The 101,457-nt window shown below is 37.2% G+C and carries 136 protein-coding genes; 65 read left to right on the top strand and 71 right to left on the bottom strand.

Annotated features, from left to right (window positions below):
- The first annotated feature begins 209 nt into the window (after positions 1-209).
- The 6 genes from R7Q39_RS19285 (at position 210) to R7Q39_RS19310 (ending at position 3,703) form a co-directional block, all read left to right on the top strand.
- Positions 210-512 (top strand): hypothetical protein, encoded by a 303-nt coding sequence (locus tag R7Q39_RS19285; RefSeq protein WP_318076628.1) that lies wholly within the window; start codon positions 210-212, stop codon positions 510-512.
- A 4-nt stretch (positions 513-516) separates the two neighbouring features.
- On the top strand, positions 517-1,302 hold the full coding sequence (locus R7Q39_RS19290) for a hypothetical protein (protein WP_318076629.1): 786 nt from the start codon (positions 517-519) through the stop codon (positions 1,300-1,302).
- 112 nt (positions 1,303-1,414) lie between these two features.
- The gene (locus R7Q39_RS19295) at positions 1,415-2,167 is read left to right on the top strand and encodes an AIM24 family protein (protein WP_318076630.1); all 753 of its coding nucleotides are present in this window, start codon (positions 1,415-1,417) and stop codon (positions 2,165-2,167) included.
- A 149-nt stretch (positions 2,168-2,316) separates the two neighbouring features.
- On the top strand, positions 2,317-2,595 hold the full coding sequence (locus tag R7Q39_RS19300) for a hypothetical protein (RefSeq protein WP_318076631.1): 279 nt from the start codon (positions 2,317-2,319) through the stop codon (positions 2,593-2,595).
- Between the two features lie 6 nt (positions 2,596-2,601).
- A complete protein-coding gene (locus R7Q39_RS19305) occupies positions 2,602-3,228 on the top strand; it encodes an ABC transporter ATP-binding protein (RefSeq protein ID WP_318076632.1) in 627 nt (208 codons plus the stop codon).
- 43 nt (positions 3,229-3,271) lie between these two features.
- Positions 3,272-3,703 (top strand): hypothetical protein, encoded by a 432-nt coding sequence (locus R7Q39_RS19310; protein WP_053318887.1) that lies wholly within the window; start codon positions 3,272-3,274, stop codon positions 3,701-3,703.
- Positions 3,704-3,814: 111 nt separating this feature from the next.
- Here the strand turns inward: R7Q39_RS19310 and R7Q39_RS19315 are convergent, their stop codons facing one another.
- Positions 3,815-4,318 carry a hypothetical protein gene (locus R7Q39_RS19315; protein WP_318076633.1) on the bottom strand — a complete coding sequence of 168 codons (504 nt, stop codon included), beginning with the start codon at positions 4,316-4,318 and terminating at the stop codon, positions 3,815-3,817.
- A gap of 247 nt (positions 4,319-4,565) precedes the next feature.
- On the opposite strand from R7Q39_RS19315, the gene R7Q39_RS19320 reads away from it, so the two are divergent.
- The gene (locus R7Q39_RS19320) at positions 4,566-5,537 is read left to right on the top strand and encodes a hypothetical protein (RefSeq protein ID WP_318076634.1); all 972 of its coding nucleotides are present in this window, start codon (positions 4,566-4,568) and stop codon (positions 5,535-5,537) included.
- Between the two features lie 77 nt (positions 5,538-5,614).
- On the opposite strand, the gene R7Q39_RS19325 is transcribed toward R7Q39_RS19320, so the two are convergent.
- Positions 5,615-6,415 (bottom strand): M50 family metallopeptidase, encoded by an 801-nt coding sequence (locus tag R7Q39_RS19325; protein WP_318076635.1) that lies wholly within the window; start codon positions 6,413-6,415, stop codon positions 5,615-5,617.
- 205 nt (positions 6,416-6,620) lie between these two features.
- Here R7Q39_RS19325 and R7Q39_RS19330 point away from each other — a divergent pair, with 205 nt between their 5' ends.
- From R7Q39_RS19330 to R7Q39_RS19370, 9 genes are all read left to right on the top strand, one after another.
- The gene (locus tag R7Q39_RS19330) at positions 6,621-7,589 is read left to right on the top strand and encodes a ParB/RepB/Spo0J family partition protein (protein ID WP_318076636.1); all 969 of its coding nucleotides are present in this window, start codon (positions 6,621-6,623) and stop codon (positions 7,587-7,589) included.
- Between the two features lie 142 nt (positions 7,590-7,731).
- Positions 7,732-8,196: a hypothetical protein gene (locus R7Q39_RS19335; RefSeq protein WP_318076637.1), complete on the top strand. Its 465-nt coding sequence runs from the start codon at positions 7,732-7,734 to the stop codon at positions 8,194-8,196.
- 2 nt (positions 8,197-8,198) lie between these two features.
- On the top strand, positions 8,199-9,107 hold the full coding sequence (locus R7Q39_RS19340; protein ID WP_318076638.1) for a fibrinogen-like YCDxxxxGGGW domain-containing protein: 909 nt from the start codon (positions 8,199-8,201) through the stop codon (positions 9,105-9,107).
- A gap of 736 nt (positions 9,108-9,843) precedes the next feature.
- Entirely contained in the window at positions 9,844-10,341 is a 498-nt protein-coding gene (locus tag R7Q39_RS19345; RefSeq protein WP_133297303.1) for a hypothetical protein, read from the top strand.
- A gap of 208 nt (positions 10,342-10,549) precedes the next feature.
- On the top strand, positions 10,550-11,305 hold the full coding sequence (locus tag R7Q39_RS19350; RefSeq protein ID WP_318076639.1) for a TraX family protein: 756 nt from the start codon (positions 10,550-10,552) through the stop codon (positions 11,303-11,305).
- Positions 11,306-11,324: 19 nt separating this feature from the next.
- Positions 11,325-11,615 (top strand): hypothetical protein, encoded by a 291-nt coding sequence (locus R7Q39_RS19355; RefSeq protein ID WP_045592013.1) that lies wholly within the window; start codon positions 11,325-11,327, stop codon positions 11,613-11,615.
- A gap of 119 nt (positions 11,616-11,734) precedes the next feature.
- Positions 11,735-12,397 carry a hypothetical protein gene (locus R7Q39_RS19360; protein WP_318076640.1) on the top strand — a complete coding sequence of 221 codons (663 nt, stop codon included), beginning with the start codon at positions 11,735-11,737 and terminating at the stop codon, positions 12,395-12,397.
- A gap of 124 nt (positions 12,398-12,521) precedes the next feature.
- The gene (locus R7Q39_RS19365) at positions 12,522-13,709 is read left to right on the top strand and encodes a hypothetical protein (protein ID WP_318076641.1); all 1,188 of its coding nucleotides are present in this window, start codon (positions 12,522-12,524) and stop codon (positions 13,707-13,709) included.
- Between the two features lie 47 nt (positions 13,710-13,756).
- Positions 13,757-14,260, top strand: a complete 504-nt coding sequence (locus R7Q39_RS19370) for a hypothetical protein (protein WP_318076642.1) — start codon at positions 13,757-13,759, stop codon at positions 14,258-14,260.
- 610 nt (positions 14,261-14,870) lie between these two features.
- Here the strand turns inward: R7Q39_RS19370 and R7Q39_RS19375 are convergent.
- Positions 14,871-15,527: a 5' nucleotidase, NT5C type gene (locus R7Q39_RS19375; RefSeq protein WP_318076643.1), complete on the bottom strand. Its 657-nt coding sequence runs from the start codon at positions 15,525-15,527 to the stop codon at positions 14,871-14,873.
- Positions 15,528-15,768: 241 nt separating this feature from the next.
- Here R7Q39_RS19375 and R7Q39_RS19380 point away from each other — a divergent pair, with 241 nt between their 5' ends.
- Positions 15,769-16,242: a hypothetical protein gene (locus R7Q39_RS19380; protein WP_318076644.1), complete on the top strand. Its 474-nt coding sequence runs from the start codon at positions 15,769-15,771 to the stop codon at positions 16,240-16,242.
- Between the two features lie 189 nt (positions 16,243-16,431).
- Here the strand turns inward: R7Q39_RS19380 and R7Q39_RS19385 are convergent, their stop codons facing one another.
- Entirely contained in the window at positions 16,432-17,016 is a 585-nt protein-coding gene (locus R7Q39_RS19385) for a hypothetical protein (RefSeq protein ID WP_318076645.1), read from the bottom strand.
- 152 nt (positions 17,017-17,168) lie between these two features.
- On the bottom strand, positions 17,169-17,834 hold the full coding sequence (locus R7Q39_RS19390; RefSeq protein WP_318076646.1) for a hypothetical protein: 666 nt from the start codon (positions 17,832-17,834) through the stop codon (positions 17,169-17,171).
- 85 nt (positions 17,835-17,919) lie between these two features.
- Between R7Q39_RS19390 and R7Q39_RS19395 the strand changes: the two genes are divergently transcribed.
- Positions 17,920-18,345, top strand: coding sequence for a hypothetical protein (locus tag R7Q39_RS19395; protein ID WP_318076647.1), 426 nt, complete (start codon positions 17,920-17,922; stop codon positions 18,343-18,345).
- 24 nt (positions 18,346-18,369) lie between these two features.
- On the opposite strand, the gene R7Q39_RS19400 is transcribed toward R7Q39_RS19395, so the two are convergent.
- From R7Q39_RS19400 to R7Q39_RS19410, 3 genes are read right to left on the bottom strand one after another with little or no spacing between them, the layout of a single operon-like run.
- Positions 18,370-18,861: a hypothetical protein gene (locus R7Q39_RS19400; protein WP_318076648.1), complete on the bottom strand. Its 492-nt coding sequence runs from the start codon at positions 18,859-18,861 to the stop codon at positions 18,370-18,372.
- A gap of 57 nt (positions 18,862-18,918) precedes the next feature.
- Complete coding sequence (locus R7Q39_RS19405) at positions 18,919-19,332, bottom strand: hypothetical protein (protein ID WP_021486235.1); 414 nt, start codon at positions 19,330-19,332, stop codon at positions 18,919-18,921.
- A 20-nt stretch (positions 19,333-19,352) separates the two neighbouring features.
- Positions 19,353-19,619 carry a hypothetical protein gene (locus R7Q39_RS19410; RefSeq protein ID WP_045591993.1) on the bottom strand — a complete coding sequence of 89 codons (267 nt, stop codon included), beginning with the start codon at positions 19,617-19,619 and terminating at the stop codon, positions 19,353-19,355.
- 198 nt (positions 19,620-19,817) lie between these two features.
- On the opposite strand from R7Q39_RS19410, the gene R7Q39_RS19415 reads away from it, so the two are divergent.
- The 3 genes from R7Q39_RS19415 (at position 19,818) to R7Q39_RS19425 (ending at position 21,895) form a co-directional block, all read left to right on the top strand.
- A complete protein-coding gene (locus R7Q39_RS19415) occupies positions 19,818-20,390 on the top strand; it encodes a hypothetical protein (protein ID WP_318076649.1) in 573 nt (190 codons plus the stop codon).
- 78 nt (positions 20,391-20,468) lie between these two features.
- Positions 20,469-21,218, top strand: coding sequence for a hypothetical protein (locus R7Q39_RS19420; RefSeq protein WP_318076650.1), 750 nt, complete (start codon positions 20,469-20,471; stop codon positions 21,216-21,218).
- Positions 21,219-21,220: 2 nt separating this feature from the next.
- On the top strand, positions 21,221-21,895 hold the full coding sequence (locus R7Q39_RS19425) for a hypothetical protein (RefSeq protein ID WP_318076651.1): 675 nt from the start codon (positions 21,221-21,223) through the stop codon (positions 21,893-21,895).
- A 42-nt stretch (positions 21,896-21,937) separates the two neighbouring features.
- On the opposite strand, the gene R7Q39_RS19430 is transcribed toward R7Q39_RS19425, so the two are convergent.
- The 5 genes from R7Q39_RS19430 to R7Q39_RS19450 all read right to left on the bottom strand — a co-directional run bounded on the left by R7Q39_RS19430 (position 21,938) and on the right by R7Q39_RS19450 (position 25,336).
- Positions 21,938-22,411 carry a DUF4262 domain-containing protein gene (locus tag R7Q39_RS19430; RefSeq protein WP_318076652.1) on the bottom strand — a complete coding sequence of 158 codons (474 nt, stop codon included), beginning with the start codon at positions 22,409-22,411 and terminating at the stop codon, positions 21,938-21,940.
- A gap of 84 nt (positions 22,412-22,495) precedes the next feature.
- Positions 22,496-23,044 (bottom strand): hypothetical protein, encoded by a 549-nt coding sequence (locus tag R7Q39_RS19435; RefSeq protein ID WP_038128818.1) that lies wholly within the window; start codon positions 23,042-23,044, stop codon positions 22,496-22,498.
- Positions 23,038-23,550, bottom strand: a complete 513-nt coding sequence (locus R7Q39_RS19440; protein WP_241620988.1) for a hypothetical protein — start codon at positions 23,548-23,550, stop codon at positions 23,038-23,040. Before R7Q39_RS19440 ends, R7Q39_RS19435 begins: the two co-directional genes overlap by 7 nt.
- Positions 23,551-23,552: 2 nt before the next feature.
- Positions 23,553-24,542, bottom strand: coding sequence for a hypothetical protein (locus R7Q39_RS19445; RefSeq protein ID WP_318076653.1), 990 nt, complete (start codon positions 24,540-24,542; stop codon positions 23,553-23,555).
- A gap of 41 nt (positions 24,543-24,583) precedes the next feature.
- Positions 24,584-25,336 (bottom strand): hypothetical protein, encoded by a 753-nt coding sequence (locus R7Q39_RS19450; RefSeq protein ID WP_020330925.1) that lies wholly within the window; start codon positions 25,334-25,336, stop codon positions 24,584-24,586.
- Between the two features lie 131 nt (positions 25,337-25,467).
- Between R7Q39_RS19450 and R7Q39_RS19455 the strand changes: the two genes are divergently transcribed.
- Genes R7Q39_RS19455 through R7Q39_RS19475 form a run of 5 tightly spaced genes read left to right on the top strand, consistent with a single transcriptional unit; the run spans position 25,468 to position 28,536 of the window.
- The gene (locus tag R7Q39_RS19455) at positions 25,468-25,926 is read left to right on the top strand and encodes a hypothetical protein (protein WP_020330926.1); all 459 of its coding nucleotides are present in this window, start codon (positions 25,468-25,470) and stop codon (positions 25,924-25,926) included.
- Positions 25,927-25,931: 5 nt separating this feature from the next.
- Positions 25,932-26,909: a hypothetical protein gene (locus R7Q39_RS19460; RefSeq protein WP_116921029.1), complete on the top strand. Its 978-nt coding sequence runs from the start codon at positions 25,932-25,934 to the stop codon at positions 26,907-26,909.
- 2 nt (positions 26,910-26,911) lie between these two features.
- On the top strand, positions 26,912-27,418 hold the full coding sequence (locus tag R7Q39_RS19465) for a hypothetical protein (RefSeq protein WP_318076654.1): 507 nt from the start codon (positions 26,912-26,914) through the stop codon (positions 27,416-27,418).
- Positions 27,419-27,449: 31 nt separating this feature from the next.
- Positions 27,450-28,070 carry a hypothetical protein gene (locus R7Q39_RS19470; protein ID WP_053318920.1) on the top strand — a complete coding sequence of 207 codons (621 nt, stop codon included), beginning with the start codon at positions 27,450-27,452 and terminating at the stop codon, positions 28,068-28,070.
- 10 nt (positions 28,071-28,080) lie between these two features.
- Complete coding sequence (locus tag R7Q39_RS19475; protein ID WP_021485933.1) at positions 28,081-28,536, top strand: hypothetical protein; 456 nt, start codon at positions 28,081-28,083, stop codon at positions 28,534-28,536.
- Positions 28,537-28,660: 124 nt separating this feature from the next.
- Here the strand turns inward: R7Q39_RS19475 and R7Q39_RS19480 are convergent, their stop codons facing one another.
- From R7Q39_RS19480 to R7Q39_RS19520, 9 genes are all read right to left on the bottom strand, one after another.
- Positions 28,661-30,169 (bottom strand): hypothetical protein, encoded by a 1,509-nt coding sequence (locus R7Q39_RS19480; protein ID WP_318076655.1) that lies wholly within the window; start codon positions 30,167-30,169, stop codon positions 28,661-28,663.
- A 50-nt stretch (positions 30,170-30,219) separates the two neighbouring features.
- The gene (locus R7Q39_RS19485; RefSeq protein WP_273981774.1) at positions 30,220-30,783 is read right to left on the bottom strand and encodes a hypothetical protein; all 564 of its coding nucleotides are present in this window, start codon (positions 30,781-30,783) and stop codon (positions 30,220-30,222) included.
- A gap of 84 nt (positions 30,784-30,867) precedes the next feature.
- On the bottom strand, positions 30,868-31,095 hold the full coding sequence (locus R7Q39_RS19490; RefSeq protein ID WP_045591964.1) for a hypothetical protein: 228 nt from the start codon (positions 31,093-31,095) through the stop codon (positions 30,868-30,870).
- Between the two features lie 219 nt (positions 31,096-31,314).
- Positions 31,315-31,737 carry a hypothetical protein gene (locus R7Q39_RS19495; protein WP_318076656.1) on the bottom strand — a complete coding sequence of 141 codons (423 nt, stop codon included), beginning with the start codon at positions 31,735-31,737 and terminating at the stop codon, positions 31,315-31,317.
- 16 nt (positions 31,738-31,753) lie between these two features.
- A complete protein-coding gene (locus R7Q39_RS19500) occupies positions 31,754-32,143 on the bottom strand; it encodes a hypothetical protein (protein ID WP_256430387.1) in 390 nt (129 codons plus the stop codon).
- 14 nt (positions 32,144-32,157) lie between these two features.
- The gene (locus R7Q39_RS19505) at positions 32,158-32,733 is read right to left on the bottom strand and encodes a hypothetical protein (RefSeq protein ID WP_318076657.1); all 576 of its coding nucleotides are present in this window, start codon (positions 32,731-32,733) and stop codon (positions 32,158-32,160) included.
- 10 nt (positions 32,734-32,743) lie between these two features.
- Positions 32,744-32,971: a hypothetical protein gene (locus R7Q39_RS19510; protein WP_020330934.1), complete on the bottom strand. Its 228-nt coding sequence runs from the start codon at positions 32,969-32,971 to the stop codon at positions 32,744-32,746.
- A 52-nt stretch (positions 32,972-33,023) separates the two neighbouring features.
- Positions 33,024-33,401 (bottom strand): hypothetical protein, encoded by a 378-nt coding sequence (locus R7Q39_RS19515; RefSeq protein WP_318076658.1) that lies wholly within the window; start codon positions 33,399-33,401, stop codon positions 33,024-33,026.
- Between the two features lie 71 nt (positions 33,402-33,472).
- On the bottom strand, positions 33,473-33,832 hold the full coding sequence (locus tag R7Q39_RS19520; protein ID WP_052697513.1) for an ASCH domain-containing protein: 360 nt from the start codon (positions 33,830-33,832) through the stop codon (positions 33,473-33,475).
- A gap of 371 nt (positions 33,833-34,203) precedes the next feature.
- On the opposite strand from R7Q39_RS19520, the gene R7Q39_RS19525 reads away from it, so the two are divergent.
- Positions 34,204-35,046: a TauD/TfdA family dioxygenase gene (locus R7Q39_RS19525; protein ID WP_053318929.1), complete on the top strand. Its 843-nt coding sequence runs from the start codon at positions 34,204-34,206 to the stop codon at positions 35,044-35,046.
- A gap of 37 nt (positions 35,047-35,083) precedes the next feature.
- Here the strand turns inward: R7Q39_RS19525 and R7Q39_RS19530 are convergent, their stop codons facing one another.
- On the bottom strand, positions 35,084-36,256 hold the full coding sequence (locus R7Q39_RS19530) for a hypothetical protein (RefSeq protein ID WP_318076659.1): 1,173 nt from the start codon (positions 36,254-36,256) through the stop codon (positions 35,084-35,086).
- A 507-nt stretch (positions 36,257-36,763) separates the two neighbouring features.
- Positions 36,764-38,920, bottom strand: a complete 2,157-nt coding sequence (nrdD, locus tag R7Q39_RS19535; RefSeq protein WP_318076660.1) for an anaerobic ribonucleoside-triphosphate reductase — start codon at positions 38,918-38,920, stop codon at positions 36,764-36,766.
- A 161-nt stretch (positions 38,921-39,081) separates the two neighbouring features.
- On the opposite strand from nrdD, the gene R7Q39_RS19540 reads away from it, so the two are divergent.
- The gene (locus tag R7Q39_RS19540; protein ID WP_273981778.1) at positions 39,082-39,948 is read left to right on the top strand and encodes a hypothetical protein; all 867 of its coding nucleotides are present in this window, start codon (positions 39,082-39,084) and stop codon (positions 39,946-39,948) included.
- A gap of 23 nt (positions 39,949-39,971) precedes the next feature.
- Here the strand turns inward: R7Q39_RS19540 and R7Q39_RS19545 are convergent, their stop codons facing one another.
- Genes R7Q39_RS19545 through R7Q39_RS19560 form a run of 4 tightly spaced genes read right to left on the bottom strand, consistent with a single transcriptional unit; the run spans position 39,972 to position 41,358 of the window.
- Entirely contained in the window at positions 39,972-40,283 is a 312-nt protein-coding gene (locus tag R7Q39_RS19545; protein ID WP_045591956.1) for a hypothetical protein, read from the bottom strand.
- 17 nt (positions 40,284-40,300) lie between these two features.
- Entirely contained in the window at positions 40,301-40,606 is a 306-nt protein-coding gene (locus tag R7Q39_RS19550; RefSeq protein ID WP_045591954.1) for a hypothetical protein, read from the bottom strand.
- 29 nt (positions 40,607-40,635) lie between these two features.
- Entirely contained in the window at positions 40,636-41,016 is a 381-nt protein-coding gene (locus R7Q39_RS19555; protein ID WP_116921016.1) for a hypothetical protein, read from the bottom strand.
- Entirely contained in the window at positions 41,017-41,358 is a 342-nt protein-coding gene (locus R7Q39_RS19560; protein ID WP_045591951.1) for an STAS-like domain-containing protein, read from the bottom strand. It lies immediately after the preceding gene.
- Between the two features lie 93 nt (positions 41,359-41,451).
- Between R7Q39_RS19560 and R7Q39_RS19565 the strand changes: the two genes are divergently transcribed.
- Together R7Q39_RS19565 and R7Q39_RS19570 are read left to right on the top strand one after the other, a co-directional pair.
- Positions 41,452-42,006, top strand: a complete 555-nt coding sequence (locus tag R7Q39_RS19565; protein ID WP_318076661.1) for a hypothetical protein — start codon at positions 41,452-41,454, stop codon at positions 42,004-42,006.
- Positions 42,007-42,069: 63 nt separating this feature from the next.
- A complete protein-coding gene (locus R7Q39_RS19570) occupies positions 42,070-42,591 on the top strand; it encodes an ImmA/IrrE family metallo-endopeptidase (RefSeq protein ID WP_318076662.1) in 522 nt (173 codons plus the stop codon).
- On the opposite strand, the gene R7Q39_RS19575 is transcribed toward R7Q39_RS19570, so the two are convergent.
- Positions 42,588-42,743: a hypothetical protein gene (locus R7Q39_RS19575; RefSeq protein WP_155399584.1), complete on the bottom strand. Its 156-nt coding sequence runs from the start codon at positions 42,741-42,743 to the stop codon at positions 42,588-42,590. The two genes, R7Q39_RS19570 and R7Q39_RS19575, sit on opposite strands and share 4 nt — an antisense overlap.
- A 129-nt stretch (positions 42,744-42,872) precedes the next feature.
- Here R7Q39_RS19575 and R7Q39_RS19580 point away from each other — a divergent pair, with 129 nt between their 5' ends.
- Together R7Q39_RS19580 and R7Q39_RS19585 are read left to right on the top strand one after the other, a co-directional pair.
- The gene (locus R7Q39_RS19580; protein WP_318076663.1) at positions 42,873-43,970 is read left to right on the top strand and encodes a hypothetical protein; all 1,098 of its coding nucleotides are present in this window, start codon (positions 42,873-42,875) and stop codon (positions 43,968-43,970) included.
- Between the two features lie 69 nt (positions 43,971-44,039).
- Positions 44,040-44,570, top strand: coding sequence for a transglutaminase-like cysteine peptidase (locus R7Q39_RS19585; RefSeq protein WP_318076664.1), 531 nt, complete (start codon positions 44,040-44,042; stop codon positions 44,568-44,570).
- Between the two features lie 26 nt (positions 44,571-44,596).
- On the opposite strand, the gene R7Q39_RS19590 is transcribed toward R7Q39_RS19585, so the two are convergent.
- The 3 genes from R7Q39_RS19590 to R7Q39_RS19600 form a co-directional block, all read right to left on the bottom strand.
- On the bottom strand, positions 44,597-45,118 hold the full coding sequence (locus R7Q39_RS19590) for a hypothetical protein (protein WP_318076665.1): 522 nt from the start codon (positions 45,116-45,118) through the stop codon (positions 44,597-44,599).
- A 127-nt stretch (positions 45,119-45,245) separates the two neighbouring features.
- On the bottom strand, positions 45,246-45,635 hold the full coding sequence (locus R7Q39_RS19595) for a hypothetical protein (protein WP_094132708.1): 390 nt from the start codon (positions 45,633-45,635) through the stop codon (positions 45,246-45,248).
- Positions 45,636-45,748: 113 nt separating this feature from the next.
- On the bottom strand, positions 45,749-46,036 hold the full coding sequence (locus tag R7Q39_RS19600) for a hypothetical protein (protein WP_053312545.1): 288 nt from the start codon (positions 46,034-46,036) through the stop codon (positions 45,749-45,751).
- 498 nt (positions 46,037-46,534) lie between these two features.
- On the opposite strand from R7Q39_RS19600, the gene R7Q39_RS19605 reads away from it, so the two are divergent.
- Positions 46,535-46,903: a hypothetical protein gene (locus R7Q39_RS19605; protein WP_318076666.1), complete on the top strand. Its 369-nt coding sequence runs from the start codon at positions 46,535-46,537 to the stop codon at positions 46,901-46,903.
- A gap of 21 nt (positions 46,904-46,924) precedes the next feature.
- On the opposite strand, the gene R7Q39_RS19610 is transcribed toward R7Q39_RS19605, so the two are convergent.
- The 9 genes from R7Q39_RS19610 to R7Q39_RS19650 form a co-directional block, all read right to left on the bottom strand.
- The gene (locus R7Q39_RS19610; protein WP_318076667.1) at positions 46,925-47,212 is read right to left on the bottom strand and encodes a hypothetical protein; all 288 of its coding nucleotides are present in this window, start codon (positions 47,210-47,212) and stop codon (positions 46,925-46,927) included.
- Between the two features lie 69 nt (positions 47,213-47,281).
- Entirely contained in the window at positions 47,282-47,461 is a 180-nt protein-coding gene (locus R7Q39_RS19615; RefSeq protein ID WP_318076668.1) for a hypothetical protein, read from the bottom strand.
- 497 nt (positions 47,462-47,958) lie between these two features.
- Positions 47,959-51,393, bottom strand: coding sequence for a PEP-utilizing enzyme (locus tag R7Q39_RS19620; RefSeq protein ID WP_318076669.1), 3,435 nt, complete (start codon positions 51,391-51,393; stop codon positions 47,959-47,961).
- Between the two features lie 55 nt (positions 51,394-51,448).
- On the bottom strand, positions 51,449-51,649 hold the full coding sequence (locus R7Q39_RS19625; RefSeq protein WP_021485745.1) for a DUF1778 domain-containing protein: 201 nt from the start codon (positions 51,647-51,649) through the stop codon (positions 51,449-51,451).
- 121 nt (positions 51,650-51,770) lie between these two features.
- Positions 51,771-52,328 carry a hypothetical protein gene (locus R7Q39_RS19630; protein WP_021486056.1) on the bottom strand — a complete coding sequence of 186 codons (558 nt, stop codon included), beginning with the start codon at positions 52,326-52,328 and terminating at the stop codon, positions 51,771-51,773.
- A 147-nt stretch (positions 52,329-52,475) separates the two neighbouring features.
- Positions 52,476-52,838, bottom strand: coding sequence for a hypothetical protein (locus R7Q39_RS19635; RefSeq protein WP_021485642.1), 363 nt, complete (start codon positions 52,836-52,838; stop codon positions 52,476-52,478).
- A 31-nt stretch (positions 52,839-52,869) separates the two neighbouring features.
- Entirely contained in the window at positions 52,870-53,313 is a 444-nt protein-coding gene (locus R7Q39_RS19640) for a hypothetical protein (RefSeq protein WP_318076670.1), read from the bottom strand.
- A 9-nt stretch (positions 53,314-53,322) separates the two neighbouring features.
- Positions 53,323-54,387 (bottom strand): hypothetical protein, encoded by a 1,065-nt coding sequence (locus tag R7Q39_RS19645; protein WP_318076671.1) that lies wholly within the window; start codon positions 54,385-54,387, stop codon positions 53,323-53,325.
- Between the two features lie 18 nt (positions 54,388-54,405).
- A complete protein-coding gene (locus R7Q39_RS19650; RefSeq protein ID WP_116921008.1) occupies positions 54,406-55,011 on the bottom strand; it encodes a hypothetical protein in 606 nt (201 codons plus the stop codon).
- Positions 55,012-55,400: 389 nt separating this feature from the next.
- Here R7Q39_RS19650 and R7Q39_RS19655 point away from each other — a divergent pair, with 389 nt between their 5' ends.
- Together R7Q39_RS19655 and R7Q39_RS19660 are read left to right on the top strand one after the other, a co-directional pair.
- Complete coding sequence (locus R7Q39_RS19655; protein WP_116921007.1) at positions 55,401-55,682, top strand: hypothetical protein; 282 nt, start codon at positions 55,401-55,403, stop codon at positions 55,680-55,682.
- Positions 55,683-55,836: 154 nt separating this feature from the next.
- On the top strand, positions 55,837-56,202 hold the full coding sequence (locus R7Q39_RS19660) for a hypothetical protein (RefSeq protein ID WP_133297298.1): 366 nt from the start codon (positions 55,837-55,839) through the stop codon (positions 56,200-56,202).
- A 50-nt stretch (positions 56,203-56,252) separates the two neighbouring features.
- Here R7Q39_RS19660 and R7Q39_RS19665 read toward each other — a convergent pair whose 3' ends face one another.
- Positions 56,253-56,576, bottom strand: a complete 324-nt coding sequence (locus tag R7Q39_RS19665) for a hypothetical protein (protein WP_116921005.1) — start codon at positions 56,574-56,576, stop codon at positions 56,253-56,255.
- Between the two features lie 10 nt (positions 56,577-56,586).
- Positions 56,587-57,366, bottom strand: a complete 780-nt coding sequence (locus R7Q39_RS19670) for a hypothetical protein (protein WP_116921004.1) — start codon at positions 57,364-57,366, stop codon at positions 56,587-56,589.
- A 117-nt stretch (positions 57,367-57,483) separates the two neighbouring features.
- Between R7Q39_RS19670 and R7Q39_RS19675 the strand changes: the two genes are divergently transcribed.
- The 3 genes from R7Q39_RS19675 to R7Q39_RS19685 are packed head-to-tail and all read left to right on the top strand — an operon-like array spanning position 57,484 to position 59,032.
- Positions 57,484-57,936, top strand: a complete 453-nt coding sequence (locus tag R7Q39_RS19675; protein WP_318076672.1) for a hypothetical protein — start codon at positions 57,484-57,486, stop codon at positions 57,934-57,936.
- Positions 57,933-58,679: a hypothetical protein gene (locus R7Q39_RS19680; RefSeq protein ID WP_116921003.1), complete on the top strand. Its 747-nt coding sequence runs from the start codon at positions 57,933-57,935 to the stop codon at positions 58,677-58,679. The genes R7Q39_RS19675 and R7Q39_RS19680 overlap by 4 nt, the downstream gene beginning before the upstream one ends.
- Entirely contained in the window at positions 58,676-59,032 is a 357-nt protein-coding gene (locus R7Q39_RS19685) for a hypothetical protein (protein WP_116921002.1), read from the top strand. The genes R7Q39_RS19680 and R7Q39_RS19685 overlap by 4 nt, the downstream gene beginning before the upstream one ends.
- Before the next feature lie 66 nt (positions 59,033-59,098).
- On the opposite strand, the gene R7Q39_RS19690 is transcribed toward R7Q39_RS19685, so the two are convergent.
- Both R7Q39_RS19690 and R7Q39_RS19695 read right to left on the bottom strand, forming a co-directional pair.
- A complete protein-coding gene (locus R7Q39_RS19690) occupies positions 59,099-59,410 on the bottom strand; it encodes a hypothetical protein (protein ID WP_133297297.1) in 312 nt (103 codons plus the stop codon).
- A 104-nt stretch (positions 59,411-59,514) separates the two neighbouring features.
- A complete protein-coding gene (locus R7Q39_RS19695) occupies positions 59,515-59,781 on the bottom strand; it encodes a hypothetical protein (RefSeq protein ID WP_229624110.1) in 267 nt (88 codons plus the stop codon).
- A gap of 316 nt (positions 59,782-60,097) precedes the next feature.
- Between R7Q39_RS19695 and R7Q39_RS19700 the strand changes: the two genes are divergently transcribed.
- From R7Q39_RS19700 to R7Q39_RS19710, 3 genes are all read left to right on the top strand, one after another.
- A complete protein-coding gene (locus tag R7Q39_RS19700; RefSeq protein WP_165851144.1) occupies positions 60,098-60,724 on the top strand; it encodes a 1-acyl-sn-glycerol-3-phosphate acyltransferase in 627 nt (208 codons plus the stop codon).
- Between the two features lie 82 nt (positions 60,725-60,806).
- Positions 60,807-61,280 (top strand): hypothetical protein, encoded by a 474-nt coding sequence (locus R7Q39_RS19705; RefSeq protein WP_053318955.1) that lies wholly within the window; start codon positions 60,807-60,809, stop codon positions 61,278-61,280.
- A gap of 171 nt (positions 61,281-61,451) precedes the next feature.
- Entirely contained in the window at positions 61,452-62,039 is a 588-nt protein-coding gene (locus tag R7Q39_RS19710) for a hypothetical protein (RefSeq protein WP_187027007.1), read from the top strand.
- Between the two features lie 21 nt (positions 62,040-62,060).
- Here R7Q39_RS19710 and R7Q39_RS19715 read toward each other — a convergent pair whose 3' ends face one another.
- Positions 62,061-62,414 (bottom strand): hypothetical protein, encoded by a 354-nt coding sequence (locus R7Q39_RS19715; RefSeq protein WP_045591904.1) that lies wholly within the window; start codon positions 62,412-62,414, stop codon positions 62,061-62,063.
- Between the two features lie 350 nt (positions 62,415-62,764).
- On the opposite strand from R7Q39_RS19715, the gene R7Q39_RS19720 reads away from it, so the two are divergent.
- From R7Q39_RS19720 to R7Q39_RS19735, 4 genes are all read left to right on the top strand, one after another.
- A complete protein-coding gene (locus R7Q39_RS19720; protein WP_229624114.1) occupies positions 62,765-63,310 on the top strand; it encodes a phosphatase PAP2 family protein in 546 nt (181 codons plus the stop codon).
- Positions 63,311-63,477: 167 nt separating this feature from the next.
- Positions 63,478-64,311 (top strand): hypothetical protein, encoded by an 834-nt coding sequence (locus tag R7Q39_RS19725; protein WP_318076673.1) that lies wholly within the window; start codon positions 63,478-63,480, stop codon positions 64,309-64,311.
- Positions 64,312-64,380: 69 nt separating this feature from the next.
- Complete coding sequence (locus tag R7Q39_RS19730) at positions 64,381-64,752, top strand: hypothetical protein (RefSeq protein ID WP_116920996.1); 372 nt, start codon at positions 64,381-64,383, stop codon at positions 64,750-64,752.
- Between the two features lie 142 nt (positions 64,753-64,894).
- The gene (locus R7Q39_RS19735; protein ID WP_318076674.1) at positions 64,895-65,635 is read left to right on the top strand and encodes an ATP-grasp domain-containing protein; all 741 of its coding nucleotides are present in this window, start codon (positions 64,895-64,897) and stop codon (positions 65,633-65,635) included.
- A gap of 22 nt (positions 65,636-65,657) precedes the next feature.
- Here the strand turns inward: R7Q39_RS19735 and R7Q39_RS19740 are convergent, their stop codons facing one another.
- Positions 65,658-66,047 carry a hypothetical protein gene (locus R7Q39_RS19740; RefSeq protein WP_048516260.1) on the bottom strand — a complete coding sequence of 130 codons (390 nt, stop codon included), beginning with the start codon at positions 66,045-66,047 and terminating at the stop codon, positions 65,658-65,660.
- A gap of 60 nt (positions 66,048-66,107) precedes the next feature.
- Here R7Q39_RS19740 and R7Q39_RS19745 point away from each other — a divergent pair, with 60 nt between their 5' ends.
- Positions 66,108-66,590, top strand: coding sequence for a hypothetical protein (locus R7Q39_RS19745; protein WP_318076675.1), 483 nt, complete (start codon positions 66,108-66,110; stop codon positions 66,588-66,590).
- A gap of 39 nt (positions 66,591-66,629) precedes the next feature.
- On the opposite strand, the gene R7Q39_RS19750 is transcribed toward R7Q39_RS19745, so the two are convergent.
- The 8 genes from R7Q39_RS19750 to R7Q39_RS19785 form a co-directional block, all read right to left on the bottom strand.
- On the bottom strand, positions 66,630-67,394 hold the full coding sequence (locus R7Q39_RS19750; RefSeq protein ID WP_318076676.1) for a VWA domain-containing protein: 765 nt from the start codon (positions 67,392-67,394) through the stop codon (positions 66,630-66,632).
- A 95-nt stretch (positions 67,395-67,489) separates the two neighbouring features.
- Positions 67,490-68,011, bottom strand: coding sequence for a DUF262 domain-containing protein (locus tag R7Q39_RS19755; RefSeq protein WP_048516257.1), 522 nt, complete (start codon positions 68,009-68,011; stop codon positions 67,490-67,492).
- Positions 68,012-68,013: 2 nt separating this feature from the next.
- Complete coding sequence (locus R7Q39_RS19760; RefSeq protein WP_048516256.1) at positions 68,014-68,376, bottom strand: hypothetical protein; 363 nt, start codon at positions 68,374-68,376, stop codon at positions 68,014-68,016.
- Positions 68,377-68,497: 121 nt separating this feature from the next.
- Positions 68,498-69,607, bottom strand: coding sequence for a hypothetical protein (locus tag R7Q39_RS19765; RefSeq protein ID WP_318076677.1), 1,110 nt, complete (start codon positions 69,605-69,607; stop codon positions 68,498-68,500).
- Between the two features lie 100 nt (positions 69,608-69,707).
- Entirely contained in the window at positions 69,708-70,307 is a 600-nt protein-coding gene (locus R7Q39_RS19770; protein ID WP_133297296.1) for a hypothetical protein, read from the bottom strand.
- Between the two features lie 17 nt (positions 70,308-70,324).
- Positions 70,325-71,242 (bottom strand): hypothetical protein, encoded by a 918-nt coding sequence (locus tag R7Q39_RS19775; protein WP_045591888.1) that lies wholly within the window; start codon positions 71,240-71,242, stop codon positions 70,325-70,327.
- Between the two features lie 3 nt (positions 71,243-71,245).
- On the bottom strand, positions 71,246-71,539 hold the full coding sequence (locus R7Q39_RS19780; protein ID WP_045591887.1) for a hypothetical protein: 294 nt from the start codon (positions 71,537-71,539) through the stop codon (positions 71,246-71,248).
- A gap of 35 nt (positions 71,540-71,574) precedes the next feature.
- Positions 71,575-72,360: a hypothetical protein gene (locus tag R7Q39_RS19785; protein ID WP_045591886.1), complete on the bottom strand. Its 786-nt coding sequence runs from the start codon at positions 72,358-72,360 to the stop codon at positions 71,575-71,577.
- A 157-nt stretch (positions 72,361-72,517) separates the two neighbouring features.
- Here R7Q39_RS19785 and R7Q39_RS19790 point away from each other — a divergent pair, with 157 nt between their 5' ends.
- Together R7Q39_RS19790 and R7Q39_RS19795 are read left to right on the top strand one after the other, a co-directional pair.
- Positions 72,518-73,069 carry a guanylate kinase gene (locus R7Q39_RS19790; protein WP_118894790.1) on the top strand — a complete coding sequence of 184 codons (552 nt, stop codon included), beginning with the start codon at positions 72,518-72,520 and terminating at the stop codon, positions 73,067-73,069.
- Between the two features lie 12 nt (positions 73,070-73,081).
- Positions 73,082-73,528 (top strand): hypothetical protein, encoded by a 447-nt coding sequence (locus R7Q39_RS19795; protein ID WP_118894792.1) that lies wholly within the window; start codon positions 73,082-73,084, stop codon positions 73,526-73,528.
- Between the two features lie 51 nt (positions 73,529-73,579).
- Here R7Q39_RS19795 and R7Q39_RS19800 read toward each other — a convergent pair whose 3' ends face one another.
- Both R7Q39_RS19800 and R7Q39_RS19805 read right to left on the bottom strand, forming a co-directional pair.
- Positions 73,580-74,008, bottom strand: coding sequence for a hypothetical protein (locus R7Q39_RS19800; RefSeq protein ID WP_318076678.1), 429 nt, complete (start codon positions 74,006-74,008; stop codon positions 73,580-73,582).
- Positions 74,005-74,739: a hypothetical protein gene (locus R7Q39_RS19805; protein WP_318076679.1), complete on the bottom strand. Its 735-nt coding sequence runs from the start codon at positions 74,737-74,739 to the stop codon at positions 74,005-74,007. Before R7Q39_RS19805 ends, R7Q39_RS19800 begins: the two co-directional genes overlap by 4 nt.
- Positions 74,740-75,019: 280 nt before the next feature.
- Between R7Q39_RS19805 and R7Q39_RS19810 the strand changes: the two genes are divergently transcribed.
- The gene (locus R7Q39_RS19810) at positions 75,020-75,655 is read left to right on the top strand and encodes a hypothetical protein (protein ID WP_116920989.1); all 636 of its coding nucleotides are present in this window, start codon (positions 75,020-75,022) and stop codon (positions 75,653-75,655) included.
- A 44-nt stretch (positions 75,656-75,699) separates the two neighbouring features.
- Here the strand turns inward: R7Q39_RS19810 and R7Q39_RS19815 are convergent, their stop codons facing one another.
- From R7Q39_RS19815 to R7Q39_RS19825, 3 genes are all read right to left on the bottom strand, one after another.
- Positions 75,700-76,986, bottom strand: a complete 1,287-nt coding sequence (locus R7Q39_RS19815; protein WP_318076680.1) for a hypothetical protein — start codon at positions 76,984-76,986, stop codon at positions 75,700-75,702.
- A 16-nt stretch (positions 76,987-77,002) separates the two neighbouring features.
- Complete coding sequence (locus R7Q39_RS19820; RefSeq protein WP_318076681.1) at positions 77,003-77,293, bottom strand: hypothetical protein; 291 nt, start codon at positions 77,291-77,293, stop codon at positions 77,003-77,005.
- Between the two features lie 134 nt (positions 77,294-77,427).
- On the bottom strand, positions 77,428-79,101 hold the full coding sequence (locus tag R7Q39_RS19825) for an ATP-binding protein (protein ID WP_318076682.1): 1,674 nt from the start codon (positions 79,099-79,101) through the stop codon (positions 77,428-77,430).
- A 107-nt stretch (positions 79,102-79,208) separates the two neighbouring features.
- On the opposite strand from R7Q39_RS19825, the gene R7Q39_RS19830 reads away from it, so the two are divergent.
- The gene (locus R7Q39_RS19830) at positions 79,209-79,721 is read left to right on the top strand and encodes a hypothetical protein (RefSeq protein WP_318076683.1); all 513 of its coding nucleotides are present in this window, start codon (positions 79,209-79,211) and stop codon (positions 79,719-79,721) included.
- 80 nt (positions 79,722-79,801) lie between these two features.
- On the top strand, positions 79,802-80,665 hold the full coding sequence (locus R7Q39_RS19835) for a TMEM14 family protein (RefSeq protein WP_318076684.1): 864 nt from the start codon (positions 79,802-79,804) through the stop codon (positions 80,663-80,665).
- Positions 80,666-80,818: 153 nt separating this feature from the next.
- Here the strand turns inward: R7Q39_RS19835 and R7Q39_RS19840 are convergent, their stop codons facing one another.
- Positions 80,819-81,085 carry a hypothetical protein gene (locus tag R7Q39_RS19840; RefSeq protein WP_318076685.1) on the bottom strand — a complete coding sequence of 89 codons (267 nt, stop codon included), beginning with the start codon at positions 81,083-81,085 and terminating at the stop codon, positions 80,819-80,821.
- A 39-nt stretch (positions 81,086-81,124) separates the two neighbouring features.
- Entirely contained in the window at positions 81,125-81,376 is a 252-nt protein-coding gene (locus tag R7Q39_RS19845; RefSeq protein WP_318076686.1) for a hypothetical protein, read from the bottom strand.
- Between the two features lie 10 nt (positions 81,377-81,386).
- On the opposite strand from R7Q39_RS19845, the gene R7Q39_RS19850 reads away from it, so the two are divergent.
- From R7Q39_RS19850 to R7Q39_RS19865, 4 genes are all read left to right on the top strand, one after another.
- Complete coding sequence (locus tag R7Q39_RS19850) at positions 81,387-82,298, top strand: hypothetical protein (protein WP_318076687.1); 912 nt, start codon at positions 81,387-81,389, stop codon at positions 82,296-82,298.
- A 416-nt stretch (positions 82,299-82,714) separates the two neighbouring features.
- Complete coding sequence (locus tag R7Q39_RS19855; RefSeq protein ID WP_318076688.1) at positions 82,715-83,842, top strand: RNA-guided endonuclease TnpB family protein; 1,128 nt, start codon at positions 82,715-82,717, stop codon at positions 83,840-83,842.
- 122 nt (positions 83,843-83,964) lie between these two features.
- Entirely contained in the window at positions 83,965-84,270 is a 306-nt protein-coding gene (locus tag R7Q39_RS19860; protein WP_318076689.1) for a hypothetical protein, read from the top strand.
- Positions 84,264-84,587, top strand: coding sequence for a hypothetical protein (locus tag R7Q39_RS19865; RefSeq protein WP_318076690.1), 324 nt, complete (start codon positions 84,264-84,266; stop codon positions 84,585-84,587). Before R7Q39_RS19860 ends, R7Q39_RS19865 begins: the two co-directional genes overlap by 7 nt.
- 55 nt (positions 84,588-84,642) lie before the next feature.
- On the opposite strand, the gene R7Q39_RS19870 is transcribed toward R7Q39_RS19865, so the two are convergent.
- On the bottom strand, positions 84,643-85,464 hold the full coding sequence (locus R7Q39_RS19870; protein WP_318076691.1) for a hypothetical protein: 822 nt from the start codon (positions 85,462-85,464) through the stop codon (positions 84,643-84,645).
- A gap of 284 nt (positions 85,465-85,748) precedes the next feature.
- Here R7Q39_RS19870 and R7Q39_RS19875 point away from each other — a divergent pair, with 284 nt between their 5' ends.
- The 6 genes from R7Q39_RS19875 (at position 85,749) to R7Q39_RS19900 (ending at position 89,778) form a co-directional block, all read left to right on the top strand.
- On the top strand, positions 85,749-86,852 hold the full coding sequence (locus R7Q39_RS19875; protein WP_318076692.1) for a hypothetical protein: 1,104 nt from the start codon (positions 85,749-85,751) through the stop codon (positions 86,850-86,852).
- An 88-nt stretch (positions 86,853-86,940) separates the two neighbouring features.
- Positions 86,941-87,507: a hypothetical protein gene (locus R7Q39_RS19880; protein ID WP_318076693.1), complete on the top strand. Its 567-nt coding sequence runs from the start codon at positions 86,941-86,943 to the stop codon at positions 87,505-87,507.
- An 8-nt stretch (positions 87,508-87,515) separates the two neighbouring features.
- Positions 87,516-87,959 (top strand): hypothetical protein, encoded by a 444-nt coding sequence (locus R7Q39_RS19885; protein ID WP_053312626.1) that lies wholly within the window; start codon positions 87,516-87,518, stop codon positions 87,957-87,959.
- Positions 87,960-88,281: 322 nt separating this feature from the next.
- On the top strand, positions 88,282-88,503 hold the full coding sequence (locus R7Q39_RS19890; protein WP_038129908.1) for a hypothetical protein: 222 nt from the start codon (positions 88,282-88,284) through the stop codon (positions 88,501-88,503).
- Positions 88,504-88,565: 62 nt separating this feature from the next.
- Entirely contained in the window at positions 88,566-89,153 is a 588-nt protein-coding gene (locus tag R7Q39_RS19895) for a hypothetical protein (protein ID WP_318076694.1), read from the top strand.
- 43 nt (positions 89,154-89,196) lie between these two features.
- The gene (locus R7Q39_RS19900) at positions 89,197-89,778 is read left to right on the top strand and encodes a lipoprotein (protein ID WP_318076695.1); all 582 of its coding nucleotides are present in this window, start codon (positions 89,197-89,199) and stop codon (positions 89,776-89,778) included.
- A 59-nt stretch (positions 89,779-89,837) separates the two neighbouring features.
- Here R7Q39_RS19900 and R7Q39_RS19905 read toward each other — a convergent pair whose 3' ends face one another.
- Complete coding sequence (locus R7Q39_RS19905; protein WP_318076696.1) at positions 89,838-90,290, bottom strand: hypothetical protein; 453 nt, start codon at positions 90,288-90,290, stop codon at positions 89,838-89,840.
- A 538-nt stretch (positions 90,291-90,828) separates the two neighbouring features.
- Positions 90,829-91,365, bottom strand: coding sequence for a hypothetical protein (locus R7Q39_RS19910; RefSeq protein WP_229624144.1), 537 nt, complete (start codon positions 91,363-91,365; stop codon positions 90,829-90,831).
- 125 nt (positions 91,366-91,490) lie between these two features.
- Here R7Q39_RS19910 and R7Q39_RS19915 point away from each other — a divergent pair, with 125 nt between their 5' ends.
- Positions 91,491-92,024 (top strand): NUDIX domain-containing protein, encoded by a 534-nt coding sequence (locus tag R7Q39_RS19915; RefSeq protein ID WP_020332299.1) that lies wholly within the window; start codon positions 91,491-91,493, stop codon positions 92,022-92,024.
- Between the two features lie 39 nt (positions 92,025-92,063).
- On the opposite strand, the gene R7Q39_RS19920 is transcribed toward R7Q39_RS19915, so the two are convergent.
- The 3 genes from R7Q39_RS19920 to R7Q39_RS19930 all read right to left on the bottom strand — a co-directional run bounded on the left by R7Q39_RS19920 (position 92,064) and on the right by R7Q39_RS19930 (position 93,808).
- A complete protein-coding gene (locus tag R7Q39_RS19920) occupies positions 92,064-92,624 on the bottom strand; it encodes an NADAR family protein (RefSeq protein WP_048516231.1) in 561 nt (186 codons plus the stop codon).
- 65 nt (positions 92,625-92,689) lie between these two features.
- Positions 92,690-92,884, bottom strand: a complete 195-nt coding sequence (locus tag R7Q39_RS19925; RefSeq protein WP_318076697.1) for a type II toxin-antitoxin system Phd/YefM family antitoxin — start codon at positions 92,882-92,884, stop codon at positions 92,690-92,692.
- A gap of 15 nt (positions 92,885-92,899) precedes the next feature.
- Positions 92,900-93,808 (bottom strand): hypothetical protein, encoded by a 909-nt coding sequence (locus tag R7Q39_RS19930; protein ID WP_318076698.1) that lies wholly within the window; start codon positions 93,806-93,808, stop codon positions 92,900-92,902.
- 693 nt (positions 93,809-94,501) lie between these two features.
- Here R7Q39_RS19930 and R7Q39_RS19935 point away from each other — a divergent pair.
- Together R7Q39_RS19935 and R7Q39_RS19940 are read left to right on the top strand one after the other, a co-directional pair.
- Complete coding sequence (locus tag R7Q39_RS19935) at positions 94,502-95,719, top strand: ParA family protein (protein ID WP_045591848.1); 1,218 nt, start codon at positions 94,502-94,504, stop codon at positions 95,717-95,719.
- A gap of 11 nt (positions 95,720-95,730) precedes the next feature.
- Positions 95,731-97,251, top strand: a complete 1,521-nt coding sequence (locus R7Q39_RS19940) for a ParB N-terminal domain-containing protein (RefSeq protein WP_318076699.1) — start codon at positions 95,731-95,733, stop codon at positions 97,249-97,251.
- Between the two features lie 32 nt (positions 97,252-97,283).
- Here R7Q39_RS19940 and R7Q39_RS19945 read toward each other — a convergent pair whose 3' ends face one another.
- Positions 97,284-98,339, bottom strand: coding sequence for a hypothetical protein (locus tag R7Q39_RS19945; protein ID WP_318076700.1), 1,056 nt, complete (start codon positions 98,337-98,339; stop codon positions 97,284-97,286).
- A 116-nt stretch (positions 98,340-98,455) separates the two neighbouring features.
- Between R7Q39_RS19945 and R7Q39_RS19950 the strand changes: the two genes are divergently transcribed.
- Positions 98,456-99,004, top strand: coding sequence for a hypothetical protein (locus R7Q39_RS19950; RefSeq protein ID WP_318076701.1), 549 nt, complete (start codon positions 98,456-98,458; stop codon positions 99,002-99,004).
- A 140-nt stretch (positions 99,005-99,144) separates the two neighbouring features.
- Here R7Q39_RS19950 and R7Q39_RS19955 read toward each other — a convergent pair whose 3' ends face one another.
- Together R7Q39_RS19955 and R7Q39_RS19960 are read right to left on the bottom strand one after the other, a co-directional pair.
- The gene (locus R7Q39_RS19955; RefSeq protein ID WP_318076702.1) at positions 99,145-99,777 is read right to left on the bottom strand and encodes an SIR2 family NAD-dependent protein deacylase; all 633 of its coding nucleotides are present in this window, start codon (positions 99,775-99,777) and stop codon (positions 99,145-99,147) included.
- Positions 99,778-99,902: 125 nt separating this feature from the next.
- A complete protein-coding gene (locus R7Q39_RS19960; protein ID WP_318076703.1) occupies positions 99,903-100,607 on the bottom strand; it encodes a hypothetical protein in 705 nt (234 codons plus the stop codon).
- Positions 100,608-101,457 lie beyond the last annotated feature (850 nt).

A 101,457-nucleotide genomic window follows, 5' to 3' on the forward strand; every position in this document is an offset into this window, starting at 1 on the left:
TAATGCGAGTCTCAATATTTTAGCGTCAGGACATGGCGTGTTAGCCTGCGGAAATCCTAACTCATTAGAGTTCTGTATGCAGGAATCAACTGGATTCGTGAGAAGCCAGCCATTGTTAATCAAATAACAATGAATCCCCTTCCTTACCCACGTAGTGGGCGCGAAGCGAGGGAGGGGAGAATGTCAAAGAGGTAACTAATCCACTAGCGGTGGGTGTACAAGTAGCGCTAATCGTCGCTTTGGTTCAAGCAATTCGCTATGTGAAGAGTAGCCTTCAAAATTACAAAGATAATTTTAAAGAACATGTGAATGCGATTAATCACCTTCATAAGCTGGTTATGCAGCCATTGAGCCGCAAAAAGTTACTTGAAGTAGCAGAAGCGACTCATAATGATCCGATGAAGGTTAGAGCGCTTAAGGTTGCGTATGCGTTGCCGATGAAAGAGTGCAAATACAAAGAAAATATTGTGATTAACGCCTTAAAACTGGCGAACACTAACAATAAGGGCTAACGGTATGTTTTCTTATATGTCTGGATTTATATCCGATTTGAATTTGGAGGATAGAGCTGAAGTCTATGTTTTTCTTCTGTTTCCTCAAAAATTTGCAAAGTACTTGAAACCTGAGCTGTTTCGTCACATGCGTTTTAAATTGGATTCAAGATATGATGCCACAAATAAAGTATATTTGGATAAATGGAATTCCATACACGACCACTACATTCCGTTTTCCCTGCCTATCAGATCAATTTACTGTCGAGATACTGGAATCTATCTTAAAAACGAAACTCCTGTAACCAAATGGATTGATAAGAACTTTAATGTCAATCTGAATGAGTATCTTGAGAGTATTTCGTGTTCTGATCGAACTTACCACGAAGAGGTAAATGACGATACTGTAATTGATGAGAATAATTTATTTAAATACGTTTCAATTGCTCTTGAGCATGTGGATTTTGCGCATAAGGTGTACAACACTCTTCTCAAAGATAAGGAGATTGAAACGCAGTTTTCAACTATTGAGTCCCTCTTTGAATATCACAATGTCACTCTTATGCAGGGGTTAATGCTTGGTACAAATCCATACATAGTTAATAAAAATGAAAGTAAGCTTAGCTGTGAGGACGACTCTATTGATGTGGTCAAAGATGTTGTTTTTCACTCAGTATTAGAGATGTTTATGATAAATACAAATAAAGTTTACAAACCTTCTAGTATTGGTAGTCAAGCGCAGAATCGGCAGTACTTCTCGTTAATGCATGATGCAAGAGATTGCGTGTTTGATAAAAACAGCGATTGCTAAAATTGTTTGATTTTTAATTAATAAAAAGCCTATTTAATAACCCCTCTTTTTTAATTGTTTAAATAATGTATAATGCCAAAAAATCATAAATAAACTTAATGAGATTAATGGTATGAATAAAAAAGTCTGTCATGAGATTGAGATAGAAACCTTTGGTGAGGTAATGTCTCATTGTAAAGTAACGCTAGATCCAGGCGAGGTGGTTATCGCTGAAGCTGGTGCTTTGATGGCTCATGATGAGGGAATTGAGTACAAAACCGTTATGGGTGATGGATCAGAACCAAACACAGGAATATTCCGATCACTGTTCAATGGCGCTGCAAGAATGCTATCAGGCGAAACATTGTTTATGACACATTTCACAAATGTGTCTGACAAGAGACGAGATGTATACTTCTCGGCTACGGTTCCTGGCTCAATGGCTGTGATAGATATGGGTTCCTTTAACGGTTCTTTGATTTGTAATAAGAATAGCTTTTTATGCGGTGCTCTAGGTACAAAAATAGGTCTGAAGTCAGATATCAGTATTAGAGGCTTGTTTGGTGAGTCGTTCTTCCTGCAACGCATTGAAGGTGATGGCAACGTTTGCTTGAATGCTGGTGGCGGAGTTTTCATGCGACAACTAAATAATGAAACAATCTTCGTCGATAACTCTTCTTTGCTGGCTTATGTTGAGGATGACATTGATTATGAGGTTGTTCAAAACGGCAGTCTGAAATCAATGCTGTTCAGTGGTGAAGGCTTGTCCCTTGTAAAATTGAGTGGTACTGGTGTAGTTCTATTGCAAACAATGCCGTTTGACCGATTTGCCATGTCAACATGGAACGAAATCAGAAAAAATGGTGGTGGCGTTTCTAGTAGTTAACCTCAGAGATAAGCTTGCTGACTCTTTATAGCCCCTCTCAGGGGCTTTTTATATGGGGTAATATGCATCCTTGCACAGCAATATGGATATTTACTTTTGATGCTTAACATGTATAATTATCATAATTAATTTAAAATTCGGAAAAGAAAATGCATTTTGAAAAAACTGATAGTAACGACATTCTCCCCGTAACGGTGCTTTTCAAAGAAGATGGAGAGTTTATCCTTAAGTGTCCTCATTGCGGAGTAAACAGAACGGTTCAGTCGGAATCAGGCAGTTTTAGTGATATTAAAGGTGAAATCTACGAAGATAATTTATGTACTGGTAGTTTTGAGATTTCATACGATGCCAAGTTAGTAAACGATATCGGCATTGTAGAAGCTCAGCCATTTGACCTTGATCCGTGCAAAGACGAGGAAGAGGAATAGAATTATATGATTATTTTAAATACGATTGCTTTTGATAGCTCACACATTCATTGGGATCGATTCAGCAAGCCAAAAGAAACCAAACAAATTGAGTTTCAGTTCAAGCCAGGCGTTAATGTGGTTATTGGTCACAATGGGGCGGGTAAAAGCACGTTACTTAAATCTGTGCGTGAATACCTTTTCGGTAAATCGAAACCAAATGGAATCAGTATTAGTAGCACCAAGAGTGACGATAAAGAAATGGTATATTTCTTTATGTCTGAGGATAACATCCCATCGCTGAACCTTAACCAAATTACCCCGTTCGACCAGAATTTTATGCATAAAACGGTGTATTGGATGGATCGTAAAGAGATGAGTTCGGGCATGAACACCAATGCCATGCTTAAAGAAGCGGAAAAGCTCTCAAAAGAAGCTAGCCTTGTTTTCTTTGACGAGCCAGAGCAAGCCCTTGACGCGAAAGCGATGATCCAATTGCAGAAGATGATTAAGAAAATCGCCAAGCATTCTCAAGTGGTTCTTGTTACTCACCACCCTGCATTAATCTTAATGAAAGGGGTTAATATCATTGAAATTAACGAAGAACAACCTTATCTTGATGATGTTAAAACACTGGTATCAGGCTTGATGTAAATCAGTCTGATAGAATTACAGCCTCATTTGTAAAGGTAAATGCATGTTACGAGAACAGTTGCAAGAAGATAACGGCTTTTTAGTTAGTGAGAGGATAGATGGGGCGTTGTTTAAAGCTGACATTAGAAGTATTCCAGACCGCGCTTTCTTAACTAGCGGTATGAATAAGCTTATATCCTCTCTTGGCGTTAAATTTTGCAATGTCACATATGCAAAACCCAGAATGGATACACCATGCATGTATGGCACTTGCGAGATTTTGGGGGATTCAATCGCTGTTGAATCACTGCTTGCATGGAAAGACCTTAAGCGTATCAAGCGAGAGGATGGTGGTGTGTTTTATATTGTAATTGAGGTTGATGGTTCATATTCGGACAGGCAGAGGCTTGTTGTGAGTTGGGATGTAGAGAATGTTCCTATTGATAGCATTAAAATGTCGCCTGTTCTTGACCTTCTAATAAAAGCCCAAGAGTAGATTGATACTTAATGTGTCTACCGAGACAATTCTATATTTTAAAGACAAATAAAAACCCGCAATCAATGCGGGTTTTGTTTTAGCCAGAAAAATTCTGGCAATAGTCAATTCTTACTCTTCCACTTGTTCAGCAGCTTCAGGAATTGGAGCTTGAACGAAGTTTACATCTGCAAAAATCACTTTAGATTCAGGGAAGACCTCTACGAATTTATCTTCCAGGCCAGCATTCTCAAAATCGAAGAAATGTTTGATGAACCAAATAGCTTCAAACGCTTGAGCTTCTGTTCGATTTTCGAATAGCTCTTGATTTAAAATTAGCTGAACGTATTTTAGCGCTTCATTTTTTACCATTTCCGCACCATGATCAGCAACAGCATTGGTATATGTATTTTGCGTTAGTTCATTTGTTTCTTCAAATGTCTTGTCCGCAATTTGGTTAAGAGCTAGGTAATGATTCATGCCCGTTTCAATTGATGGTAAAACAAGCAGCCACATGTCTTGAAGACCACTCCCCTCTTGTTTTTCTCTTACAAAAGTAAGACCTTCCATAAACTTCAGCTTGCGCATTTCACGAATGCTAAGAGGGTTTTGTGGTTGCTCAATTGGGTTTGTCATTTGAATGCCTTTTTATTTCTTTAATTAATTGAGCCATGATAATGACACTTTCGTGATTTAAACGCAAGCAGATAGGCTTCAACAATCTCTCAAGGGCTTACTTTATAGGCTTGTCAATTAAATCCGCTTAATGCGTGAGCTAAAAGTGGTTATTTATTAACTAATTTATTTGACTGGCGTCTTAATTGATGTATTATTAAACACACAAACCAATCAATTAATTAAATAATCTTTATGAGGTATGACCATGACATCCGAGATCGCAATCTCATCCAATAAGTCTCTTCGTGGGCTTAGCGGTGATAAAGAAGTAGCAGTAAAACGCGTAAATGCTTACAACGCTGACCCAAAATTGCTTTGGATCGAGCAAGGATTCAACGTCCGCGATATTTGCGATGAGCATGTTGAGAACTTCGTAGCGTCATACTCTAATGGTAAGTACGTTCCAGCCATTGAGGTTGTACCCGTAACTGTCAATGATGAGTTGCGCTTGAAGATTATTGAAGGTCATCACCGAACTCTTGCTATCTTCCGTGCAATTGAACGCGGTATTGATATCAAAAATGTATCGGTCATTGAAGTTCAGGGTAATGAGGTAGACCACATTGCTCGAATGATTAAATCGGCTGAAGGTCGTAAGTTGACCGCGCTTGAACTGGCAGCAGCTTACAAGCGAATGATGGGGTTGGGTCTGACTCAAACTCAGGCAGCAGAAGAGCTAATGACAACCTCAGCTCAAGTATCCAATTATCTTCTCCTGCTAAAAGCGCCTGAAGAGCTGAAGGAAATGATTAAGTCAGGTACTATTGCAGCTAGTAATGCAGTCGGCCTTATCCGTGACTTTGGTGCTGACATGGCTCTGGAAGCGGCGAAAGAAGAACACCGAGCTAAAGAAGCGCAGAAAGAAGCTAAAGCGAACGGTGTAGAGATCAGTAAGTCTGATGCTACACCGAAAACCAAAAAGTTAAAGCTGAAAGCAAAAAAGGTAAGTTCAATGTCTGACATTGTTTCTTCCCTTGCGGGACAGATTCAGGTTGATGAGCTTGAGAAAAATGAAGAAGTGACTATCAAGCTTAACTCTGAAACAGCTAAGGTTCTTCTATCTCTTTCTTCTGAAATCTCTGAGTTGAATGAGCATAATGCTAAAGTTGATGAGTTGCTGAAAAATCTGGCAATCGAATCCAAGAAGAATAAATCCAGTGATGCTGAAGGCGAATAGCATCATTTAGTGATAAAAAAAGCGATGCAAACAGCATCGCTTTTTTGTTGGCTTGAACTCATAGATATCTCGTTGAGTTACTTGTTTTTTACAGATTCCTTTCGATAAAGAACATAACAGATCAGGAACATAATCATAAGGCTAGCAAACATCCAAACATAAACGTAATAGGTCTGTTGCCCTCCGAGTAATTTAACTAAATTGTTGGAGTCGAGACCGCGTCCATTTGATAACTCATTAAGAGGTGAAACCAGACTATCCGTCATTAGGAATACGCTGATGAATCTCATTAGGTAAGATAATAAAATATCTGCAATTTCGGACACCCCTAATTTACCTACATTTTCTGCACTTGCCGATTTTTCTGACTTTTTAAATGGCAGCAGGAAAACAGCAAGGAAAATTATGACGTAACTCATTGTTTGAACGGTTTCTATTTTATCGTATAAAGTGGTGAGCATGAAGGCGATAAAAATCAGAAATAAAATAAATATCTTTCTGTTCTTAAATGAAAAAAGAAAGAATAAACCACCAAAAAATGTTGTGCCAAGGTAGCCAGAAAATGTTGTAATTATCCGAGAACAGTCATCGCTCCCATCCAAGTTGTAGGTGTTTACTACATGACCGCTGTACCAAGTCACATTAAATTCTTTAATTTCTAACCCCGTTAAAAATGCAGCGATTGCGTGTGAGCCTTCATGAAAAAAAACGTTAATTGGCGAAAGCGCCACTTTGAACCAGTAAGCAATTAATGATGATTCTGACTTTAGGATGTAGATGGATAGAATCAGTGAGGCAGCGAAAAAGAAAAGGTGAGATGAAAGAACTCTCCTTAGCGTAGAAGTGGTTGTTAAAGGTTTGGTTTCAGTTTGATTCATAAATAAATCCTGCTTGGTTAATGATGCGTATTTTATGCGAGCCTAGAGCGTTCAACAACCTAAAAGTCGATATTTTTTAATAATATATGACTAAGATTTAGAAATGACTTTTTGGACGTTAAATAAAAAATACCAAACAAACATTGACTCTCAAACTAATTAATGTATATTCAAGACAAGCAGAGTTAAGAACTAAGGTATTCACATGGCAACTACAAACGCAAAGAACAAAAAGAATAAGCTACTTAAAGTTGTAACTAACTCAGATGTAGTCGAAGGTCTGAAATCGAAAGGAGCGATCTCTATTGCGCCTAGTCAGTTATGGATCGAAAAAGGTTACAACATCAGAGAACTTTGTGAAGACCATATTAATGGCTTCGTTGAATCATACAAAAACGGCTTGTTCGTCCCTCCTATCGAAGTAGTAGAGTTTATGGTGGGAAATGAGCTTAAATACAAAGTTATTGAAGGTCATCATCGTACAGTAGCGATCAACAAAGCAATGGAGCTTGGATATTCGTGCGAGCAAATTGAAGTCTTGTTGATGGAAGGTGATGAGGTTTCTCAGTTTGTCCGAATGATTCAATCGTCTCAGGGTCGCAAACTAAACCAAATTGAAATGGCTCATGCTTATAATCGCCTCATCTCATACGGACTAAATCAAGTTGAGGTTGCGAAGCAGCTTAGTGTTACACCAGCGCAGGTTTCGAACTACCTGCAATTACTTAAAGCCCCTGCCCTACTACAGGCATGGATCAAAACAGGTAAGTACTCAGCAACTAAAGCGCACAACATGATCCGTAAGCACGGCGCTGATATTGCAATGGCTATCGCTGTTGAAGATATGAAAGTGAAAGCTGAGCGTGAAAAGGAACGAAAGAAAGGCGTGAAGGTTAGCCGAACTCGCAGTTCAGAGTTGAGCGGTACTCATAAGTTAAATGAAACCACAGTAGAAAACATGAGCGGCTTAATCTCTGAAGTGGCAAAGCACATTCCTGAAGGTCTAGATAGTGTTGAAGGAAAGGTTAAGGTTAAGGTTAGTCCTGAAATCGCAAGCGCTCTAAGTTCACTATCTCTTCGCGTATTTTCAGTGAGCAACAGTAATCAAAAACTTGAGAGTCAATTGCATCAGAAAGCTCAATCATTAAAAACAGCCAGTAAAAACGCTGCATAAATAGATATCGTTACATAAAAAAGCCCCGACCTAGCTCGGGGCTTTTTGTTTTTATTAATTAAAATCAAATCAAATGAATATAAAAGTGATACAATGATCACAAAAACAATAATACTAATAAAAAAATATAGGTTTTAAAATTATGCCAACATTGATAATTCAGATAATTGCAATAGTTCTGATATCTGTTGCTTCTGCTGCGGGAACCATCTATGTTTCCGAGGCGTTTACGAATAATAAGATAAAAAGCGAGTCTGCAAAATATGCTAATGAGTCTTCTCAAGTTCTTGGGGCTATAACCAGCTACGAGTCCAAAGGTAACATGGTTGATTCTAGTTTTAGATTGCAACACTTGGTTGATGAAAAGCTACTTAAATCAATCCCTGAAGGGTGGAAAGAATATCCTGGAATGATAGGTACTACGATACAAGGCAGTAAAACTCAGAAAGAGTCTGTTTGTATTGAAACCAATAAAGCCGCTGGATATGAGTTCACTCCGAATGGGGTCTCAATAAAGGAATCTGTTATAGACGCAGCAATAGGAATACCTTACTGCGAACCATCGCTAGATAAGAATGTTCCGTGCTGCATATATGCAGGATACTAACCATGAAAATTTCAAAACTAACTATTTTACTTGGCTTATTTGCCTTCAATTCAGTTGCTGAAGACGCGTACATAATCAGAATCCCTCATGAAGTGACTCTTGGTACGTGGACATATGAACCGCCTGAATATTCAGATTGGAGGAACTTCAGTGAACCATACAACTGTACTGATTGGACGCCTGAGGCTGATAGGGTCGAAATTGGCACGGAGTTCGAACAAGAGCAAACTTGTTCATATGATGCAGAAAGAACAATTTCACAATACAAGGTGAATTCGCTTTCAGGACAGAGGGTTCTTGATAAAGAAGAGTTGGACACAGATACAATTCAAAAGACTGAGCGTAGAGATCAGGTCGGTACAATGGTAGCTAGAAACATGTGTATCGATATACTTAATCGTGGAGACAGTGTAGGAAACCAAGTATACACAGTTGATCCTGATGGTAGTGGTCCACTGCCATCTAGAAGTGCTTATTGCGATATGACTGGTGGTGGATGGACTCTATATGATGCATTTGGGACTAAGCTTGTTGCTACAGGTGGAACTACTCCATCAGCGTACAATCATAGAGCTATTAACTCGACCCATACATTAAAAAATGCAGGGTACAGTTATTCATTAACAACCATTAATACCTCTCAGTATGCACGTTCTGATTACTACATGCAGTTTTTCTATAGCTCTAGTCCGAATGGGTATATCATGAAAACACTGCCTGAATGGATTGATGGTGTGAGGGTATCAACAACTAACCAATGGTACAATGGCACAACTTATACGACTGTTGGAAGTGTGACAAAATCGAATCCAGGCTATGCTCAGCACAAGTATCTGTATTTTTCTGGTACGGGTAAGTTGAAGCTACTTGAGACAGGTATCTATTGGGTTGATTCTGTTTGGGTTAAATAATAGCAAAGAGCGTTAATATTTTTGTTGACGCTCTATTTTTTATTCGTATAATTAATTCTGTTTTCGCGGATAACGTATTTTGAGAGTGGTTTGAGTCGCCTTTGATGGCTTAACCAAAATAGCAGTCCTGACAACCTGTGCAAACCATTCTCAAAATGCGTAAAGCGTTAAAGAAGTCTGAGAGCATAGCATATGCCACTATACCGTAAACAAGCGTATTGATACAGGTGATAGCCTAATGCACCTTGATCAGACATTGTTGAAAGTATTGAATAAGTCTAGTGTGACATGAAGGTGCCAAAAGGCAGGCATAAGTGATTGGTGAATCTAGATTGGGTATTAACCGAGAAATCCAAATCGGTGAACTAAGACGTTGGGAATGCTATTCATTGGCGATTCACTGCCGTAAGCAGTTTAAATAATAGTGCGTATTCTGGCGCGAGAGACGCGATACTCATAAGGAATTTGCAATAGGAAAGTTGGCTCAAGTGATCGAGGCTGTTCGTAGGAATGCTAAGGTATAGAATACTAAGCCCGTTGGAATATCGAAGCCTGCCAACCATTCTAGAATGCTCACTATTATTTAGAATTTCTCTTTTGGGTAGGATGTGTAGATCCTTTTTTGCCAAGCTGCACCTTGGCATGTTACGAAGAGAATGGGAACCCCAGTCTTATGGCTGGGGTTTTTCTTTACTTGAATTATTTAATATGTATAATAATTAATACTAAATAATTAATGAAAAATGAAAGCTATATGATGATTACCACTTTATCCATTACTCGTTTGGCATCGTCTACCGTAAAAGATAATCAGCGATTTTGGCGAATGGCTGCTCGCGATGATTTTTACTCTTACCTGAGTATGTTTTTTTCAAATGCTGGCGCAAATTCAGTTTTCCATAATATGTTTGCCAAAGAAGGTCGCTATTATGAGTATGCGCCAAAGCGATTCAATTCTAAGCATTTTCAGAATGATATGGATGCACTTCGAGTTCTGCATTCTGAAATTGAAAAAATGCGCCACCAGCTACCTACAGTAATTGAAAAAATGAAAAGTGTTGACACCACAATTGGCACTGAAGAAGGTAAAGAAAAGGCAGCTATCGCGGCAGGTAGTTTTCTATCGTCGGCTTTGAAAACAATGTCTCGTCATTGTCAATGTGCAAACTCTGGGAACATTGTTCGACACTACTTTCCAAGATGGACAACCTACAAACAACCTGAGTTAAGATAATTTAATAGGAGTGGTTGATTATGGGTATTGGTTTTTGGGTGTTGTTCATACTTTGTTCTTGCGCTATTGGTACGGTATTTATCAATCCTATTTCAGATTTCAAAGATTTCTCAACCCTAGTAATCGGAACAGCAGCAATTTGTTGCTTTATCGCCATTTGTTTCAACTTAGCGGACTATATCGCCTATAACATGACAGGACTGTTCCTATGAGTACCACAATAAGAAATGGCGCGGTTGACATGCTAAAGCTCATTGCAGTTTTAGCTATGGTGATAGATCATTCAAGATTTTTCTTTCCAGAATATCGAAATGTCTTGGTTACTATCGGTAGATTAGCATTTCCGATTTTTGCTTTTGTTGTCGCTTTCAATCTATCAAACGCTTACAAGAGTGGTCGAGATGACATTATTGATAAATACGCAATTAATCTAGCGATTTTCGCGGTTATTTCAGAGATACCACATGAGATGCTATTGAGGATTAATAGTGATATCGAATTAATGAATATCATGTTTACTCTTTTTGCAGGATTGGTAGTGACAATTTTGTATGCCTCTGAAAACAAGCTGTATTTAAGAGGTGTAGTACTACCAGTATTTCTTCTCTGCCTAGCTGTATACCAGTATGGATTCGAATACGGCATATTGGGGATTATGATTGTCCCATCCATGTTTCTGATGATGCAGACAGAATCAAAGCTGAAAAAAACAATGTTCTTGTTAATTGGTATTGTTTTGGCAGTGCTGTGTAATCTTCAATACATGAAGGTAGTCATTGGATTCTATGGCTTGTTCAATTCTTTCACTACGCCTCTGATTATCAGCTCTGCGTTTGCATTGGTGCTGTGTTTTATGGCTACACAGTTCAAGATGATTAACATAAAAGCCCCCAAAATGGGTAAGTGGATGTATTGGTTCTACCCTGTTCACATGCTGTTTATCGCCCTGGCTTTAAAGCTTTAATGATAGGTTTTTGATCCCAATGAGAGATGAATTCTGTAAGGCTGTACTAGCCCATGCTCAAGAAGGTGATGGTTTTGTTGGTGATTTACATATGGCTGTGATCACTAACAACCAAGGCAAAGCAGAGATTGTAATGAAAGAGCTTAAGATTCTCCGTTCAAATCTAGGAATAATCTATTCGGACTTGCAAAAAGAAGCTATTAAATCAAATCAGTATCTTTTGGCATATAAGGATGATTTTGAGCGATTTTGTAAGAGCTATTCTTTTCGAAAAGAAGACTTTATCCAGTGGTTGTCGATTGAAATTTAACACTGTTTGAAGTGGATCTTGATTTTTCCATTAGCAACTCGAAGCTATATGAATTTAGTGTAATAATGACCAGTCGTAGTATCGTCAAGTTAATTCTATTGATTGGATAGAGGTTAGAGATGTCAGTAAGACAATCCCAAAAGGATAAACGAAGAAAGCAGCGCAAAGCTAAAGTCAAAAAGAGTCCTTCACTAAGCAACAAGCCTTCAAAGGTCATTATCAATGACGTGAAGCCTAAGCTAATTGAGTATCTTCGAAGTAATGATCGTTACATGAATTACTTCAAGAACCTAAAGCGTGGAGAGGTGTACTTGATTGCTACTGAAGAAGTAAGCACTAATCACCTAATCCTCTCAGAAGATGAATATTGTTCCATGATGCCTGAAGGTGATGCAGAAGCGATTAAGTCAGAGTTTTCTCAACTAACGACTGAAAAAGTGGTCGCTTATACCGAAGATGATGGCGGGTTCATGACATACTTCTTGAATGTAAGTGAGGTGCTGTCAATCTCTGACCTTGAAGAAGTTAAAGAGCAGTTTAGAGAGCAGTTGCAAGCTCGACTAGAAAAGCGCTACGAAACGATGACATTTGATGAAATCAGTTGTCATGGCAGCAAGATGAGATTCGATATGGAGCTTGCTATTGATGGTTATCCATTTGATATCCCTGAAGGTAGAGACCCTAAAGACTACGAGCCTTTACTATCTAGACAAGAGTACCTTTCTGGCACATTTGATGACATTATTGATGAAGTCTTCGCTGAGGCTAGCAAAGCTGCTTAAGTAACCTTCCGTTTATGTGAAGAAAACAAAAGAAAGTGTAATTCACTTTCTTTTTTTATTGGTGTTTACTTTTAAACTGATTTATGTATAATAAGTATAAATTAAATAATTAAAGGACACCGCCATGAAATTTAAGAAATTCAGACCAGAAGGTTTTTTTGCTAATGTATATCACGTAGCGCCAATTGATGACGTTTACGTTTACGAGCTACTTATTGACTTTAAACACTACAAAAACTCGTTTAAAGGCAAGGTCTATGTTTCATTAACTGAATGGTTTGAAAATGCCTTTAATGATCAATCTATCTTCACAATTAACAGCACTACATTTGTATTAAAGCTGATTTACGATTACGAGAAAGCTTCTCAAGACGCATTTTTAATGCCTAAGCTGATTATCTGTCATGAAGAGTCTGGAAGTGAATACGCTACATTTATGCTTACCCAGTCAACTTTGAATTTCCTTGATGGGAAAGTGTCTGAGCTTATGACTGATCTAGATGAGAATGTGGATTTGTGGTCAAAATACATCAGTCCAGTTATCGACGTTGATTTCCAGTGCGATGTTGAAGCCGAACTTAAAATGTTAAGAGCAGAAGGTCATGTAATTTACCTTCCTGACTCAGAACTGAAAGGATACCCTCAGATTCGCGCTCTAATGAACAAGGCTGGTGGTACTTATCAAGATGGCACCTTTGTATTCGAAGGTAGCGCAGAAAGCGTTCTGACGCGATTACAGGAAGGAAAAGCGGTAAATGACAAGAAGCTATACCAGATCTTCGAATCTACAGACAATGTTTCATCTAAGGTTGTTAAAAAGCTAGATCTAAAACCAGAAGATAAATGGCTAGAGCCAAGCGCAGGACGTGCAGCAATTGCTAATAAAATGCGTGAAATCTCAAGTGATGGCGTTGTGTGCGAAATCTTTGATCTGAATATCAGCAGTCTTAAACAGCAGGGATATACTCCAATCGAAGGCGATTTCATGAGCGTTACACGCGAGAAAATTGGCATGTTCAATAAAATTGGTGCTAACCCTCCTTTCTGTAATAACCAGGACATTAAACACGTTCGCAAGATGTACAATGAACACTTGCTTGATGGTGGTCGTCTAGTAGCTGTGATGAGCCAAGCTTGGGTAACAGGAAAGCAAAAAATCCAAATTGAATTCCGTGAATGGTTAAAAGCAGTCGGCGCAGATATCGAAATGCTTGATCGCGGTGAATTCAAAGATTCAGGGACAGACGTAGCTACTGCAATTGTAACTATCAATAAATATTCGGAAGTGATCGAAGAAAGACTGTGCGCATAAGCTAATTGTTGATTGCCCCTGAATAGGGGCTTTTAAGAGAGTTTATTATGATTATCAAAATTAATGCAGGAATCAGCCTAAATGAAATTGCAGGATATACAGCAAGCTTAGCAATTGAGAAGGCGCAAAAGAACAGTGTTCCTGATCTTAAGGTTTCTGATATTGAATCTGCTCGACGCATGGGGATTAATCAAGGGTTCTGGGAGTTCACCGTTAAGCTTCTAAATGAGTCATTACATTTAGCTACTGAGCTTGTTAAAGATTTTAAACCATCGCCTATGTTTCTGCATGAATTCGATAAAGAGTCACTGTTAGAATATTTCGGAACTGAAAAGTCTATGGCTGAGTGGTTGAGTCAATCGGATAGCGCGAGTGATAAGATTGAATCGCTTTGCCAGTGTGATTATGACTCAGGTGTTAAGGCAAAAGCTGACGGTAAGATTGAGAACAGTGTTTTTCTTACTGGTCGTAATATTGGAATTGAGCTTGCTTACAAAGCAGTTAGGAAAAACAATTTATCATTAGCTGAATGTATTATGGGGGAATTATGATTACAGGCGGATATACACTCGATTTGATTTGTGATTGCGAAAAATGCAAGGTTTCAACGGATAGTCACGAGATCAAAACTGGTGAGTTTACTGGTGAGAACTATGCGGAATGCGCAAGAATTGCGAAAAATAATGGTTGGAAATTATCCAGAGACAGATTGTACTGCTCTGCCCCTGGTCATTCAAAATTTGAGCGAGACGATTAATAATATTGGAGACAGTCTCTTATTTCGATTCCTCTGAGGCTGATGATGAAATTCTTTCACATTCATCAGCCATTTCCATTAAACCTTCGAGAAATTCAGGGGTCTGCCAATATCCAATGATCTCATGCTCTTTTTCACAATCACATCGCTGCGGTTAATCATAAATGAATAATAAATTCAAATCAATAACACATTGCTACGCAATGTGCGCTATCCATCTCTGCCCTAGAAGGACGGAGCTTTTCGCGCATCTTTGGTAACTACTCTATCAGGACTCGTATTAACGCTTCTTAAGTAGGAAGCTATTTCTTTTAAAGTCCTTTTTGGGTCGTCACTTAAGACTAATTTATGATCTGACATTATCATGCTCCTTTATGATTTTTTGCGGGTTTACAAGATGATTCTTAAGCCGCTGCTCTCACTTGGTACTCAACACGGTCTGCAAAGTCCTTAACAGTGTTAAATCTCTGTCCATGATATTCAGAATTCCATTTATCAATGCCTTTAAATGCTCTATTCCAAGGTTGGTCAATGATAATTGGTAGCAAACTAGGAGTGCTATCCATAGCATCAATGATGTTGTATGGAGCATCATCAATTAAACAAGCTGCACCACCAGCAATTGAGTTATACACTTCTGATTTGGGTGTAATGCTAGTATCTACAATATGCAAGTGATGATGTGGAACATTGTTCTTTTCCAGCCACTCCCTTGTTTGTGAGTGTGAGAAATTAAAGCCTCCACGAGCAGTAACGATATGGATTGTGAATCCTTTATCCACAAGCATTTGTAAGCCTTCAACCGCGCCTTTTTTAACAGGCATTTTGAGAAAAACTTCCTCTTTACGAATAATTTCACCAAACTCATTTTTGGTAAGGTTGTGACGTTCGTAATAATCGTAAGCTAGATAATCTGAAACAGAGAGCTGAATATCAGAGGCTTGGTTCATATGGTGATTGATCACAGGAGCAAAATCACCTAACACATCATCAAGGTCGCAAATAATATTGCGATTAAAAAGCGTGATCACATTGTTGCTGATTTGAAACTGACTAATCATTTATTGACCTTTTTTATTAATTATAAAAAAGGATTATGATATGAATAAGCGCTCATGTCAAACGCCGTGACTTAAGGCGTTGACTTTTAAGTTTAAAAACTGATAATGAAGTAAATTTGAATTATTAATAAAAAGCCAGCTAGCTGGCAAAACCGATGGTGATTTCTGTCTGCTTTAACTAAAGAAGAAAATGAGTATTCATTGAATGAGTACATAGAAAAGTTCAAAAAAAATACAAGGAATGCATGAAAGTAAGTATAAGCTGGTGAGTTTTACTCTATGTATTCTTGCTTGCTACGCTATTGCCTGTGTTGTGGATGGTTTGTTTGCATTTCACTTCTTGATAACGATGACAAAATTTGAAGTTGAGTGGGTTGAGCTAATAAAAGGTTTGTTTTTTATTGCTGTGTGCTTCCCATTGAACATGTATCTCGAATTTCTTAAGTCACCAAAATATGCAGCAATAACAGAATGTAAAATAAAAACAGATGAACGACTTAAAGATATTGAGTATATGAGCGAACATATGGAGTTGGCTCTTAAGGAATCATTTGAAAAAATTGGTGACGTAAGAATAAATGAGCTACTTTCATCTTACTCAGTGGGTGTTTTGAATGATTTAGTTTCAGGTAGGAAGGACTTTAATGTTGAATATTATAGTATTTTCAAAGAATTTTTGGTGAAATACCAAGGTCTGAGTCTATTGAAGAGCTAAAAGAAAAGATGGGGCTAAGACAGGTTAAGACTGACATCGCTAAAGAAAGAGATCAAGCTTCAGAAAGTTCGGAGATAAAAGATGCAATATCTTAGAAATTTGTTTGAATTTCTTTCTAGTTAGCATGTTGGGAAGAAAAGAAAGCTAATAGATTAAGCCCCAATTCTCAATGATTTGGGGCTTGCTTGATTACAATGGTACGCGTGATTTTGTAATATACGTAGTAACTGCGTCTTCCTTGATTTCACGATCACCATTTAAGAAGTATGTTCCATCAGACTTTTTAAGTCTTACCTTAGTTAGGGATAGGTTGCATGATTTTCTAATAACCTGTACTTCAACCTCTTCACCTGAATCTAGACGGTCAAAGAGAGCTTTTGCTTCTTCTTCACTTACAATGCGATATGAATTAAGCAATCTTTGGTTTTCTGCCTCAACCTGTTCCTTGTAAGCTTTATCTTCCTCAAGAGCTTTTTCATAACACTCTTTGTGAGATTGCTTAAGAACATCGATGATTGCATTCTTAAATTGCGCCAGAGCCTTATAGAACTCATTTGCAAGAATGTTAGATGCAACTGCTACGCGAACAAATTCTTTTTCAGCCTCTACAGATTTTTCGCTGTAGTCAGAACTAAAGAATAAATGCGCTCCATCAAATGAACCGTGGATTGTAGCTGTGTGTGTGCTCATTCGAGGCGAACCAGCAAGTATGATAGTTGCTATCAACAATCTTGTATCTTCTTTGATTAAAACCGTTTTGGTATAATTCCACATGGAAATGTAGTTGATACTCAATGTGCTCAAAGTTATCAGACCATAGGTTGTACTCGCACTTTGTTTTATGAACAAGTTTGAATTTTTGCTTATCAATCCATTCTTTAACGTCTGAATGAAAAGAATAAACTAGTCTGAGCAACCAAAACTGACTAGTCAACATGCACATAACCCACTCTAACCATATGATCAACCAGGTCTTTATTGGAAATGACTTCCATATCGGATGTGTACTTGCTAAATCTGTCTTTAATTTTTGCAATGCAAAATGTTTCAAAAACTTCACAAAGAGCGCCATCTCTGACCGTTAAAGTGAGTAGCTTTAAATCTTCCTTGTGAGGATTAGTTGGAATACTAATCCGTTCATGAATATCTTGAATTATTTCTCGTGCTGTTCGCTTGTCAATTTTCATGTATTTGCCAGAGGATTCAAGCAATGCATTAAATTCAGCCTGGCTAAAGCACCTTTTTCTTTCAATCTCTTTATTTCGAAAGGAATCAAGTGTTTGAATGTGATTTTCAAAGATGTCCTCAATACTTTCAGAAAGGATGCTGAAAGCTAACCCTTTACGCTTAAGAACTTCCAGAGTTGTTAACTCGTCAGTTGGAAGAAAAGTTTCAATCTCAAAGTCTGAGTGCCAACCTAGATTTTGGGTGTATTTCACAAGTGCGGATAGCTCATTACTAAAGCCTTTTACCGTGAGAAAAATACCTAGATTTCCGTTTTCATTCAAAATTAGTTTTGCTTTGATGCTTGAATCTGCGCGGATTGAAAAGATGGCTGGCTTGCCATCAAATTCGACATCTTTAAGGTTCACTTGTGAAATAACTGACTTTGACATATTAACTCCTTATCTGGTATTATTATATACATATTGCATCAAAAGTAAATGAGAATTAAGAGTGGAATTAAACATAAAAGAAGCAAAGCAAGCGGTGGATGAAGGGAAGCAAGTTTGGTTTTTTATTAACAAGCTTACTGATCTTACAGAAGATCTGTATGTAAACATCACTCCAGCAAAAGTGGCTGAAATCATAAGCTATAAAGATAGAAGTCATGAATCTGAGCTAGTGCCTCTTGGGAAAAGAGGTGAGCCATTATCCAAAAAATACACTATTACAGAGACTTCTTTACACGGCGTGAGATGTTTTGCTAGATTCTTCTATGATGAAAAGTTATGTTTTGAAGCGTACAACAAAGATCTAGACAGCTACATTTCTAAACTGGAAGAAAGAATGGCGTTTGAAAACAAAAGAAGGCTGTCTGTCATTGAAAAGATTAAAGGCAGAAAAATTAATTTAATTAATTGCATAAATAAAAGCCCATAACTAAGAAATTATGGGTTTTATATGTTATTTTTTGTATGAGATTTTTCCTTTATCTGCAATAAGGTACTCATCAAAACCAAACGGCTCACCATCTAATACAATAAACTTATCAGACTCAAACAGTGTGATATCTTTGGTAGTCTTCTCATCCTCTAAGTCAAACTTGTTTTCTGTGGCATCAATATAGATGTAGTCATCACCACATCCTCTATCGACACCGAATAGATCGCAAAGCTCATTACTGACTTCGATAAGTCTTTCATCCTCATCACCAGGTATTTTAAGGTACTTTTCAATGATGTCGTCTGGCGTTGTATCGCGATAAAAGGTAAATCCGTACTTCATGAATGGAGTGCTGAATAGTTGATGCTCTCCGTTTTTAATATTACTAACGAGAACATGCCCTTCGGACTTATTGTTATCAATTAAAATTCCGCGTTCTACAATCTTGAATGTAGATTTTGTCGAATCTTCACAGATGTATTTCGCATCTTCAATGTTTTGTACAGTTATCATCTTTATTTCCAATAGAAGATGTGGAAAACCCCAGCATATGCTGCTGAGGTTGAATTTTTAAGACAGGAAAATATTTCCTAGACTGATATCTAGCTTATGATTCACATAATCCCAAAACTCATTTTTCTCATGCTGATAGGTCATTCCTAATAGAGAAGTAATCTCAAAAACATCAGCACACATTTCAATTAGTTTGGCTTTGGCGCTTTCTGAAATATCAGGTTTATCAGAAATGAAGCCAAGGTTTTTGAAGGTGTTGAACTGGCTTTGTAGCATCGTGGATGCAATAATAGCCGCTTCAGTGCCACCAAGGTATTCAGTCAGCAGATCAAGTCGTTCAGAACTGTTTCTCGGCTTGTTATCAAGCATTGCCAGAACAATGTTAATCGCAGTTTTTCGCTTTTCGAACAGCTCTGTTTCTTCATCTTTTTGAGCGAGAAGAATATTGAATGCAGTGTCGTAATTATGCATGGTGCTACTCCTGACAGCTATTAAGCTTCTTGCTTAATTTGTGATTTAATTTCTTTAATGAAAAGCTTTGCTTGCTTTTCAGACTCAAACTCGTGCGGTTCATCGGTTGCACCTAGCCAAACCCACTTGTTCTTGGTTTTGTTACCTTTACACATAACGCGATGAGATTTAGGTTCTGTTGCTTCAAAATCATTCACATCATAAGCTGGTGAATATTTGAATGATAGCCCCTCAATCTGAGCAGCATTCTTTGCGTCTTGCTTCATTTTGCTGGTAAGTGTGGTCATTAGGTATCTCGCTATTGGAATTTCATTATCTTAAATGATTTATAATTATTATACATAAAGAAGATAACCTGTAAAGATGAATTAAGCAGAACAAGAAAAAGAAGCAGAGTCGATATTGTGGGTTTACCCACTTTGTTAGGTATTGGTTCCACAAAATTAATATTCATAGTAAAATATCAAGAAAAGAGAGTTTTTATTATGAATAAAAATGAACTATACCAATCAGAAATTAATCTGATAGAAAACATAAAAAAATACATCAACTACAGGAACAATGTTCAAAACATACTTTTTCACCAAGAGTACATAAAAGTTACCTTATACATCCCTCTCGTTTTTACCATCTTGTTTGCCACTTTCTTCATTGTGGCTCCTAACATTCACCCGTCATCAGGCTCTGTCCATGTATCAGCTCTTGGATTTATTGCTGTTGTGATTGCTTTCACCTTACCCATTTCAGTTGTCAATGCGGCAATAAACAAGAAATCTATCATGAAATATGGTTTCATTCCTTTTGGATTATCTTCACTTTTTGACAGAGATTTTATTGAAAACAGGGATAAGATTTCAGATATAGAAGACAAACTATATGAAATGGAGATGGACTTAACATCTGAGATGCTTATGTATCAAGATTCTATGCAGGATTGCCCATCTACCGAGCTTCTGGTTTTGCTGAGTGACTATGAGGCTAAAATCTACAAGGAGGTTCTTAAATCCGTCAATAATGAATATGGTGGTGAAGTATTATGCTGGATTGATGATATTTAGAATAAAGGGCGCATAGCGCTCTTTTCTTTTGGGTTTATTTTTGTATAATCTAGAAAATTAACTAAAAAGACCAACTAAATGAAAGCGATAGATAGATTAAAAGACCTTCACTTTAGTAGAGATCCTGCGCTTTACGATCAATGGAGTATTGAGCGGATAATCAACTCCATACAATCAGCGAAAGAGAACAAGAAGTGGTTTGAAAACGCCTCGAATAACGCAAGAATTTATAGAGTGATTGCTATTGAGCCTTGCCTATTTGCTGCGGCTTCCGTGATTGCGGGTATTGTTTATCTTTTTACTTCAAATTTTGCCGCAGAAATAGGGATTGATAAACCGTCAGCATTGATACTGTATTTAATGATTTGCGCATTGGGATCAATTCCGTTCTATTTAATAAGATGGGTGTCGGTTATACCAAGGGCTAAGTGGACAAACAAGGTCAACTGGAGCTGGAAAGAGGTGTTGCCTTACAATTTAGCAACAGCAAAGGATAAATCACTAGCTCATAACTTCAAGCAAAGGAAAGCAAACAAAGCGGAGTTTTTAAGTAAAGAGAAAAGAATGAAAGATAACTTTTCTTCGCTCATTACTCCAGGATCAGAGTTTCCATATGAGTATGTTCACAAGTTAACTGAGGATTCGGAAGTCCGAGCAATTTACATCAAAATGTTGCGCGACCAATTGGAAAATAGACTGAATAACGAAAAGGCTCTCATTCAGAATAGATTTGAGCAATTAGTCGGAACTGAAATGCATAGAGAAAATGAAAGTTGGTCAGAGATTAGTAATCCAGACCATAGAATCTACGGTAGCTTTAAGGAATAATAATGAACACTGAGCAATTTCTAAATAAGTATCAGGATAGTGGCGAATTTTTAGATGAGCGCGATGTGAAAGAGCTTATTGGCTGCGTCCAACAAGCAAAAGCAAATCGACAAAAATTCAAAGAGGTGGAGGCCAGCAGGGTCTATTTTACTTTTAGCGTCATTGTGTTCTACGTAATGATTGCAGGGATCTTTATTGTTCTTCATTCACTTTCTGGATTGGGTGTTGAAAAATTTAACGATGAAGTAAGAACAATGTTCTTCAGTATTTTTGCCTTGATTGCTATGTTTCTTACTTCTGCTCCTGTTCACAACTATGTGAAGGGAACTGGATTGAATGCGTACAAATACTCTCTGCTTCCTGGTGGATTGGCTATCTTGTTTGATAGAAAAATTATTGCTGATCACTTCAACTACCGAAATCTTGAAAAGGCTCGTGATGAAATTGATGAGTCTAATGCTCGTAGATACAGCGTAATCAAGTCTAAAGGTCAAATCCCTTACGCTATCGTAGACAGATTCACAGGAAGTAGTCGCGATACGCTTGTGCATCTTCTGAAGATTCAGTTCAAAGAAATGAATGATGAGCTTTATGATGCAAGACAGCGTGATTTTGACAACTGGTTCAACTCAGTTAATAACGGCGCTACGCATAATTGGGATAAGTTTGTTAATTAATAGAAATAAGGCGCTCGATGAGAGCGCCTTACTTTTAAATGATTAATTTAGAGTTAACTTTTTAAAGATTTTCTGAGGCACGCCTTTGTGATCGTATTCGGGATGATCTGGGTAATGGTCGTTATGGTCTGCAAACACTAGCTGAACGAACGACACCCCATTTTGAGCAAGGTGAAAGTTTTCTTGATAATATGCAATGGTTTGACAAACATACTTATCTGTTAGATCTCCACTTACACTTAGCTTTTCGAACTTCATCAGAGCATCTGAACCATCGCGCTTTTCAAACATAGGCTCTACACTTTTCAGTTCAACGCCTTCTTCAAGCCACTTATGAAAAAAATGATTGATCAGATAGGCTTGAGTTCTTTGACTCATGGTTGTGATAATGATTTCTGGAAGTCCGTAATTGGTCATGCCTGTGCTGTATGCGAAGTTGGAAACACCATGAATAATAATTCCATGTTTTTTGATTGCACTTTCGATCTGCATGTTTCGCATGGTAATGTGGTTCATTGTTACAACGCTCATTATTTTAAATTAATTAATCTATAATACATTAATTAACCTAAAAGTAAAGAAAAAGCCGCTCAAGCGGCTTTATCGTCTGTCGATTCGGGAACTTAACTCTCGACTAAGGTATTTGCACAAGTTATATAGCTTTGCGCGAATCTGCTGTTCTCTTCTATAGTTACGATAAAGAAGATGCCCTATAACCGCTTCATGAGGTTTCAAGTCTAGGTTGTTCTTTCGAATAATATCTTCCCATTCATGGTCTCTGAAAATGTCTTTCATGACGTAACCCGCAAATCCACTAAAGGTTTTAAGAATCACTTTTTCATGGCTCTCTGAATATGGCTTAATATGAAAGTAAGTCGCATTAAACTCACTTAACTCTTTTCTCAGAGCTGTAAGCTCAGACTTGCTCATTTCGTTAAAAACGGCGTTTGCCATTTCGCTTGGTAAACCATCAGTTACTTGATATGAGAACTTTGAGATAAATTCATCTAACAAAGGAAATTTGTTCAACGCAATCGGAAGAAACCGATTAAATGCATTTTTGGGGCTTTTCGCATCCCACGTTCTAGACCGAACTTTATGCTTATGGATCGTTCTAGATAGCGTTCCGATTTTCTCAGTTCTTAGCATGGCAAACTCTTTTCTTGATGGCGAAAGCATGATGTGATCTTTCGAAAATAATGATTAAAAAACGGTTGTTTTACTACCTCTAGGCAGACCTTAGATTCTTCCATTTCATCAACAATCTTCTCAAAACTAATAGAATCCAAGATAGGATATTTCTTTAGTACATCGCGATATGTTTTAAGCATATCTAAGTTAACTGGTACAAAATCAAACTCACGAACTCTTCGAAACGGGTCAATGAAACAGCTATAACCAAGGACAAGGGAAAAACGGATTTGCTTGAGTTTATCAATCACCCGCAGTTTCTCTCTAACATTTAAGGTCTTATCTCTATGCAGGTCTGCAATCATGGAATAGACTAAAGATTCTAGCTGCACAAGTTTTATGGTTTGTACCATTCTGGCACCAACATTTCGATACTCAATGCGACCAGAACTGACATAATTATCAACTTCACTCGGCTTACATTGCACTGTTTTACAATCGATCAAATATTCAATAATAACCATTGTTAGCCCTTGTTTTTAAGTACTTGGCATACAACCAAGTGATGTTGTTCGTGAAACCCACTCTCTTTGATTTTTTTGCAAAATTCATAGGTTAGACGCTCAGGAGCAATTTCATTGATGAATGATACCAGTCTATATCTTGCATAGAAATAGCACTGATTTTTCTTAAGTAGCTCAAAGAGGTAATCATCAGGGAATAGCGACTTACACAATAGGTGTACGCGAGGGACAAAGCGTAAACATCGAGGGTCTTTGTTTACAAAGTCAATCCACTTGCTCTTCTCGATATCTAAGGTGTTTGGGTGATGTTTTGTAAGTAGTGGATTGCTATCAAAGCACACCAGATGTGAATACTTACTTCTATTTTCCTCATTCAAATGCTTGAGGTTATGAGCATTAAGCATTAACCCTGCCTCTGCATTAGCGTTTCTAATGTCATCAGGAAGATGCTGGAAGCATCGACTTTCGAGCAAAGCCTTAATGAACACACGGTCAACCATACCGCTATCGATCATTTCTGAAAGTTTGCTTTCAGGACTTTCAGGTTTGATTCTAAGGTACTCCATAATGTCGCTTGTGTTCATGACATCGGCAAAGTACGGGACATACCGTCTTGCTTTAGAATAGTAGTTTGTTGGTTCAAAAAGATAATCTCTTACTGACTCAAAAACCTGTCTGGTTAGTAAGTGTCCGTTATTTTTAAAAAACAGCTCATTGATGTATTCGCTTCGAAAATGCTTTAGAGCTTGAGGATCGTCATGATTGGACTGGTACTCACATTTGATTGCAATTGGAAGTAATTCATCCATGAAGTCGTTATTCTTTGAATCTGGCTTAAACACCAAGCCAGATAGAATTGAGCCAAAATATGCGACCAACTCACGCCATTCAGTCTCACCATACGATGGCAAGATTTCCCCTACAAATTTCTTGTAACCCTCTGGAAAGCTCGTAAAAGTGCTTTGCAGATCTTTAATTACATCAATCGTCATCTTATAAACCTTTATAGGAAAGACATCGTCTTTCCATTAACTCAATTATTTGCTTGTCTACGGGCTGTGGTGAAGTGTAAAGATTTCGCAAACCAGTATTTATCTTTTACTAAATCACTCGCATCTTCATAGCTTGGGATTGCTGGCATGTAAGAGTTACCATGACTATATAACAAATCTCTAAGCTCATGATAACGCTTTACACATTCTGACTTAGGCATGTTTTCTTCTACAATCTTACGCTGGTTAAACACAACCTGATAGTCGTCACTTTCTTCTTTGATATCTTCCAAGAAGATGTCGTATCTGAATAAAGCATCACCTACCGTGATATTGTTAAGCATCAAGTAGTCTTCTGTATTAAAATGTTTATCCGTTAGCTTCGGTGTTGATAGGCACATTTCAGTGTAAAGGATCGGATAGTAATCGAAGATCATGGTGAACTCATGATCTGTGCCGTGAAACAGTGTTAAATACTGCGCTCTAACGCCAATCATGTAATTGAAAATATGGCTAAAATAGCAATACAAGCCTTCCATCGTGTATCCGTGCGTTTCAGAGAGATCTCTGATTAAATTCATGTAATCAGTTCTGATTGGAAGGACTTTTTCCTTATCAATAAAAATGTCGGAATGATGAATGCGAATAGTTACATAAATCAAGTATGAGTCAAACTCTGACAGGGACTTCCCTGGCTCTGAGGACTTCATTGCTGATAATACGGTATCAACAATTACCTTGTTCTGAGCCTTCTTGTTTTCAATTTCTTGTTTAATGGTTTGGTCGTCTTTCATACTTATCTTAACCTTAATATTTTGCATTAAATATACATTATTAAGTATCGAAGTCAATAATTAAACGCCACCTAAACATTGACTTTGACGCTAAATGATGTATTATTAAGACAATTAAAAAGGAAACCACCATGAAAAGTTTGTTTACAGAACAGTACTCAGTCACCTACGAAGCGGCTGATTTTATCTCTAAATACGAAACAGCATTGCACAGAATTTTGAATCACTATTTCGATCTAGGTTTCAATCCTTTTCATGTTGAGACTATTGTGCGTAATGACTTTGTAACGCTGATGCGACTTGTGGTTTTTGGTGAGGGAAAAACACCAAATGGCGAAATCGGAATTGATAAATCCTTTTGGGAAATTGAAGCTGTTGCTCTTCCAGATGTTGCTATGAGCCTGCTAAATGAAGATAGCGGCTTACATACTGAGGCTGGTATTGATCTGCAAAATCTATGTCGCCAAGATACATTTCCGATTATTGATGAAATCCTTAAGAAAGGATACAACCCTTGGGAAATTCAGGCATTATTCGCAAATAGTGCAAGTGACTTTTTCAGTTGCCAGTTTTTTAGAAAATTAAAGTGATAAAAATGAAAACAGAATTTATTGATTTTATCCTTAGAAAAGTCTCGGAAAGTAAAAATCGTGACGTGAGTATTCTATCTGATATGCCAGCACTAAAAGACGAATGCCTATCACTATGTCGTGAAATCACAAAAGGTTATGACTCATTCTCCGTAAACTTAAAAGGTCACTGCCAACTTAATGAAGTAACAGTCAAAGATGCAGCAGCTAGTCTTTCAGGCTTCTATGATGAGAATAGTTTGGCAAAAATCCTATCTGAGCATTTAGTGAATATGACAGAGCAATCTCTGTTAATCGGTGATTGTATTACGCGTGAAGAGGTTGAGCGTTCTTACCGAATCCGCTTTGCCATGCTAGGTGATCATAAGATTAGCTTGATTACTCTTCATGACTTTACACGTAGCAATTGTCCAGGATGTGGTGATGCTCTTTTCTTCAATGCAGATCTTGACTCTAAAACGGTTAGTCTTCACGAAAGTATTCAGCCATGCAAAGTTGCTACGGATGAAATCACAGTGCGTCAACAATTCATCTCAAATGCTGGACACTTTGTTCTTATGGATCATGATGATTTCATTGAGTTTATCCCTCAAGAAATCCGAACAGAATACCGAGACCATAATGTAAGTTTGAGTTCGCTGAAAGGTTATTCAACTTTTAGCCAGTGTTTGGGAAAGCATGGGATTGGATGTGTATGGACTCATCAAGATAATCATGCTGTATCTATTGTGAAAGTGGATGATGGATTTAATTTTGTTAGTGGTGATTCTGGTGAGCACCGAGTTACCACAACAGGTCAGAATCTGTACATTGCAGACCGTGAAACCGTCTTGAGTTTGTGCGATGATGAAATGAAGTTGTATGTCGATGATTTACGAAAATTTATCGTAGAGCCAGGCACTTACGAGATTGCCGATTTTATTAATGAAAAGCCAGAGAATGAAGGTCAAGTTCTTGGCAAAATGTCTAAAGTGGAGTGCTAACAATGATTCACCAAGATTCAAACGTATTCATCAATGATGATCAGGTTATCGTTCTAAAAGCAGAGCCGATTCTATCGGACAAACGCACTAATCGAATCGTATGCACTGCGGGCTTGGTCGATAATAAAAATGTCGTAGTCCTTGAAATCTCTACGCCAGAGGATAAGTCAGTATTCACTTACTTAGATGCAAAAGGCGCGGCTGATTTTGCTAAGCAGGTACTTGATGCTTCACTGAAATCAACATTATGCGAAGAGTTTGATCGTCATAGGGTTGAGACCCTGTACCTCAAAAAAGAAGTGATTACTATCGAGCGCTGTGATGTTTCAAGAATTAAAGGTAGCTCATCCTATGGTGTTAGTGTGAGTATCCACAAAGCCTCTTTTCCTGTGAAAGACAAACGCGTTGTCTCCTGCGAGCTATCCCCTAAAAAAGCGGTTGATCTGGTAGGCATGATTCAACAAGCAATTGAAGCAATCGAAGAAGACGCGTTAACAGAACATCGTTAATGTTCGCTAGCGAACTTTGAAAGGATTTATAATGAAGCTAGATAGCCCCTCACAAATTTTGAACTCAAATCACATCGGTATCTCAGATGTGGTTCAGATGTTTGTTGCTTGCTGCTTGCCGAAAGGAAATGAAAGCCAATGTTTGGTAATTCCTTTTGAATTTACCGTGTACATGCGCTTGTATGATGATAATGCTCAAGTAGCATTTGATAACGAATCGGTTTTTGCTGATTTCAAGGAACGCAAAAACTGTCACGTCGAGATGGATGAGGATTTTGTAGAAGCGGTTGTTCGAGTTGAGAATAAAATCTTCTTGTACGCTCCATCAAACTACATTCATGTTTGGTCTACCATTGATACCAATTTCATCGATAAAGCTCTATATGATGAATCAGGGAGCGTTTTAGCGTGGCATTTGGCTAACCATGACTCTCAATGGAGAAGTGGCGTAGAAAAATTTGAGAAAATGGTAAAACAATCACTTGCTGAACCGTTTACTAAATTGGTGAGTAAACTAAAAGTATTGGGCTTAACTGAGCCTGATTTCAGCATTACGTTTTCATCAAATCCGATTTCAGGTGCTACTAAGGTAGAAACTGTTTCGATTGATTACGATGAGTCGGCTAAAAAATATGTCTACTCTAGACAATAAGGATTGAACGATGACTATCTATTCTATTGCTTCTGCCTGTCACAGAAATCAGAAATTCGAAGATGAGCGTTACATCAATCATTTAAGCCGCGTGAGCAAGAAGGTTGCTGCTGTATTCAGAACTGATGATAAAGATGCGAACTATCTATTGCACGATATTGCTTGGCTAAAAGATGTGTTTGTGATGACTGGCTGCTCAATTGAAACCATTCATTCGCGCCTTTCTCGCTATCACTTATATGATCGTATGATGGAAGCGCTTGAAGCCATTTCTCAAAAACAAGGTGAGCAAGATAGTGATTACTTTGAGCGATGCTCAAGAAATCCTATTGCGCTTAAAGTGAAGATTGCTGAAACTATGGTTAAGGTTGAAGAGCGTATCAAGTATCAAGACATTGGAATGGCTAAATTCTACACAGACCGACTTAATCTGCTGCTGAGTATTTATGAAGAGAAACAGTTTTGATTAATACGTAGTCACGCATTCTGATTTCTTGATGGTTTAAAAAACTTAGCAGATCTACCAGTAAGAATATATTGAAAAGGTTAGACAACATCTGTCTAACCTTTTTTATTGAGTCTATGGGATTCTACTTAGAGTTCATAGAGGCAGATTCTAGGTAATCTCTTCTTATCTCCCAGTATTTAAGTTCGTTAGCGGTCTCATATTGGTCGTTATCAATCAGCCAACGTATAGAGCTTAAGTGACCCAATTCAGCCATAAATCGAATATTACTTACTGTATCGTATAGATGCTTACTATTAAGGCTAACGGTTAAAATGGCATCAAACAGATACTGTTCGTCAGAATCATCATTGATCAGTGTCCATAAGTATTTAGTAAAAAATCCGCTAAAGCTATTGATCACATCATCAGGCAAATCCAGTTTTAGACACTCAAGAAGTAGCTCGGATGTTCTAAGTAGATGCTCACTGAGCATTGATGAGCCTAAGAGAGAGCTAGCAAGTTCACACTTTGGTGTTTTTAAATACTCGAAATCAAGACGAATGAAGTTGTGATAATCGTAATACTGCAAGTATTCCTTGGTCGGCTCACCTCGACTTTGCTGATATTCGAAAAACGGAAACAGTAATTGAAAATGATCTCTGGCTACACCCTTTATTTGAGCTAAATGAAGTTGGATAGTGGAGTGACGAAGTATTTGAGCAGGATTCATTAGATGACTATATTGCTCAATCAACGAATCAATTTTTCCATAATCTTCACTTTCTTTGTTATAACGCAGATAATCACGAACCATAATTGTTAAGCAGGAAAGCATTGTATCAATGTAAAGGGATACCGTTTCCTGGTCTGGATTATCCGCTAAGATAGCATCAACATACTTCAAAGAATTTAATGTTAAATCAACGCAATCGCGGTCTGATTTGAATCCAAAGTGACGATTTCGGCACATCTCACCGTCAGGGTGCGCCCAGCCACTTACACAGCCCCACATCTGAGAGCTAATAAACGATGCTAACCAAATAGAATTACACTCAAACCCTACCGAACTGTTAACCTCATAGACTGCGGCAACGCTAAGCATTTTTTGTCGATCAGTAATGCCTAATTGCTTTTTCATTGGTATAGATTGGATTCTATCCATAAGTACTGAGGCTGTCACATCTACAATTGTTTGATCAACAGGCTTTAAGGCTTCTATCAATTCTTCAATGGATGAGAATGAAGGATATTTCTTTTTAGAAACGAATAATGGTAAAGACAGCGATTTTATAACGTCTTCTTTTCTATCTTTCGTTAGGTAATCACGCAGGTCAGTTCTTTCGCGAGGTACAGTGTTGAGAGTGTTTCTAACTGAGTATATGGCTTCCTCTAAATTAGAGTGATAAGGAAGCACTCGTTCAGCTAAAGCGTGTAACTCGGCGCTACTGACGCATGGCTCGACCTCTTGATAGGTCAACCAATCAGAAACAAGGGTTTCAATATCCTGGTTTAAAAGGTCAGATAAATATTGCTTCGCACCTTCATCATTAAGGCTTGGTAGTAGCTGTTTGACTCTAGAAAGTATCAGGTCTAGATTTTCTTGGCTATAAGACGGTGCTATGTGTGTAATTGGGATTGTGTTACTTTGCATGATGAAAAGCCTCGGTTCTTTTTGTGTAGCTGTATCTTGATTTATGAATACTAGAAGAAAAAGTAAGCAAGTACACACAAAGCCAGGATAACTTTAAATTCGGTTGTTTTGAGGTATGAGGTAATGGATGAGTTTGTATCTTGTTCATCACGAAGACTGTTCACAATTGAATCAGAATCAATCTTGCGACGATAAAAACTTACTTGTGCATTTTTAATGATAGGCGGAAGATGGTTGGCTTCGAAAAATGCTTTTGCTGTGACAACCCTATGGTTTGTACTGCAAATATAAAACTCACCATTTACAAGATGAAATTTCCAATCAGAATTGTTTTTGTCTTCAAGATAATAATCAGGGTTTTCTTGCAGTTGCTTTAAAGCTCGCTCGCCTCGCTTTAAAGTATGGTATTTGTCACCTTCAATTGGAATCAATTCGCCCCATGTTTTTCCCTCGTAATCAGGATGATCAGTTCCTACTACAAGATCTAAATCAACATTCAAAATGTCACTTCTTATAAATTCGTAATCACGCGAGTCGAACTCTTTTAGAATATGATCTGAAAAGCTAAAGTTATCGACCATATCTCTTGTAAATGAAGTGATGTATGAACTCATGCAAAATCCCCAGTGAAAAATTCATTAAATATGATATCAGCTAAGGTGATGATTTAAAATGGAGAATCTTGCTTTTGGATTAGTTTAGTGATCGTGAATGTATTTAAATGACTTGGAGACTTCATAGATAGGTATTGGAGTGATAGCCCACATAAATGCAGCGGTAAAGTATGGAAGGGCGATAACTGGGTAGAACGGCGGGGTGATCGGTGCCTTTGCATGAAAAATGCTGATAGTCCAAAGCACAGCATAAGCAAGAGCGAAAACTTTAACAAAGCTTATGTGGTGTTTTTTATTTTCTATTACTTTCATATTTAAGCTCCTTATTGCTCGACTATCTCAAACATATCGTGGAACCGATTGCTTAGCTTATTAATAGTCTGATTGATTTGTTCCTGTGTGGTGTTCGCTGTCGGTTTTTTTTGATTAAGTGTAATTAATTGCTTTACCGTCTGGACTAATAAAGCTTTTTGATTTGGTGTAACCTGTATTTTTTGATCATTCTTTGTATTAGGCATGTGTTACTATCCGTTAAGTCCATGTATATGTGTAATTTGAAATAACAATGTTCTCTCGAAGATCACCGCCTTCAATAACGCTACAATATTCAGGGCTTGAGAAGGCTTCATTGTGATGTTTTGCCAATAAGTGCCTCATTAAAAAGTCACTACGATAGGTTTGTTTTAACAAGCCTGTTTCGATTTGGTATGTCGCTCCATCCTCAAGAAGCAGAAGAGAATCGAATTCAGATTGACTGAGATTCAGTTCTTTACGAATAAAGCATACCTCTGCATTACTCAGGCGAGCAGGCTTCATACATAACGCTAATGAAATAGCTTTATGGGTTTTCTCTAAGTCAATAAAACTTATAAATTCCTCATTATTCTCAAGAAATTTCTCATATCCATCTTTTAAGAAAATGTTGCTCAAGCCAGATTCGGTGTATTTATACATGATTGGAATTTCACCCTTACTTCCAAAAGCGAAAGAAATGATACCATCTACCTTCGCTTTGTGCTGGTTTTTCAGTCATTTCCTCTTCATACACTAACATGAACTTAGCCTCCAAATCAGAAAATGAGATTCCCTGATTAAAGATAGATTCATTATTTGAAGATGGTTTATGATTAAGAGATAGAGGTTTTTTTAATTCATTATAAAAAATCGAATTTGTAAGCCAAATGTACAAGCTTAAATCACCATCATAAATCTTGTCAGGTCGATTCAGCCAGAACATCTTTAATCCATAGAAAATAATGCTGGCAGGATCTGTCTTAGATTCAATGGAATCGCCCTTGCTTGTGAAAAAATCCCCTACTTTCATAGCGAATTCACCGCTTTCAAACTTTGGCTTACTCATTCTATATCACCTAATTAACTCTCTGAAAGCCATGCAGTGAAGCGCTCTTTGTCAAGAACGATAACTCGCTCAGCACATTCATAACAGAACAGTGTTTGCTTTTTATTCCATTCCGATAAGAACTTTTCCAATTCATCTAAATCTACAACATCATCCGATGCATCTTCATACCAGTCACTTTCGAGATCCGCTTCTACAATGTCACTCGCATTTAAACCAGACCACTTTTTAATGTTGCAGTCATATACGAAAAATGGCTTTTCGCCTTCTTCAAAAACAGAGTCGATGTCATCGAGTTTGAAGAATCCTTCATTGTATGAGGTGTTATCCGAGTAGACCATACCGCTAGTTGGTGACTCTACGATAGGCATTTTTGAGATTCGTGATTTTTTCTCAGCTCGAAACTTTTCTCTTTGGCATTTATCACAAGAACTTTTGTATCGATCTTCAATTTTAGCGCCGCAATCACAGTGTCTATCTCGGCAACACTGCTCTGCATCAGCCTCTGTGGATTTTACAATGCGGCATTTAGAACAGAAATAAGCAACAACGTGCTCTCTATCTTCAGTGAATAATGGTTTTGCGTTCATGGTGCTTCCTTTAATCTTTGTATTCAGCAATCACGGTGCCATTGTCATCAAGATACTGTAATTGCCACTGAGGGTGATAATTGCCACTGTGTTTTTCCCCATCCATACGGATATTCAGGTTTCCACTTCGGTTTGAACCAGTGATTGTCCCGAATTGTTTACTGTAAGTGCTATAAACACGCATACCACGCTTAAGGAAAGGCATACCACGATCCACGCGAACCGATTCCATTGACATACTGTCACCTATTTTTTGGTTCTATTTGTAAGAGTTAGCTATCTCGGAATGGCTAGTTTTTTACCAGTAATTCAAGATTGGTAAGCTCACTTTTTAATTCATTAATTCGTTCTTTAATTGCGTTTTGCTGATACTCTTTTGCAACGTTGATGTAGTGTTCTAAATCCGTGTGCTCAACAAAGACAATTTGTCTTGTCATTAGTGTTGCTGTATTACAGATTTTGCCAAAATCCGAGATTTTGACGTTTTTAACTTTTAGTGGTTTTTCATCATCAGCATCTACAGGTTTAATTGTAACCTGAGTAACGCCACCCTTTGTAACTTCGTATTTTGTTACGGTTAACTTAGGCGACTTCATTTTGTAGTTGCAGCGGCTATCAGGAACATTGAATGTGATAACGGTTAAACTGCTTCCTGTTTCTAATTTCATTGTTGTACCCTTTATTCCTGGAGCATAGCAATAACGCTAACTTTCCAATTATATGAAAGTTAGAGTGTTAGTCAAACGTTTACGAATATTACAGCGCCTCTTTTGTGAACGTAGTCAACAGGCTCAATTGGCTTTGTATCAGACAAAACCCAGGGCGTATTCCACTTCAATAGGTCAGGATTGTTTTTGTAATCCACCCTATGTTTTGAGAAGTGCTGATCTATCTCAGAGTCAGGTATTGGTTCTAAGCAATCGGAAATCGTAGTTAAACAGATTATTTTACCTGTTCCTTGTTCAGCAATACCAATCCTGCCACGGATTTTGGTTTTTTTACCACGCATTTCCCATGTTTTTATACCGTCTCTGATATAGTGAGCATAGGGTTTTCTCACAATCAGAACCTTATCTATTTCTTCACCGCAGACGAACATAAACTCAATTGCTCCATCACCTCTTTATGAGGTGTATTATTCTTATCAACTATTCCTTTCGACATACTTGTACAAATACGAAGAATGGGAATAACCTTGCTATCATTTTGCGGAACATTGTTCCTAGATGCATTCGATTGTTCTCTAATCATAAAAACCTACCATTTTTGTTTTCAATATTATATTTGAATTGACAATAAAAACAATCAACACCAGTATTGACCATTAATATCATTTATGTATAATAGCAACACTAACATATGCTCTAGCAATGATACCATCATTGCATGGGTCAATTGATTGAAGCTTCTGCTTTCACGAGTGGGGCTTCTTTTTTATCATCATTAAAAAAATAACCAAGGGAATAGATTATGATTACTTTTGTTGGCGCGGTTACAACTGCTTGTTCTGCTGATAATGCTCAGCTTCTTATGGAAACTTTCTATAAGCAAGGTTTTGTCGTTGTTGATGGTTCAACACTAAAATCTGAAAACAAGCTTTCCGAGCTTGCAGGTATTTTGGAGCTAGGAGAAACCTTCGTATCTCAATACAACAAAACCTACTTCCCTAACAAATCTAACAGCGACAAAGTAGCAGAGATCGGCTTCAACGAAGAAAACAGAGATGACTTTGCACATCCAGTTTTTGAAGAGTCTGGGGCGCTTGGTCAGCATGTTGATGGTACTTTCTCTCCTTTAGGTGAAGTAAAAACAACGTTGCTACTTTGTCAAAATCAGGCTGTTTCTGGTGGTGAAACTACACTGTTTAATGGCTATGGTGCAATTAAATATCTGGAATCTATTGATAGTAAGTTTGTAGATGCATTGAAGGATAAAAACGCACTTCGCAGACGTTCTACCTTTGATGGTATCAACGAAGAAATGACAGATTGTGTGTTCGGATTGGATTCAATCTACGAACGTGAGATTATCCGACTTGCTTTCGACTCAAGTGCGGATTGGGAATCTGGATATGAACTGGTTCCAAACCTCAAAGAAGCAGTAGAACGTTTGATGGCGCTTTATAATGAACAGGGGGAATTTTTCCTTCAGTTCATGCTTAATGAAGGTGATGTGATCGTGATGGATAATACACGTATCACGCACGGAAGAACGAAGTTTACTCATGATCTTAATAATCCGCGCATGATGCATCGAAGCGTTCACCAGAAATTACCTCTGGCATCAATGGCAAAATTATCACAAGCCGCATAAAAAATGAAAGCTGATGCATTCGCATCAGCTTTTTCTTTTATAAAAACCTCTCAGCTTTGAAAATCTTAAACCATTCTTTTACCTGTTCATCCGTGAAATCATTATATACGGTGACAGGTTTAAGAAGTTCCTTTAGCTTCTCTCTCTTGTCAGGGTTAACTTTGTTATAGTCCAACTCTGCAAAATCCAAATGCAATAGGGTTGAAATCAAACTTTGTGTCATAGGATGACCGAAAGAACCAATTCTTGTATTATTATCTTCATCTTTCATTTTTAGGGATAGTTTTTCAATATCCTGGCGGTTGATTGCATCTTCGATGTAGTAATCGACTGCCAACTGATAATCTCCTTTAAGAATGCTTTCTAATGTTCTTTCTTGGTGGTGCAACGGAGAAGCTTCATTAACTATAAAAGGAATCAGTATATTTAATGAGCTTGCCGCTGATATTTTCTTTGTCTTTAGAATATTGACGACTTTTTCTTTTTTGTCTTCGTAAAGTCTAATGTTAGTAAGGCTGATGTCAGCTACTAATTTAATAGCCTGTTCTTTATTTCCGCTATATTTATCGCTCAATAAATAATTCAACGCATCCGTACTATTATGCATACTAAGACCAGCGTATGACTCGATCAAAAACTCTGTGTCCACATCATCCATTTCAGTTAATAAGGTTTGGTTGATTTTATATGTTTGACCAAGAACCTCTACATCCATAATATTTGGATTATTGTTGAAATAGTGAGCTGGTTTTCCTATGCAGAATAGGAATATGGTTATTGCAGTAGCTGCAATGGAAGATATATATCCAAGGATGTGTTGTATCAATATTTTCTTGTCTTTTATTGCATAATAAGCAACAAATGAAATCAATATCGCTGAAGCTATGGAAAAAATCATTACCCCATATTTACCGACAAATGATATAGGGCTTGAAATCAACAACATTTCATTATTTATGTCACTGAACATAGTGGTGAAGGGATTGCCAGCTATGCCATAAATCACCCCATTTAGTAGCAGAGGAATAAAAATTAATCCTGTCAAGAAATGACTGATACCTTTTTTAGGCTTAATAAGTAAAAGCGAAATTGTCATCAACGTCGAAATACTTAAGCTGGTTACGATAAAGTTACTAACCACTTGGTAGTAATCATTCGTTTCCATAGTTACTAGATTAAACTCTTGAAATAAGTTTACATCGTTTGCCATCAGTATAATGCCTGAGGTCAAAATATAGTAAAACATTCCGTAGAAAGATGTGAATAAAATACGGGAAAGCCAAACTGAGTCTTTAACTATTTCTATTTTGACTAGAAACCTTTCAAGAATCTTTTCTAATTTTGTGTTGTTAAACTTACTGCTCTTTATCTTATAGGCAAATAGAAGTAAAGATGATAGAAAAGCGAATGAAAGAATCATGCTTAAAGAATCGTGGTATGAATAGTACACATTAATCTCTTCAGAGATTTCGTCTACGTATTTGTTCAAAAGTCTATACGTAAAGTATATCCCCCATACAGGAGCTACTATCATTAAAAGACAGAAGAACTTCTCAAATCTATCTAGGGCTGATTTTGTGTTTATTTTCATAATTTCACGGCTTTTATTTGTTGATTTCAGCTAATTGTAGGTTTTGTTTAGCTTTCGTTCAACCAATAATTAATCAAATAAAAAACCGCATCCAGAAGAATGCGGTTTTTCTATTCGTCCGAGAGTTTAGATATTCTCGTAATGTTTCACCCTTCGAATCACCTCTGCTTGCTTCCCTGAGTTGAAAGGTCTCGCGTCTGGGCTGCCGAGGTATCCGCAAACTCTTCGTGTTACAGAAACCTTTTTAGGATCGTGATTCCCGCATTTAGGGCAAACGAAGCCCTTGCTTGTACAATCAAACTCGCCTGTAAAACCACACTCATAGCACTCATCAATTGGTGTGTTTGTTCCGTAGTACGGCACTCGGTCATAACTGTAGTCCCATACGTTCTCAAGCGCTTCAATGTTATGCTGCATGTTAGGAAATTCACCATAACAAATGAAACCACCGCTTGATAATTCAGGATATGGCATTTCAAAATCAATCTTATCGTAAGGGTTAACTTTCTTCTCTACGTCCAGGTGGAAACTGTTTGTGTAGTACCCTTTATCAGTCACGCCTTCAATAACACCAAACTCTTTAGAGTCCAATGCACAGAATCGCGTACAAAGGTTTTCTGAAGGTGTGCTGTACAAGCTGTACCCAAACCCAGTTTCTTCTTTCCAAGTGTCTACAGCCTCTTTTAGGCGCTTCACGATGGCAATCCCCTTCTCTCTTAGGAACTCACTATCGTAAATATGCTCATCTTGACCATAAAGTGCATTAATTGCTTCATGGATACCAATGTATCCCATTGAAATTGAGGCTCTGCCGTTCTTGAAAATTTCAAACACATTATCATCTGGGTTCAGACGAATACCTAAAGCTCCTTCGGTGTAAAGGATTGGTGCAACCTTAGCCTTGATATTACGTAAACGGTCAATTCGAGTCTCAAGCGCTTTGCGAACAATTTGGATTCTTTGATCAAGAATCTCAAAGAACTTTGATTCATCCCCTTTTGCCTCAATAGCAATACGAGGAAGGTTCAAGCTAACAACACCAAGATTGTTTCTACCCTCATGAACTTCATTGCCATTTTCATCTAAGTATAAGCCAAGGAAACTACGGCATCCCATAGGTGCTTTGAATGAGCCAGTTACTTCGACAACCTTGTCATAGTTAAGAATATCTGGGTACATTCTTTTGGACGCGCACTCTAGAGCTAACTGCTTAATATCGTAGTTTGGGTCGCCTTTCTTGTGATTAACCCCATTTCTAATAGTAAAGAGAAGTTTAGGAAAAACAGCGGTCTTTTTGCTTTTGCCTAAGCCCTTGATTCTATTTAATAAGATTGCCTTCTGGATTAGTCTTGACTCCCATGACAACCCTAGACCAAAGTTCACTGACAAAAATGGAGTCTGCCCATTTGAACTAAAAAGCGTATTGATCTCATATTCTAGAGACTGAAATGCATCATAAACCTCTTTTTCTGTACGACTTCTAGCAAAACCCGTTACGTCATCTATGTTCCACTCTCTCGCAATTTCAATATTCTTCTGATAACTGCAAGTCACATATGGCGCAAGAATCTCATCTAATCGGTTTAGAGTGGTGCCTCCATAAGTATGACTAGCAACCTGCGCAACGATCTGAGCAGTAACAGCAGTTGCCGTGTGGATTGATTTAGGAGTTTCGATCTCAGCATTACCCATTCTGAACCCATTTGTCAGCATGTTTTCTAGATCAACAATCATGCAGTTAAACATAGGGAAGAATGGCGAGTAATCGAGGTCATGATAGTGAATTTCCCCAAGCTCGTGAGCAAGAACTATATCTCTAGGAAGCATGTGATTTTTAGCGTAATGCTTAGAGATAATGCCAGCTAAAAGGTCTCTCTGAGTAGGTATTACCTTACCGTCTTTGTTAGCGTTTTCGTTTAAGATGTCATTGTTAGTCATCGTGGTTAAGCCAACGATATCCTTGTACAGAGCAGTATTTTTATCTCGCTCGATATCACGCTCATGACGGTAATCCATGTATGCGATAGCTGTCTCTGGGAAGTGTCTTGAGAGTATTTTTTCCACCAGCTTTTGAATCTCATTGATATGTAGATTTGTTGAGTCAGAGTTGGTTATGACCTCAAACACTTCATTAGCTATGATTTCAGCCTTGTCATTCATTTCATCGGGAGCGACTTCTTTGGTAGCCTGGAAAGCCTTAATCACTGCATTTACAATGCGACACAAATTAAACGGAACAATATTCCCGTCACGTTTAGTAACATGGAGAACTTTATCGGACATTTCTAAAACCTTTATTAATTAATTTATTTTTTCAATTAAAAATTATACCACTCGGGTACGGTATCAATTTTGATTTAGCTCAATTTTGCTATAGCGATATGACTTTACTTTGAGTCCAACTTGTGTATTATGAGAACATTATTTATATAGGAAGATATGCAATGTTTTACAGTTTCGGTCATCCAAAATCATTACTGAATCCCTATCTGCCAGCATCCTCCATGAAGCGAATTTTCAGCTTTCTGAGTGAAAACGGTGTTCAAGTAGACCGTGCTGAAGATATTACATTTCAACACCTTAAAGGTTTTGATGTAGAAACCATTACCTCATTAATCAAAGGAAAGGGTGTTCAGAAAGATATTGTTTGTGATTTTGAAGGTGCTTTCGAAGATTTTCTATTGTGGGATAACCAACCTGGTCAGAGAATCGAATTCGATAAGCAGAAAATGTCTAATCTTAAAAACGTTATGACACTTCAGGACTACCGACAAAAGGAAGAGGAAGATAAAGAGACGGAGGGTACTTACGTGCTTCTCATGAACAAGCATAAAAGTGCCATTGCTCATATTTTGAAATCTTCAGATCATCCATTATCGAATGAAATTCTGGAGCTATGGAAAGAAGACATTCACTCTTCTGGATCGACTTTAATCGGAAAGGCACCATTTATTGAATGGGAAGAGTCTGAAGGTGGATACTCGATTTCTACTCCAAACTCACGTCACAGCCCTTATGTGGACGTTTATCACCGCTGGGATTCAGTGGTTCTCAACCAAAAGGTCTCTATCATCCAAGTAGAACATGACAAGAGCTGCTTAGAGTGCGAGTTCCATATCTACCTAAATTTAGATGAGTCACCAGAATTATTGCTAGTTGGAGACTATGACTTCTCTCTAATGAACTCTTTAATTATTAAAAAGCTTCAGTCGAGAATGCCTGTAGAGGAACGCTTTGCTGTACACCCAGACAACACGAAGCTGTTCAGCACAAAGAACCTAGACGCTATTGAGAACATGTCCACCCTTTAGGGTGGATTTGCATTTGGGTATAACTACTTTTGAATGTTCTGGATCTTGAGAAGTCTTTCTAGGCAGGATTGATGGTACTCATAGTCAATAAGCTTTTCATCCTCACTATTAAATAAAAGAACTATGGATAATCCAGACCAAACTAAAATCATGGCAAAGGTAAAAAGGCATTTTTCGAATGATTCTAGCCAGTTGTACTCATAGAACCCGCAAATCACCCATGCCATTGTTAGAACGATAAATGCTTTAGTACCGTTCATCAGTCTAAGCTTGAAGTCAATATCCTTCTTGATATTGTCCATCTTTGATCTGTGTTTAGCAATTTCGTGTTGCATGATTTTTATTTCTCAATTCATTCTGATTTTATTACAATTTTCATATCGCTTTTCTGTTTAGCCCTTTCAAACTCTACCCATTCAGGGTTCAGTGTTTTACTCGTGGAGCAATTCATTTCTTCCGAAAATCTCTTGCAAGCGCCCTCATACGTTTGACCGCGATTGTGGCTAAGACTCCAATCCCCATCTTTTACACACTCCAAGGTCATCTCTTTAACCTTTACATCATCACATACCTTGCTTGTAATGTATTTATCTGGAGTATCCTGCGTATTGCAACCAGTCAAAAGCAATAAAATTGACGTGACAGCTAATTTTTTCATTAATTTATTCCGCATTTTTTGTGATTTTATTACTGAACATTGTTATTAATGTTATTCATTGTACAGAAGTTGTCGTACTCCGTGATTCTTTCTTCAAGCATATGTCTCCATCGTCTTTGCTTTTTATTGAGAGTAGAGTCAAATAAATAAAAAAACAGTGATGAAAATGGAACACCGATGAATATAGCTATCATTGATGCTATTCTGGTATCACCAATAAATAGAAAAGGCGCAAGGGAAAGAACCAGAACAAACGGAATGACAATGTAGAAAAAGCAAGAATCATATATGTCGTAAATCCTTATGGTTTTAGCTAGTTTGACTATGTCCATTTCCAATTTTCTTGCTACATTCTCATTCTCTTTTTGTTTAGAAAGATTCCTTTCTCTATCTGATATAACTCTTTTCATTTACATGCTCAACATTTTCTCAGCTTTGTAATTTTGGGCTTCAGTAATGTATTCCCAGATGTCCTCAATGACATCAGGTCTATCTTCAGAGAGTAATGATAGTCGATGAGTAAGTTCATCTTTAGTGAAACCATGCACTCGCACTAAACCGCCAAATGCCTCTTCTAAGAATCCTGAAGATAATCCGCTAGTGTTCAACTTCACAGTGATAGCAGCATCATCCTCATTTAACATTGGAACTAAATGATCTTCTCGTAGTGCTTCACCTGACTTTTCACTGTCTGTTCTGTAGCGACCAAAAACCATAGAGCCATATAATACTTGTAAATCAATTGTTTTCATTTTAAGATCCATTTCGTTTTTATATGCATTATTATATCTAAGTAATGATTGCAGTAAACATAAAATTAATCAATAAAGAAATTCAAGGAATTAATGATGAAAATAAAAATGCTCAGTGCCATTGCAGCTATAGTGACTCTGGCTGGATGTAGTGGCAATAGTGGTTATGACGTAGTAACGACTTATCAGATCGGTGATACGGACATTTGTGTAAACTACAAGCGAACAATCGACTTTGAAAATGATTTCTTTGAGGTTGTAAGCCGATCATACTCTTGTGAAAAAATTCTTTCTGAGGGTGTGATTACTTATACTACTTTCAATGGAAACATTGCAAAAGCCAACTCGCCAATTTACCCTCTTTCAAACGATATGAACAAGATTCTTATTGATGGAAAGATTACTCATAACATTGTTGAAACAGTAACAAATGAAATTGAGACCGATCAGCTTACTATTCCTGAATCTGGCAGCTCAATGGATGGTTTTAAGTCAGAGACTAAATATACTTATATAAAAAAATTAACTAAAACCACTGACTACGATTTCTATCAAAATCCAGAGGGTACGTTTTACGACTTTGCCGATCAAAAGTGCTACGCAATTAGCGGTATGGTTTCTATGAACATACCTTGCCCAAAACTATAAAATGCATGACTTAAGTGATGGCTCAGTGTATAATTGAGCCATTGTTTTTATGTGAATATTTTTATGGTTTTTGACGCTATTGGTAATCCATCTACATTTATAGATATGTATTGGAACTGGAAAATTCCAGTAGATATCGAGGGCATTTCCCATAACCTCGGTCTTTCAGTTGTGTGCGATAATGAGCTTAATTCTGAATTTGAAGCTAAGCTTAATAGTGCAAATTCAAAGAGCGGGTTTAAAAGGTATGATTTGCATCTTAGACCTTCCATCTCAGACGAGCAAAAACGTTACATGATTGCTCATGTTATTGCTTATATCAGTATGCATCATCACTCTATCCATGAGGGGGATGCAAACTTCTTTACCATTGAGGACTTCTCTTTGGAGTCAACATCGTGGTCTATCAGAAGATGCCAACAACTTGCTTTGGAGTACATCATTCCAAAGGAGGCGGTTGATTATTTGATTCTTAAAGAGAGAATCACCGATTTGTCAGTTCTAGCAAACAAACTCGGTGTCTCTGAGAATGCTGTTTATGAAAGGCTAACCCAATTGAAGTGGCTAACCATGAGTGCGGCTTAAGCTTTTCGACGGTTTTTGAAAAATTCACTGAGAGCTTTCTTTGACTCTTCTTTAGACAGACCTTTTAGGGAAAGGCTTCCATTGTTTTCTCTAGCAATATCACCAAGCAAGATTAATTTTTGGATGAGTTCTGCATTTTTTGGTTTATTCATCGTAATTTTCCTTAATGAACATCAAATTAAAGTAACAAAATGCATACAATTAATCAATATAATTTCAAGTGATGTACAAAATATGGTTTTTTATTGTATAATCAAAAAAATATTAAATAGGTTTTGTTTATGAAATTTGAGTTGATCGATGGTGGCAAGACATCTGTAGTTGAATACGATTCCATCGAAGAAATTTTAGAGAATGATGGATTCCATATTTCTTTGGTTCCTGCCAGACCAATGATCGGTGAGAAATTGGTTTTTCCTGTTGATACTGATGCGGTTATTCAGTTGCTTTCTCACGTCAGAAACAGCTACAGAATCACAGATGAAGAAGTTGGTATTTTAAAGGATTCCTTTGGAGTGAGTCAGCTAGAAATCGGTGCCATGAGTTTGCACAATGCAATGTGTTCTGATCTTGGTAAGCAGCCACAGTATTATGATGTTAATGGTAAGCGCTTCTTTATTGGTGAAAGCATCCGTGATATTAAGGGATCGTACAAAACATCAATCGGTTTCACGCTAAACCCTCAGGACGGTGTTGTATTAACACGAGACGGTGTTGATATCTTATCAATTGAAGGGAATCTAGTATATTGCGATAACAAATGTGAAGCTGAGTCAATCGCAGATTTTGACTCAAGAAAGCTTGTTAAATCATCAATGATCTTGGTTAATGCTGTTGAGTCAATTGTTCATGATTTAGATGATCGAGATGGAGATATCTGTACACATCACTCTATTGACGAGCTATTTGTTGTCTCTGAAGTCGAGAAGATTAGAAAGATCGAAACTGAACTTAGCGAGCTAACACAAAAGCTAAGGCTGGAAGCTTATAAGAGCGATGTATTTCATTACTCAGACTATGTAGGAGATGTTGTGGGATTAAGAAATGATAAAGAACATCCTTTATTGTTTTCCACCGACAACTACAATAGTAGGGTAGATTCTTCTGCTGTTATCTCTCACACCATGTTGACTCGGGACAAAGGTGAACATGTGAGTCTTATCACTTTAGATAATCGAACAATGAACGCTGCTGGCGCTATGTCTAAAGAAGGTATTTATGCAAAAGTAAGAAATTGGAAGTCTGGTGATGAGGCTGAAGCTTTCTTAAAGGCAGGCTCAACCTATAGAATTGATAATTTGGAAAAGGTAGAACTTAGAGACTTTGTTCATATAAAAGATATTAATAGTTATGACTTTGATATGGATATTCCTTTTTAAACTAACTAAACCTTCTACGATTTACTAATAAATATCGCGCTATCATTCTGGTAGCGCTTAAAATTAATTATGAATATAAAAATTTCTCTTTTTATAATGGCTGTGGCTGTATCATTAAAAGCAATCGCCTTACCAGCAGGTTTTAGTGAGAAAGATAAAAACCTAAGCGTTTTCGATAAGGCTGTATTGGTAAACAATCATTACAACCAATTTTCATTCGATCTTGAGCCTGGTGAATCCGATGTATGGAAAACACCTGCTGAATTTTCAAGAGATAAATCTGGCGATTCGGAAGACTTCGTAATTTCAAAGTTTTTTGCATTAAGTGAGCTTGGCATGAAAAGGTCTCACATGAAACTTGCTTACGTCAACATGCAAAGTTTTAACGATCCGCACATGGTGTTGTTTGTATTTGACAGCAAATCGGACAAACGTTATGTCCTAGATAACCTTGATAGCGAAGTAAAAGAATATAAAGAAAGGATGGATCTTAGTCTTATTTATAGTTTCGATGACAAGTACATCTGGACTAACGATGGGTTTTCTGGAGAAGCAAAACAAATTCCAAAATGGGTAGATTTGTTGAGAAAGGTTAAGTAGTGGCATACTGCCACTACCACTGAGAATTAAACGATGCAATGTAAGCCTTGAGATAGAGCAAGTAGCCTGTCAATGCCATACTTAGGGTTTACCTCATCCTTGCCATAGATAACGCTTTTGCCTAAATTCACAACGCTTACCTGTCCATACTCTAGTTGAATCTCATGCACATCACCGATCTCTGAAAAATCTGATTTAATGCATCCAATGAAAAGTAACTGTTCACAAGCTTCTTTAACGTAAAATCGCCCGACCATTGAGTTTGAAACAATCTCAGGATTATCTTTGGCAATGCAATACCTACCAAGCGAACTCCCTAGTAATTTATCGACAGAGCCATTATCAGAATCATCACCATAAATTGCGCTTAATCCGAGAGATTCAGCGGTAGTTGAGCCTAGTGACTGACTGATTTCAATTACCTCGCCACCTTCAAATACGCCTTGATACATAGGTGCTCCAACTATAATACTCATACCATTTGGAGATGACTGAGCAACATAGAATCGACCAAGCTTTGCAAGGTGGAAATCATTTGGAAATTTCATAAACTTCCTTATATTTTGGTATTCAAGGCTTTTTGCGCAAAGCCAAAAAATACAGCGCAAGCAATCTCTTTATCGCTAGTATTCGCTTTTCTTTGACCAGTCAGTTTCTTTCTCTACTTTTTCATGATCAGACAGCGACTTCAGCAACAGATTTTTTGTATTGTTCTGCTTTTAAACGATATAGAGGCTTAATCATTCTTATCGCTTCATTGATGATTTGATTGTTCTCAATAATTTTACCTGAGACTACCTGCTCACAGTAGTTAATTACAGCCTCATAAGTCCCTACAAGCTCAGTATTGGAACGAATACAGGCAGGAACAAGGGTGAATGTTAGATAGTGTTCGCCTAAGTCCAAGTCCTTTCTCGGCTTACATTGTTCAGCCCAACGATCCATGATTGAGCAAACTAAAAGCTTATCAGATTCAATCTGCTCTTTATGCGCCTGTTGATTGGCGTACTGAGCTTGCTTTTGAGGATTCCCAAACTTCTTTTTGATTTTTTGCTTCTTAGCCATTAGTAAACTCTTTATTGAATTGGATTAGATTCTTTAATTGTTGTTACTATACACAAGTTAGAAATAAGGTCAATATTTCAAAACTAAAAAGGCGCTCATCGAGCGCCATTTAATTAATAATCCCAAGATTTTGCGCTATCTAAAAAACGGCGCTCCTGCATAGTTAACTTATCGCTTTTACGGAAGCTATGACGACGAGGATTTCCACAGCCAAAGCAACTACAAACTGCCAAGTGGTCTTTTACCCTACTAGCGGATAGCTTTGCTGCTTTAATTGCTTCATCTTTACCTTCTGTGCATGAAGGCAGATACCAGGTTCCGTATAGCTTTTTAAATGCTTTATCTTTCATGCGATTTGCATGATGGATACGTAAACTTGCTTTCTTGTTTTTATGTAACATAGTGATTTCCTCTAACGCCAACACCACCGTGGTGCTGGCTATCTTCGGTTAATCACCTCACGATAAGATTTAATCATTTTACCTCTCAAATCAGTATGCATTCATTGCTTTGTGTTTTGAGTATCCGCTCTTCTCACGCTTCTTTCGAATTGCAAACCTTAGCGCTATTTTTACTTTTAGCCATTTCTATTCCTCATATGGAGTAAAATTGTTAAGGGTTAGTTTTGATTGATCAAGAAACATGGCAGTGCCAATGTCACCAGTATTCATAGTCATAAAACTGTGAGCTTTACACTTTGGACAGTCGGAACCGAGCTTTTGCTTGTCCCAAATAATTGTGCATTTGGGGCATAGCCGATTGTGTTGAATTGGATTTTCATTATTCATGGGTTCTTATTATACATAGTAAAAAGATCAAAGCAACAAAAAATAATTTAATTAACGGCATTTTATTTACTTCTGATATAAAATCTATATAATCTCAAACAAGGAGGGGTTATGGAAACAGAAATTCTAAAGCAAGATTTCATTATGCTTGAAGGTGAAAATGTATGTAAAGGTGATCCTGGCTATATTGAGCCTGGTAATGGAACCTTTAATATGCAAAGTGACTATCCTGTTGAAAGACTGATTCATTTAATGGATAGCTTAGAAGAATGGAAGGTCTGGTATAATGATGAAGTAAAAGACTTATCTGATATCAGAGGTGAAGATTACTTCGAAGATATGCTCAAAAACCCAATCAGAGATCCTGTGTACATTTCTGAGATTGATGGGAAAGCTTATATTTGGGATGGTTGGCATAGAGTGGCAGCGTCAATCAAAGCAGGAAGGTTAACGCTACCAGCAGCGGTAATGAAACATTGACAGTTCTCACCTATGGTGAGTTTATTTTGCTTCAGGGGTATAGCACTGTATGTAGCCAGCATTTCCATGAAGTGATTCCGAGTATGCAGAAAGTGCTTCTTGAAGAGTGCCTTTGGCTACATCAATAGAATGAGTCCATTCATTGCCAATCATGAAATACCTGATCATAGCATATGATTCTTGAGTATCTTTGAATACAACAGATAAGGAGTCATCTTCAACAGATGTTTCTAAGATGGAATTAAGTTCGATTTCAGTTCTTTCTCTAAGCTCTTTCAGGGCTTTACTAAACTTCATTTCTATAATCATAAGACTTTCCTTTTTTATTATTTATTGCTCAATTATTGTACCAATAAATAAAGGGAAAGTCTCTTGATATTAATCTTTAGCCTTATACAAATGATGCTCTAGATCTTTCAAATACTCGGCACGGTATGGAGACCATGTATACCCTCGTTTTTCTAAATGCTTCACTAACTCTTGGTTATGAATGCATTCGAATTCAACGCCAGCATATTCAGAAAGGTTGTTTTCTACATGATCAAGGAATCCTGTCATAATCCCCTTTCCCCGCATGTGTTCACTGAACTCAATACTTGAAATGCAGAAGCAAGGCGGTAGCGAAGGATGTAATAGCTTTCTTACATAAATGGAACCATTATCGCTTCGAAGATATTTGTTTCTAAGTCCAAGTTGAGATGCTAATGATTCTTTTACGAATGAGTCATATTCTTTGATGAGAGTGTCTAGTTCTCTCTGAGATTCTTTATCCACTTACTTTACCTCAGTTAAGTTTCTTTGCTTCCGCATACGTCATTGGCGGTTTCACTTCTGAATTACACGAATTGCAACATGATGCGCCATCTTCATGCACCGTGGCGGTTGTATCTTGCTTACAATATGGACAGCTAAAATCCATGATGACAAAATTGGGATCTTAAAAAAAACGCATGTTAATCTCCTAAGTGTCTTTAGATACTAGCATTTTTCCAATAAAACAAAAGCACCAGAACATGATTCTGATGCCTGTGTAACACAGGGGGTAAACCCCCTGATTATTCAATCGTTATGCTTTCCTGTCCTAGTAGCTCTTCAAGCTCTTCTTGACTTACTTTTCGGTAAGGTATTCCAAGCGTTTTCGCAGAGATTGCTAGGTGAGAAAGCTCATGACCAAATACAGAAATTATACCGCTAAATCGGTCTAGTTGTTTAACCCAATCAGAAGGGATTTCATCACCGATCAGAACTCGTTTCATCCCATCATCAGGGAGGCTTTTGTTCATGCTATTCCAAGGTTTGCCATGTATAGAACCTGAGACAATAATGCTATCTGTATTGTGCTGAGTTAAGGGATTATCCATTCTTCTTGAGTCAATAAGGGCTTCAGGATTAGAACCGTCCAACAATGTTTTAATTGATAAATTTTCAGGGATCATATCTGCGTTAATTGATGTTTTGATATGGAAATTTATTAAGTACGTGTTTAAAACAATTAGAGAATGGATGCCTTCTCGTACACAGTCTTCTTTCTTTGTTCTACTGTCGGTTAGTAGCTTATACCCATCCACCTCAAGCTCTGAGTTAGATGCTGCGGCAATTTCGAAATCACTTAGTGATACTGGACGCTCTATTGTGTAACGGCAAAGTGATGCCTTGTACAGTGACTTGTAGATGTCAATGCACTCCTTTAACCGCTCAAGACTCCAAGATGGTGATGTTAAGCCCGAATTAAGCTCCTTACTTTCCACAAGTAATTCTTCAATTTTACCTTTCAGATTGTCGTACCCTTTTTCATTAAAGACCAGTTTTGTAAGCTTTGGCTTTTTCTTAGAGTACAAAAATCCATCGATATATATGAAGTTCCCTTTCGTAGCCAGTTCGATCACTTCACCTGTTAGTGGTGAGCATTTGGCTAAATACGCCTCCCCTAGCTCATAATCATCGATACTTAATGGGAATAACTTGTTAACACCATCCCTCTTGAGAATCCTAATTTGAAATAGTCGAAGTTCTTTGTCAGATAAACCAAATTCGATGGACACAGGTGCATTAAATGCCTTTTCAACACTAAATATGACATCACGTATCCGCTTCTCAAAGGCTTCTGAGTAATTTGATTTACTTCTGCTTATGATTCCACTAATAACGCCCTTTCGCCCTTCCGTGGCTGATTCAGGCTTTCCTAGCGCATAGTAAATTCCTTTCCCGTTAGACGAAATAGAACTCGAAACACCAGTTAGTTCGAATTCCTCATATTTTTGTATGTAGGCATGAGAACAGCCGTAGTCCGATAGCAACTTCAATTTATCGTAAGCATCATTAATGGAATTGCAAATGTAGGATTCGTAGAAGCCTCCTAGCTCTTGCTCCTTAGACTTTGAAGAGCAACTGCGAACGATAAGAACAGTGTTCTTTGGAAGCTTTCTAGATACCTCTTTCCAGCCTTTTTCTCCAATCGCAGTGTCTATTAGATATCCGTCTTGTTTTTTGAATTGATTCAGAATCTTCCATTTATCAGGGTAAGTAAACTTACTGAGAAGTAGCGCTTTATTTGTATAGCCAAGTCTCTCGGCATTACATGTTTTAATATACATGTAAAAGTACGGCATCTGCGTAGCTAGCGCCGCAATTTCACCCCCTAATAAAAATGAAGTCATAGGTTGTGGTATTTCATCCATATAACCAAATATATATAACCCAATCATTAGTGTGATGATTCCATAAGCAATCATCTTTCTTTTAGGGAATGAGATTAGGGATTGGATTGAAACCAGTGCTAAGAAAATCAGAACATAGGCTTTTGAGCCTTCTCTCTGTAGTTGACTCATCGTAGAGTGGCTGATTATTCCGTAATAACTGATCAAGTCATCAAGGTAAAAATAAGCCAGGATGATAAAGACTGGGATGGTCAAAGCGGTCAAAAGTACAAATGGGTTCTGCCTAGTCTGAAAATAATATGAGTTGTACACTAGTGATTGCAATGGGAAGCAAAAGAGACGCAAAACAACACCTGCTGCTAAGAAGCAAGAAAGCCAACCAAGGCTTTTAATAACACTTGATATTTCACTTGTAACGTCTGCTACTGACCAGTGATTGTCACGATATTCTTGAAGTGAAGTGTTATAGGTATACTCTCTACCAATTTGGTGTCTTATCTCTTCGATTGAAAATCTTTCAAACATGGGAAGTTCGCCAATGTACTGGTGTCCAGAATTGGTTAGTACATACCCTGCTGTAATCGCCAAACCTGCTGTTTCCTGGTTGCTACTTAAAGCCACATAAAGGTAATCTTTGGGTAACGATTTAAGCTCTTCAAAAAATGCTTCCCTTCCAATATCACGGTATGACAGAGTGATCATCATATCTTTGGGTATGTTGTCCATACACAGAGGTTGCGCGAGACATAGAAATCTTACTTTGTCAGTTTCCTTTACTAGCTGAGTTATTTTAAAGGGATCGGCTACCCTCTGGTTATAGTAGTCAGGGGTAAGATTTCCACCTTCTTCAAAGTGTCGCTTCAATCCGCCTTGATAAAAGCTAAAATCACTCACTCCCGCATCTGCAAGAACATTGTTCATTGTTCTATATGTGTTGTCATAGTAATCGACAAATACTGCATTTTTGCCATCAAAAAGCTCTTTGATTTTCCAGTTTGGCAAAAGAAGCAAATCAGTAAGAGTGGTGATTTTTGCGTTGTAGACCGTATGGGTTTGACGAATATTGCCAGCACTTCTAAGGTCATACAAATTCATGTCAAAGATGCTTGAATCGGTGGCATACGGTATTGGTCTTGAAGAACTAAGGTTATTGAAGCGGCTTAGGATATCTGATTCTTTAATGATGCTAACTTTAAAGCCCGTTCTTTCGTAAACTTCTCTAGCGGCTCGTACACGGTCACTGAAGAAACCACCAGCGAAGATAGCGTTACCATTGATTGAGCTAACATAGGCAGCTAAATTGGAATACGCTTCCCTTTCGAATGAGGTAACAATGTGAGGTTGAAATGATACTGAACTTTCTTTGAAATCAATGTAAACAATCTCAGGAGAGATTTCTTTTGGTAATTTCTTGTAATCAGTTATAGATATGACAGTATCACTAATGTTTTGAGATTCATAAAACTCAACATCTTCACGTAAAACTGGAGATTTAATGGACGATTCACGCTTCATCACATCCTTGTTTAGCTGGCTATCTGGTCTGGACTGCCTGACAATATCAAGCTCACTTTTCCTTAATGAAGTTTGATGATCAATAAAGTAAAAGGAACCAAGTAGCGAAACTGTAAGAAGGATGATTGCTGAGATCAGAGAGGTTGACGTTTTAGATTTTCTTAAGGAAGGAAAAATCCCTGCAATAACAGAACCTGTTACCCCGATAAGTGTAGAGAGCGCACTAACACCATCAACAAGTGGAAAGGCTAATGCTGGCATTGAAAAGGTTATTATGAAAAACGCAAATAATATCCGCCGTATCTTATTTATTTTCATTGTTAAATTTTCATTGGCTAAAATAGATAGTCAGAACAATGTTCTGACTATATGCTTACAGAGAATCACCACGGGTAGTTAATCGGGGCTTCGACATTAGATCTTTCATTGCCTGTGTCGGTGCTGGTGGATTCTCAAGGATGTTCGTTAACTTATCGAATGACTTATCACTAAGAACAGTGACATTTTCTTTAGAATTCATTGACGAAGTTGAATCATCCGTTTTTGGTTTAGGTTTTCCAAACGGGAAGCTCATAAAATTTACCCTTTAATTAATTCAATAAAAAACATTCTATGTAAAAAATAATTACTGTCAATATGCATAGCAATATCAATATAAAAGCCAGCTATTAGCTGGCTTTATGAGTGCTAGTTGGTTAGTTTGAAGTTTCAGACTCAAACTTATGCTTGATGACAGAGTAATCATACATATTGTCTTTTACAGCGCCAATTTTGTATGCGATTTCGCCAGCTAAGCGATTAAGCATACCTTTAAACTCTTTCTCTTTGCCTGTGATGTAGTCAATCAAAGCAGCTTTGTTGTAGTTGTTCATGTTTGCAAGACCGAATGTGTCTTCAACCCACTTGGCAGCTTTTTCATTTGATCCAATCGTATCTTCGATACGCTCATTTTTTTCTTGAGCAATCTTTTTGCGCTTCTCTTGGTTCTCAGCGTCTTTCAGTTCTTTTTTGGTTAGTTGCTTTGGAACGCAATCAGAAACCATTTCAGACAAATCACCATCACGCAGACGGAAGTTTGAAGAAGTAATAAGCAAGCCAGAACCTTGACGCTTAACGCTTAAGCTCGGTTCTTCTTTCTCAATCAGTGCTTGAATTTCATTGAGTTCCGAGTCAGTTAGCTTTTTACCAACAGTAGGTAGTAGCTTTAAAGAGTTCAGTGCTGATTGTCGCAAGTAATAAGAAAATTCTTTCATGGTGCTTTCCTTCTTAATTTGTTGTTATCAATTATACATAAATCACGCCGAGAGTCAACAAATGAAGAATAAAAAACATTCCTATGACACTATCCAAACGGCTTTATATGTGAGGAAAGTGCTTGGATAAGTCATTGAGAAATAGATTTATAGATTAATGGATAGCTCTACAGGGCAGAAATCATCATCAAGATCACATTGCTCTCTTAGGTTAGTTAAAGCATCTTCAATGCTTTTTCCACTAGCGTAAGCTCCGCCCATTGAGTGGTCTTCCATTTCCCAAATATCACCATCGAAAGTAGCAGATACAGAATCCCAATAGTTCCCTTGCTTTGTGTCAAAACAGACATTTAAAGGAGCGCAGGGATTGTATTCAGAGCTTTCCACAAAACTAATTGCTTCTTCTTTGGTTGCAAAAAGACCGTCACCATCAGGTGCCAGTCGGTAGTTTGTATTGAAAATAAACTCAATAAGCTGTTTTGCTGCCGATACGCTTAATTGTTTTTCCATGATAATTAATTCCTGCCTTGTCACTCGTTAATTAAGATAAATCAAAGAGAGCCATTAAAGTACTAATTGATGGTTTCCCTTCTCTTTTGCACTCGTCATCCAGCTTTTCAAAGATATCGGCTTTGTTTTCGATTTTCTTTTCTGGAAAGAGTCTGTAAATATCCATTCTTATGATAATGTTTCCGATATCATTACCAAATTTGTCAAAAACCCAACTTGGAGAGCAATAGTTTAATAAATAATTTTGCACTTCCGCTGGTGTGCGAATTCGCATGATGAAGTCGATATCAATCGTCAGTGTTTGAGCTTTCTCATTCCAGGTTCGGTCTACAACTTTCATCAGGAAGTTGTCAAAAGGATGCTGGTCAAATAGCCCTTCGGTTTCAATTTTATCGCCAATCATATAGCGATCATGATCTCGTTTTGCTTGAGAATTTAGCTCAAGACTTCGGATGTACACGCAAGTTTTTGACATGCTTTTTCCTTAAATAGGCAAATGTCGCTCAATGAATGTTTTGCAGATCTTGCTGTTATCTGAAATTACCCATTCAAGATAAAAATCAAAATTGAGCTTAAGGAATTTGATTAAGTTCTCACGCTCTTTAATCGCTTGATTGTGCGGAAGAAGATATTCTAGTTGAGTTCTAGCTTTTTCAACGATCTCATCATCAAAAGAAAATGTAAGATCGGCAGCATCAAAATCTTCTGGTGGATTAAGAGCATCCACTTGACTAAAGAAAACATCCAGCTCTTCTTTTGACGTAAGTAAGGGCTTCGTAAAGCTTCTAACTTGAGTATGCAAAAAGAATACTGCTCGTAGCAACTCGGGGTATTGTGTTAAATACCATACAAACTGAGGATAAGTTGCTTGCTTTAGCTGCTCATTGATCTTTCCAAGCATTCTGTGTGCAATGGTTAGTGTCTCTTCATGAATCGTAACACCATTCTCAGGGCATGAGTTCAGCCAAAGAGCCTCATTTACCCTTGCTTGATACATATCAGGGGTAATTTCATATTTTTGATAAACGCCTGTCATTTTGTAGGCTAATTTTTCTTTAAATAAATCTCTAGCGTAAGTGTCTGAGATAGAATCAGTCTTACTCGAAAGATTTCCCTGCTTATATTCAAAATATAGGGAAGGAATTTCAACCAGCATTTCTTCAAGATCGGCGCGAAGTGTAGGATAAAATTTGTATAATGGATGGCTTTGTAAAGCCATGCTAACAAAATCATCTAGCATCTGATCAGTAATCAAGAACTCTACATCGTCAAATACTTCAGAACCCAAATCTTGAGGGATAAAATTGTCTTCAAGCAATTCCATCACTGTCTCGGTTGCAGCTAACAAATCATCCTTTTTATTCCGAAGGATGTAAAACTGAGCTGACATAAGCTCTTTTGCAAAGTAGTAATTGCTTTTGGTGATAAAAACAATGTTCTCTAATGTCAGGTCTTGAATGCTCTTATCAATACGAACTTTGTTGTAAATCTTGAAAAAAAACTCAACTGTTTCTTTTTTAATCACAATACTTTTAGTTTTTGCGCTCATGATATGCCTATCTGTAAGTTAAATTCGACAAATGATTTCGTTGATTTCTTCATCAATCAATGAAATGGTGTTGTCAGGGTATGTCTCAGTGTAAGACGATACATATTCTAGTTCTGAATTCTTCTTGAGTGGTGTAAACGCCATCAAACACAAACGGTTCATGAAAGTGTTGTCGTTAGAAGCTAGGCAAAAGAATGTCTGCGGGTATTTTTCTGAGATTTTAATAATCTCTTCAGAGTATTCTTTAACTTTCTGATTAAACTGAGCTTCTGGTAGATACAGGCAACAATCCTCTTCAACTTGCTCTTCTTTATCGAATGGAACATACATTGTTTCAGCTTCTGTCAGTACGCCCAACTCACCTTTTCTAACAGCAAGGAAAATTGACTCATTGTTACTACCAGTGAAAGCATTTCTTGGGTCGCCAGGCTCCTTATATGGGTGCGATTCGGTGCCAGTGAATTCTCCAAACTTTTCAACAAGACCTGAAAGTAAAGCTTCGTTCTGTGCTAAGTAACTAATAGATGTACATGGGGTATAGAGCCATTCTAGCCATCTAGAAGTTACAATGAGAGGCATATCTTTGTCAGTATCATTAAGAATAAGTGGTACGGTGGTTGTCATATGGTGTCTCCTTTTGCTGTTCCCAATTATACATAAATAACTATGGAAGTAAAGTTTGTTGTTTGATACAATAGAATTATCTAAAATTACTAAACGTTTAATATGAGTGAATCAAATTGTGCAAAATGCGGAATAACATTTGTTGGCAAGGATATTTTCCAAACCTTCTTGGAACGGTACGGTTCTGTATGGAAAGCAGCAAGAACCGCTAGATCCTGTGGATGGACAAGAAAAGAGCCTAAGAGCTTCGTAATAAATAGAGTGCTTGTTAAAAGCAAATCTGGCGATGTTCATAGATGCAATAATTGTGGAAATGTGGTGCCTGCGCATTATTGACGAACCATGTGTTATGAATTATGGTTAGTTTGTATGGATAATGGAGTAATATCATGAAAAAACAGGTTTTATTTGCGATTGTTTTTGCTATATCCTCGGCTGGTGTTTTAGCTAATGATAATGGGGCTGAGAACAAAGTTGATGTCATTTCCATTAAAGAACCTCAGGCATCAAGTAAGATTACACCCGAGCTGATAAAGAGTCTGAACATTCAGGGGGCTAATGTCACTAAAAATATTGCTATGCAACTTAGTGAAAAGTTTGGTGGTAGAGCTAACGCGATAGAGTATGCTGAAGTTGTAGACTCACTTGTTGCAGATAAATACCCTGAGTAAAATTCCAGCGTTGATAGTTCTAAGGGCTGGTTTGCCAGCCTTTATCCATACAAAGAAAAAATTTATACATTAAAAACAATTAATAAAAGACTCTATTTTTATGAATTCCACCGCATCGAAATTTAGCAAATTCCAAGCTTTTAAAGCTTCGGTAATGAAAGTAACTGATAGCACGAACAAAGAACTTAAAGTGACTTTTTTTTACTCTATTGTTACAGCATCATTGTTCATCATACCTTTGACTTTGTTTACCCTGTGGATTGCAGAGCTTGATTCTAGGGCTGAATTAATCATTGGTCTTATGAGCTTTTGTTTTTGGGTTTTATCAACCGTTAAAATTCATTCAAAAGTGGCGTCTAAAATCATGGAAAGAAATGAAATGCAGTTGAGGGAGATTATTAGTGGTTTCTCAAAGGCTGAGCTAGCCTTTTTCTATAATCAAGATATCAATGAAAACTCCATAAATATCTCAGTTTTAGATATGATTCGAGCCTATGTGAGTAACAAACAATTCAGTTAGTAAAAAAGGCTTGATAAGATCAAGCCTTTTTTTGTGGTTATCTTTTAGAATTATTTAAATAAAACATGGTAGTGACTATCATCAAGAACCCCTGCGCCACAAGCTGCCTCCACTACATCTTGGACATAGAAATAAGCCGTTTTGTCTGTGCTGATACTACAAATTTTTGAGAGTAATTGGTCTTTGTTAATATGGCTATCAACATCAACATTGCTGAAAAATCCAGACTCTCCTGTGTAATCATGTGGTTTGTTTGGCATCAAATAGATCTCTTTATCTTTTAGGTTATTAGATAAAAATTCGCACAGCCATTCCTGTAGTGAGCGACCATCAATACACTTTGGTTGCGAGATCTCAATATTGGTTAGACTCATGATGCATTCCTTAGCGAGATTGAATCTTTTGGCAATGCAAGGAAAGTAACTTGAAAAGATTCTTAAGATACTTACTCTCATCTGTGTATCCAACCAGACTTTCATCATCAATAATTGCCATCATCAAGTAGGCTAGATCAAGAAGGTCGTTTTCAGAGTCTTTAGCAAGCATATATAGTGCTCGACGGTCTTTTGATAGATTACTTCCTTTATCATGGCTAAGATCCATCAAAATGCTGTGCTTTTTGCTTACCAGTGACTTATGCATTTCTTTCGCAAGCTTAACATTAGCTTTGGAAGTGTCTAGCTTAAAAATATCTCGCAAAGCAAAATCGAGCTTCTTACCTGTTAAAAGCATTGCGATGTGGTACAAAACCTTCTGTTTGTACTTTTCTTTTCTCTTTGTATTGAGTTTATCGAATTCGTGGTTTGATTTTACTTTGTTAAGTAAGTCCTCTAGTTTTTTAAACTCTTCGCTACCAAAAGAATCATAAAATTCATTGAGCATTACTGTTAGCTTTGCGCTTTCATTCTTTAGCTTATCAGTCAGGTGTGTTAGCGAAGTGTTATTGTAATGATCGCTAAGAGCCTTGTAGCCTGAAACGACTTCAACGGTTGAATCTCCAATGCGTAAGTCCATTTGTGAGTCAGTGTACGCATTGTCAAACTTTTTAGAGAGCTGATGTACTTGGTTTTTGTGCTCACTGATTGCAAACCGCACACCAGAAACAATTCCGCTTTGCAAAATGATATTGAGCTTTTGGTTAGTTAATTCGATTTCATAACCCATGCTTTCACCTTAACTTAAATACTTTACTTTTAATCTTATTGATATATAATACTTGAAAAGTAATAGCATGTAAAGGTAAGAATATGTTGTTAAATTTATCAGATTTTGGAGTTATCAGTGAATAAATTAGCCCTATTTGGTCACTTGTTGCCAGATATTGACGAGTTGTATCTAGCACTACCAGAAAGCTCACCGTTGAAAGAGAAGATGAAGAAGTACATTGAGCTTCCGACAACTGTGTTGTCGGTTACGGTTTGCTCTGATGGTGATTTCAAACTTGTAATCCCAGAGCATTTATCAAATGTTTCAGGTGTTATTTTGGTTAATGAATCAGATGAGGAAGATTACAAGTTCGGAATCCCCGTCTACAACTCTTATGATGCACAAGAAGTATTTTTGGACTTTATGAAGCAGGTTGAGATCATTTCCAGTCGCGAGTCTCGTGTTCATCAAGTTCAATTAATGATTCATGGTGCGTATGAAGCGATGAAAGAATCGCTTGAGGTAGAATATTGCTGCGGTAATTTTTCGCTTTATGTAGATTTGTTGAAAGATAAGGAAGTTAAATGAAAACCCAAAAGGTAAAACCAGTACATTTGTTTGCAAGCCAAATCCTTGATTACATTATTGGGGCAACAAACTACGGTATTCATCGAATCGAGGATTCTCATCTGGTTATCGAGGAAGGGACACTAGAGCATTATAATAACTGCGGTCTGTTTTCAGGGTATTCTTTCGATAAAACAGAGCTTTGCGTCTCAATCTATGACCACAACCCTAACCTAACAAAAGAAATCCTGGCTCTTTGCATGAAGCATGATGGTATTGAGGGTCAGCCTGAAACTACATGGATTGAGCAATTTTATGATGAAAACTTCGGTTTTTCATTCTGGATGCTTGATAATGATAAGAGCATTGAAGAGCTTGAAGATGAATCTATTCGCAAGGCTCGAACGATTCAATGTATGTTGTTCTATGTATTCTTTATTCTTAAAGATTGCATTATGAATACAGACTTCGAGTTTACAGAGTCATTCAAGAAAAACGGTTGGACATTTGTTGATGGTAAATCAACCTACTATAAAATGCAGCGATATGTACTAACGCCTGATTACGTAGCTGATTATGTGATTGAAAAGACTCAACAGTGGTTGTCAAATTCTTACGGTTCAGCAGGAGCTTTTAGTAGTGTTACCTCTACAGCTAAAGCCGCATATTCTGAGGCTGTGGCAAATACGTATGGATTCTCACGTTACGAAGTAACATCTGTTAAGCTAGACCTATCTGAATACACTCTGGAGGATTTTGTATGAGTAATAAAGAGCTGAATAGTGGTCAGTCCTACTGCCCGACTCTTAAGTTGGATGTTCAGGAGTACCTAGATGATCCCCTATTTCTCGCAACAGGTAGTTCCTGGCGACGAATTCTTCATCAAAGCGGTAAGGGCGCTGTAGTTCCTTGTAATCATCATATGGACAATCATGTCGATCTAGATGCCGATCACAAGCTTCTACAGCTTATGTCAGCCTCACCAGAGCTTTTCGAGTCAACAGCGATGCTTTTAAAAGTAGTTGAGAGGTTAATCCAGAATAAGCCCGTTAAGTGTCTGGATGAGACGATCTCATTTGCTCAAAAAGCAATTGAAAAGGCTCAAGAAAGAGCTTAGGTAGAATGATATGGTTGGAGCGGCTTGATATTCAAGCCGCTTTTTATTTATCTTATTAAATGCCAATTAGCTGCTAAAAATCTTTCTCTTCACTTCTTTCTGGCAAAAATCGAAAAATGATAGTGGTGAATTCAAAGTGAATATTTTATCTGAGGGTTCTAAGGCGCGTAATTCACCAAACATATTTCTCTCAGCCATCCCCTTCTCTACCAGTCGTTCACATTCATTCTCAATAAACTCAATCGATACCTTAGCGTCTTTTGCCAGCTTGTCTTTGGAGACAAACTTGTTCTTGTCCTGCTTGTATGAAAAGCACAAATGCATATATATGCTTGAAATCCCGACAATTAATGGGAAGCTGTTATTTTTGTAAGACATATCAATACGGCTATATTGTAATTTACCATAAGGCGATTTAGGCGCATATTTTATGGATGTGTGCCAGTATGTCAATATGTCTTACATGGCATAAATATGTGAACCTACACCATGTGAACCGTTCCGATGATGCTGGTGTATTCATTCCCTAAATCTTCTAAATCACTGCCATCAAAATCAATGATGGTGAAGGCAAGGTCTTCAGGGTATGAGATTGGAACTGTGCTCATTAAAATGCTCATAGATTTGCTTCCAAGATCATGAGATGTGTCAGAATCAAACGTGACTAAGTATTCACCAAGAGCTGACAGGTCTTCATGATGGACTTTTTCTTTAACAGCAGTAATTTTAATGGTGATCTTGTGTTTCATGGTAACTCCTTGTGTTTGGCTTTATGGTCACTCTAGCAAACTCCATTGCTATTGGATGTGATGGATTGTCACAAAATCTTTTGTAATTATCAGACTTTTTATTTGACTTATTAATTATGTACTGTATTATAGGTTACAGAATCGAGTTGCGAGTTACTTGATTTAATAGCCATTAACTACCACTATAAATTTAGACCATTGCTTACTCTCTTTTTATAGTCAACAATTCAAAAGAGCCACTTTGTACGCGAGTGGCTCTTTTTTTATGTGTTTTTTATGGTATTATTTATTAAAAATAATTCTTCTTGGTATTTTTATGTCCAAAATAAAAAACACTGTTCAAAATTTCTTTGTGAATTCAATCAGAGTGATATTGAAAGGGCTTATCAATGTTTGCTATAGAGTTAGAAAAGAAAACCTTGATGTTCCTAAAACGGGTAGGTTGTTGCTAGTTGGAAATCATGTTAGCTATCTAGATGCGGTTTTACTTTCCCTCAAGATAAAAAGACCTATTCGATTTATCGTATATTACAAGATATATAACAATTTTTTGCTAAATCGGTTCTTTAAGGCAATAAAGGCGATTCCTATTGCTGGTTATAAAGAAGATAAGCAAGTCTTTAGCAAAGCATTCGATCTCATTGCCGAAGCTCTTGAAAACGAAGAGGCTGTATTTATCTTTCCCGAAGGAATGATTACCTATAATGGAGAGATGAATGAGTTTAAATCTGGTATCGAGCACATTTTGAAAAGAACTCCAGCACCAGTCTACCCTATTGCTATTAAAGGTCTTTGGGGAAGTTATTTCAGCCGAAAGAAAAATAAACCGTTATTTGGAAAGCTATTTAGTAAAATCACTTTGAAAGGCGGAAAGGTGATCCCTGCTGACAAAGCGGACAGAAAATCTCTGTTCAATGCAGTATTTCAATTGGCAAAAAACTGATTGTATTGTAATCTATGCATAATAAATTATTGAATAAAACCCATGCTTTATCTCAAGTTATGGGTTTCTTTATGGTGTGTAAATGGGTTATACAATATCAAAGTCATTAGAGATTATTGGAAATCAAAATCAACTTCTTGACCTTTTAAGTGAAGAAATTTCTAAGGTATGCTGTTTATCAAAGGTTCCTGCTAACTTTGAAGGGAAACTTGTGATAAAAATTTCTGATTCTTACGGTTATTTTGACGGGTATGGTCACTTCATAAAGGTAATCTCTGAAATGCCAGCATACCTTTCACCATTGGGGTATGATCCATTAGACTTGGGTTCAATGTATTTCTTTGATAAGAATATTTCTGAGTCAAACGGAATTGAAAAATCAATAACTAAAAAATTAGATGAAATGTTCTCAGAACTGAATTTTAAGGTTGGAGAGCATAACTCTAGGATTCTTGCTCAGGTTCTGATGGCAAAATGGTCTCAAAGCGAAGATGTATTAATTCATAGAGGCTTAGAGATTAACAGAATGGAAGCGGAACGATTAAAGGTTGTTTAAAATGGAAAATCAGGAAAACGAATATTTGAAAAGTATCGGCACTATAGTAATCAGCTCTCTAAAGGATTCCCTGGCTTCTGTGTCAACACGAATTGATAGTGTACCTATAAACAGTGTTTCTTTTGTTAGGGTGTCTTCTTTTGATGTCTTTAATGGCGAAGGGGTCAATAAATGAACAATATGTCTTTTACATGTCAAAGGGCTATATCAGGATTCAAAGTATCTCCAAACCTGGAGGTTACTATTGATATCAATCCAAAATATCACTTATTTATACAAGTTCCTGAAGAGCAAGATACCGTCTATGTTTCTATTAATCACACAGAGCTTGATGAGAACATTCATAGGCTAAACTGCACACTCTATATTGAGGATGGAATGTTCAATTTTGAAGTTCACGGACACAAATACAGTAGCGACCTTTCTGCTGATAATTTGACCGATGAAGATGTGCAAAATCTGGATGATATTTATGAGTTTATTGAGCGAATTTTCTTTCAGAAAATCAAGAAACAGATCCTACATGCATCAAAGCTTTCATGTGAATCTACTCAAACGAGATTTGTATTCCTGAATACGCTAACGGGCTTCACAACTAGCTGGAAGCTTGGCGAGGCTGGATTTAATAATGTGAACGAATATCTTTTAGAGCTGTCCGAAATAGACCCTAGAAGAAATGTATCAGAGTGGAAGCTTATAGAATATAAGTGTCACACAGATCATGAATTCGAATTTACCAAACATATGAAGCTAAGGTGAGAAGCCCTTTAACGGGCTTCACTATCGACGTTCCTGTCTTTTAGTATGAGTGGATAATTTGATATTTCGTTTGCCTCTTGCGAAATCAATGTTCTCAATGTGGTATTTGAATTGCTCAACTGTCCCTTCAAAATTAATCTGACCATCTTCATCCAAAGCATAAACTTCATCTTCTGAATTCATTTCATTCAGATCAGCAGACTCAAGAAGCAAAATAAACTCGTTATCCACGGGTTCATCATGAAAAACTGATAAAGCCTTTTCTAAATTAGATGTAGCCAGCAAATATCCGTTGGTATCAATGACAGCATATGTCAATAGAGGGGTGATAATGTCGCAATTTTGTGATCCCTGTCTAACTCTCTGATTTTTCATTAATCACATTCCTTATAGAAATCAAAAACTCAATATTTTATTGAATATAAATAAGATATAGCAGAACAATCGAAAGAAATCAATACAGCCATAACCGTAAGTGGTTAATTTTAAAGCAATTTATCTAAATTGTTAAATTACACATTATTTTTTAGAGTCTTTTCTATAAAAATAAATATTTTCAAATGTTGAAATTTGCTTACATTTCGCAGTAAAAATATGTCAGAAAAAAGTTGACTAGCTCGTTTGTAAATGTATTATTGTAACCATCAGGCGGGGTTATATATCCACCGCTAAAATATATATCAATACCAAATATAATGACTATAAGCTTTCAAAGGAAAATGTTCATGAAGAAGTCTTTTATTGCACTGGCTCTTGTAGCCGCATCTGTTACAGCTCCAATGGCTCATGCGGAAAACGAGAGTCTTACTCAGTTCGGTGATATTGCTCAAATCGGTGTTCCTATCACTGCTGGTGCAATCGCGCTATGGAAGGGTGATACAGAAGGCTTTTTTCAGCTAGCGGAAGGCGCACTTTACACGGCAGCAGCAACACACGCTCTAAAGTGGGCGGTTGATGAAGAACGTCCAGATGGTTCAGGAAACAACTCGTTCCCTTCTGGTCATACATCGGCAGCTACACAAGGTGCAGCGTTCCTACAGTTCCGTTACGGATGGGAATATGGTCTACCTGCATACGCTGTATCAGCGGTTGTTGGCTACTCTCGCGTACAAGCTGATAAACACTACTGGCGCGATGTGGCAGCAGGTGCAGCACTAGCAACGGGTATCCAGTATGCCGTGACAAGTATGGGTTACTCAATGACCAATATCGCGTTCGCACCATACGTGAATGGTGACGAGGTAGGTCTGTACGCAAGTATGCGTTTTTAATAAATTAAATAGCCCTGTCGAGAGGCAGGGCAAACCATTTGCTTCAATGGCGCATTGCGCCTTTCTTTATTCTGTTACTATAGCAACCCTTGCAGTTTTAACTTTACTCTTTTTTTATAATGAATATAATTTAACCTCATTAAATTAATAAAAATTAAAGGTTAATCGTGTTCTACTCTGCCCATGAAAAGTCCGTTTGGATACAATTTAAAACAGATATAAAAAACTACATAAATGTAAGTGGATTGGAAGCCGCATTGCTTTTGATTTCTTGCTTTTCCATTTCAGTTCTAAATCACCATTTTGAAAGATACAACTCTCTATTTTTGTCATTTAGCTTTTCAGTATTGCTGATTTACGCCACGGCTTGCTTTCTCAAGTCATTTGTAAAGTCCACCAGCGTTGATAAACACCTTTTCCATCATAAAATTTCCCACTCTGAACCTTATAAGTTTCTTGTTAATAACTGGAAGTTGCTTTTCGGTATCCTGCTAGTCATTGATATTGTCTTGGTGATGTCTGGAGAAACCAGGATGTCACCAGAAATTGCGACTGAGCCACTGTTCACCCCAGAAAACTATGAAAAGTTTGGTGGAATATCATCAATTTTATCGCTTGCTCTAGCTTCTTTGGTAATAGGTGGTTGTGTTTCATTATTCTCTGGAGCGATCTACACACCTCTTATATTAGTAGTCTTTACCATGTTAAGAAATGTTAGTTCAGACAAGATAGCTGATGCAATTCACGGCGGTGAGGAAGGAATGTCTAAGATATTGGAAGAGTTTTCTTTGATTTGTTATTCGATATGGTTTGGAATCAAGAAAAATGTTGTCACTTCTTTTCTGTTTATCTATTTGGTCACAGCGTGTGATTTATCTTTGATGCTTCAACTTGATCTCCAGATTGTCATTAACATAGCTATGATCGTTCAATCATTTCTAATTGCTTTTTATGGGTTTTACTTTTATGCGAGAACTCTGCAATGGCGAAGAAAAGGTTAGAAATTATTGCTTGTTTAATGAATCAAATGGTTGATAAAATCATTTCGCAATTAATTTGGTAAATATAAAATGAATGAACAAATAACAAACAAGTCAAAAGAACTCGAATCAGATGGGTACTGCTATCAGCTCAATGTTCTGGCTAATCAGGAATTTAGCAGCTCTAATCCTAAGCAAGTGTTTCTTGTGAACTCAAAATCTCCACTAACAAAAGGTGATATGATCAGCTTGCCTATTGAACTGTCCGATGATGATATAGAGAAAAACGTAAGCAAGTACCGTTCATATTCGATCCTTAAGGCTACACACCACCTTGACAAGCCGTTTGCTGTATTGGAAATCCTTTCTCAAAAGAAAATTATTGTAGAGAAAGAAATATCGAACAGATTGGTTGAAATTGATCTGCCTCAGCCTGAGTGCAGTGGAGATGAAAAAGCATGAGTTTGTTCCATTACCCTTTTGACAAGTCAATTGACGAAGACGTAAGAAATGGCTTAAAGAAAGCTATGTGGTTTTCTGGTATATCTTTGGTTGTTATTGCTTCTAGCATCTCTAGTGTCGTTTTTATGATGTAAGGATCGCGATGAAAGTTTTCCTGCAAAAAATGAATGATGATTCTAATCGTCTTGGTAGAGAGGAAAGTTCTATCTATCAATACTGTATTTTGAATGATATTCCAGTTGTTAGATTTGGACTCAATGAAACCCCTCTTGAGGTAGGCAGTAAAGACATTGTTGTAGGTAACATTCCTTGTATTCACAGAACGCTAAAATCTTTAGGTGTTGAGCCTGTTGATATTGAGGATTATCCAAGCTGCCTTCGATACCTAATGTGTAGGGAGGTTGAAGAATTGACGGTCTCTCAAGCAATGTACCGTATTGCTGTTTTAGGTGAACAGCTCTTTGCCAAGCCTAAACAAGCTAAGCTCTTCACAGGGCAAGAGTTCAGCCCTATGTCGGGGATGAGTATTCTTAGAGGTTTAAATGGGGATACAGAGCTGTATGTTAGCCCTATTGTAACCTGGCTGTGTGAATTCAGAGTTTATGTTAGCCAGGGTAAAATTCTCGCTTCTTGTAGGTACGACGACAATCCTGACGAAGATCTGTCAATTGACATGAGTGTTGTTGAGAATGCGGTTGAAACTTTAACCAATAACGGATTTTTTCCAAATGGTTACAGTTTGGATTTTGGTTTGTTGGATACAGGTGAAACCGCGCTTATTGAGTTAAATGACGGTTATTCGCTTGGAAAATACAAGGGAATTAGTGATGCTGATTACTTTCATTTGATAAGTAATCGATGGTATCAATTAGCCGAGGGTTAAGGTTAACCCTCAGCTAACCCGATCATAGCTTATTGGCTAAGTTAAGAAGCATTTGCTTAAGCTCGATCTTATCAAAGTCATAGAACTCTTTTAGATCGCTTCGAGCGACACTAGCAGAGTTGAGCGTCCAAGTCCCAATACGGGTGAAATCGAGCAGAAATGATTTTAATTCAGAGTCAATTTCAGCATCATCAACATATGGTCTGATAGATGACATTGATGATACGAGTTCTGATAACTGATTCAGAGCAAGCAAAGTAAATTCCCTGTTTAAATCGAATGGCTTCTGACCCTGTGCAAAAAGAACAGCGCTTCCATTTGCTTTAGTGCCTACAGGAAATTCGTGATTTAGGACATCTTCAATTTCTTTAAAGTTCGATAGACGAACAATAGTTAAGGTTTCGTAATTCATATCGCTCTCCGTTATGCTGTAATTATACAAAAATAAACTTAAAAGTAAATAGGAAATAATATGTTATTAATTAATAAAATCCTTAGAGCAATGGGTTTTGATATAAAGCCATCTAAATCCGAAATGAAAAGAGCAATGCAAAATGGTTGGGTTACTTTTTCAAAAGATGTGCTACAGGGTACTTATTCTCAACAGTATCTTGATACGTATTTTTTAGTCCTACACGCGCAAAGCAAAATCGATGAGGATGAGAGAAAAATGCTTATTGAGCTTGCTGAGCGTTCGATGATGACTATGTGTCGAAGTGGGGATCTGGACGTGAATCTATACGGGATTTCAGGTCTCAAACTGCTGAACTCGAAGCACACTCAGTCTTTTGCAGAAAAGATAGCCTCTAAGAATGAATTCGTTATTGTTTGTCCACCAGGTGCTCGTACTGGTAGATACATGCTTCCTAAAGAGGCGGTGCAAATCATACTAAATTCAGAGCTTCCAAAGCCAACACGAGACGATTGGGAGCTTGCCAAGATTCCTATGATTTAATGAAAAATGCGCGAGATTCATACTCGCGCTTATCAATTTTTAGTAAAGATTAATTTTCTTTGCAGCCTCAAGCCATTCGGGGAATTCATGATTTATCGAGTCATAAATTTTTTCGTCTGTAACTAAATTGGGGTCATGCACAGCAAAAAAGCCAGCATTATCAATTTTTCTTCCGCTTAGTTCATCTAATTTAACTAAATACTTAAATTCTGTGTTTTTCTTTAGTTTATCGAGAATTGTCATGTCTTGAGTTGGATCGTAGTTATCCTTACCAATTCCTACAAATTGCCAGAATATTGGTTTAGTGGATGAATCCTTTATAATTTGTGTGGTAAGTCGCTTATTAGCTGTATTGCCATCAGTAACAAAGATGACTAGAACAGGCAAGTCATAGCCAGTTGTATCATAGAATTTTATGATTTCTTCTAATGCTCGATTGTAATTAGTTTGACCAAAATTTGGTTTTTCAACTTGTAATTGCTCACAGAAATTGTTGTAATTTTCGACATTAACAGAGCACAAATACTTTGCGTCCGTTCCAAAGCCGAACACTTCAATTTCACCGTTATCATCAAGAATTATTGATTGAGCAAGACATTTTTTTACAATTTTTGTTACTGTTCCGTCTGATAGCATTTTTCTCATACTGCCAGAAAAATCAAGACATAAAGCAACTCTTACAAGTTGGTCTACAGGGTCGAATCCGCTTTTTTTCATTGATATAAGAGTTTTTTTTGCAAGATTTATTAATTCAAAATCCCCTTCTCTTTCAAGTTTCTTAAGCTGAATGTCAATGTTTTTCATTATTTAGCACCTGTTGCATTTTTATTTTTTCTTAATATTAAATTAAATACTAGAAAAAATAAACCCAGAACAATGTTCTGGGCTTTCTGTGCTAACTAAATACCTTTCTCTTCAGCAATCATGTTGGCGACTTTTCTGCGGTGAGACTCTGCTTGTGGTGTGCCACCAAAGTTAACGCGATAAAAGAACTTAAGAATTTGCAGTCGGCTTGGCTTACGAACTCCGTCTTCACGCAACTCATTGGATGGAAGAATCACATTAGTGAATGTACGTTGATCTACGACATCTAGATCGCGGTAGTATAGAAAGTTTCCATACTCATCAATATATGGGAATTCATTATCTACGAACTTCAGGATTGTAGTTAAGCGTTGCTTGCCATCAACCACCTCAAGATACTTATCACTTGATTTAGGATCTACAACTACCGAAATTCCACCCAAGGGAATGCGATGAAAGATAGATTCAAGTAAACATTGCTGCTGATCGCGAGTCCAAACGTATTCACGCTGATAGTCGGCATCCAGATATAAATGACCTTCTTTTTTCATTGAGACGAAGTGACCAATAGTAGTGTTCTGTGACGTAACCATCAGCTCGTTGCTAAACATACCCATAGTTACTCTCCCATCTCAAAGATTTCAAGAATTTCATTGTTAAAGCGTTCACGTAGAATGCTGTAGATGTTGTCAATGGAGAGTAACTGATCATTAGAGTATTCATCAGTTACTTCGTTTAGAAGTTCAGAAAACAGGGTTTCATTAAGTGTAGAATAATCAGCCTCACCTTCACCACTCTCACCAAATGCTTTTTGTGGATATTTAGCTTCGAATTTACTTAAGACATCGTTATTGAAGTGCTCACGTAGAATTGAATGGCACTCACCACAGTCGGTAACAATATTGAAGCCTTCATTGGCTAATACCTGCAATAGGTAAGAGCGTTCTTCCTCTTGGGTCATTTGGCTATAATCAACAGTCATGGTGTGCTCCTAAACGAATATTTAATTTCTTTATTTGTCTTAATTATACAGAAAAAGAGCACAGAGTCAATAGCTAATACAAGAGAAGAAAAGAGCACATCGAGAGTGGTTGCGAAGCAACTTAAATGGATTTTAGCGCTTTAAATTGCCTTCCTGGTCTTCCGTTTTTATCAGTGTAGCTAACCACTTCACAGTCTCGAACAAGCCTGCTAGTTACCGAAGTAAGCAAGATATCGTAGCCTATTTCGCTTAAAAACTGCTTAACCTCAGTAGCAATAAAGGTTCTATCTCCAAACGAGTGAATCACGGCTAGCCAGTGTTTTCTTGGGATGGTTTCTACTAAAGATTTTGTCTCAAGCTGATCTTCAATGGTGAAGTCGAACGGTTTGTTTAATGAATTAGGAGTGACCCCAAGGATTGTTTTTGAACGGTCTGAGTTAATAAAACCATACTCAATATCAATCCTCTCCAACCAATATGTTAGATTAAGATTATATCTGGATTCCTCTAAACCAACTTCAAAGCCGTAACTTACAGCTTTTCTATACCAGTCGCCTTTTAGCATCCAGTAAATCCCCATAGCGTACTCAAGTGCCACATCTTCAATCTCTGAATTATGACGAATAAGTCTTGCTACGTAATTCGCAGACCATAAGAATAGGCTTCTATAGTCATGGATATTTTTTCTGCACTTAAGTTTTTCATCCTTTAAGTTAACGTTATTCAACTCAAGTGTTGGGAATCGGTTAGTGCTTTTTAAATTACTGAATGTAACGCCTGTAGGTACAGCGTTCTTAACCCATCTAGGATAGAACCTTACAGCTTTCAACCCGCCTTTTAAAGACTTGGACTTGTTAATGATCTCGGAATGTACACGCTCGAAGAACTCTTCAGTACCTACATATTTCAATGCAGCCTCAAGCTCTTCCTTTAGTGTGTCTGAATCATGTATTTCGTGGAATTTTAGGTGTGTTTTGTACGCTATCTTTACTGCGATTCTGAAATCGGAAGCCCAGTATTTATCGTTGAAATAGAAAGTCTGATTGTGTACAGATTTCGTTTTCTTACCCCTGACTTGAATTTCATTTTTGGCTCTATGACAAACAAGATTTGGATAGTAAGCTCGTTCAGAATCACTCAATGTAACTGAGTCGAACTGAATAATCAGCCCTCGAATTCCAAGACCTTGCATCGCAGGATTGAAAAACCATAATGGGTCATTTTGTTTCATAGTGGTTAGCGATAACGTCCAATAAATTAAGTGTTTAATGTGTCATTATCACTAACCAGTGGAGAACGTCAAGACCGTGACTCAAATGCTGGGAAAAAAATCAGTGATAGTATCTATCCGCTTCAGGATTTCGCTCAATGTACCATTTAGAAAAATGCCCTGCATTGTTATTCCTCAATCTTTCAGAAAACAAGTCAGGCTCTAAGCCTAAACAGTCATTAACCATCAAGCTTGTAAATTCACTTAGGCAGCTAGAATCAAACGGCTTGCTATGCATTTTGGATTTCACCGTTTCAATGTTTGATTCGAAAAATCCCTCAAGAAGCTCGCGGCTCAACGTTTTAATGTTGGAATCAATACATTTGTCATAGAAGCTATAGGATTCACATAAAATACTTAGTGCTTCAGCAGTATTAAAACAATACCTATCTTCCTCATTTAACAATGCTGCAAGCTTATCTCTGGAAAGTTCTGGATTGTCATGACTTGGCTTTGAGATATGATCGCCAAGATTCGGAAAATCATAGGATACTGGAATTACAAGCGCATCGATAGCATCAAGAGAAAATGAGCAGTGACTATCATTCCATAGCTCTTTTGCTGCGGTCTTTGAGTATGAAATCCAAAATTTATTGTGAGCTAGGAACATTGTTCCTGTGCCAAGCCTTTCAAAAAGATGAACTCTTACATTGTTTTTCACTTTATTGTTCCTCCACACTAAGAAGCGATAATTAGCTTGTAATTTGGATTTAAATCTTTCAGTCGATCCATTGCCGATTTAGCACGTTCAAATCGCTCATGGAAAGTCATTAACACTTTGATACCAGCTTTTTCTGAGAGCATATTGTTGCTTTTCAAATTGGAGATCATTTCATTATGAAAAGCTTCGCGGTTAGGGAGTAAAGACATCATGTCTGAAACGAAATTGTACATCTCAATCAGTAAGACTTTAGATAGTTCGGTTTTGTCGAATTTGTTTTTGTAATGACGCAAATCTTGATAACTCAAGCCTTCAGAATAATGATACGGCAACGCGACCCCATTTCCTACTTCGAAGGTGAATTGTTTGCCTACAACTGATTTTAAGTGATGATTTCGAATATCATACCCCAATGAGTATGGAATGCTCATTCTCCCATCCTCATCGGTTACATGGCGAAAAATGTACTCAATTTCCCTATAGATAACTTTAACTAAGTTTTGAGTCTCAGCCTGGATTGAGATTGCACCTTCAGAAGATAGCGCTACAATTTTCAGGAAGTCTTGAAATTTACTCGGCATTGACTTCAGTAAACTTAGATGATTTCGATAAACTTGGTACAAATGAATCCCGTTTGACGACTGCTTTTTGATTTTGGCTTTAATGCGGCTTTCTTCTTCTAGCTTATCGTCTAGACATAGGTAGTACTGCTCACTTGAATAAAGTGAGTAGTGAAATCTCAATGACTCAAGCTCACGGTTCAAAGTATCAACAAACATGGGGTAGTTGTGTTTATGTGATTTGTATTCTTGCTTTGCTGCAATCACCGACTCGATTTGAGTCGAATTTAAGTCACTATATAGCTTTGAATTTAAAAGCTTAAGGGCAAGATAGGTAGAAAGATCTACATAACTATCATGACAGATGTATCTCATAACTTAATCCATCTTACTTTTTAGAAATTCAATCTCTGCAACCGCTTGTTTCACAATAGCTACAGAAAACCCTCCCCCATCAAAATGATTTTCATATGCTGATTTTACATCTTCGATAATCAAAATTGCGTCTTCGATAGAGATACCCTCTTTACTAATTTCATCGCTGATTCGATTGACATCAAAAAAGTGAGAATACAAAAAGGTTGTTCCTGTACCGATCAGGGTAACTTGATTGTCATTAACCTCGACAAGTCTCTTTCGTGAGTTAGGGTATGTTTGTGTCAAAGCAAGCATGGCGCGTATCCCTTATTAGAAAGTCCTTTGGACTTTCAAGCTTCAATTGTGTATTTGTTTTCGATGAACATCTTTTCTCTGAAGCTCAGTGAAATCGGATTGGCAGAGTTCTTGCCAGTGCGACTAAAATCCGTCTCAAACATCTGAATTGCAGGAGCTGACAGTTTAGCGTGAATATCAGGGAATCGACGTTTAAATTCTTCGTCGTGCTCGAAGCTAACATAAACATTAAAAAGTTGGCGACCAATGGTTTTTGCCATGATTCGGTTGCCTTTATCCGTATACTCATTCGTCCCTACGCTAACATCAATGCCTGACACTTGGTAGTACACAGAACCTTGGATTTCTAGTCGGTACAGGAAGCCTTTATCAGCCAATTCAGATAGAATTTTTACTTTATCAACGCTAGAGTAATATCGGTTCCATAGAAGATAACGGATCAATGTTTTAGTGTCTGCGTCATTGGCAAGCATTGATTTGTTGTACTTGGTCATCGCTTTAGTGAAAATGATGTAATAGTCGCTAAATTTTGACAACAGCTCATCAACTGATAGCTTTGATGACTCCTGCATCGCGCTAGTAATACCACCAGCACCCTGCATGATTAATGCGTCCAATCGGTTTCTAAGAGTTCGTACAAAACCATAATCTTCTTCTGAATTGATCACAATGCTTTTCGGAAGGTTGTCAATCTCAGAACAGATAACAATGTTTGCTTCTAGGTTTAAAGTCTTTACATCATCAGGGCTTTTTCCATCAAGCGTATTGCTACATGGCAAAGCCAGAAGAATGTTCTTAAATTTTGTGTTTAATAAACTCATAGTGGCGGTATCCTTTTTCTTTTCTCTTATTATACATATATAAATTAAACGGTCAAGTCTGAACTTATGGTCTGACTGACGGCTAATCATTGATAAATATCTTGAAAACTCAGTCAATTTATATACAATAATAAACATAATATAAAAGGTTTAATTTATGAATAAATTATTAATTATTGCTGGCAGAACAGCTTCAGGAAAAGACGCACTGGCAACCAGGCTTATTCAAGAATTCGGTTTCCAAAAATGTATTACCACTACAACTAGAGAGCCTAGACCTTATGAAAAAGACGGTGTTCACTATCATTTTTTAAGTAAGCACGAGTTTTTGTACAAAGTTGAATCTGGTGAGTTTCTAGAGCATGAAGTAAATAAGGGTAACTATTACGGATCTACATTAAGCGCTGTGATTGAATCACTAAAACAGGCGAATACCTGTTTAATTCTAGATCCTCGTGGTGCGGTAAATGCAAAAGCAAAACTCAAAGAGAACGGAATTTCCTCGGTAGTGCTTTATGTGAATGAAAGCATTGATACCTGTAAGTCACGATTACTTGGAAGAACTGAGTCAGAATCGGCAATTCAGGAAGGTATGAGATCTCTTGAAAGCGACGAGAAAGATTGGGATACGGCTTTTTCATATGACATTGTTACTAAACCTCTAGATACAATTGATAACAATGCAAAACTGGCTTTGAGCGTAATTTAAATAGGTGAATAAATGAATAATCAAGTAAAGTGTTTCAAGAATGACAAATGGGAGATTGTTGATGCTACCACTTTGGTAGCTGATGATATGATATTCCTAAGAGATAGAACCTATATCGTCACTGATAAACCATACGAATTCGAAGGTAAAACTCACATTCCAGCTAAAATTTATGAGCCAGGGGTTATCACAATTGCTCTTGGTGAGAAAGGGTTTGATTACCTTCACATGGCTATGGACTACACAATGAGTAGTCTCACAGACTTTAAAGATGGCACATTCATGATCTGTGACCTCTTTGATAATGCGTTTGTGTATTCGCCAAGATTACCAAAAGATGAGCTAAACGAATTTTGCAAAAAGCATATCGATAAGTATGAAGCATTCTTTAGAAAGAATGGTTACGATAAATACCCAGACTCGAAAATCAAGCAAGTTGAAATTGAGAAATTCTGGTAAGTTTAGTACAAAGAGAAGCCTAGAAAACAAACTGTGTTCTAGGCTTTAATTTTAGAACTTAAATTGATAAAGGTAGTTTTCAGCACCAAGCTCTAGGAATTGTGCTCTTTCAGATGGGTCATCTAGAAGCACTGCGCCAACTCGCTTCATGTCTTTATCCCATTTTATGTTTGACTTTTTATCCTTAAGTCTTTTCTCGCGAACTTTTTTGATTAATTCTCGCTGATTTTCAAAGAGAATGAAATGATATAGACCTTCACACCCTTCCTGAACGATCTCAACCTCAAATCCGTATTCCGCAGTGTTGTGATTCATCGTAGGATCGCCAACTGAAAGTCGAGTAGCCGCAAGAATGTTAACGATCCTGTTATCTGGAAGAACACACAAATCAAGAATCTCTAGGTCACGGTTTGTATCTATTTTCATGCCTAAAGCATCGATTGGCATTTCATACGTGTATTCCGTTTTAAATTCAATCATGACTTGTAACCCGCAATATCTCTTGCTGTTTTGTGAAGGTGATGCCCTACAGGGCTAGAAGTCCAGACATAGCAGGAGGTAAAGATTTCGATTTTGCTACGTAATGATCTAAAAGCATCTTGTGGAGAGAAGTCTGATTTCTCATCGTACTTAATCATCTCCAAAATCTTTTCAAGCATAATATGTTCTGAAATGGATTTAAGAAACTCTTTAGCAGCTTCTCGTTCGGGATTTCCGTGACGCTCATATTGAATGCGGTGAGCTGGCATTGAGATCTTAAAAAGCACTTTGAATAAATGACGAGTCTCGTAAAAATCGTCTTGATAGCCAAAGATTGTTAAAAGTTCTTCACAGCGATCTTTAAATTCCTCAATCGTTGGTTTCTCTTTGAATTTAGGGTCTGCAATATCATGCTCAGATCCTAAAGAATTGATTAGCTTCAAGCAGGCGCTATCAGACATGTCTTTTTTGTAATCTAGCGCGACAGATAGCGTGATTCGAGGATCATCTAGAGGTGTTACTACGATACCAACAAATGCCTTGTACAGAGCATCCTGAACGGTCATATCAACACTTTGTTCAGATGTGAATGGGTCTCTTAAAGATTTGTAACCTAACTTCGAAGCGAATTCATCACGGAACTGATTTAGGGTTGGTTTGCCTTTCATAAAATAGGTGTGAATGGCTTGGGTTAGCTTTTTAGCTTGTTCATGTGTTTCGATGAAGATCATTTAAAATTCCTTACTTTAGCATCTGGCGTTTCAAATTGCGGATAGTTTGCTCGCTTAACCTTTCAAATTGACGCTGATGCTCAATAAAGAAAGTTAATTGTGATTTCATGTCTTTTGCCTTTGCGAGCGGCTGGTAGACAAACCATTTGATTTAGCTCCGACTTTAGCTTGTTTTAAGTATATATATCTGTACGTGCCTGTCAATAATTTTATTCTTTTATCAGGGTTTTTTAACCATTAAAACATGATATAGTTATTAAAAATAAAAAGAGAATGTATAATGCAAAAATTTATTAAAGCAGGTTTAGGTAATCCAAATAACGGTATTACTATTTCAATGCCAGAAGAATCAAACCCTGAGTCATTTCGTTTTCACATGAGTAAATTTCAGGGGGAAAGTGAGAAAGGGATGTGCGGATATATTGAGATGCTTGGTATTCGCGATGCCATTACAGAAACCATTTCTTATATGTACGAGAATCACAAGGATTTTGTAATCAAAGCTTTCACTGAATACAATCTCGGAATGATCGAAGGTATCAAAACACCAAGAAATCTATTCTCTAATGATGATCCTGAAGATTACGATGCCTTTATGACTATTGAAGCGAAAAACACTTCAATTAAAGGAGAATTTGACTCAGTGAAGGTTTCTCACGGAGGCAGGGTTCAATTTAAAGACGGTAAAGTAATTTATCCAGAGAGAGCTATTGAAAACTTAAACATCAAGATTAGTAAATGGCAGGGTGATTCAGAATATGGAACTCAAGGGTTCATTAGATTGAATGCGCTAAAAAATGCAATTGAGAGAACTTGTTCTACATTAAATCTTACTTTTAAAGATATGCATAAAAAAGCTGAAATCGAAGCTGGTATCAATGTTCCAAAAGACAAAGATTCATCATTATCTCTTTAATTAGATTAAAGCCCATAAAATGGGCTTTTTTATTGGTTTAAAGTTTAAAGTGATGGATAACTATTATAAATTTCAGAGTGCTTACGAGAGTTGTTACTTTCTGAAATCTCTTTGATATAGCTTTCTAAGGCAATAACCTCTGGGCTAGATATACTTACCCTTTCTGATCTCGATATTAATTGGTTTGTATTTGAAAAAACTTTAGATATGTTTTCTGCTTTCTCATATAGCTCGTAACCGCTTAATTTTGAAGCATCATTTATCGCATTTATGTAATTTTTATATATTCCAACATCACTTGGAAAATAGTTCGCAGCATAAGAATCTGTAGATAATTCTCTTCTGGTCTGCATTTCATGGATATCGCTGACAACCATTGTTGAAGTTAAGTTATCAATTTCATTTTTTTCTTCATGTGAAATGGAGCTATTCATACTTGTGCTCAATTTGACACTTACGTTAGTCAATTGATTAATATCCATGTTCTTAATCTCGCCGTATAAGGAAGGGTTCCTTTCAATTGCTGACTGAAGCATGTTGAAACCTTGGGTTGTATAATGAGATAAATCTAAATATGCAATAGCCGCTCGCTCTCTTTCTGCTTTTTGGTCATTAATTAATTGATTAAATTGAGTATATGATAAGTTTTCAATTTTAGTATAGAGTAGCGTTCCAAGATTGTCTGCTGCAACTTCATTAACCAATTCTTTTGTATAGTCACCATATCCACTAGGGATATGTCTTTTAGTTAGGAAGTGACCAAACTCATGAAGAGCTACCATTTTATCTGCTTCTTTATCGCTTTTGATAAACGCAGTGTCTACATTTAATTCTTCTAGTCGAGGGATTGATTTGCCTGTTTCTACATTGATAAAGTGAGCTTCAGATCTTGCGCTTTTTATAGCGTAAGGTTCATCATCAGAAACACCTTCCTTATATGCAGATCGAGATTCCATTTTTTCAAGGATGTGTTTTGGAATTGAATTTTCTAAAGCGATTCTCTGTGATTGTGTGTAATTTTCACCTTCATCATAATTTGAAATGAATACTATTTCACCGAATTGATCTCTAAAGACTCCACTTTTACCATCAGCAATATCTCGAAGGGATTGCTCATTAATATCAGTGATCTGGGAAGGGTAATCTTGAGAGAATTCTTTAAGGTTTGAAGTGTATTCACTCTCAAAAAAATTACATCCTGATAAAGTCATTGCGGAAACCATTACCAAAGTGCTTTTTGTTATGTTGCCAGTTGTTATGTATTGGTTGGTTTTTGCAAAATCATCAGCAAAGCCTCTCTTAAATTCTTCATATTTTTCTTTTAGGCTCATACATTTATTCTCTTTATTATTCAAAGCTCGGGTAAGGGTTTTTATCAGTTTCAATTTTGATTTTGAACTTCTCTAATTGCTCGATATATCCTTCAATAATTTCAATTTTAGATATAGCAAAGTCTGTACAAAATGGTTTTCCATTCTCTAGTTTATAGACTAGCTCTGATATGAAAACTTTCATGGCAGTTAACTGCTCAATCAAATCCATCATTGATATCTCTATTGAATCTTCAAAATCTGACTTAGATAACAAATCAATTTTTAATAGTAACTTGTATAAGTTCTCAACTTTTACTTTTTTCATATTTACAAATTAGTTGTGCATTATTTTTTAATATTACCTTAGTATTTATATCAATGCTAACTCAATTGAGGGATCGTAAATAAAAAAGCCCTTAATCCATATTAAGGGCTTTCTATATTTCTTTATACGTCTACTTATTTACCTTTTCCTTTGAAAGATAAACCTCTGAAAATCGCACATTTCCTGAAAATGTTGTAGTCAATCTCAACATTTCTCTGTGATTTGTATCGAGCAGCTAGTTTAAGTAACTCTTTAACATCGCGCCCTACCATATTTTCAATATTATCGATTAGGTGGTTGATCAGTTCATTGCTCATTTCAATCTTGTAGTGCTTGCTAAGAACAGTCCAAATCCTAAACAGTTCATCGTCACTGGGCAATTCGTATTTGAGGATTGCTGAGCATCGACTCGCAATAGCCTCATCCACATCATTTTCTCGGTTTGTTGTCATGAACAAAATGCCATTGTACCTTTCAATCTTTCTAAGGAATGCGGCTACAATTGCAGAATGACTCATATCATTATCGCGGCGACGAATATAAACATCAGCTTCATCTAGTAGAAGAATCGCTTTCCATTTCTCAGCGTTATCTAAGATTTTTTCAAGCCTGTTTTCGATTTCCTCTGGCTTGATGCCAAGTTGCCCCGCATGAACCGAATATAGGGGTTTTTGGACGCATTCAGCATACACCTCAGCAGTCAGAGTCTTACCTAAACCAGCAGCCCCTTTTGATAAAATTGCTGTCCCGCCAGACTTATTGCCAACAATATCATCAAGAACAATGTCCGCATCGTTGATTAAGATGTCGATAAGGTCCTTATGATCCTCTGGAAGTACAAGTTTATCGCTTAAATCGCTAGTGTATTCATACGGTACAATCTCGTCAGCTAACATCCAGACACACTCATGATGTGCCAGGCTGAACATCTTAATGAAGGGATGATACGGAATTCGATGAACCATTACTTTGAAATCGTCACTTTCGGTAATGTTATCATCATCAAAGTAACCAAGATCCATTCTTGAGCCATTATTAAGCGCTGTACGTGTCGTCTGGTTAAACTCATTAGGACGATTTGGCTCTTCATCAACAACCAATTTATCGTTCATAATTTTACGGTATGTTCGCGAGTCCATAGACTCACTATTACCATTTCCGATAAACTGAGCGCCAATTTGTTTAGAATATTGCTCATACAAAGCAATTTGATTGTTGTATCTAGATTGGAGTTCCTTTGTTTCTTTAAAAAGCCCTTTTTTAGCCAAGATTATGCTTAAGGTATACCCATGAATATCTTTTAAATAAAAAATGAAGAACTCTTTTCTGCTTCCATGACGTGAACTGAACCTTGGAGAGTTGTAATCATAATATACTTTCACCGAAGCCTGCTCACCAGTTGTAGGATTCGATGGTGAGTGAAGAATATTTGAAACAAGAAAAGGGATAAAGATATTGTTCTCAGTTAGCCTATAAAGCCATCCATCCAAGTGATCTTTAAGTAAGTACTCTTCTAACGACTTACGAAAAGTTTTCAGAGACTTAATGGTGGTGGTGTCATTTTGATCGATCAGCATCTTGAGTTTTTCGCACTCTCTCAAGCCAACGATATCATTCAGCTCTTTTGAGATTTCAATTAGGGCATTAATCAATTCATTTGAAATTGTCCCATTAAACTCAAAGTCAATCTTGTCGTTTTCACGACCAAATCTAACCTGATCAAAAATCTTGGATTCATCTTCGAACCCCTTAGAATGAAGCATTTTCTTGTAATGCTCAGCATTCTTTTTCAAGATAACAATATTCATAATTACCCCTATAATTTTTTCCTAATTATACATTACTCAAATGAAAAGTAAAGCTTATTGCAAGTCAATCAAATTATTGTATAATTAGGATAAAATAGAGAGGTCTAATGAAAAATTTAATCATTGCGATGTTGAAGTTTGTATTCAGAAAATCATGCGCATCTATCGAAAAATCAGCTTATAACATCGGTTACAGAAAAGCTAAGCAAGACTCAATCGATGAACATGAAAAGTTTCGAAACGTTGTGTTTGAAGTGAACCACCCCATTGGAGAATTCATCATTGCTGTTCCCAATGAGCACCAGGACATCATTATCGGTCAAATTGTGGCGCATGATACGATTGGTAAATCGAACAGTCCAGTTGCTTGGGTTAGAGACTATGTTCGCGGTGAGGATGTCATGCTTTGGCAGAAGGCATATCCATACAATGAATCTCTTGCCGAAGTTGTTTCAGATCTCCATCCTTTCAACAGGCACGTACTTTTCTATGGTACTGAAAAGAAATTTGCCACTGTTGATGAAAATACCATTATTGGATGGGGGGAAATGAAAGACCGATTAGCACACAATGGATTTTTTAAGGCTTACGAAGAGAACAAAGAACCAATTGAAGATTGAGCCGATAAGTCGGCTCTTTTAAGTGACAGGTATTTACAATTAATTTATCATATAAAAAACATGAATTTGAAGTAATTGAAATGCTAGAAATTATAAATAAATTGGATGCAAACATACCTTTTGAGTTCACATTATTTTCAGTGGGTTTCCTTATAGCTATTGGTGCAACGCTCATATTCACCAAGAAGATCAATAAGTGGTCTCTTGGGTTTTCTATATTATTTGGTGCTCTTTATCATGAAATCAACAGCCTGATCTATAGTCTGTATAGTGCTTATAATGGAAACAACCAAGTATCAACTGTTGCATTCCTTGTTGTGATACCATCAATTTTAGGTGTTCTTCTATTTTTCAAAAAACAAAGAAGCATGGATAGGATTTTTACTTTTGGGATTATGACGGCAGTGAATCTCTTATGGTTTGTTATTCATGTATCCATGATAAGCATAAATCTTATTGATTCTATTGAGAGGGATATGTCAGTTCATGAAAAGGCAATCGCTATATTCTTGAGGTACGATCAAAAGGAAATGTATTATGATTATTGTCATGAACAACGCCTTATATGCAATTGGTCATCAGACAAAAAAGGTAATCTAGAGTTTTACAAAGCATATAAGTCTGTTTCTGATAATCAGAATTCAGAAATTCATAGGGTAAAGCAATACCCAAACAGATTCCCAATCGAGTCAGACGATGTAGTAAGTAAGCACTATCGAGACTTAGGCAATAATCAAAAAGAACACACTTTCATGCTTGTTTACAATAAAAAAACCGATGTATCTGCTGCCACTTTCAACTTCTTAGCCGTACAAGATATTCACGGTAAAACCAAGCTTTATTTTTATACATGGTTTTCTCTAGCATTAGTAGTTTGGGTGTATGGTGGTTTCTCACTTTTGATTTTTCATAAGTATAGATTTAGAAGCAGGATTAAAAAATAAGCGTTGAAAAACAAATTTAAACTTTCTTTTGTATGAATAAAGGATGAGCTGAAACTCATCCTTTAACAATTCTAATAATGCCTTATATAGCTTTCACGTAATCGGCTGGAAGTTCTCTTTGACTTTAATTCTTGAAGGGAATTTGTAGTGGAATTATCGGTATACCCAGTTCATTTTTTTACAAACATCTTTTCTAATCTCAGGAATTGCTAAAAGAACAAACCGAATACCGACAAAAACACCAAATGTCTGCACTATTAAATTAGCAGCCATATCGTTAGTGATTTGGGATTTAACTAACGCTCCAATTACAATGAAGAGAACGATCATAATTGAAGTCAAAAGTTTGCTTTGTGCTCCATACATGGTAGCAAAGCACACATAGTGAAAAACCTTACTGTTGCTAATTTTGTTGCTCATTAGTATAGCCTGTCTAGAATATCAGCGTAATCATACGCTTTAAAATAGCCCCTCTCCAATAAATGGGAGAATGGCTGCTAAGAAATCTTCCTTGTTGCTGTAGTGATTTTGAGAATAGGCTCTCAACATAAACTCTTCTTGCACGGGATTTTCCTGACTTAAGCAATGCCTTGCATTGCAGTTTTCAATTTCGTTTATTCTATCTGGTTTTAAACGATTGGTCAAAATATTTATTGACTCTATATGTAATTGACATATACTAAAAACATAAAGAGAAAGATACTTCTTCAAGGAACTAGCTATGACAACCATTAGTAAGATTGAAACACCAAGAGATCTACCTGATTCTGGCGTTGCAGAGGGTGGCATTCAATACGCAAACTATGTTTATACCAAAGATGGTCGTATTGGTATTGCGCGAGAAAAATTAGAAAAAGAAGGTGGTGTCGTATACGGTGTTGATTTTTACTGTTCAAATGAAATCGTAGAGGTTTCTGAATCAAAAATTTCTCACATTCCTACTCATCCAATCTTTGATGCATACATTCAAAGCTTGCTTATTATGGACATGGTTGATAAGAACGGCAACTTCAATCAAGATGAGCGTGTTAGCCATGTTATCGAAAACTACGAAACTGATTATGTGGTTGGAGAAAGTGAGGATGTTATCTGTTATTGCCCGTTTTCAGGTACTCACTTTGAATTGAACTCAAAAACAGGCTATTACCAATGTGTTACGGGTATTGAATCCGTTCATACTAAGTCACTACATGAGGGTGCGAAGCTGGCATTTGAATGGGCTTGGTCTGAAAATGGGCTGTTAGACCCTAACAGTGAGTTTTTGAAAAATTTAGCCTCAAAATATAAGTTGAAAGGTCTAAATCAGAATGTGCTAGACAAGGTGGTTGAAAACCTAACGAGCTACTTTGAAGTGACTGTTTCTGAAACATCTGGCGCTGAATTTCATCAAGCTGGTGAGTTTACTTGTAAGGCGGTGCAATCTGTATACATTGAGTCTGCGGGAGGTAAGAGCGTAAAGCATGTTTTAACTGTAGATGTAGATCCAAAAACACTTTTGATTTCAATTGATTTTAAAGGTGAGATTTTCAGAGTTGAGCCTGTCGATAGCTATTACAGAAGTGATGCCTTCTCATCTCAACTTCAAATTATCGCTTTGTTCGAGATGCTGAAGGACTTAGCAACTCCGCCGTAAACCCTCGCCCGATCAGTTATATATAGTAACTTTCGGGGTGTATAATGTGTATTAAGGCAGCATTTTGCTGCCTTTTTCACACCAGTAAGATGTGCAGATATAGAGTGTTTCGTATGTATTGTGTATGCGTGTGATGCAACACCTTCCTGCTAAGCCGCTGCGTAGCAGCCTACGGTCTATCAGCGACATCTCTAGCTCAATATACACACCGAACATACACAGTGTGTATAAACACCAGTGAGCCATAGATCATTAGCATTAAAAGGCTGGCACTCACTCACTCGCTAATAAACACACTTTTTACTCTATACCCCTATCGGGCGGGGATATAAGGCGGTTATCTCGACAGAGATAAATATTGACATTTCGAATCATTTATTAGATATTCCTCAATGAATTCATAGTGTTTTATTGAAATGTTACGAGCCACGAAGATACGCATTTACCCAACACGAGAACAGGCTGAGTTTCTTGAAGCTCAGTTTGGCGCGGTTCGGTTTGCGTATAATAAAGCTCTGCACATAAAAAATCACTTTTACAAAAAGAAAAGTATTTCATTAAGCCTTAAAAAAGAGATAAAACCATTGTTATCTCTGGGTAAGAAATCCAGAAAGTATTCATGGTTAAGTAAGTTCGATTCCATTTCTTTGCAACAATCGATCATCAATCTCGATAAGGCTTTCTCGAACTTTTTCAGCCCGAAACTAAAAGCTAAGTTTCCTAAGTTTAAGCGTAAACACGGTTATCAGAGCAGTTACCATTGTGCTGGTCTAAAAATCCTTGAAAACGCAATAAAAATCCCGAAATGCAAACCTATCAAAGCCAAGATCCACCGAGAGATAAGTGGAACGCTAAAAAGCATAACTATCTCTAAATCTAGCACTGGTAAATTTTACGCTTCAATTCTGGTCGATTGCGGCAATGAAGCACCTGCCAAACCAAAACACATCACCAAACTATCAGGTTTCGATTTAGGACTGACGGATTACCTTATTAGTGATAAAGGTGAAAAGATTGCCAATCCTCGGTTTTTAATTAATGCATATAAAAACCTAAGACGGAAACAAAAAGCCCTGAGTCGATGTAAAAAAGGCTCTAGAAATAGAGCGAAAGCAAGACTATTACTTGCCAAAGCGCATGAGCGTGTGGCTAACGCTCGGAATGATTTTCAGCACCAGCTTTCAAAACGAATTATTGACGAAAACCAAGCGATAATTGTTGAAACGCTAAAATCATCCAACATGCTCAAAAACAAACGACTTGCGAAACATATTGCTGATGCGGCTTGGGGAGCATTTGTCTCTAAGTTGGCATATAAAGCTGAAATGTACGGTAAGTGGTTGATTAAGTGTGATCAGTGGTTGCCCTCTTCAAAGACCTGCTCTTGTTGCGGCTACAAGATGGATAAAATGCCGCTTCATATCAGAGTATGGACTTGCCCGAGATGCAATGAAGTACACTGCCGAGATACCAACTCAGGCAAAAACCTGCGTATTGCAGGGGTAATTGAATTAAAAGCGGCTGGATTAACCGTTTCTGCTTGATGATGCCTGCGTCAATCCTAATCAAGAATTAGGTTGCGGCAAACGATTCAAGAAGCCTCGCCCGATAGGGCGGGGAGAATCACAGGTTAACTAATCAGCTATTAATAATTAAAGAGGTCTCTATGACAGATTTAAACCGTGAAAACTATTCGAAGGAAAGCTTGTGGCTTGCTGCTGAAATCACACTGACTGAGCGAGCCGATGTTATTCAAGCGGCAAAAAACAATGCTGGCGTTTCAGTGTCGATTGATGATGTGCATAGCTGGTGTATTGAAAAATACTTCTCTTTGTCACTATCAGGTCATTCTTTTACAGATTCAGAACTGAAGGCGTATCATGTGATTAATGACCGCCTACAGAAGCTTAAAGAGCTTGGCTACTACTCTGCTGGTAGTCGCTCACTATCACAAGAGATTGAGCAATGCTAGGGAAACAAGAATTCATACCTTGCAAGTATCCTCAATTGCTTCATTTTTATGTTCGCTCATCAAAATCTTTTCCTCAAAACAATACCGATAAAGAGGTTTATGATGAGTTCATTAAGTTCATGAAAAGTCTTGGTATTGTAGTAGAACAAGGTAGAGAGAATGCCCCCTACCTATGCTTCACTGACAATGTTACCTATCATTATGATCAGCCGAACAAGTACTGGGTGAAATGCCTGGCTGGTGTTGGTTACAGAAGCGAAGGTAAGTTTATACAGACAAGGGAAGATTTAGAAAAGTTCAAGAACCTTGTTCTCTAGAATAATTAAAGAGCCTCAGATGAGAATATCTTGAGGCTTTTTTCATAATGAACTACTAGATAGCAAGTTCAGATTTCTTGGATTCTACCCTTTTAATTCTTAGGCTTTCTGGAAACTTATGATCATCATATTTCACAAATGAATCACCAACCATAACACTCCATCTTTCAGGGTTTCCGTAAATCTGCTTAATTTTTTCATGGTCATTTTTATCTTCTAAGTCGAAGACGGACTGTTGCTCACTGCCTGTGTACAGGCTAACCCAAAAATCAACAATGTATCGATTATCAATGACACAGAAATCATGACCAGATGCGCCAGTAACTTCTTCATGAGTGCATTCTGGATTGTCCTCACAATAGAAGCCGTATACTTCAGCGCGTCCAGGGTATTGTTCTGCTACAAACAATGCGCAGTTTGTGCATTTTCCCATTTCTTCATCGTTTGGAAGGAATGCATAAATATCAGTTTTCTCTTTCTCTTCTTCGCTAAACTGGTCAGCAGGAATCATAGAGCCGTATTCGGCATAATGAATGCCTATAGCCTGCTCAGTTCTAAACTTGTTTTCAAGTTCTTCTTTAATACTGAGTACCTTTACTTGATTATCTGAAGATAGTCCATTGAAGAAGCAATTTATGTCTTTTCCATGTTCAGTGGTTAACTCCCAGTTAACGTTTTGCAGTTGGCTTGCAGGTTCGCTGAATGGCTTTGCGCAGGTATATAAATTGAAGCGCTTCAATCCCCAGCTTGCCATTGCTTCACCTTCATCTAAAAGTACGAATGTCTTACTAGGATTGCCTAACTCATGTACGTACAGTCTTCCATTACCAGAATCAAGATTACGCTTTAGTCCAGCTAGCTTTATTGTTGTGATCATAGTTTTTCTTTTTTGAGTATTTTTAATTATTTTATCATTAATAATTAACCAGAAACAAATTATTATGCGATTCGTTCTTATTGAAATAATTCTTAATTTATGTATAATAAAGACATTAGCCCAGAACAATGTTCTGCCCTAATGATGGCTGTCGAGCCTGCCTCGCTCACTTTGGCATGTACGAACTTAAAACAAACTTACTGAGTCTGATATTTCTTTCTTTAATTCGGACACAGGTAATGAGCGAGCCTTTAAAAATGTCCGACCATTAGAAGGTATATATCATGCTTAAAATGACCCTAAACAGTAGTGAAGCACTACTTGAAGAACGTAAACGTATTGAAGAAGTTTTAATGTCTGAGCTTGGCAGAGCGCCGAAGGGATGCAAGCTTGATCAGTTGGTTGCAAAAATTTGGAAGCAGCCAAACTTTGAAACTGCATTAGCTTTGTCTAAGAGAAGTGATGATTCAGATCGTGTAACTGTTGAGGTAAGCGCAGCGTTGAATTTGTTAGAGTTATCCGACTTATCCAGAGATATTGTGGATAAAATCATCAATGAGATCAAAAATTCAAAGGCACCTATCTTTGTTGATAATCACGAAGAAACCATGCATAAAATCTGCCTGATCTGTATCTATCATGTGGTTAGCTCGCGTTACTCTCATCTAAGCTTTAGTAAAGATTGTAAATATCAACAATTTTGGATTGATAATGATTGTTTGAAAGCTGCCACTCGATGGGCTGGATACGAATTCTATAATCACATTGCAACATTTGTTGATCATTGGTATCGAACATCTAGTGCTTGGTATACACACGGTGGAGCGGCTCATCCAGACTGTAAACTAGTGGCTCGTGTCACCTATGACACAATGATTTTATTGAAAAAAGCACTATCAAACCATTCTTTAGTATCAAAGATTGAGATTTTTGAGCGTAATAGCGCTAAGCAAATTTACTCACTGTTTTTCATGAATGGATTTCATGAGGTTGCAAATAAAATTTTCAGTGAGGGTCGAAATAAGCCTCTTCTGCTGAATGGTTTAGCTAAGCATGTTAACTCAGTAGCTCCTTTAATCGGAATCAAAGATCTAAAGGTAAAGCATTTAAAAGATGATAGCGTCACTTTTATCAGATTATCTGACTACGAGGGATTTGTCTTCACTGACACATTTGTTTTAACACTTAAACCAAATGGGCTAAAGATTCGCTATACATTGACAAAGAGCAAGGGAAATAAGGTTTTAAAGGTCGCTGGTGATTACATGGGAGAGTTCAGAGATGTGTCAATGTTGGATGAAGTATTCTCTGCTCATTACCACGTCTTTAATAGAATGAAAGACCTTAAAAACTCACTAGTTGCAGGAATTGATTTCGCCATTATTTGATTGCTAAACAAGAAGCCAGTTGATGGCTTCTTGTTTACTTTTACCTTCATTTACGTATATTCAAGAAAAAACCAATTAAAGATGAATTATGCAAATTATTGATACCCTATCGAAAAAACAATTGCGTCAATTAGTGACTCAGAATCGAGGATTCTCTGTGACTTATGATGATGGAAGCAAAAATGGCGCAGGCGCTTGGTATAAGCATGGCACTACTACTTTTTACGATGAAAATGGAAAAGTTGAAGCTGAGTATGCTTATGTAGAAGATCAGTGTGATTATCTGTCCTCTAAAGGTTTTGAACCTGGCAGTATGGGCTTTGATCGACAAAAAGCATGTGTCAAGCAAAACAAAAAGCTTAAGCTAAAGAATGATATTGATTTGTGTCGGTTCTTCACTCTTGATAAGGGGTTCTATAGCTTAAGAGCACTGTATGAAGACAAATTAAAATCTTTGAAAACACCTTCTGAAAGACTGGAAAGTATTCATCGAAAAGTAAGCGGTAGCACTTATGCTAATGGAAAGGTAGAGCGATGGTGTAAAAGCCAAGCTTGTGCTTGTTTAGGCTGTGCAAATGGACTTCTTTCATGGGACTATGCAGAGTATTGTGATTACATTGTGTATAGACGCGCCAAAGCGCTAGGGATTATTTAGGAGAGGGTATGGAAAACATCCAGCAGATCCACCCTGAGAATATTGCTTTATTCGAATTGATTCAATCAGGCACTAAACCTGTTGTTCGAATTAATGAAACGATCTTTGTCGATAGCTTTCTTGAGCCAGGCATGAAGGCTAGGGTTATTGGTTGTCAGCACGACCACCTAGATTCTTGGGAGTTTGTGCTCGATTTCTCAGAGTTCTATGAAGAAAACAAGCAGTACATGACAGAATACTCGGATGGCTTAAATGCGGAAGAATCTGGCAGAGTCCCTAAAAGAATGAAAGAGTCGGTTTACTGCTCAATCAGTTTTCATCCTTTGGCATTTGATGCCTTGGATGAGGCTAGATTAGATCTATACCTTAAGTATCAAAGCGAAGTTCCAGAGAAAGAGAGGGCAACTAACTCTTATATGCACTGGTTAGAATCTAAAGTTCTTGAGAAATGATTGCTAAGCCTGAATGGAAACATTCAGGTTTTTTTGTGTGTTCGAGAGAAATCGTTCCTTGTTTACAAGCAGATATTGGTCTATTTCTGAGATGCAAACCAACTCCCCTCGAACAGGCATTACTATACATTAGTGGTATCGATTAGCAATAATTTAATTATTAATATTATCAATATAATAGCGCTTAGAGCAAAAACTCGCCTATTATGTAAGCAAAATTTGCCTTTGTTCTAATTGTCTGATATTAAAGCTTTAAATTTATTTCTATGACTTGAAACATGATTAGATGGATGTATAATCGTAAAAAACAAAAGGATTCTTTATGATTAATGTGAATTTGAAGCTGTTGATAATGGCTTACATAGCAGGAATGAGTTGTTCATTCGCAGTAGCTAGCGCGGTCTACTACTTCAAACCTTTTGAGATAACAAAAAGCCTCGTGTTTACAATCCTATTCGCTGGTGGAGCCGCTATGACTCTTTTAGCGTTAAAAGGATTGAAAAAAGATAAGCATCTAGGACTAGCCAAACAAGAAAATAAATAATAGACTAAAAGCAGGTATATACCTGCTTTTTTATTAAAAAATTAAAAATTTCGGAATAAAAGATGAATAAGAAAACATTACTTGGCGTATGCATGGGGACGCTAGCTGTTTGTGGTGCAGCAAAATCGGGAATTGCACATGCAGAAGAAATTAGCCCACAAATAAAAACGAATAGTGTCTATGTTGTAACTGTTTCTGAATCAATCAAAGACAAGTCAAACATTATTCTCGAAAAACAAATCCTTTTGAGCAACAATAACCCATACCATACAGTTTCAAAATTTAGTGAAAATTACTTTCTGAAAGATGCTGAAGGTGATTTTGTACTCACTAAGGAAGGAGATCCTATCATTGAGTACGGCGTGGAGCTTGAATTTAAGGGATATTCTCTTATCAACGGCAACTATGCCAGCATGAAAATCAATACGCAAACTTTGGTGAACACAGATGATTATCTAAATTCATACAAAGTAAGTAAGCACGATAAGCAAGGCTTTAAGATTAAAGACGCTATCCTGCCAGAAATGTCATCAACATTCACTGCTACAAATATCGAACTACCAGAAATTGGTAAAGATCTTGTTGTTTCAAAAGGAAGCTTCAAAGATTCAGATAAGAAAACGTTAGTAACAATAAAAAGAGTTGAGTAATCGACTAATGGCAGGTCATCCTGCCTTTTATTAGGAATCCATAATGAAAAAATCAGTAATTATCGGTTTAGTGTCGGTATTGGCATTAGCAGGATGCTCTAGCATTGATAAAGCAGAACAAGCTCCAGATGGGCAAGAGAAGATTGAACTCAGCAAAAATCTTTCTACATACCAGGTTTCTTTGAGAGAGTATTCTCCGTCTCGATTTATGATGCCTGATGATATTTTTTCTGTTCTGGTGTCTATCCCAAAGGATTCAAGCTTTGATGGGTTTAGATATAGCGGTTCAAGTGATGATGATGGAAGTCTATCAGAAGAAGATAAGAAGACTCTCTTAACCAATCACTATTTAAATCGAAATGACAATCTAGAGATTATAATTGACGATGTAAACTATGATGAAAGTGGTAGCCCAACGGACGCATACATTTCTGTAAGCGGTAAAACTCTATCAAGTATAGAAATGGTTATGATGGGTGAGAATGATAGAATTCAGTTGCCAGTAATTACTAAATTTGGCTCCGATGGTAGATTTGCACTTCCATTAGTATCAGATAAAGAAATTACCGTAATGCATTTTCAAGATAACGCCAATACGTACACATTGACAATTAAAAAGCACTAGGCTGAAATAGCAATACTTAAAGGGTTTGATACAACTATCAAACCCTTTTCTGTTGGAGATTATTGGATAATAGGAACTTCAATGACATCGATTCTATCAAAATGATCACCGCCGTTTGATGCGGGGTTTTGCAGTTCTTTTAATATGACTTCTTTGTTATCAAGCTCAATGGGAATTTTTACCTTAATAGGTCGTTTTTGCTTATGAGCGCTTACTTGTTCTTGAAACGCCAGCATAGCTTTTTCTGCAATACTCTTACTTGTATAAGTCCAGATAAGCTCGCCTTTTCCGCTATTACTTCCAAATGAGTCAATCTCTGAATATCTCAATACAAGAGCATATACGGTACTTTCAGCATCAATAGATAACTTGTATTGTTCCATTTGATGACCAGGCTTTAAAAGCTCAGGTTTTTTTATATATGCCCCAGACAATGAGTAATCTGTAATTGTTCCCCAATTATCCCAGTATACTTCCTTAGCGACTACATCCCTTTTTACTTCTTCAGTCAAAATGTACAAATTCATCTTTTAATTATTCTTGATTGGTATTTATTTGACCAAAATAATACAAGAGAAATCTGTCACTAACAATGATTCTAAACAACTAGAAAACAATTAAATCATCGATTGCTTTGTTTTCGGTTTAACATCGCTAATGGCATTCCTGATGTTACTAGAAAGAGTTCTGTAAGCAGGAATCAACTGGCTTTGTGAGAAGTCAGCCATTGTTAATCAAATAACAATGAATCCCCTTTCTTACCCACGCAGTGGGCGCGAAGCGAGGGAGTGGAGAATGTCAAAATCATCATTTTATTGTCTGAAAAGCCATTCAGCTTTTGTTCGATATGTTCACCTAAAGCTGGAGAGCAATAGTCAGACAAACCCACGTCTGGCTCATCTAAAACAACAAGAGCTGTTTTTTCATCTTTGATTGCGCTTTCTAGACATCTAATGGTGGCGCTAATTGAGCATACCCCTGTAGATTTAAAGATCCCCTCTTTGGATTGATTCGATAAAGCGCAAAAGAGGAAGTCACTTATCGTCTTTATTAACGGTATTCGATTGTTGCAACATAGTTACCTCTTGATCGACTTGCTTTTAAACCACCGCGATACAATTTCATGATGTCTGAATCTTCATGGAAGTCATTCTTACTTACTTCACTTTTGATGAATGACATTACTTCATCATTCAGTAGTGTTAGTTCTTCATCTAGGATGCTTTCTAAGAATTTTACCTGTTCTTTTGAGTTAGCGTCATAAGCATAGAGATCAAAACTGCCGTTTTTAATATCACCATACTCATCAAATAAATCTTCCTTTTTATAAAGATATCCATTTGATAGTTTTGCTTTGCGCAGCAAACCAAAGGCAATTTCAGCGCTATATTCGTCGGCGCATCGAACTAACACATCACCATTAGTCAGATTGATAGTTTCTGGAAGCTCTGTTGCAGGGATAATCTCAGGGAAGGCGATGTTATACCCAATATGGTCAGAGACCTCAGCAAAGAAATCGTTAATCAGATCTGATTTTACAAGGAAGGATTTGTGATCTCCCAAGCCCATTGCAATGATGTGATGCATTATTTTTTCCTTAATTGATTGTTTTAAATTATACATATATTAGAGTCATAGTCAAACAAATTTTAGCTTTTAAAATGATTGACATTCATGTATCTTAGTACGGTTTTTTGAATGGTAAATAAATAATGAAAAGAAAAGTAATTGAGCACATTCCTGGTTCGCTTGGAAAGCGTAATGCAGCATTTGTTGGCTTTCACTTCAAATCGGAAGCATGGCGTGGTTTTGAATCTTTGCCTGTAGAAGCTAGAAATAAAGAGATCTTGCAAGTAGCCTTAAACCTACGCTGGGATTCAAGGTTCGGTTTTCCAGGGGGTTTAGTTGAAGAGGGTGAATCTCTAAAACATGGCGCAGTTAGAGAGGTTCGTGAAGAGCTTAATTTTAGTATTGACGAATCCAAGCTAGAATTGCTTTGTACACATCAAGTTAAAGATGATCTAAATGCGCATTTCTTTACTTATGAGATTACAGAAGAAGAAAAAAGATTGATGTATAAAAACCTTCTTGATGCTCCGCATTTTGGTTTTGAGATTTCAGGTCTTATCTTCCTACAATGCGTAAATCATGAGTCAGGTAAAGGGGTAGATAGCTTCTTAGAAAATACCTCTCTAGCTCCTGCTGTAGACATCGAAATCAAGAAATTGATGGAGAAATATGCCTGATATTAGAAAGCCCCACATATCGCTATGTAGGGCTTTTAATTAGTATGGGATCTCGACTGATACTGGGTTGATAAATAGCACTTGGTTTACCCTATCCAGTTGTTTACCTAGAAGGTTTAGACCTACCCAATTTTTTGGATTCAAAATCTTAGGGTTCTTTTCATCTAAACCTACGCCCCAGTTTAAGTCATTTTTTGCAGCTTCAACAAATTGCTTTGTTCCTACTGTAGCCATTGACTCACTACACACCTTGTTTTGCTGGAATTTTAATACATTACCGTAGAATACAACATCTTCACGGTTTTCTTTCCACACTTCTTCTGAGTATGGCTTAACATCTCGACCAAGCATTTTAGCTGCTTGTGGTGTCTTGGCATCAAGGATTTTTCTGAACAGGCATTTCGGATGCATACGCATAAATTCGAATACATCTTTCATGGTTGAGCTTGCGCCCAAAATCATAATTCTAGCCTTGTGAAACATCATCCAATGCTCTGCTGACTTGAATTTAAATCCTTTGTATGTAAATCCATGCTTACTCTGCTGAGAGTAAACCTCTGACTTATCATAAAAGAACACAAAGTTTTCTGTAATTAACATTTTTTATTCCACTTTTAAATATTAAAAATCGGGCTAATGCCCGATATGTAACGGTGTTTTTGCTTTTACTGATTGGCTGTTTGAGGAATAGGATCAGCTATAAGCGCTTTTGTTTCGTTATACGTATGGATATCCATAATGTAGGCAACGGGTTCATTATTCATTTTTAAAACTGCTGTTTTTCCCGTCGAAGATACTCGTTCAAGAACAGAATCTAAGTTTGACTCAAAATCTTTACTTTCTATCTCTACTTCCAACATTATTTATTTCCTATATTAATGATTCATGTTCTGAGGCTTGCAAGTCTGACAACGATTTAAAAAGGCGTTCCAGTTTTCTTTAAGTTTTTGTTTGTTTGAATCAGTCATTGAATTCAGTGATGTGATGTTTTCATTAAGCCACTGAACTGCTTTAGTTTCAACTGTTTTAATTGGTGTATCTCGAAAAGATAAGGTCATACGATGACCATCTTTTGAAACGATGATGTTACCACGACCATGACGCGACTGAAATGAAGTGTTGTCTGGTAGAACTCGACTTCCTTTTGCGCGTACCACTGGTGCTGGTGCAAAAACGCCAGTAACGTTTTTAGCTTTCAGTTCCATATCGAACCAACCACGGCTCAGTGTTAGAAAGTCAACAAGAGTAGCATTAACGTAGTTTTTCTTAATGTAGTTAAACGAATCTTTCACTTCTTGATAAGTCACTGTACCGTTTGCCGCTGCTTGTTTTACAGTTTTAGCCCATGCATCAACAATTTCAACACTGATTTTTTCTGAATCGAAAGTGCCAAGAAAAGCGCTTTTACCAGAGTTGTCAGCAAACGACATAACAATCTTAACTTCGGTTGAGATTTTGTTCTTACGCTCAATAGCTCGCATGTAGATGCCACCTTGTGAACGCTTCTTTGTTACCGCTTTAGTGTTTTGACCGCGATCTTCGAAAATCGTAAATTTTGCATCAGCGTATGATTCGCTTAGTGAATCAAGGCAGTCAAAACGGAAAGTCTTAGTTGTCTTTGTGCTAAGAGTAACGACAAACGAACCGTAGTTTTTACTTCTCTTTACGTAAAGATATTTAACACCATTAGCCATTTCCTCCGCTTTCGCAATTAGGCTATCTAATCTTACATCTTGAGCGAGTATTTCTTGGGATACGTTCGCCTCTAAACCTCTGATTTGCATTCTGATTGTTTCCTCTATTACAGCCAATTAATTTGAACTTTTATTTATTTGTTATTCTGCTCAGTTCGTTAGATTATACCTAGATAAAGACAAAAGTAAAGTTTATTTTTATCTTTTTTGGCATACTTGCTTGCGACATAGTTGCATAAGCAACAATTAACACACTACTAAGCTGTAAGTCATTGATTTTTATACAGGTAAAATTTTAGTTAATACATTTACCTTGCGGTTTACTGGTGCGTTATGGGTTGGTTTCTTAATTATTTCGTCTATGTTCATATGATACCACGGATGAACTTATGACAAAACGGTATGGTGGTTATTTTTTAATTAGTTTAATGAATATATCTTGCACACACTTCAGCTTGAGACACGTTGAAATACAATGAGACATAGTGAACCAATCGCCTGCTCACAGGTTTACCTGTGTTACGCATTAGTTGATTTACAGAGATATGATGTTCAGAAAAATAAGTGTCCTATAACGATTAAGAGATGATAATTGACCATGCTTGCCCTAAATGACCATACTCGCTCTAAATGACCATACTCGGTTTCTTTGACCATACTCGCTCTAAATGACCATACTTGGTATTTTTGACCAAACTCGCTTGATTTGATTGAGTTTGGTGCTATCATCCTGTTCAGAATATATTTTTTCGAATATCACTAACCTTGGGGAAGGCGGATATCATGACAAATCTTCGTGCAGAGAATATACAAGCGCTTAAGCGTCAACGCACCGCTCTAGAAAAACACCGTAAAGTAAAGAGCATGACTTCAGGTAAAGTAGAAGTTAAAGAAGAGCTAATTGAGCAGTTTTACTCTAAAAAGCAACTTGTAGGCGCTTTAAATATCAGCGATGCTCAGTTTGAAGAGGTCAAAAAAGGTATGATTGAGGACGGTTATATCTTCAATCAGAATAATAGTAATCAATATCAGCTTGATAGGGTTCAAGCGATTGAGTTTGTAAAGCGATGCGGTGTTAAGTCTTTCAAGGAAATAAGGAAAGAGAAAAATATCAGCCCTAGTGTTGTCGTAGTTCAAACAGCTAAGGGTGGTGTTGGTAAAAGCACAACTGCCCAAGGTGTTGCTATTGAAGCTGCTTTAGACCCTATTAGAAACATGCGTGTTTGCCTAGTCGATTTCGATCCTCAAGGTACTCAAAGAGTATTTCTTTCGAAAGAAGCCGTGGACGCTAAGGATGACAACTACATTTCTTTTGTAGACAAGTTCCAAGACTGGATGGATGACGATCTAGAAACACGCAAAGAAAAGCGTGAATTCTATCGTAATGAATTACTAGAGGATGTCATTATTCCTACTAGCGTTCCTGCGCTAAAACTAATCCCTTCTGTTCTGACTGACCTTTCATTTCAGCTTTATTCATCAGCGAAGCTACTTGAGGAAGGTAAGCAATTCTCTATGTCATATGTTAGGGATATGATTATCGAGCCTCTTAAAGATGATTTTGACCTGTTTGTATTCGACTTGGGTCCAAGTCCAGACATGTTCTTAATGAATGCGCTGTACGCTGCTACAGACCTTCTAATGCCTGCTACGGGTAAACCTATCGACTTTAGAGCTTATGAGAAGCATCTTGTTAACCTTGAATATGTTTTCAAGGAAATGCTGCCTGAAGATTGGAAGGGTTTGAACTCTATTAAAACAATTATCAATAGAGCAACAAAGGCTGATAAAGTAGTTTGGAAAAATGTAAGCACAATACTAAGCGTTTCTGATTGTTTGCCAGAAATCATACAGGAGTCTGTGGCGTTCTCTCAATCGGCAGAGGACTACAAGCCAATCCAACTATACAAAACAAGAAAAGCTAGCGTTAGAGAGGCGCAGAACTCCATGAATAGGCTTTATCAGTCTTACATCGACGTTGTCTCTGAAAGGTTTCTTTAGGAGGGTGAGATATGAATGATCGTTTCGTTTCCCCAAGCAAAAAAAAGAAGGCTACCTCTACAGGAGGAAGCTTCAACCACCAGGCAAATGCTGAGGCGTTAGGTAAGTCTGTAAAAGTGGTGGCTCAAGCAATTAACTCCCACATTGAAGAGTTAAATAGAGTAGATATCAATCAGTTTTTAGGCGAGCTGACAAAAGAGTTAGAGGTAGACCTGTCTGGCTTTAGCGGTTTGGTCAACGTTAATTCATCTGGCACGTTTTATTTAACTAGCCCACTTTATGGTGAAACTGAATTAAGACCAATGGAGCTTCGCACTTACAAGTACGACGAAATTGAGTCAAAAACTGTTGTCAATACGAGATCGAATGCCCGTATTCAAGAACTTCTTAACTCTCTATCTTTACAAGATATTTTAGGTACTCTTCAGGAGTCTGGTCAAAGCCTGCCAGCTATCGGTGTTGAAATCGATGATGGTAATGGTGGTAAAGTAGTCGAGATTATTGACGGTAGTCGTCGTAGACGAAGCTGCATTATTGCAGAGAAAGATTATTACGTCTTTGTTCTGAAGGGTAATGTAACAGCCATTCAAAGAAAATTTCTTCGAGAAACATTCAAGGCTACTAAAGAGCACTCGTTCTTAGAGGAATGTATTGCAATAGCTGCGGATCTTCATGAGTATAAAACTGAGAATCCTAAAGCGAGTATCGAAGAGTTTTCGAATATTGATTCAAAATATAGTTCGAGTAAAGTAAAGAGAATGGTGTCTTTTACAAAGATTCCACTTTCAATTATCAAGAATTTTTCAGATATCACTCTGAGATACAATTTTTTCGATAAGAGCTTATACCCTCTGTACACGAAATTTAATGCGTTAAACATGCTTGATGTTCTCGATGCGAACTTAAAGAATGAAGTTAGAGTGTTTGAAGAGCATGTTGATGATGATAACGATCTATCAGATGTTAACTTTAACGTTATTCCTGATCCATATGCAAAATCGGTGATCGATAAACTTGATGGGCTTGCTGAGCAATTATCTGAAATTTCGGAAGATATGTTTCTTTATGTACCAAGAGAAGCAATCACCGAACGGTTTGTGTCACATTTAGCTTACCCTCTCTATATCAAAGCCAATGATCTGGGTATATTAGATGAAATTGTTGTTGAGCTTAAAAATCATAGAGTACCTATAGAAGCCACTGATGATGCGCCAGAAACCGTATCTGAGCACATACCACTGGAAAGGCTGGAAAGTGCATTTAAAACAATCCTAGATGGTCTAAGCAGCTATCAAGATGATAACAAGGGAAGATCTGGTATTGATGGTCAGATTGAAGCCCCTGAGAATGTTGTGCCTACACCCAAAAAAGCTCGAACAGTTTATCATTGGGGATCTTTGAAAAGAAAAAAGTACATCAGATCAACTCAAAAAGAGTCTGGTGAGTTAATGATTAGCTTCAAAGGTGCTAGCGATGAAGTTAAAGAAAAGACGTTAGAATACCTCAATAAGCTAATGCAAGAAGAAGACTAGAAAACTGATATTGGGGGCTTAGCCCCCTTTTGTTAGTAATCATAACCAAGCTCAAAATCATTATATGGGTTCACTTCTACGATTTTGGCAGACTCTAATAATTGCTGATCAATAATTACAATCTCTTTTTCTCCAGGCTTTCCATACATTGCTTCGGCTGTATATCCAGATATTTTGAGATTCTTACATAGAAATTCATTAGCCATTTTTGCACATTCAATCTCTGTAAGATCTGGATTAAGGTTTGATATGGCGTGATTTAAAGCTGAATGAATATCCCCCAAAGAGAAGTCCTCATGGTGAAAATCAGGTGTGTTTTTGATTAAAGACTGAAACGCGGCATGAAATTTTTGACTAAGGTTATCGAAATCCTCTTGGAATCCATCATCGAAGTCATAGTCATCAAAAGCTCTGTGTATACATATGTCTTTTAGATCTGTACTGCAAGTTGCAGAAGGATATATTCCGTCATCATCAGGATCTACGTCATAAGTCTCGTCAAACCCCTTATCAAGCAAGTTCTCAATAATTGATTCAAAATCAGTATCTTCATCTATAAAGACACCCGCATCAGCCAAATATTTCAAAGTTTCGGGGTCGAAATCTTGTGTGTTTACATGCTTGTTACAAAAGTCGATATAGATATCTATTAGATCATCTGATTCATACAGAGTTTCACTCCAGTCCTTCAAATCAGAAATATCTATGTGTGGGATTGAGACCTGATACAGCACACCTCTATGAGGGCAAGAGTATGCTTTGCCATTACCATTATTAGTTAGTACGTTCAAAAACTTTATATGTTCAGACATGCCAGAGAAGTGGTCAATTGCTTGATCAAATCCTTTCGACTCAATTACCTCTATAACCTCATACGGTATGGTTTCAGGTTCGATTATTTTAGATTTATACATGTATGTAGGCTCTGCACCATCATATGTTTTGTATGTTGATAGATAATCTTTGGCTAAATCAGGACTTCCAAAATAAAACCCAAAACCGTGCCTTGCTAAACCAGTACCAGTACCTATTTTATTGAAGTCAAACTTGTCGAATCTTTTTGGGGTGGCTGTAAAAGTGGTTATCATTTCAAATTCTCTTAGTTATTTTAATAATTATATCATTCATAAGCAGGAACTTGAATTGAAGCAAGTCCTCAAGCTGCGTATAATTAATATTAAAATAAAAAATAGAGAAAACTACAATGAAAATGGAAGTTGAAAGGTACGGATTTTTTGTTTGTGCTCAAAATGATGATATCACTCTTGCTGGTGGTTTAAGATCTGGTAATAGTCGCGGTCATGAAACCCGATTGAAATACATCATTATGGATAACCATAGAATCAAGTCTTTAATGAAAGAAGGTATTGATCAAGTAGAAGCACAAAGGCTTTCTGAAGTTGGGCATGTGGAATTATTTGTCGAAGATGGTACGCTTTTTGATGTAAATGGCTTGGTTAATATCGTTATCAAAAATGAAAAGAATTTCAAAGAGAGAAGACAGGGGTATGCAACAAAAGTAATTCAATCGATTGTTGCAACCACTGGAAAAGATCTTGAGATTATGGACATTCAACCAGGCAATGCAGCTAGATTTTGGAAATCTCTAGGAACAGTATTCCACAATGGTCATGGAAAGGAAATTACTAACGCCATAACCAAAAAGTCAGGGATTGTTCATGGTACTGTTTCAAAAGAAAAAGTCCTGTCAATCTCAAAAGAAAAGAATAAGGAAGCTTCCTTTGATATCTAAAAAGACAACCCCAGCGATTCTGCTGGGGTTTGATGCTCAAAGTTTGTAGAAACATAGTTCGTTTATAAACTCCAAACTACTTTTGGTTTCAAGCATCATATTATTTCTTCTTATAAGGCTAATTTCTTCGGGGTCTGTGTTTATTCGAATACATTTAAATCATCATGTCGAAAAATATTGTAATACCATTGGTTGAACAACTTAGCCTGAATATCTGTCCTATCACTTTTAAATTCAAAATCTCCAAACATAAGAATGTTGGGTCTAGCGATTGATTCACATTTAGGACAGTAAACTTTATGTTCAGGAACAAGGTTATTATCCACTTCAATTTTTTCATTAATGGGAAAAATTGGTGAATCGCAACTGTACTTTCCGCATTGCCAGTGATTTATTGAACCGTGAACCTCGTAGATTTTATCCTTGGAATAGCCAGCTTTTTCAAAGTGTTCGTCCACATTTGTTGTTAAAACAAAGTAGTCGATATTATTTTCATTAATAAAATCTAAAAGCTTTTTGTATCCAATATGAGGATTAGTTGAATCATAAAGATTTTTTCTATGGATATAAAACCCTTGAAAGAGATCTTCGTTCTCATAAAGCATCTCTGGCGAGGATACCTGAGTAAACTCTTTGCCATTCAATTGTGGGTAGTTATCCCAAAACCCATTATTTGTTCTAAACACTGGTAAGCCGCTATCAGCAGAAAACCCCGCTCCAGCTAAAATTATCAGCTTGTCAGTTTTTCTTAAAATTTCTCTAATTTTTTTCATGACTATATATTTCATTTTTAATTTTAATTTTAATTTTAATTTTAATTTAAAGAAATGATATTATAGTTTCACTTTTAATCAAGTATTTACAAAAAGAAAGCCCCGCATAAGCGGGGCAAGTTCGATTACTTTACTCTAAATGCTCCATTTGATACTTCTACCCAAATCCCCTCCCCTACTCTCAATACTTGTTGATTGGTGTAGATGTGAGAATATTGCTCAATGATAGTGTATTCCTTTACGACTCCATTACCGTTAACAACAGTCAAACTATCCCAACAATTGAATTCTTTGAACTTTCGATTTTTAGCTTGGATCAGAAACTCAATTGGGAATTCATCTTCTCCGCTGTAAACATGCTCATTCAGTTCTGATTGATTAATTAATTCATGTAGTTCATTAAGTTTGAAATCGTATTCAATTTTTTTCGCTGGCGGGACAAGCCACAAACTGTAGGCATTTTCAAATACACTTGGATTATTGGTGATTTCAGGGTATGTATTAATGAAGTGTTTTTTTGCATCACTCGCGCTAACTAGATCTTTCAGAAATTTATCATAAGATGACTCATTCCATGACTCTGAAATCTTCTTTAAATGTGAGTATGAGGTATACCCAAACTGTTGTGAAAACTCATTTAAGATCTTAGTGATTTTCTTTTTAAGGGTGAATTCTGAGCATACAAAATTATTTAAAGTCTTGATGTCATTTTTAAGTTGGATTGCTTCTTTTACAGAAAAATAGATGCGTTGGTTCATGATAGTAATTTCCGATTTTATGCCAATAAGCACCACTCTTACTGACTGGAAAAAACAATCAGTAATTTTCATTGAACTACCCTATGCATACGCTTTGCCTTTGTGGTGGGTCAGGACTAGGTGTTGCCCTAACTCTCAAACTACAACAACTAAGATACTGTGTCAATTTAAGATAGTTTAATCTGTTACTTGCTTATTGGAAACAAATCAATAGCATACTGCTATATCGGTTAGGTTCCTAACTCGGAATTCTTGAAGATGAATATGGGTACTATGCAGTCGAAGGTCTTGCCGTAGCGTCTACCAGATCAAGCTCCAATTTCTCTGTTAGGTTCCTAACCTGGAAATCTTCAAGACAAATACGGGTACTATGCTGTCGAAGGGATTACCGTAGTGCCTACCAGAGAAAGCTCTATTTTCTCGGTTAGGTTCCTAACTTGGAATTCTCCAAGACGAATACGGGTAAAATTCAGTCGAAGGTGTAACTGCACAATAAAGTTTGCACACTAATTGGCTCTTATAGGGCGGTTCGTACAATATAGTTTGTACACTAAATGTGTTTTGAAGGCTGTCTCAGATAACCTTTTGCGGAAAAATCAATGATTGTCACCTCGCCAGAACCATTGGCACATAAGCGGTTAGGGATTAGTGTGCAGACTTTATTATTCCAAACTAAGTTAGTGTACAAACTCTCTATGCAGTGTTCAGACTTTATTGTTCCAAAACAGAAGGGTTTGCCAGGTTGTTTGCCAAAGGAAACTCTATTTTCTCGGTTAGGTTCCTAACTTGGAATTTTTCCAAGATGAATACGGATACTATGCAGTCGAAGGGGTTGCCTTGGAATCTGCCAAAGGAAACTCTATTTTCTCGGTTAGGTTCCTAACTTGGAATTTTTCCAAGATGAATACGGATACTATGCAGT

Source organism: Vibrio sp. 947, assembly GCF_033339115.1.
Taxonomy (GTDB): domain Bacteria; phylum Pseudomonadota; class Gammaproteobacteria; order Enterobacterales; family Vibrionaceae; genus Vibrio; species Vibrio alginolyticus.

Coding starts and splice junctions, on each gene's coding strand:
- R7Q39_RS19290 (WP_318076629.1), top strand. CDS start 517: ATGTTTTCTTATATGTCTGGATTTATATCCGATTTGAATTTGGAGGAT.
- R7Q39_RS19295 (WP_318076630.1), top strand. CDS start 1,415: ATGAATAAAAAAGTCTGTCATGAGATTGAGATAGAAACCTTTGGTGAG.
- R7Q39_RS19300 (WP_318076631.1), top strand. CDS start 2,317: ATGCATTTTGAAAAAACTGATAGTAACGACATTCTCCCCGTAACGGTG.
- R7Q39_RS19305 (WP_318076632.1), top strand. CDS start 2,602: ATGATTATTTTAAATACGATTGCTTTTGATAGCTCACACATTCATTGG.
- R7Q39_RS19310 (WP_053318887.1), top strand. CDS start 3,272: ATGTTACGAGAACAGTTGCAAGAAGATAACGGCTTTTTAGTTAGTGAG.
- R7Q39_RS19315 (WP_318076633.1), bottom strand. CDS start 4,318: ATGACAAACCCAATTGAGCAACCACAAAACCCTCTTAGCATTCGTGAA.
- R7Q39_RS19320 (WP_318076634.1), top strand. CDS start 4,566: ATGACATCCGAGATCGCAATCTCATCCAATAAGTCTCTTCGTGGGCTT.
- R7Q39_RS19325 (WP_318076635.1), bottom strand. CDS start 6,415: ATGAATCAAACTGAAACCAAACCTTTAACAACCACTTCTACGCTAAGG.
- R7Q39_RS19330 (WP_318076636.1), top strand. CDS start 6,621: ATGGCAACTACAAACGCAAAGAACAAAAAGAATAAGCTACTTAAAGTT.
- R7Q39_RS19335 (WP_318076637.1), top strand. CDS start 7,732: ATGCCAACATTGATAATTCAGATAATTGCAATAGTTCTGATATCTGTT.
- R7Q39_RS19340 (WP_318076638.1), top strand. CDS start 8,199: ATGAAAATTTCAAAACTAACTATTTTACTTGGCTTATTTGCCTTCAAT.
- R7Q39_RS19345 (WP_133297303.1), top strand. CDS start 9,844: ATGAAAAATGAAAGCTATATGATGATTACCACTTTATCCATTACTCGT.
- R7Q39_RS19350 (WP_318076639.1), top strand. CDS start 10,550: ATGAGTACCACAATAAGAAATGGCGCGGTTGACATGCTAAAGCTCATT.
- R7Q39_RS19355 (WP_045592013.1), top strand. CDS start 11,325: ATGAGAGATGAATTCTGTAAGGCTGTACTAGCCCATGCTCAAGAAGGT.
- R7Q39_RS19360 (WP_318076640.1), top strand. CDS start 11,735: ATGTCAGTAAGACAATCCCAAAAGGATAAACGAAGAAAGCAGCGCAAA.
- R7Q39_RS19365 (WP_318076641.1), top strand. CDS start 12,522: ATGAAATTTAAGAAATTCAGACCAGAAGGTTTTTTTGCTAATGTATAT.
- R7Q39_RS19370 (WP_318076642.1), top strand. CDS start 13,757: ATGATTATCAAAATTAATGCAGGAATCAGCCTAAATGAAATTGCAGGA.
- R7Q39_RS19375 (WP_318076643.1), bottom strand. CDS start 15,527: ATGATTAGTCAGTTTCAAATCAGCAACAATGTGATCACGCTTTTTAAT.
- R7Q39_RS19380 (WP_318076644.1), top strand. CDS start 15,769: ATGCATGAAAGTAAGTATAAGCTGGTGAGTTTTACTCTATGTATTCTT.
- R7Q39_RS19385 (WP_318076645.1), bottom strand. CDS start 17,016: ATGTGGAATTATACCAAAACGGTTTTAATCAAAGAAGATACAAGATTG.
- R7Q39_RS19400 (WP_318076648.1), bottom strand. CDS start 18,861: ATGATAACTGTACAAAACATTGAAGATGCGAAATACATCTGTGAAGAT.
- R7Q39_RS19405 (WP_021486235.1), bottom strand. CDS start 19,332: ATGCATAATTACGACACTGCATTCAATATTCTTCTCGCTCAAAAAGAT.
- R7Q39_RS19410 (WP_045591993.1), bottom strand. CDS start 19,619: ATGACCACACTTACCAGCAAAATGAAGCAAGACGCAAAGAATGCTGCT.
- R7Q39_RS19415 (WP_318076649.1), top strand. CDS start 19,818: ATGAATAAAAATGAACTATACCAATCAGAAATTAATCTGATAGAAAAC.
- R7Q39_RS19420 (WP_318076650.1), top strand. CDS start 20,469: ATGAAAGCGATAGATAGATTAAAAGACCTTCACTTTAGTAGAGATCCT.
- R7Q39_RS19425 (WP_318076651.1), top strand. CDS start 21,221: ATGAACACTGAGCAATTTCTAAATAAGTATCAGGATAGTGGCGAATTT.
- R7Q39_RS19430 (WP_318076652.1), bottom strand. CDS start 22,411: ATGAACCACATTACCATGCGAAACATGCAGATCGAAAGTGCAATCAAA.
- R7Q39_RS19435 (WP_038128818.1), bottom strand. CDS start 23,044: ATGCTAAGAACTGAGAAAATCGGAACGCTATCTAGAACGATCCATAAG.
- R7Q39_RS19440 (WP_241620988.1), bottom strand. CDS start 23,550: ATGGTTATTATTGAATATTTGATCGATTGTAAAACAGTGCAATGTAAG.
- R7Q39_RS19445 (WP_318076653.1), bottom strand. CDS start 24,542: ATGACGATTGATGTAATTAAAGATCTGCAAAGCACTTTTACGAGCTTT.
- R7Q39_RS19450 (WP_020330925.1), bottom strand. CDS start 25,336: ATGAAAGACGACCAAACCATTAAACAAGAAATTGAAAACAAGAAGGCT.
- R7Q39_RS19455 (WP_020330926.1), top strand. CDS start 25,468: ATGAAAAGTTTGTTTACAGAACAGTACTCAGTCACCTACGAAGCGGCT.
- R7Q39_RS19460 (WP_116921029.1), top strand. CDS start 25,932: ATGAAAACAGAATTTATTGATTTTATCCTTAGAAAAGTCTCGGAAAGT.
- R7Q39_RS19465 (WP_318076654.1), top strand. CDS start 26,912: ATGATTCACCAAGATTCAAACGTATTCATCAATGATGATCAGGTTATC.
- R7Q39_RS19470 (WP_053318920.1), top strand. CDS start 27,450: ATGAAGCTAGATAGCCCCTCACAAATTTTGAACTCAAATCACATCGGT.
- R7Q39_RS19475 (WP_021485933.1), top strand. CDS start 28,081: ATGACTATCTATTCTATTGCTTCTGCCTGTCACAGAAATCAGAAATTC.
- R7Q39_RS19480 (WP_318076655.1), bottom strand. CDS start 30,169: ATGCAAAGTAACACAATCCCAATTACACACATAGCACCGTCTTATAGC.
- R7Q39_RS19485 (WP_273981774.1), bottom strand. CDS start 30,783: ATGAGTTCATACATCACTTCATTTACAAGAGATATGGTCGATAACTTT.
- R7Q39_RS19490 (WP_045591964.1), bottom strand. CDS start 31,095: ATGAAAGTAATAGAAAATAAAAAACACCACATAAGCTTTGTTAAAGTT.
- R7Q39_RS19495 (WP_318076656.1), bottom strand. CDS start 31,737: ATGTATAAATACACCGAATCTGGCTTGAGCAACATTTTCTTAAAAGAT.
- R7Q39_RS19500 (WP_256430387.1), bottom strand. CDS start 32,143: ATGAGTAAGCCAAAGTTTGAAAGCGGTGAATTCGCTATGAAAGTAGGG.
- R7Q39_RS19505 (WP_318076657.1), bottom strand. CDS start 32,733: ATGAACGCAAAACCATTATTCACTGAAGATAGAGAGCACGTTGTTGCT.
- R7Q39_RS19510 (WP_020330934.1), bottom strand. CDS start 32,971: ATGTCAATGGAATCGGTTCGCGTGGATCGTGGTATGCCTTTCCTTAAG.
- R7Q39_RS19515 (WP_318076658.1), bottom strand. CDS start 33,401: ATGAAATTAGAAACAGGAAGCAGTTTAACCGTTATCACATTCAATGTT.
- R7Q39_RS19520 (WP_052697513.1), bottom strand. CDS start 33,832: ATGTTCGTCTGCGGTGAAGAAATAGATAAGGTTCTGATTGTGAGAAAA.
- R7Q39_RS19525 (WP_053318929.1), top strand. CDS start 34,204: ATGATTACTTTTGTTGGCGCGGTTACAACTGCTTGTTCTGCTGATAAT.
- R7Q39_RS19530 (WP_318076659.1), bottom strand. CDS start 36,256: ATGGCAAACGATGTAAACTTATTTCAAGAGTTTAATCTAGTAACTATG.
- nrdD (WP_318076660.1), bottom strand. CDS start 38,920: ATGTCCGATAAAGTTCTCCATGTTACTAAACGTGACGGGAATATTGTT.
- R7Q39_RS19540 (WP_273981778.1), top strand. CDS start 39,082: ATGTTTTACAGTTTCGGTCATCCAAAATCATTACTGAATCCCTATCTG.
- R7Q39_RS19545 (WP_045591956.1), bottom strand. CDS start 40,283: ATGCAACACGAAATTGCTAAACACAGATCAAAGATGGACAATATCAAG.
- R7Q39_RS19550 (WP_045591954.1), bottom strand. CDS start 40,606: ATGAAAAAATTAGCTGTCACGTCAATTTTATTGCTTTTGACTGGTTGC.
- R7Q39_RS19555 (WP_116921016.1), bottom strand. CDS start 41,016: ATGAAAAGAGTTATATCAGATAGAGAAAGGAATCTTTCTAAACAAAAA.
- R7Q39_RS19560 (WP_045591951.1), bottom strand. CDS start 41,358: ATGAAAACAATTGATTTACAAGTATTATATGGCTCTATGGTTTTTGGT.
- R7Q39_RS19565 (WP_318076661.1), top strand. CDS start 41,452: ATGATGAAAATAAAAATGCTCAGTGCCATTGCAGCTATAGTGACTCTG.
- R7Q39_RS19570 (WP_318076662.1), top strand. CDS start 42,070: ATGGTTTTTGACGCTATTGGTAATCCATCTACATTTATAGATATGTAT.
- R7Q39_RS19575 (WP_155399584.1), bottom strand. CDS start 42,743: ATGAATAAACCAAAAAATGCAGAACTCATCCAAAAATTAATCTTGCTT.
- R7Q39_RS19580 (WP_318076663.1), top strand. CDS start 42,873: ATGAAATTTGAGTTGATCGATGGTGGCAAGACATCTGTAGTTGAATAC.
- R7Q39_RS19585 (WP_318076664.1), top strand. CDS start 44,040: ATGAATATAAAAATTTCTCTTTTTATAATGGCTGTGGCTGTATCATTA.
- R7Q39_RS19590 (WP_318076665.1), bottom strand. CDS start 45,118: ATGAAATTTCCAAATGATTTCCACCTTGCAAAGCTTGGTCGATTCTAT.
- R7Q39_RS19595 (WP_094132708.1), bottom strand. CDS start 45,635: ATGGCTAAGAAGCAAAAAATCAAAAAGAAGTTTGGGAATCCTCAAAAG.
- R7Q39_RS19600 (WP_053312545.1), bottom strand. CDS start 46,036: ATGTTACATAAAAACAAGAAAGCAAGTTTACGTATCCATCATGCAAAT.
- R7Q39_RS19605 (WP_318076666.1), top strand. CDS start 46,535: ATGGAAACAGAAATTCTAAAGCAAGATTTCATTATGCTTGAAGGTGAA.
- R7Q39_RS19610 (WP_318076667.1), bottom strand. CDS start 47,212: ATGATTATAGAAATGAAGTTTAGTAAAGCCCTGAAAGAGCTTAGAGAA.
- R7Q39_RS19615 (WP_318076668.1), bottom strand. CDS start 47,461: ATGACAGGATTCCTTGATCATGTAGAAAACAACCTTTCTGAATATGCT.
- R7Q39_RS19620 (WP_318076669.1), bottom strand. CDS start 51,393: ATGAAAATAAATAAGATACGGCGGATATTATTTGCGTTTTTCATAATA.
- R7Q39_RS19625 (WP_021485745.1), bottom strand. CDS start 51,649: ATGAGCTTCCCGTTTGGAAAACCTAAACCAAAAACGGATGATTCAACT.
- R7Q39_RS19630 (WP_021486056.1), bottom strand. CDS start 52,328: ATGAAAGAATTTTCTTATTACTTGCGACAATCAGCACTGAACTCTTTA.
- R7Q39_RS19635 (WP_021485642.1), bottom strand. CDS start 52,838: ATGGAAAAACAATTAAGCGTATCGGCAGCAAAACAGCTTATTGAGTTT.
- R7Q39_RS19640 (WP_318076670.1), bottom strand. CDS start 53,313: ATGTCAAAAACTTGCGTGTACATCCGAAGTCTTGAGCTAAATTCTCAA.
- R7Q39_RS19645 (WP_318076671.1), bottom strand. CDS start 54,387: ATGAGCGCAAAAACTAAAAGTATTGTGATTAAAAAAGAAACAGTTGAG.
- R7Q39_RS19650 (WP_116921008.1), bottom strand. CDS start 55,011: ATGACAACCACCGTACCACTTATTCTTAATGATACTGACAAAGATATG.
- R7Q39_RS19655 (WP_116921007.1), top strand. CDS start 55,401: ATGAAAAAACAGGTTTTATTTGCGATTGTTTTTGCTATATCCTCGGCT.
- R7Q39_RS19660 (WP_133297298.1), top strand. CDS start 55,837: ATGAAAGTAACTGATAGCACGAACAAAGAACTTAAAGTGACTTTTTTT.
- R7Q39_RS19665 (WP_116921005.1), bottom strand. CDS start 56,576: ATGAGTCTAACCAATATTGAGATCTCGCAACCAAAGTGTATTGATGGT.
- R7Q39_RS19670 (WP_116921004.1), bottom strand. CDS start 57,366: ATGGGTTATGAAATCGAATTAACTAACCAAAAGCTCAATATCATTTTG.
- R7Q39_RS19680 (WP_116921003.1), top strand. CDS start 57,933: ATGAAAACCCAAAAGGTAAAACCAGTACATTTGTTTGCAAGCCAAATC.
- R7Q39_RS19685 (WP_116921002.1), top strand. CDS start 58,676: ATGAGTAATAAAGAGCTGAATAGTGGTCAGTCCTACTGCCCGACTCTT.
- R7Q39_RS19690 (WP_133297297.1), bottom strand. CDS start 59,410: ATGTCTTACAAAAATAACAGCTTCCCATTAATTGTCGGGATTTCAAGC.
- R7Q39_RS19695 (WP_229624110.1), bottom strand. CDS start 59,781: ATGAAACACAAGATCACCATTAAAATTACTGCTGTTAAAGAAAAAGTC.
- R7Q39_RS19700 (WP_165851144.1), top strand. CDS start 60,098: ATGTCCAAAATAAAAAACACTGTTCAAAATTTCTTTGTGAATTCAATC.
- R7Q39_RS19705 (WP_053318955.1), top strand. CDS start 60,807: ATGGGTTATACAATATCAAAGTCATTAGAGATTATTGGAAATCAAAAT.
- R7Q39_RS19710 (WP_187027007.1), top strand. CDS start 61,452: ATGAACAATATGTCTTTTACATGTCAAAGGGCTATATCAGGATTCAAA.
- R7Q39_RS19715 (WP_045591904.1), bottom strand. CDS start 62,414: ATGAAAAATCAGAGAGTTAGACAGGGATCACAAAATTGCGACATTATC.
- R7Q39_RS19720 (WP_229624114.1), top strand. CDS start 62,765: ATGAAGAAGTCTTTTATTGCACTGGCTCTTGTAGCCGCATCTGTTACA.
- R7Q39_RS19730 (WP_116920996.1), top strand. CDS start 64,381: ATGAATGAACAAATAACAAACAAGTCAAAAGAACTCGAATCAGATGGG.
- R7Q39_RS19735 (WP_318076674.1), top strand. CDS start 64,895: ATGAAAGTTTTCCTGCAAAAAATGAATGATGATTCTAATCGTCTTGGT.
- R7Q39_RS19740 (WP_048516260.1), bottom strand. CDS start 66,047: ATGAATTACGAAACCTTAACTATTGTTCGTCTATCGAACTTTAAAGAA.
- R7Q39_RS19745 (WP_318076675.1), top strand. CDS start 66,108: ATGTTATTAATTAATAAAATCCTTAGAGCAATGGGTTTTGATATAAAG.
- R7Q39_RS19750 (WP_318076676.1), bottom strand. CDS start 67,394: ATGAAAAACATTGACATTCAGCTTAAGAAACTTGAAAGAGAAGGGGAT.
- R7Q39_RS19755 (WP_048516257.1), bottom strand. CDS start 68,011: ATGGGTATGTTTAGCAACGAGCTGATGGTTACGTCACAGAACACTACT.
- R7Q39_RS19760 (WP_048516256.1), bottom strand. CDS start 68,376: ATGACTGTTGATTATAGCCAAATGACCCAAGAGGAAGAACGCTCTTAC.
- R7Q39_RS19765 (WP_318076677.1), bottom strand. CDS start 69,607: ATGAAACAAAATGACCCATTATGGTTTTTCAATCCTGCGATGCAAGGT.
- R7Q39_RS19775 (WP_045591888.1), bottom strand. CDS start 71,242: ATGAGATACATCTGTCATGATAGTTATGTAGATCTTTCTACCTATCTT.
- R7Q39_RS19780 (WP_045591887.1), bottom strand. CDS start 71,539: ATGCTTGCTTTGACACAAACATACCCTAACTCACGAAAGAGACTTGTC.
- R7Q39_RS19785 (WP_045591886.1), bottom strand. CDS start 72,360: ATGAGTTTATTAAACACAAAATTTAAGAACATTCTTCTGGCTTTGCCA.
- R7Q39_RS19790 (WP_118894790.1), top strand. CDS start 72,518: ATGAATAAATTATTAATTATTGCTGGCAGAACAGCTTCAGGAAAAGAC.
- R7Q39_RS19795 (WP_118894792.1), top strand. CDS start 73,082: ATGAATAATCAAGTAAAGTGTTTCAAGAATGACAAATGGGAGATTGTT.
- R7Q39_RS19800 (WP_318076678.1), bottom strand. CDS start 74,008: ATGATTGAATTTAAAACGGAATACACGTATGAAATGCCAATCGATGCT.
- R7Q39_RS19805 (WP_318076679.1), bottom strand. CDS start 74,739: ATGATCTTCATCGAAACACATGAACAAGCTAAAAAGCTAACCCAAGCC.
- R7Q39_RS19810 (WP_116920989.1), top strand. CDS start 75,020: ATGCAAAAATTTATTAAAGCAGGTTTAGGTAATCCAAATAACGGTATT.
- R7Q39_RS19815 (WP_318076680.1), bottom strand. CDS start 76,986: ATGAGCCTAAAAGAAAAATATGAAGAATTTAAGAGAGGCTTTGCTGAT.
- R7Q39_RS19820 (WP_318076681.1), bottom strand. CDS start 77,293: ATGAAAAAAGTAAAAGTTGAGAACTTATACAAGTTACTATTAAAAATT.
- R7Q39_RS19825 (WP_318076682.1), bottom strand. CDS start 79,101: ATGAATATTGTTATCTTGAAAAAGAATGCTGAGCATTACAAGAAAATG.
- R7Q39_RS19830 (WP_318076683.1), top strand. CDS start 79,209: ATGAAAAATTTAATCATTGCGATGTTGAAGTTTGTATTCAGAAAATCA.
- R7Q39_RS19835 (WP_318076684.1), top strand. CDS start 79,802: ATGCTAGAAATTATAAATAAATTGGATGCAAACATACCTTTTGAGTTC.
- R7Q39_RS19840 (WP_318076685.1), bottom strand. CDS start 81,085: ATGAGCAACAAAATTAGCAACAGTAAGGTTTTTCACTATGTGTGCTTT.
- R7Q39_RS19850 (WP_318076687.1), top strand. CDS start 81,387: ATGACAACCATTAGTAAGATTGAAACACCAAGAGATCTACCTGATTCT.
- R7Q39_RS19855 (WP_318076688.1), top strand. CDS start 82,715: ATGTTACGAGCCACGAAGATACGCATTTACCCAACACGAGAACAGGCT.
- R7Q39_RS19860 (WP_318076689.1), top strand. CDS start 83,965: ATGACAGATTTAAACCGTGAAAACTATTCGAAGGAAAGCTTGTGGCTT.
- R7Q39_RS19865 (WP_318076690.1), top strand. CDS start 84,264: ATGCTAGGGAAACAAGAATTCATACCTTGCAAGTATCCTCAATTGCTT.
- R7Q39_RS19870 (WP_318076691.1), bottom strand. CDS start 85,464: ATGATCACAACAATAAAGCTAGCTGGACTAAAGCGTAATCTTGATTCT.
- R7Q39_RS19875 (WP_318076692.1), top strand. CDS start 85,749: ATGCTTAAAATGACCCTAAACAGTAGTGAAGCACTACTTGAAGAACGT.
- R7Q39_RS19880 (WP_318076693.1), top strand. CDS start 86,941: ATGCAAATTATTGATACCCTATCGAAAAAACAATTGCGTCAATTAGTG.
- R7Q39_RS19885 (WP_053312626.1), top strand. CDS start 87,516: ATGGAAAACATCCAGCAGATCCACCCTGAGAATATTGCTTTATTCGAA.
- R7Q39_RS19890 (WP_038129908.1), top strand. CDS start 88,282: ATGATTAATGTGAATTTGAAGCTGTTGATAATGGCTTACATAGCAGGA.
- R7Q39_RS19895 (WP_318076694.1), top strand. CDS start 88,566: ATGAATAAGAAAACATTACTTGGCGTATGCATGGGGACGCTAGCTGTT.
- R7Q39_RS19900 (WP_318076695.1), top strand. CDS start 89,197: ATGAAAAAATCAGTAATTATCGGTTTAGTGTCGGTATTGGCATTAGCA.
- R7Q39_RS19910 (WP_229624144.1), bottom strand. CDS start 91,365: ATGCATCACATCATTGCAATGGGCTTGGGAGATCACAAATCCTTCCTT.
- R7Q39_RS19915 (WP_020332299.1), top strand. CDS start 91,491: ATGAAAAGAAAAGTAATTGAGCACATTCCTGGTTCGCTTGGAAAGCGT.
- R7Q39_RS19920 (WP_048516231.1), bottom strand. CDS start 92,624: ATGTTAATTACAGAAAACTTTGTGTTCTTTTATGATAAGTCAGAGGTT.
- R7Q39_RS19925 (WP_318076697.1), bottom strand. CDS start 92,884: ATGTTGGAAGTAGAGATAGAAAGTAAAGATTTTGAGTCAAACTTAGAT.
- R7Q39_RS19930 (WP_318076698.1), bottom strand. CDS start 93,808: ATGCAAATCAGAGGTTTAGAGGCGAACGTATCCCAAGAAATACTCGCT.
- R7Q39_RS19935 (WP_045591848.1), top strand. CDS start 94,502: ATGACAAATCTTCGTGCAGAGAATATACAAGCGCTTAAGCGTCAACGC.
- R7Q39_RS19940 (WP_318076699.1), top strand. CDS start 95,731: ATGAATGATCGTTTCGTTTCCCCAAGCAAAAAAAAGAAGGCTACCTCT.
- R7Q39_RS19945 (WP_318076700.1), bottom strand. CDS start 98,339: ATGATAACCACTTTTACAGCCACCCCAAAAAGATTCGACAAGTTTGAC.
- R7Q39_RS19950 (WP_318076701.1), top strand. CDS start 98,456: ATGAAAATGGAAGTTGAAAGGTACGGATTTTTTGTTTGTGCTCAAAAT.
- R7Q39_RS19955 (WP_318076702.1), bottom strand. CDS start 99,777: ATGAAAAAAATTAGAGAAATTTTAAGAAAAACTGACAAGCTGATAATT.
- R7Q39_RS19960 (WP_318076703.1), bottom strand. CDS start 100,607: ATGAAAATTACTGATTGTTTTTTCCAGTCAGTAAGAGTGGTGCTTATT.